General features: G+C 69.6%; 108 protein-coding genes, 1 pseudogene and 2 riboswitches (1 of these 111 cut by a window edge). Of the genes and pseudogenes, 37 read left to right on the top strand and 72 right to left on the bottom strand.

Annotated elements, in window-relative coordinates; translation table 11 throughout:
- Window positions 1-325: 325 nt before the first annotated feature.
- Window positions 326-2,680: a glycoside hydrolase family 6 protein gene (locus ABZX61_RS11635; RefSeq protein ID WP_355193661.1), complete on the top strand. Its 2,355-nt coding sequence runs from the start codon at window positions 326-328 to the stop codon at window positions 2,678-2,680.
- 131 nt (window positions 2,681-2,811) lie between these two features.
- On the opposite strand, the gene ABZX61_RS11630 is transcribed toward ABZX61_RS11635, so the two are convergent.
- The 5 genes from ABZX61_RS11630 to ABZX61_RS11610 form a co-directional block, all read right to left on the bottom strand.
- A complete protein-coding gene (locus ABZX61_RS11630) occupies window positions 2,812-3,207 on the bottom strand; it encodes a DUF1992 domain-containing protein (RefSeq protein ID WP_355193659.1) in 396 nt (131 codons plus the stop codon).
- A gap of 10 nt (window positions 3,208-3,217) precedes the next feature.
- Complete coding sequence (gene folP / locus ABZX61_RS11625) at window positions 3,218-4,117, bottom strand: dihydropteroate synthase (protein WP_355193657.1); 900 nt, start codon at window positions 4,115-4,117, stop codon at window positions 3,218-3,220.
- A gap of 45 nt (window positions 4,118-4,162) precedes the next feature.
- A complete protein-coding gene (locus ABZX61_RS11620; RefSeq protein ID WP_355193655.1) occupies window positions 4,163-4,633 on the bottom strand; it encodes an ATP-binding protein in 471 nt (156 codons plus the stop codon).
- A 94-nt stretch (window positions 4,634-4,727) separates the two neighbouring features.
- The gene (locus ABZX61_RS11615) at window positions 4,728-5,783 is read right to left on the bottom strand and encodes an NAD-dependent epimerase/dehydratase family protein (RefSeq protein ID WP_355193653.1); all 1,056 of its coding nucleotides are present in this window, start codon (window positions 5,781-5,783) and stop codon (window positions 4,728-4,730) included.
- Window positions 5,784-5,835: 52 nt separating this feature from the next.
- Window positions 5,836-7,017, bottom strand: a complete 1,182-nt coding sequence (locus ABZX61_RS11610; RefSeq protein ID WP_355193651.1) for a zinc-dependent alcohol dehydrogenase — start codon at window positions 7,015-7,017, stop codon at window positions 5,836-5,838.
- Window positions 7,018-7,212: 195 nt separating this feature from the next.
- On the opposite strand from ABZX61_RS11610, the gene ABZX61_RS11605 reads away from it, so the two are divergent.
- The 4 genes from ABZX61_RS11605 to ABZX61_RS11590 all read left to right on the top strand — a co-directional run bounded on the left by ABZX61_RS11605 (window position 7,213) and on the right by ABZX61_RS11590 (window position 12,882).
- Window positions 7,213-8,262 carry a polyprenyl synthetase family protein gene (locus ABZX61_RS11605; RefSeq protein WP_355193649.1) on the top strand — a complete coding sequence of 350 codons (1,050 nt, stop codon included), beginning with the start codon at window positions 7,213-7,215 and terminating at the stop codon, window positions 8,260-8,262.
- 13 nt (window positions 8,263-8,275) lie between these two features.
- The gene (locus tag ABZX61_RS11600; RefSeq protein ID WP_355193647.1) at window positions 8,276-9,217 is read left to right on the top strand and encodes a 4-hydroxy-3-methylbut-2-enyl diphosphate reductase; all 942 of its coding nucleotides are present in this window, start codon (window positions 8,276-8,278) and stop codon (window positions 9,215-9,217) included.
- Between the two features lie 30 nt (window positions 9,218-9,247).
- Window positions 9,248-10,666 (top strand): family 2B encapsulin nanocompartment shell protein, encoded by a 1,419-nt coding sequence (locus tag ABZX61_RS11595; RefSeq protein ID WP_355193645.1) that lies wholly within the window; start codon window positions 9,248-9,250, stop codon window positions 10,664-10,666.
- Window positions 10,667-10,734: 68 nt separating this feature from the next.
- Window positions 10,735-12,882, top strand: a complete 2,148-nt coding sequence (locus tag ABZX61_RS11590) for a terpene synthase family protein (RefSeq protein WP_355193643.1) — start codon at window positions 10,735-10,737, stop codon at window positions 12,880-12,882.
- On the opposite strand, the gene ABZX61_RS11585 is transcribed toward ABZX61_RS11590, so the two are convergent.
- Together ABZX61_RS11585 and ABZX61_RS11580 are read right to left on the bottom strand one after the other, a co-directional pair.
- Window positions 12,867-13,208, bottom strand: a complete 342-nt coding sequence (locus tag ABZX61_RS11585; RefSeq protein WP_355193641.1) for an STAS domain-containing protein — start codon at window positions 13,206-13,208, stop codon at window positions 12,867-12,869. The two genes, ABZX61_RS11590 and ABZX61_RS11585, sit on opposite strands and share 16 nt — an antisense overlap.
- A gap of 286 nt (window positions 13,209-13,494) precedes the next feature.
- Entirely contained in the window at window positions 13,495-13,761 is a 267-nt protein-coding gene (locus ABZX61_RS11580) for a hypothetical protein (protein ID WP_350723663.1), read from the bottom strand.
- A gap of 427 nt (window positions 13,762-14,188) precedes the next feature.
- Here ABZX61_RS11580 and ABZX61_RS11575 point away from each other — a divergent pair, with 427 nt between their 5' ends.
- Entirely contained in the window at window positions 14,189-14,710 is a 522-nt protein-coding gene (locus ABZX61_RS11575) for a C40 family peptidase (protein ID WP_355193639.1), read from the top strand.
- A 178-nt stretch (window positions 14,711-14,888) separates the two neighbouring features.
- Here the strand turns inward: ABZX61_RS11575 and ABZX61_RS11570 are convergent, their stop codons facing one another.
- Window positions 14,889-15,155: a hypothetical protein gene (locus ABZX61_RS11570; protein WP_350723666.1), complete on the bottom strand. Its 267-nt coding sequence runs from the start codon at window positions 15,153-15,155 to the stop codon at window positions 14,889-14,891.
- Between the two features lie 405 nt (window positions 15,156-15,560).
- Here ABZX61_RS11570 and ABZX61_RS11565 point away from each other — a divergent pair, with 405 nt between their 5' ends.
- Window positions 15,561-16,025 (top strand): hypothetical protein, encoded by a 465-nt coding sequence (locus ABZX61_RS11565; RefSeq protein WP_355193637.1) that lies wholly within the window; start codon window positions 15,561-15,563, stop codon window positions 16,023-16,025.
- A gap of 99 nt (window positions 16,026-16,124) precedes the next feature.
- On the opposite strand, the gene ABZX61_RS11560 is transcribed toward ABZX61_RS11565, so the two are convergent.
- Complete coding sequence (locus tag ABZX61_RS11560; protein WP_355193635.1) at window positions 16,125-16,571, bottom strand: helix-turn-helix domain-containing protein; 447 nt, start codon at window positions 16,569-16,571, stop codon at window positions 16,125-16,127.
- On the bottom strand, window positions 16,568-17,185 hold the full coding sequence (locus ABZX61_RS11555; protein WP_355193633.1) for a type 1 glutamine amidotransferase family protein: 618 nt from the start codon (window positions 17,183-17,185) through the stop codon (window positions 16,568-16,570). The genes ABZX61_RS11560 and ABZX61_RS11555 overlap by 4 nt, the downstream gene beginning before the upstream one ends.
- 61 nt (window positions 17,186-17,246) lie before the next feature.
- Here ABZX61_RS11555 and ABZX61_RS11550 point away from each other — a divergent pair, with 61 nt between their 5' ends.
- Complete coding sequence (locus ABZX61_RS11550; protein WP_355193631.1) at window positions 17,247-18,593, top strand: NERD domain-containing protein; 1,347 nt, start codon at window positions 17,247-17,249, stop codon at window positions 18,591-18,593.
- Window positions 18,590-19,108, top strand: coding sequence for a GNAT family protein (locus tag ABZX61_RS11545; RefSeq protein WP_355193629.1), 519 nt, complete (start codon window positions 18,590-18,592; stop codon window positions 19,106-19,108). The genes ABZX61_RS11550 and ABZX61_RS11545 overlap by 4 nt, the downstream gene beginning before the upstream one ends.
- Here the strand turns inward: ABZX61_RS11545 and ABZX61_RS11540 are convergent.
- Window positions 19,105-21,795 carry a BTAD domain-containing putative transcriptional regulator gene (locus tag ABZX61_RS11540; protein ID WP_355193627.1) on the bottom strand — a complete coding sequence of 897 codons (2,691 nt, stop codon included), beginning with the start codon at window positions 21,793-21,795 and terminating at the stop codon, window positions 19,105-19,107. The genes ABZX61_RS11545 and ABZX61_RS11540 overlap by 4 nt on opposite strands.
- A gap of 108 nt (window positions 21,796-21,903) precedes the next feature.
- Here ABZX61_RS11540 and ABZX61_RS11535 point away from each other — a divergent pair, with 108 nt between their 5' ends.
- Window positions 21,904-22,800 carry a M23 family metallopeptidase gene (locus tag ABZX61_RS11535; protein ID WP_355193625.1) on the top strand — a complete coding sequence of 299 codons (897 nt, stop codon included), beginning with the start codon at window positions 21,904-21,906 and terminating at the stop codon, window positions 22,798-22,800.
- A gap of 38 nt (window positions 22,801-22,838) precedes the next feature.
- On the opposite strand, the gene ABZX61_RS11530 is transcribed toward ABZX61_RS11535, so the two are convergent.
- Entirely contained in the window at window positions 22,839-23,645 is an 807-nt protein-coding gene (locus ABZX61_RS11530; protein WP_355193623.1) for an FKBP-type peptidyl-prolyl cis-trans isomerase, read from the bottom strand.
- Between the two features lie 114 nt (window positions 23,646-23,759).
- Between ABZX61_RS11530 and ABZX61_RS11525 the strand changes: the two genes are divergently transcribed.
- Both ABZX61_RS11525 and ABZX61_RS11520 read left to right on the top strand, forming a co-directional pair.
- Window positions 23,760-24,791 (top strand): DUF2293 domain-containing protein, encoded by a 1,032-nt coding sequence (locus tag ABZX61_RS11525; protein ID WP_355193621.1) that lies wholly within the window; start codon window positions 23,760-23,762, stop codon window positions 24,789-24,791.
- Entirely contained in the window at window positions 24,788-25,168 is a 381-nt protein-coding gene (locus ABZX61_RS11520) for an MmcQ/YjbR family DNA-binding protein (RefSeq protein WP_350723684.1), read from the top strand. Before ABZX61_RS11525 ends, ABZX61_RS11520 begins: the two co-directional genes overlap by 4 nt.
- Here ABZX61_RS11520 and kynU read toward each other — a convergent pair.
- The 5 genes from kynU to ABZX61_RS11495 are packed head-to-tail and all read right to left on the bottom strand — an operon-like array spanning window position 25,161 to window position 30,091.
- On the bottom strand, window positions 25,161-26,357 hold the full coding sequence (gene kynU / locus ABZX61_RS11515; RefSeq protein WP_355194067.1) for a kynureninase: 1,197 nt from the start codon (window positions 26,355-26,357) through the stop codon (window positions 25,161-25,163). The two genes, ABZX61_RS11520 and kynU, sit on opposite strands and share 8 nt — an antisense overlap.
- Entirely contained in the window at window positions 26,358-27,446 is a 1,089-nt protein-coding gene (locus tag ABZX61_RS11510; protein ID WP_355193619.1) for an ABC transporter substrate-binding protein, read from the bottom strand.
- Between the two features lie 17 nt (window positions 27,447-27,463).
- Window positions 27,464-27,895: a RidA family protein gene (locus ABZX61_RS11505; RefSeq protein WP_355193617.1), complete on the bottom strand. Its 432-nt coding sequence runs from the start codon at window positions 27,893-27,895 to the stop codon at window positions 27,464-27,466.
- On the bottom strand, window positions 27,892-28,689 hold the full coding sequence (locus ABZX61_RS11500; RefSeq protein WP_355193615.1) for a fumarylacetoacetate hydrolase family protein: 798 nt from the start codon (window positions 28,687-28,689) through the stop codon (window positions 27,892-27,894). The genes ABZX61_RS11505 and ABZX61_RS11500 overlap by 4 nt, the downstream gene beginning before the upstream one ends.
- Window positions 28,682-30,091, bottom strand: coding sequence for an aldehyde dehydrogenase family protein (locus ABZX61_RS11495; protein ID WP_355193613.1), 1,410 nt, complete (start codon window positions 30,089-30,091; stop codon window positions 28,682-28,684). Before ABZX61_RS11495 ends, ABZX61_RS11500 begins: the two co-directional genes overlap by 8 nt.
- A 124-nt stretch (window positions 30,092-30,215) precedes the next feature.
- On the opposite strand from ABZX61_RS11495, the gene ABZX61_RS11490 reads away from it, so the two are divergent.
- The 3 genes from ABZX61_RS11490 to ABZX61_RS11480 all read left to right on the top strand — a co-directional run bounded on the left by ABZX61_RS11490 (window position 30,216) and on the right by ABZX61_RS11480 (window position 32,417).
- Complete coding sequence (locus ABZX61_RS11490) at window positions 30,216-30,929, top strand: dienelactone hydrolase family protein (RefSeq protein ID WP_355193611.1); 714 nt, start codon at window positions 30,216-30,218, stop codon at window positions 30,927-30,929.
- Window positions 30,930-30,969: 40 nt separating this feature from the next.
- Window positions 30,970-31,512 (top strand): VanZ family protein, encoded by a 543-nt coding sequence (locus ABZX61_RS11485; protein ID WP_355193609.1) that lies wholly within the window; start codon window positions 30,970-30,972, stop codon window positions 31,510-31,512.
- Between the two features lie 152 nt (window positions 31,513-31,664).
- Window positions 31,665-32,417 (top strand): GntR family transcriptional regulator, encoded by a 753-nt coding sequence (locus tag ABZX61_RS11480; protein ID WP_350723697.1) that lies wholly within the window; start codon window positions 31,665-31,667, stop codon window positions 32,415-32,417.
- 634 nt (window positions 32,418-33,051) lie between these two features.
- Here the strand turns inward: ABZX61_RS11480 and ABZX61_RS11475 are convergent.
- Entirely contained in the window at window positions 33,052-34,014 is a 963-nt protein-coding gene (locus ABZX61_RS11475; RefSeq protein ID WP_355193607.1) for a hypothetical protein, read from the bottom strand.
- Window positions 34,015-34,163: 149 nt separating this feature from the next.
- On the opposite strand from ABZX61_RS11475, the gene ABZX61_RS11470 reads away from it, so the two are divergent.
- Window positions 34,164-34,685, top strand: a complete 522-nt coding sequence (locus ABZX61_RS11470) for a gamma carbonic anhydrase family protein (RefSeq protein WP_185069301.1) — start codon at window positions 34,164-34,166, stop codon at window positions 34,683-34,685.
- Here the strand turns inward: ABZX61_RS11470 and ABZX61_RS11465 are convergent.
- Window positions 34,657-35,538 (bottom strand): hypothetical protein, encoded by an 882-nt coding sequence (locus ABZX61_RS11465; protein ID WP_355193605.1) that lies wholly within the window; start codon window positions 35,536-35,538, stop codon window positions 34,657-34,659. The genes ABZX61_RS11470 and ABZX61_RS11465 overlap by 29 nt on opposite strands.
- A 74-nt stretch (window positions 35,539-35,612) precedes the next feature.
- On the opposite strand from ABZX61_RS11465, the gene ABZX61_RS11460 reads away from it, so the two are divergent.
- Complete coding sequence (locus ABZX61_RS11460) at window positions 35,613-36,938, top strand: hypothetical protein (protein WP_350723704.1); 1,326 nt, start codon at window positions 35,613-35,615, stop codon at window positions 36,936-36,938.
- 484 nt (window positions 36,939-37,422) lie between these two features.
- On the opposite strand, the gene ABZX61_RS11455 is transcribed toward ABZX61_RS11460, so the two are convergent.
- From ABZX61_RS11455 to ABZX61_RS11425, 7 genes are all read right to left on the bottom strand, one after another.
- Window positions 37,423-37,704 (bottom strand): metal-sensitive transcriptional regulator, encoded by a 282-nt coding sequence (locus tag ABZX61_RS11455; RefSeq protein WP_138670633.1) that lies wholly within the window; start codon window positions 37,702-37,704, stop codon window positions 37,423-37,425.
- A 42-nt stretch (window positions 37,705-37,746) separates the two neighbouring features.
- On the bottom strand, window positions 37,747-38,814 hold the full coding sequence (locus tag ABZX61_RS11450; protein ID WP_355193602.1) for a glycosyltransferase: 1,068 nt from the start codon (window positions 38,812-38,814) through the stop codon (window positions 37,747-37,749).
- Window positions 38,811-39,617: a hypothetical protein gene (locus ABZX61_RS11445; RefSeq protein WP_355194065.1), complete on the bottom strand. Its 807-nt coding sequence runs from the start codon at window positions 39,615-39,617 to the stop codon at window positions 38,811-38,813. The genes ABZX61_RS11450 and ABZX61_RS11445 overlap by 4 nt, the downstream gene beginning before the upstream one ends.
- A gap of 147 nt (window positions 39,618-39,764) precedes the next feature.
- Window positions 39,765-41,870 carry a (Fe-S)-binding protein gene (locus ABZX61_RS11440; protein ID WP_355193600.1) on the bottom strand — a complete coding sequence of 702 codons (2,106 nt, stop codon included), beginning with the start codon at window positions 41,868-41,870 and terminating at the stop codon, window positions 39,765-39,767.
- A 138-nt stretch (window positions 41,871-42,008) separates the two neighbouring features.
- The gene (locus ABZX61_RS11435; protein WP_355193598.1) at window positions 42,009-42,593 is read right to left on the bottom strand and encodes a TetR family transcriptional regulator; all 585 of its coding nucleotides are present in this window, start codon (window positions 42,591-42,593) and stop codon (window positions 42,009-42,011) included.
- A 3-nt stretch (window positions 42,594-42,596) separates the two neighbouring features.
- On the bottom strand, window positions 42,597-43,367 hold the full coding sequence (locus tag ABZX61_RS11430; RefSeq protein WP_355193596.1) for a class I SAM-dependent methyltransferase: 771 nt from the start codon (window positions 43,365-43,367) through the stop codon (window positions 42,597-42,599).
- Window positions 43,364-44,173 (bottom strand): sugar phosphate isomerase/epimerase, encoded by an 810-nt coding sequence (locus ABZX61_RS11425; RefSeq protein WP_350723713.1) that lies wholly within the window; start codon window positions 44,171-44,173, stop codon window positions 43,364-43,366. The genes ABZX61_RS11430 and ABZX61_RS11425 overlap by 4 nt, the downstream gene beginning before the upstream one ends.
- An 84-nt stretch (window positions 44,174-44,257) precedes the next feature.
- Here ABZX61_RS11425 and ABZX61_RS11420 point away from each other — a divergent pair, with 84 nt between their 5' ends.
- The 5 genes from ABZX61_RS11420 to disA all read left to right on the top strand — a co-directional run bounded on the left by ABZX61_RS11420 (window position 44,258) and on the right by disA (window position 48,280).
- Window positions 44,258-44,956, top strand: coding sequence for a class I SAM-dependent methyltransferase (locus tag ABZX61_RS11420; RefSeq protein ID WP_355193594.1), 699 nt, complete (start codon window positions 44,258-44,260; stop codon window positions 44,954-44,956).
- Window positions 44,957-45,019: 63 nt separating this feature from the next.
- Entirely contained in the window at window positions 45,020-45,388 is a 369-nt protein-coding gene (locus ABZX61_RS11415; RefSeq protein WP_350723717.1) for a MerR family transcriptional regulator, read from the top strand.
- A 2-nt stretch (window positions 45,389-45,390) separates the two neighbouring features.
- On the top strand, window positions 45,391-45,696 hold the full coding sequence (trxA, locus tag ABZX61_RS11410; protein WP_355193591.1) for a thioredoxin: 306 nt from the start codon (window positions 45,391-45,393) through the stop codon (window positions 45,694-45,696).
- 60 nt (window positions 45,697-45,756) lie between these two features.
- Window positions 45,757-47,163, top strand: coding sequence for a DNA repair protein RadA (radA, locus tag ABZX61_RS11405; RefSeq protein WP_355193589.1), 1,407 nt, complete (start codon window positions 45,757-45,759; stop codon window positions 47,161-47,163).
- 40 nt (window positions 47,164-47,203) lie between these two features.
- Window positions 47,204-48,280, top strand: a complete 1,077-nt coding sequence (gene disA / locus ABZX61_RS11400; protein ID WP_185069312.1) for a DNA integrity scanning diadenylate cyclase DisA — start codon at window positions 47,204-47,206, stop codon at window positions 48,278-48,280.
- Window positions 48,281-48,602: 322 nt separating this feature from the next.
- On the opposite strand, the gene ABZX61_RS11395 is transcribed toward disA, so the two are convergent.
- The 4 genes and pseudogenes from ABZX61_RS11395 to ABZX61_RS11380 all read right to left on the bottom strand — a co-directional run bounded on the left by ABZX61_RS11395 (window position 48,603) and on the right by ABZX61_RS11380 (window position 50,916).
- The gene (locus ABZX61_RS11395; RefSeq protein ID WP_355193587.1) at window positions 48,603-49,175 is read right to left on the bottom strand and encodes a GNAT family protein; all 573 of its coding nucleotides are present in this window, start codon (window positions 49,173-49,175) and stop codon (window positions 48,603-48,605) included.
- Between the two features lie 228 nt (window positions 49,176-49,403).
- Window positions 49,404-49,541 (bottom strand): annotated as a pseudogene (locus ABZX61_RS11390) (transposase); the annotation flags it as partial.
- A gap of 97 nt (window positions 49,542-49,638) precedes the next feature.
- Entirely contained in the window at window positions 49,639-50,154 is a 516-nt protein-coding gene (locus ABZX61_RS11385; RefSeq protein ID WP_355193585.1) for a hypothetical protein, read from the bottom strand.
- An 87-nt stretch (window positions 50,155-50,241) separates the two neighbouring features.
- Window positions 50,242-50,916 carry a hypothetical protein gene (locus ABZX61_RS11380; protein ID WP_355193583.1) on the bottom strand — a complete coding sequence of 225 codons (675 nt, stop codon included), beginning with the start codon at window positions 50,914-50,916 and terminating at the stop codon, window positions 50,242-50,244.
- A gap of 79 nt (window positions 50,917-50,995) precedes the next feature.
- Between ABZX61_RS11380 and ABZX61_RS11375 the strand changes: the two genes are divergently transcribed.
- On the top strand, window positions 50,996-51,877 hold the full coding sequence (locus ABZX61_RS11375; protein WP_355193581.1) for an A/G-specific adenine glycosylase: 882 nt from the start codon (window positions 50,996-50,998) through the stop codon (window positions 51,875-51,877).
- Here ABZX61_RS11375 and ABZX61_RS11370 read toward each other — a convergent pair.
- Window positions 51,870-52,289, bottom strand: a complete 420-nt coding sequence (locus ABZX61_RS11370; RefSeq protein WP_350723729.1) for a cupin — start codon at window positions 52,287-52,289, stop codon at window positions 51,870-51,872. The genes ABZX61_RS11375 and ABZX61_RS11370 overlap by 8 nt on opposite strands.
- A 60-nt stretch (window positions 52,290-52,349) precedes the next feature.
- Between ABZX61_RS11370 and ABZX61_RS11365 the strand changes: the two genes are divergently transcribed.
- Window positions 52,350-52,814, top strand: a complete 465-nt coding sequence (locus tag ABZX61_RS11365; RefSeq protein WP_350723730.1) for a MarR family winged helix-turn-helix transcriptional regulator — start codon at window positions 52,350-52,352, stop codon at window positions 52,812-52,814.
- A 298-nt stretch (window positions 52,815-53,112) separates the two neighbouring features.
- Here the strand turns inward: ABZX61_RS11365 and ABZX61_RS11360 are convergent, their stop codons facing one another.
- The 6 genes from ABZX61_RS11360 to ABZX61_RS11335 all read right to left on the bottom strand — a co-directional run bounded on the left by ABZX61_RS11360 (window position 53,113) and on the right by ABZX61_RS11335 (window position 61,845).
- Window positions 53,113-54,051, bottom strand: coding sequence for a TIM barrel protein (locus tag ABZX61_RS11360; protein ID WP_355193579.1), 939 nt, complete (start codon window positions 54,049-54,051; stop codon window positions 53,113-53,115).
- Between the two features lie 714 nt (window positions 54,052-54,765).
- The gene (locus tag ABZX61_RS11355) at window positions 54,766-57,267 is read right to left on the bottom strand and encodes an ATP-dependent Clp protease ATP-binding subunit (RefSeq protein ID WP_355193577.1); all 2,502 of its coding nucleotides are present in this window, start codon (window positions 57,265-57,267) and stop codon (window positions 54,766-54,768) included.
- A gap of 1,086 nt (window positions 57,268-58,353) precedes the next feature.
- Complete coding sequence (locus ABZX61_RS11350; RefSeq protein ID WP_319714331.1) at window positions 58,354-58,686, bottom strand: Lsr2 family protein; 333 nt, start codon at window positions 58,684-58,686, stop codon at window positions 58,354-58,356.
- 516 nt (window positions 58,687-59,202) lie between these two features.
- Window positions 59,203-59,691 carry an RDD family protein gene (locus tag ABZX61_RS11345; protein WP_355193575.1) on the bottom strand — a complete coding sequence of 163 codons (489 nt, stop codon included), beginning with the start codon at window positions 59,689-59,691 and terminating at the stop codon, window positions 59,203-59,205.
- Window positions 59,692-59,801: 110 nt separating this feature from the next.
- On the bottom strand, window positions 59,802-61,190 hold the full coding sequence (locus ABZX61_RS11340; protein ID WP_355193573.1) for an RDD family protein: 1,389 nt from the start codon (window positions 61,188-61,190) through the stop codon (window positions 59,802-59,804).
- Window positions 61,191-61,275: 85 nt separating this feature from the next.
- Window positions 61,276-61,845: an amino-acid N-acetyltransferase gene (locus ABZX61_RS11335; protein ID WP_350723739.1), complete on the bottom strand. Its 570-nt coding sequence runs from the start codon at window positions 61,843-61,845 to the stop codon at window positions 61,276-61,278.
- 276 nt (window positions 61,846-62,121) lie between these two features.
- A riboswitch (cyclic di-AMP (ydaO/yuaA leader) is annotated at window positions 62,122-62,271 on the top strand.
- 5 nt (window positions 62,272-62,276) lie between these two features.
- Here ABZX61_RS11335 and ABZX61_RS11330 point away from each other — a divergent pair.
- Window positions 62,277-63,317 carry a C40 family peptidase gene (locus ABZX61_RS11330; RefSeq protein WP_355193571.1) on the top strand — a complete coding sequence of 347 codons (1,041 nt, stop codon included), beginning with the start codon at window positions 62,277-62,279 and terminating at the stop codon, window positions 63,315-63,317.
- Window positions 63,318-63,343: 26 nt separating this feature from the next.
- Here the strand turns inward: ABZX61_RS11330 and ABZX61_RS11325 are convergent, their stop codons facing one another.
- The 3 genes from ABZX61_RS11325 to lysX form a co-directional block, all read right to left on the bottom strand.
- Window positions 63,344-63,556 carry a LuxR C-terminal-related transcriptional regulator gene (locus ABZX61_RS11325; protein WP_043615366.1) on the bottom strand — a complete coding sequence of 71 codons (213 nt, stop codon included), beginning with the start codon at window positions 63,554-63,556 and terminating at the stop codon, window positions 63,344-63,346.
- Between the two features lie 642 nt (window positions 63,557-64,198).
- The gene (locus ABZX61_RS11320; protein ID WP_355193569.1) at window positions 64,199-64,600 is read right to left on the bottom strand and encodes a helix-turn-helix domain-containing protein; all 402 of its coding nucleotides are present in this window, start codon (window positions 64,598-64,600) and stop codon (window positions 64,199-64,201) included.
- Window positions 64,601-64,684: 84 nt separating this feature from the next.
- Complete coding sequence (lysX, locus tag ABZX61_RS11315) at window positions 64,685-66,166, bottom strand: bifunctional lysylphosphatidylglycerol synthetase/lysine--tRNA ligase LysX (protein ID WP_350723744.1); 1,482 nt, start codon at window positions 66,164-66,166, stop codon at window positions 64,685-64,687.
- Between the two features lie 146 nt (window positions 66,167-66,312).
- Here lysX and ABZX61_RS11310 point away from each other — a divergent pair, with 146 nt between their 5' ends.
- Complete coding sequence (locus tag ABZX61_RS11310) at window positions 66,313-66,804, top strand: hypothetical protein (protein WP_350723746.1); 492 nt, start codon at window positions 66,313-66,315, stop codon at window positions 66,802-66,804.
- A 66-nt stretch (window positions 66,805-66,870) separates the two neighbouring features.
- On the opposite strand, the gene ABZX61_RS11305 is transcribed toward ABZX61_RS11310, so the two are convergent.
- From ABZX61_RS11305 to ABZX61_RS11280, 6 genes are all read right to left on the bottom strand, one after another.
- Window positions 66,871-67,653 (bottom strand): type III pantothenate kinase, encoded by a 783-nt coding sequence (locus ABZX61_RS11305; RefSeq protein WP_355193566.1) that lies wholly within the window; start codon window positions 67,651-67,653, stop codon window positions 66,871-66,873.
- A 3-nt stretch (window positions 67,654-67,656) separates the two neighbouring features.
- Window positions 67,657-70,182: an L-aspartate oxidase gene (locus ABZX61_RS11300; protein ID WP_355193564.1), complete on the bottom strand. Its 2,526-nt coding sequence runs from the start codon at window positions 70,180-70,182 to the stop codon at window positions 67,657-67,659.
- Window positions 70,183-70,245: 63 nt separating this feature from the next.
- Complete coding sequence (locus ABZX61_RS11295) at window positions 70,246-70,752, bottom strand: DUF6624 domain-containing protein (protein ID WP_355193562.1); 507 nt, start codon at window positions 70,750-70,752, stop codon at window positions 70,246-70,248.
- A 19-nt stretch (window positions 70,753-70,771) separates the two neighbouring features.
- A complete protein-coding gene (gene panC / locus ABZX61_RS11290) occupies window positions 70,772-71,608 on the bottom strand; it encodes a pantoate--beta-alanine ligase (protein WP_355193560.1) in 837 nt (278 codons plus the stop codon).
- Window positions 71,609-71,624: 16 nt separating this feature from the next.
- A complete protein-coding gene (locus ABZX61_RS11285) occupies window positions 71,625-72,515 on the bottom strand; it encodes a DUF2520 domain-containing protein (RefSeq protein ID WP_350723753.1) in 891 nt (296 codons plus the stop codon).
- Between the two features lie 443 nt (window positions 72,516-72,958).
- Window positions 72,959-73,186, bottom strand: coding sequence for a chaplin family protein (locus tag ABZX61_RS11280; RefSeq protein WP_350723755.1), 228 nt, complete (start codon window positions 73,184-73,186; stop codon window positions 72,959-72,961).
- Window positions 73,187-73,372: 186 nt separating this feature from the next.
- On the opposite strand from ABZX61_RS11280, the gene ABZX61_RS11275 reads away from it, so the two are divergent.
- Window positions 73,373-74,335 carry an SAM-dependent methyltransferase gene (locus ABZX61_RS11275; protein ID WP_355193558.1) on the top strand — a complete coding sequence of 321 codons (963 nt, stop codon included), beginning with the start codon at window positions 73,373-73,375 and terminating at the stop codon, window positions 74,333-74,335.
- Here the strand turns inward: ABZX61_RS11275 and ABZX61_RS11270 are convergent.
- Both ABZX61_RS11270 and ABZX61_RS11265 read right to left on the bottom strand, forming a co-directional pair.
- The gene (locus ABZX61_RS11270) at window positions 74,319-75,512 is read right to left on the bottom strand and encodes a cytochrome P450 (RefSeq protein WP_355193556.1); all 1,194 of its coding nucleotides are present in this window, start codon (window positions 75,510-75,512) and stop codon (window positions 74,319-74,321) included. The genes ABZX61_RS11275 and ABZX61_RS11270 overlap by 17 nt on opposite strands.
- A 9-nt stretch (window positions 75,513-75,521) precedes the next feature.
- Entirely contained in the window at window positions 75,522-76,259 is a 738-nt protein-coding gene (locus ABZX61_RS11265) for a TerC family protein (protein ID WP_355193554.1), read from the bottom strand.
- A gap of 112 nt (window positions 76,260-76,371) precedes the next feature.
- Window positions 76,372-76,487: riboswitch (SAM riboswitch) on the top strand.
- Between the two features lie 126 nt (window positions 76,488-76,613).
- Here ABZX61_RS11265 and ABZX61_RS11260 point away from each other — a divergent pair.
- The gene (locus ABZX61_RS11260; RefSeq protein WP_350724335.1) at window positions 76,614-77,825 is read left to right on the top strand and encodes an aminotransferase class V-fold PLP-dependent enzyme; all 1,212 of its coding nucleotides are present in this window, start codon (window positions 76,614-76,616) and stop codon (window positions 77,823-77,825) included.
- An 8-nt stretch (window positions 77,826-77,833) separates the two neighbouring features.
- On the opposite strand, the gene ABZX61_RS11255 is transcribed toward ABZX61_RS11260, so the two are convergent.
- On the bottom strand, window positions 77,834-78,484 hold the full coding sequence (locus ABZX61_RS11255) for a DoxX family protein (protein WP_355193552.1): 651 nt from the start codon (window positions 78,482-78,484) through the stop codon (window positions 77,834-77,836).
- A gap of 123 nt (window positions 78,485-78,607) precedes the next feature.
- On the opposite strand from ABZX61_RS11255, the gene ABZX61_RS11250 reads away from it, so the two are divergent.
- Together ABZX61_RS11250 and ABZX61_RS11245 are read left to right on the top strand one after the other, a co-directional pair.
- Window positions 78,608-79,753, top strand: a complete 1,146-nt coding sequence (locus ABZX61_RS11250) for an NADH-quinone oxidoreductase subunit D (protein ID WP_350723762.1) — start codon at window positions 78,608-78,610, stop codon at window positions 79,751-79,753.
- On the top strand, window positions 79,750-80,820 hold the full coding sequence (locus tag ABZX61_RS11245; protein WP_355193550.1) for an acyltransferase: 1,071 nt from the start codon (window positions 79,750-79,752) through the stop codon (window positions 80,818-80,820). The genes ABZX61_RS11250 and ABZX61_RS11245 overlap by 4 nt, the downstream gene beginning before the upstream one ends.
- Here the strand turns inward: ABZX61_RS11245 and ABZX61_RS11240 are convergent.
- The 11 genes from ABZX61_RS11240 to dacB form a co-directional block, all read right to left on the bottom strand.
- The gene (locus tag ABZX61_RS11240; RefSeq protein WP_350723765.1) at window positions 80,817-81,272 is read right to left on the bottom strand and encodes a DUF3180 domain-containing protein; all 456 of its coding nucleotides are present in this window, start codon (window positions 81,270-81,272) and stop codon (window positions 80,817-80,819) included. The genes ABZX61_RS11245 and ABZX61_RS11240 overlap by 4 nt on opposite strands.
- Window positions 81,269-81,772: a 2-amino-4-hydroxy-6-hydroxymethyldihydropteridine diphosphokinase gene (folK, locus tag ABZX61_RS11235; RefSeq protein WP_350723766.1), complete on the bottom strand. Its 504-nt coding sequence runs from the start codon at window positions 81,770-81,772 to the stop codon at window positions 81,269-81,271. The genes ABZX61_RS11240 and folK overlap by 4 nt, the downstream gene beginning before the upstream one ends.
- Window positions 81,769-82,161 carry a dihydroneopterin aldolase gene (gene folB, locus ABZX61_RS11230; protein ID WP_350723768.1) on the bottom strand — a complete coding sequence of 131 codons (393 nt, stop codon included), beginning with the start codon at window positions 82,159-82,161 and terminating at the stop codon, window positions 81,769-81,771. Before folB ends, folK begins: the two co-directional genes overlap by 4 nt.
- Window positions 82,124-82,570, bottom strand: coding sequence for a nuclear transport factor 2 family protein (locus tag ABZX61_RS11225; protein ID WP_355193547.1), 447 nt, complete (start codon window positions 82,568-82,570; stop codon window positions 82,124-82,126). The genes folB and ABZX61_RS11225 overlap by 38 nt, the downstream gene beginning before the upstream one ends.
- Window positions 82,567-83,424 (bottom strand): dihydropteroate synthase, encoded by an 858-nt coding sequence (gene folP, locus ABZX61_RS11220; RefSeq protein WP_350723772.1) that lies wholly within the window; start codon window positions 83,422-83,424, stop codon window positions 82,567-82,569. Before folP (ABZX61_RS11220) ends, ABZX61_RS11225 begins: the two co-directional genes overlap by 4 nt.
- A gap of 57 nt (window positions 83,425-83,481) precedes the next feature.
- Window positions 83,482-84,060, bottom strand: a complete 579-nt coding sequence (folE, locus tag ABZX61_RS11215; RefSeq protein WP_192788835.1) for a GTP cyclohydrolase I FolE — start codon at window positions 84,058-84,060, stop codon at window positions 83,482-83,484.
- Entirely contained in the window at window positions 84,057-86,051 is a 1,995-nt protein-coding gene (gene ftsH / locus ABZX61_RS11210) for an ATP-dependent zinc metalloprotease FtsH (protein ID WP_350723774.1), read from the bottom strand. The genes folE and ftsH overlap by 4 nt, the downstream gene beginning before the upstream one ends.
- A 238-nt stretch (window positions 86,052-86,289) precedes the next feature.
- Window positions 86,290-86,841 (bottom strand): hypoxanthine phosphoribosyltransferase, encoded by a 552-nt coding sequence (hpt, locus tag ABZX61_RS11205; protein ID WP_350723776.1) that lies wholly within the window; start codon window positions 86,839-86,841, stop codon window positions 86,290-86,292.
- A gap of 10 nt (window positions 86,842-86,851) precedes the next feature.
- Window positions 86,852-87,856 carry a tRNA lysidine(34) synthetase TilS gene (tilS, locus tag ABZX61_RS11200; RefSeq protein WP_355193543.1) on the bottom strand — a complete coding sequence of 335 codons (1,005 nt, stop codon included), beginning with the start codon at window positions 87,854-87,856 and terminating at the stop codon, window positions 86,852-86,854.
- A 208-nt stretch (window positions 87,857-88,064) separates the two neighbouring features.
- Entirely contained in the window at window positions 88,065-89,141 is a 1,077-nt protein-coding gene (locus tag ABZX61_RS11195) for a zinc-dependent metalloprotease (protein WP_355193541.1), read from the bottom strand.
- A 176-nt stretch (window positions 89,142-89,317) separates the two neighbouring features.
- Complete coding sequence (gene dacB / locus ABZX61_RS11190) at window positions 89,318-90,490, bottom strand: D-alanyl-D-alanine carboxypeptidase/D-alanyl-D-alanine-endopeptidase (protein WP_355193540.1); 1,173 nt, start codon at window positions 90,488-90,490, stop codon at window positions 89,318-89,320.
- 386 nt (window positions 90,491-90,876) lie between these two features.
- Here dacB and ABZX61_RS11185 point away from each other — a divergent pair, with 386 nt between their 5' ends.
- Window positions 90,877-91,368 carry an inorganic diphosphatase gene (locus ABZX61_RS11185; protein WP_185069348.1) on the top strand — a complete coding sequence of 164 codons (492 nt, stop codon included), beginning with the start codon at window positions 90,877-90,879 and terminating at the stop codon, window positions 91,366-91,368.
- Window positions 91,369-91,373: 5 nt separating this feature from the next.
- Here ABZX61_RS11185 and ABZX61_RS11180 read toward each other — a convergent pair whose 3' ends face one another.
- The 5 genes from ABZX61_RS11180 to ABZX61_RS11160 form a co-directional block, all read right to left on the bottom strand.
- Entirely contained in the window at window positions 91,374-92,477 is a 1,104-nt protein-coding gene (locus ABZX61_RS11180; RefSeq protein ID WP_355193537.1) for an NlpC/P60 family protein, read from the bottom strand.
- A 118-nt stretch (window positions 92,478-92,595) separates the two neighbouring features.
- A complete protein-coding gene (locus tag ABZX61_RS11175; RefSeq protein WP_355193535.1) occupies window positions 92,596-94,002 on the bottom strand; it encodes a sigma-70 family RNA polymerase sigma factor in 1,407 nt (468 codons plus the stop codon).
- A gap of 84 nt (window positions 94,003-94,086) precedes the next feature.
- Entirely contained in the window at window positions 94,087-94,806 is a 720-nt protein-coding gene (locus ABZX61_RS11170; RefSeq protein ID WP_350723786.1) for a hypothetical protein, read from the bottom strand.
- Between the two features lie 154 nt (window positions 94,807-94,960).
- Window positions 94,961-96,571 carry an ATP-binding cassette domain-containing protein gene (locus tag ABZX61_RS11165; protein WP_350723787.1) on the bottom strand — a complete coding sequence of 537 codons (1,611 nt, stop codon included), beginning with the start codon at window positions 96,569-96,571 and terminating at the stop codon, window positions 94,961-94,963.
- 191 nt (window positions 96,572-96,762) lie between these two features.
- A complete protein-coding gene (locus ABZX61_RS11160) occupies window positions 96,763-97,716 on the bottom strand; it encodes a teichoic acid biosynthesis protein C (RefSeq protein WP_355193533.1) in 954 nt (317 codons plus the stop codon).
- A gap of 176 nt (window positions 97,717-97,892) precedes the next feature.
- Here ABZX61_RS11160 and ABZX61_RS11155 point away from each other — a divergent pair, with 176 nt between their 5' ends.
- The 5 genes from ABZX61_RS11155 to ABZX61_RS11135 all read left to right on the top strand — a co-directional run bounded on the left by ABZX61_RS11155 (window position 97,893) and on the right by ABZX61_RS11135 (window position 102,455).
- Window positions 97,893-99,062 carry a DUF4185 domain-containing protein gene (locus tag ABZX61_RS11155; protein ID WP_355193531.1) on the top strand — a complete coding sequence of 390 codons (1,170 nt, stop codon included), beginning with the start codon at window positions 97,893-97,895 and terminating at the stop codon, window positions 99,060-99,062.
- Window positions 99,059-100,069, top strand: a complete 1,011-nt coding sequence (locus tag ABZX61_RS11150; RefSeq protein ID WP_355193529.1) for a DUF4432 family protein — start codon at window positions 99,059-99,061, stop codon at window positions 100,067-100,069. The genes ABZX61_RS11155 and ABZX61_RS11150 overlap by 4 nt, the downstream gene beginning before the upstream one ends.
- Window positions 100,066-100,911, top strand: a complete 846-nt coding sequence (locus tag ABZX61_RS11145; RefSeq protein ID WP_355193527.1) for an SDR family oxidoreductase — start codon at window positions 100,066-100,068, stop codon at window positions 100,909-100,911. The genes ABZX61_RS11150 and ABZX61_RS11145 overlap by 4 nt, the downstream gene beginning before the upstream one ends.
- 216 nt (window positions 100,912-101,127) lie before the next feature.
- Complete coding sequence (locus tag ABZX61_RS11140; RefSeq protein WP_350723796.1) at window positions 101,128-101,547, top strand: peptidase inhibitor family I36 protein; 420 nt, start codon at window positions 101,128-101,130, stop codon at window positions 101,545-101,547.
- A gap of 128 nt (window positions 101,548-101,675) precedes the next feature.
- The gene (locus ABZX61_RS11135) at window positions 101,676-102,455 is read left to right on the top strand and encodes a hypothetical protein (protein ID WP_355193525.1); all 780 of its coding nucleotides are present in this window, start codon (window positions 101,676-101,678) and stop codon (window positions 102,453-102,455) included.
- Here the strand turns inward: ABZX61_RS11135 and ABZX61_RS11130 are convergent.
- Genes ABZX61_RS11130 through ABZX61_RS11100 form a run of 7 tightly spaced genes read right to left on the bottom strand, consistent with a single transcriptional unit; the run spans window position 102,414 to window position 111,675 of the window.
- Complete coding sequence (locus ABZX61_RS11130) at window positions 102,414-103,850, bottom strand: peptidase S10 (RefSeq protein ID WP_350723799.1); 1,437 nt, start codon at window positions 103,848-103,850, stop codon at window positions 102,414-102,416. The two genes, ABZX61_RS11135 and ABZX61_RS11130, sit on opposite strands and share 42 nt — an antisense overlap.
- A 9-nt stretch (window positions 103,851-103,859) precedes the next feature.
- Window positions 103,860-105,092, bottom strand: a complete 1,233-nt coding sequence (locus tag ABZX61_RS11125; protein WP_355193523.1) for an enolase C-terminal domain-like protein — start codon at window positions 105,090-105,092, stop codon at window positions 103,860-103,862.
- A complete protein-coding gene (locus tag ABZX61_RS11120) occupies window positions 105,089-108,064 on the bottom strand; it encodes a glycoside hydrolase family 38 C-terminal domain-containing protein (RefSeq protein WP_355193521.1) in 2,976 nt (991 codons plus the stop codon). The genes ABZX61_RS11125 and ABZX61_RS11120 overlap by 4 nt, the downstream gene beginning before the upstream one ends.
- Window positions 108,064-108,873, bottom strand: coding sequence for a carbohydrate ABC transporter permease (locus tag ABZX61_RS11115; RefSeq protein ID WP_355193519.1), 810 nt, complete (start codon window positions 108,871-108,873; stop codon window positions 108,064-108,066). Before ABZX61_RS11115 ends, ABZX61_RS11120 begins: the two co-directional genes overlap by 1 nt.
- Entirely contained in the window at window positions 108,870-109,712 is an 843-nt protein-coding gene (locus tag ABZX61_RS11110; protein WP_355193517.1) for a sugar ABC transporter permease, read from the bottom strand. Before ABZX61_RS11110 ends, ABZX61_RS11115 begins: the two co-directional genes overlap by 4 nt.
- Window positions 109,712-110,959 (bottom strand): extracellular solute-binding protein, encoded by a 1,248-nt coding sequence (locus ABZX61_RS11105; RefSeq protein ID WP_355193515.1) that lies wholly within the window; start codon window positions 110,957-110,959, stop codon window positions 109,712-109,714. The genes ABZX61_RS11110 and ABZX61_RS11105 overlap by 1 nt, the downstream gene beginning before the upstream one ends.
- A 20-nt stretch (window positions 110,960-110,979) precedes the next feature.
- A complete protein-coding gene (locus ABZX61_RS11100; RefSeq protein ID WP_355193513.1) occupies window positions 110,980-111,675 on the bottom strand; it encodes a FadR/GntR family transcriptional regulator in 696 nt (231 codons plus the stop codon).
- Window positions 111,676-111,722: 47 nt separating this feature from the next.
- Here ABZX61_RS11100 and ABZX61_RS11095 point away from each other — a divergent pair, with 47 nt between their 5' ends.
- On the top strand, window positions 111,723-112,351 hold the 5' portion of the coding sequence (locus ABZX61_RS11095; RefSeq protein WP_355193511.1) for an alpha/beta hydrolase. The gene runs 484 nt beyond the window's last position; 629 of the gene's 1,113 nt are visible here — the first part of the coding sequence; the start codon lies at window positions 111,723-111,725; its stop codon lies off the right edge, out of view.

The following is a 112,351-nucleotide window of genomic DNA, read 5'->3' as shown; positions in this document are numbered from 1 at the left end:
GCGGCCACGGCCAGTCGCCGCGATAAGCGGGAGAGAAGGGGAGAAGGTCTGTACTTCACGGGGTCTCCATGGGAGTAGAGGAGTGGGAGCGCTCCCAAACGGATTGTGGGTGCCCCCACGCGTATGTCAACGGAATGGCGGTCCGGTAACCCCCGTGTTTCCTCTCACCAGGGTGCCCGGGATGAAAGTTTCATCCGCGTTCCGGGGCATTCAACGAGCATGCGGCGCGGCGGACACCTCCGCGAGCATCGCCCTCTGTACACGGATGGAACCACGACAGACCATGGGAGCGCTCCCAGCCCTCTAACACTGGAGATGATCGCTCGTGAGACTCCAACGCGGCCTCCGCAAATGGGCCGTGACCGTGACCGCCGCGAGTGTCGCGGCCTTAGGGCTCGTCGTCGGCCAGAGCACGGCAGCCAACGCCGCCGTCGCCTGCGACGTGACCTACTCTGCCAACTCGTGGACCAGCAGCCCCGGCCAGGGCGGTTTCACCGCGAGCATCACGTTGAAGAACACCGGTGACCCCATCACCTCGTGGAACCTGGGCTTCGACTTCCCGACCACGGGGCAGAAGTACACCCCGACGGGCTGGAGCGCCAACTGGAGCCAGTCGGGCACGCGGGTGACCGGGACGAACATGCCGTACAACGGCAGCCTGAGCACCGGGGGCTCGGTCTCCATCGGCTTCAACGGCACCTGGACCGGCAGCAACCCGAACCCGACCACGTTCACCGTGAACGGGGTCACCTGCGGCGGCGGCGGGAACCCCACCACCCCGTCGGTGGTCACCTCGGCCAGCTCGGTCGCGGTGAACGAGGGCGGCACGGCGACGTTCACGGCCCGGCTCTCCTCGGCCCCGTCCGCCAACGTGACCGTCACCACCACCCGGGCCAGCGGTGACACCGACCTGTCCGTCAGCTCGGGCGGCTCGCTGACCTTCACCCCGTCCAACTGGAACACCGCCCAGACCGTCACCCTGGCCGCGGCCCAGGACTCCGACACGACCGCGGGCACCGCCTCCTTCACCGTCGGCGGCACCGGCGTCACCCCGGCCACGGTCTCGGCCACCGAGGTGGACGACGACGCCGTGGTGGAGCAGTCGATCATCGTGACGCCGACCGCGGTGACCGTGCCCGAGGGCGCCACCGCCACGTACACCGTGCGCCTGGCCGCCGCGCCGACCTCGAACGTGACCGTCACCTCGACGGCGGGCACCGGCGACACCAACATCACCGTCTCCGGTGGCGGCAGCCTCACCTTCACGTCGTCCAACTGGAACACCCCGCAGACGGTCACCCTGGCCGCCTCCGAGGACTCCGACACGGCCAACGGCAGCCGCACCATCACCGTCGCCTCCACCGGTCTGACCTCCAGGACGGTCACCGCCACCGAGGCCGACAACGACGGCGGCACCACCCCCGGCGGCCACGTCGAGAACCCGTACGCCGGCGCCACCGGCTACGTCAACCCCGACTGGAAGGCCAAGGCCCAGGCCGAGCCCGGCGGCTCCGCGGTGGCCAACACCTCCACCGCCGTCTGGCTGGACCGCATCGCGGCCATCGCCGGCTCCTCCTCCGCCATGGGCCTGCGCGCCCACCTGGACGAGGCCGTCAGGCAGGACGCCGCCAACGGCTCCGCGCCGCTGACCGTCCAGTTCGTCATCTACGACCTGCCCAACCGCGACTGCTCGGCGCTGGCCTCCAACGGCGAGCTGCTCGTCGCCGAGAACGGGCTCAACCGCTACAAGACCGAGTACATCGACCCGATCTCGGCGATCATGAGCGACTCCGCGTACGCGAACCTGCGCATCGTCACGATCATCGAGCCCGACTCGCTGCCCAACCTGGTCACCAACCTCAGCTTCGCCAAGTGCGCCGAGGCCAACTCGTCCGGTGCCTACGTCGACGGCGTCCGCTACGCGCTCAACAAGCTGCACGCCATCACCAACGTCTACACCTACATCGACGCCGCCCACCACGCCTGGCTGGGCTGGGACTCGAACTTCAACCCGTCCGTCAACATCTTCTACAGCACCGTCGCCGGCGCCACCGCCGGTGTGGACAGCGTGGACGGCTTCATCGTCAACACCGCCAACACCTCCGCGACCACCGAGCCGTACTTCACGATCAACTCGACCGTGAACGGCACGTCGGTCCGGCAGTCCAAGTGGGTGGACTGGAACTGGTACGTCGACGAGGCGACGTTCGCCACGGGCCTGCGCAGCGCCCTCATCTCCAAGGGCTTCAAGAACGGGCTCGGCATGCTGGTCGACACCTCGCGCAACGGCTGGGGCGGCTCCGCCCGCCCGAGCGGGCCGAGCACCTCGACCAACGTGGACGACTTCGTCAACCAGTCGCGTACCGACCGCCGCATCCACGCCGGCAACTGGTGCAACCAGAGCGGTGCTGGTCTGGGCGCGCGGCCGACCGCCAGCCCCGCCGCCGGGTTCGACGCCTACGTCTGGATCAAGCCTCCGGGCGAGTCGGACGGCGCCAGCTCGGACATCCCGAACGACGAGGGCAAGAAGTTCGACCGGATGTGCGACCCGACCTACCACGGCAACAACCTCAACGGCAACAACCTGACCGGCGCGCTGCCCAACGCGCCGCTGTCGGGACGCTGGTTCTCGGCGCAGTTCCAGGAGCTGCTGAGGAACGCCTACCCGCCCGTCAACTGACGACCGTCAGGGCCGGGGGCCATCGCCCCCGGCATGAGCCCGAGAGACCCGCCTGACCCGGGTCTCTCGGAGGGACCCGCCTGACCCGGGTCCCTCGATTCACCCGAAGGGGCCCCGTCCGCGGGGCCCCTTCACCTTTGAGCGCTGCGCCACTCCGAGATGATCTTGTCGACGTCGAAGGGCATCAGGTTGAGCGGCGGGCCCGACAGCCCCGTCCTGATCGCGTCGCGGATCTTCTGGTTGATCTCGTCGAGGATCCGCCGTACCTCGGTCTCCGACCTGGCCCCGCGCGCGTGGGCCAGCGCCTTCTCCGCCTGCTTGCGCAGCGCCAGCGTGGGCGGCAGGGGCATCGACAGCCCTTCGCTCTCGATCTTCTGCTTGATCCACCACATGTCGTCGTGCGGCCGGTCCGGCAGCGGCTTGCCGGCCCCGGGCAGGTCGTCGAACTCGCCGCGCTCCTGCGCCTCGCGGATCTGCCGGTCGATCCAGCTCTCGAACGGCATGCCCAGGGGTTTCCGCTCGGTCAAGACGGCCTCCTCAGGCCAGGTTGTGACTCGGGGTCAGCGGGCCACGCCAGCCGAGCATGGCCTCGGTCATGCGTACGGACGCGACCGTGGCGGCCACGTCGTGCACCCGCAGGATGCGGGCGCCCTTGACGATCGAGAAGACGTTGGCGGCGATCGTGCCCTCCCTCCGCTCCCCCTGGGGCCGGTCGAGCGTCTCGCCGATGAAGTCCTTGTTGGACAGGGCCACCAGCGTCGGGTAGCCGATCGCGGTGATCTCCTCCAGCCGCCGGGTGATCTCCAGGGAGTGGAAGGTGTTCTTGTTCAGGTCGTGGCCGGGGTCGATGATGATCCGGTCCGGGGCGATCCCGGCCTCCAGCGCGTACGCGACCCGCTCGCGCAGATAGGCGGCCACCTCGGCGACGACGTCCTGGTAGCTCGGCCGGAAGACGCGCCTGCCCGGGCCGCCGAGGCTGTGCGTCACGATCACGCTGACCCCCGACTTGGCCGCGAACTCCGCCATGCCGGGCTCGCGCAGGCCGTTGGTGTCGTTGATCACGTCCGCGCCCGCCTCGACGGCCGCCCGCGCCACGTCGGGCCGGTGGGTGTCGACGGAGATGACGGCGTCGGTGGCCTTCCTGACCTCGGCGATGACCGGCGCGACCCGGTCGATCTCCTCGTCCGCGCCGATCTGCGCCTGGGCCGCGCTGAAGGCGAACCCGCCGATGTCCACCCAGTCGGCCCCGTCGTCCACGGCCCGGCACGCGGCCGCCACGGCGTTGTCGAGCTCGAACGTGCTGCCCTGGTCGTGGAAGGAGTTGGGCGTCCTGTTGACGATGGCCATGACGGCGACCTGGCGCGCGAAATCGAACTCCCGCCGCCCGATGCGCCGGACGGGCGAGATGATCCCCGGGGAAAGCGCTTCGCCGCTCACGTAGCGAGCCTACCTGGCACCCGACCACCCGGCGCGGAGCGGGGGTCAGGCCATGAAACGGCCGAAGGGGCGGCAGCCGGCCATCACGCGGATGCGTTTCATGACCTCGTGGGCCGCGCGCTCGGGCCCGCCCGGCAGCCGCATCGTGAGCAGGACCGTCGTCCCCCCGGGACCGGTGTCGAAGTCGGCCGTGTCGCACAGCCGGCGGATGAGGTAGATCCCCCTGCCGCCCTGCGCGAGTTCGAGCGGGGTGATGCTGCCGTTGACGTACCCGTCGGGGATGCCCCGCCCCTCGTCGGACGTCTCCGAGCGGATGACGCCGTCCACCGTCCACAGCTTGAAGTACCCATGCCCACCCCCGTGCTCCACGGCGTTGACGACGCTCTCGTGCACGGCCAGGACGAAGTCGTCCAGCCGAGGGCTGCTCAGCCCGCAGCTCCTGGCGCACTCGGCCACGGCGCGGCGCAGCCTGGTGACGTCGTCGAGGGCGAAGGGCTGGGCCATCAGGGTCCGCATGCGCTCCCTCCGTGTCGTCCGACAGGGCGGCTACAGGGCGGCTCTCGCGCTTCAGGACCTCGCGTCGTGTGTCACGTTCCCCGGAGGAGACGACTTACACCCCGGACGCCCCACCGACACCGGCGGCGAGCTCCTTGACGCGGCCGACGGGTCCGCCGTCGGGGGCCAGCGGCGCGGTGTCCATGCCGGCCCCGTCGTGCAGCCCCTCGAACAGCTCCCGCACGGCCTCCCACGACGGGTGCCGCGGCGTCCACCCCAGCACGTCCCTGGCGCGGTCGGTCTTCATGATCGGGGCCCGCAGGACCAGGTCCAGCAGGCCGGGCGCGGCCGGCAGGAGCCGCAGGTGCCAGGCCGCCGACATGACCGTCCTGGCCACGGCGGGCGAGACCGGGACCGTACGGGTGCCGAGCAGCTTGGCCAGGTCGGGCGGGTCGAGCACGGGCGCGGCGGCGAGGTTGAACGCCCCCCGCACCTCCTTGGTGACGGCCAGCCGGTACGCCTCCGCCGCGTCCTCCGCGTGCAGCGCCTGCAGCCGCAGGCCCGGGATGTCCGGCACGAACGGGATCCGCCCCTCCTTGATCAGCCACCCCGGCACGAACGGCCCGCCGAACAGCCTGCGCTGCTCGGTGGCGGCCACCCGCTGGAAGACGAACCCCGGCCGCATCCGCACCACCCGGATGCTCGGGTGATCGTTCTCGAAGACGTCGAGCACCCGCTCGACGTACGCCTTCTCCCGCCCGTACGCGGCCCCCGGCCAGCCGTGCGTGGGCCAGCTCTCGTCCACCGCCCGGTCCTCGGGCCCCGGCGAGTACGCGCCCACGGACGAGGCGTGGACGAGCGCGGGCACCCCCGCCTCGGCGACGGCGCGGAAGACGCGCATGCTGCCCAGCACGTTCGCCCGCCAGGTCGTCGCCGGGTCCCTGGTGGGCTGGAACAGCCACGCGAGATGGACGACGGCGTCCGCCCCGTCGAAGATCCGCGTCAGATCCGCGGTCGCGACGTCCGCCTGCCGCCAGTCGGTGCGGTCGATCCGCCATCCGGGCAGCCGACGGGCGACCCCGACGATCGAGGTCACGCCGTCGTCGGCGGCCAGCGCACGCACCAGGCTGGTGCCGACGTTGCCGGTCGCACCCACCACAACGACTCTCATGGGTGCTTCGCTGCCCGCCGATCGGGCAGCGAAACCCCTCTGACCTGCCAGATTATGGCTGGAGCAGGATCTTGACGGCTCCGTCGGACTTCTTCTGGAACATCTCGTACGCGAGGGGCGCCTGCTCCAGGGGCATCCGATGGGTGGCGAGGTCCATCACGCCGAGCGGATCCGACTCGTCGGTCACCAGCGGCATCAGCGCGCTGGTCCACCGCCGGACATGGGTCTGCCCCATGCGCATCGTGATGCCCTTGTCGAACATGCGCAGCATGGGCATGGGGTCCGTCATGCCCCCGTAGGTGCCGACGACGGAGATGACGCCACCGCGCCGTACGGCGTCGATGGCCTGGTTGAGGGCGGCGAGGCGGTCGACGCCCGTGTGCGACATGAGCGGCGCGGCCACCGCTCCGGGCAGCATCGTGGTGATCGTCTGGGCGAGCTTGGCGGCCGGGGAGCCGTGGGCCTCCATGCCGACCGCGTCGACGACGGAGTCCGTGCCGCGCCCGGAGGTCTGCTGCCGGACCTCCTCGGGGACGTCGGTGACCTCGCTCGCGTCGATGACCTCGATGCCGTGGCGGCGGGCCATCTCCAGGCGCTGCGTGACGCCGTCCACGCCGATCACCCGGTGGCCGAGGTGGCGGGCGATGCGGCAGCACATCTGGCCGACGGGACCGAGGCCGAAGACGGTGACGCTGCCGCCCTCGGGGATGTCCGCGTCCGCGACGGCCTGCCAGGCGGTCGGCAGCACGTCGGACAGGTAGAGGAAGCGCTCGTCCGGCGGCCCCTCGGGCACCTTGATCGGGCCGAACTGCGCCTCGGGCACCCGCAGGTACTGGGCCTGCCCGCCGGGCACCTGGCCGTAGAGCTTGGTGTAGCCGTACAGGGCCGCTCCGGTGCCCTGCTCGCGCACCTGCGTGGTCTCGCACTGCGCGTAGAGCTGCATGTCGCACATGTGGCAGTGGCCGCAGGAGATGTTGAACGGGATGACCACGCGGTCACCCGGCTTGATGTTCTCGATCGCGGAGCCGACCTCCTCGACGACGCCCATGGGCTCGTGCCCGATGATGTCGCCCTCGGCCATGAACGGCCCGAGCACCTCGTACAGGTGCAGGTCGGAGCCGCAGATCCCGGTGGTGGTGATCCTGATGACCGCGTCGTTGGGCTCCTTGATGGCGGGGTCGGGAACCTCCTCGACCCGGACGTCGCGCTTGCCGTGCCAGGTGACTGCCTTCATGGTGCCTCCTTACGGAATAGCCACAAATGCCGCATACCCGGACATATGCCATCAAATCGGCAGTGGCTCCAGGTGTCCTCCCGACACGCCTGGATCTTGGCAAAGGGCGAACGCTCCGCGCCAAAACGCTTTACACGCTCTGTATTGGGTGAGTAACTATTGGTAGCTGACGCCCTGACAGAAGGAGCCGCGCGCATGCCGGTGAGCTTCACTCAGCACAACGTTGGATCACGCATCGACCGTCGCCTGGCCGGTTTCCTCGAGACCTGGCGAGCTCCCGTCGACGACCCCGACGTCGAGGCGGCGTACCAGTTGCTCACCGACTTCGTCCTCAACGGCGGCAAGCGCGTCAGGCCGCAGCTCTGCTACTGGGGCTGGCGGGGCGCCGGCGGGGGCGACGGGGACGAGATCATCACCGCCGCCGCGTCCCTGGAGCTCTGCCACGCGGGTCTGCTCATCCACGACGACATCATGGACGGCAGCGAGCTGCGGCGCGGCCGGGCCACCGTGCACAGGAGCCTGGCCGGGCTGCACCGCGGCCCGGGCTCGGACGCGTTCGGGCAGGCGGGCGGCATCCTGCTCGGCACGCTGAGCCTGGCCTGGTCCGACACCATGCTGTCGTCGTGCGGCGTGGAGCCGCACCGGCTGCGGGCCGCGCACCACGTGTTCGACACCATGCGCACCGAGGTCATCAGCGGCCAGTATCTCGACGTCCTGGCCCAGCTCCGCTCGGGCGCGAGCGTGGACGAGGCGCTCACGGTGATCCGGTTCAAGACCGCCAAGTACACCGTCGAGCGGCCGCTGCAGATCGGCGGCGCGCTGGCCGGGGCCTCGCTGGAGCTACTGGAGTCCTACTCGCGCTTCGGCCTGCCGCTGGGCGAGGCGTTCCAGCTCCGCGACGACGTGCTCGGCACGTTCGGCCTGGAGTCGGAGACCGGCAAGTCGGCGCTGGACGACCTGCGCGAGGGCAAGCACACCGTGCTCGTCGCGCACGCCGTGCTGCGGGCCACCCCCGCCCAGCTCGCCCATCTCAAGAGCTGGCACGGCAACCCGGAGCTGACCGAGGAGCGCGCCGAGGAGCTGCGGCAGATCCTGCGCGACACGGGAGCGCTGGCCGAGGTCGAGGAAATGATCGAAGACCGTGTGCGCGAGGCCGTGACGGCGCTGGCCGCGGCGCGGATGGAGCAGGACGCGGCGAGAGCGCTGGCCGTGCTGGCCGACCAGCTCGCGCACCGCACCAAGTAGAGGGGTTCCCCAGATGGGACAGGTTCTTCTCGCGGCCCCGCGCGGCTTCTGCGCGGGTGTCGAGCGTGCGATCAGCACCGTCGAAGAGGCGTTGAGACGCTTCGGTCCACCGGTCTACGTGCGCAAACAGATCGTGCACAACACGTACGTGGTCGACGACCTCACCCGGCGCGGCGCGATCTTCGTCGAGGAGCTGGACGAGGTCCCCGACGGCTCACTGGTCGTCTTCTCCGCCCACGGCGTCGCGCCGGCGGTGAAGGACGAGGCGGGAGTGCGCGGCCTGCGGACGATCGACGCCACCTGCCCGCTGGTCACGAAGGTCCACAAAGAGGCCGTACGCATGGCCGAGGCGGGCTACGAGATCGTGCTCATCGGCCACGCCGAGCACGAGGAGGTCGAGGGCACGTTCGGCGAGGCCCCCGAGCGCATCCACGTCGTGGACCCGGCCAGGCCCGACGAGCTGACGGCGGGCGGCTCGCGCCCGATGAGCTGGCTGTCGCAGACCACGCTGGCCGTGGACGAGACCATGCAGGCCGTCGCCGAGCTGCGCAAACGCTTCCCCCAGCTGGTCGACCCGCCCAGCGACGACATCTGCTACGCCAGCCAGAACCGCCAGGAGGCGATCACCAGGATCGCCCCTCGGTGCGAGCTGGTCATCGTCGTCGGCTCCGCCAACTCGTCGAACTCCCGGCGGCTGGTCGAAGTGGCCCTCAACGCGGGCGCGGGAGCGGCGTACCTGATCGACCGGGCCGCCGACGCCGACGAGCGCTGGCTCGACGGCGTGCGGACGGTCGGGGTCAGCTCCGGCGCCTCCGTCCCCGAGCGGCTGGTCGGGGAGTTACTCGGCTGGCTCGCCGCCCACGGATACGACGACGTGGAGCCGGTGACCGTGGCCGAGGAGACCCTCACGTTCTCCCTGCCGCTCGAAATCCGATCCACCCGCAACCCCGGCTAGGTCCCAAACCCAGATTGGTGGTGCAGCACGATGACCGAAACGACCAACTCGCCCACACCTGAGGCCGCCAACGGCAACAGCCAGCTCAGCCTCAGCACCGAGGCCGCCAGACAGCTCGCGACCACGACCAAGACGGCGCCGCAGATGCAGGAGATCACCTCCCGCTGGCTGCTGCGGCTGTTGCCGTGGGTGCAGTGTTCGGGCGGTGTGTTCCGGGTCAACCGGCGGCTGACGTACGAGCTGGGTGACGGCCGCATCACGTTCAGCACGACCGGTTCGGACGTGCGGGTCATCCCTGCGGAGCTCACCGAGCTGCCCATGCTGCGCGGCTTCGACGATACGGAGGTGCTGGGGGCGCTGGCCGATCGTTTCGCCCAGCGTGAGGTGGAGGCGGGCGAGGAGATCGTCTCCGAGGGCCGCCCCGTTGACCGGCTCGTGCTGATCGCCCACGGCCGGGTGGCCAAGGTGAGCCGCGGCGCGTACGGCGACGAGCAGAACCTCGGCGTCCTGGCCGACGGCGACTATCTCGGTGAGGCGACGCTGACGAGTGGCGGCAGTTTCGACTTCACCGCGCGGGCCAAGACCAAGACCACCGTGCTCACGTTGTCCCGGCAGGACTTCGAGCAGCTCGCCGACCAGTCTCCCGGCCTGCGCGAGCACCTGGACCGGTGGCTTTCGGCGAGCGGGGAGCACGCCCACAACGACTACGGCGAGGCGGCGATCGACCTGTCGGCCGGCCACAGCGGCGAGCCCGTGCTGCCCGGCACGTTCGTGGACTACGAGCTGAGCCCGCGCGAGTACGAGCTGAGCGTGGCGCAGACGGTGCTGCGGGTGCACACCCGGGTCTCCGACCTGTACAACCAGCCGATGAGCCAGCTCGACCAGCAGCTCCGCCTCACCATCGAGGCCCTGCGCGAGCGGCAGGAACACGAGATGATCAACAACAAGGAGTTCGGCCTGCTCAACAACGCCGACTTCGGCCAGCGCATCCGCACCCGCTCCGGCCGTCCCACCCCCGACGACCTCGACGACCTGCTGGCCACCGTGTGGAAGGACCCGGCGTTCTTCCTCGCGCACCCGCAGGCCATCGCGGCCTTCGGCCGGGAGTGCAGCAAGCGCGGCGTCTACCCGCAGTCCATCGAGGCCTTCGGGCACAAGGTGCCGGCCTGGCGGGGCGTCCCGATCTTCCCATGCAACAAGATCCCGGTCTCCTCCACGTACACGACGTCGTTCCTGCTCATGCGTACCGGCCAGGAGAACCAGGGTGTCGTCGGCCTGCACCAGACCGGCATCCCCGACGAGTACCAGCCGAGCCTGTCGGTCCGGTTCATGAACATCAACGAGCAGGCGGTCATGTCCTACCTGGTGAGTGCGTACTTCTCGGCGGCGGTGCTCGTGCCTGACGCGCTCGGCGTGCTGGAGGACGTCGAGGTCGGCAGGAACGGCTGAGCGAGGAACCGGACGGCCGGCACCGCCTGCGCGCGGTGCCGGCCGATCACTTACATGGAGGAGCTGCCATGAGCCAGCCGTTCGAACTGCCGGACTTCTACATGCCGTACCCGGCGCGGCTGAACCCGCATCTCGAAGAGGCTCGCGCGCACTCCAGACAGTGGGCGCGCGACCTGGGCATGTCCGAAGGCTCCGGCATCTGGGAGGAGGCCGACCTCGACGCCCACGACTACGCGCTGCTGTGCTCGTACACGCATCCCGACTGCGACGCCGTCGAGCTCTGCCTGGTCACCGACTGGTACGTGTGGGTCTTCTTCTTCGACGACCACTTCCTGGAGGTCTTCAAGCGCACCGGCGACCTGGCGGGCAGCAAGGCGTACCTCGACCGGATCGCGCAGTTCATGCCGATGGGCGATGACCTGACCATGCCCGAGCCCACCAACCCCGTCGAGGCGGGCCTGGCCGACCTGTGGGTGCGTACGGTGCCCAGCAGGTCCGCGGACTGGCGAGCGCGCTTCGCCGAGAGCACCAGAAACCTGCTGAACGAGTCCCTCTGGGAGCTGGCCAACATCAACCGGGGGCGGGTGGCCAACCCGGTCGAGTACATCGAGATGCGCCGCAAGGTCGGCGGGGCTCCCTGGTCGGCGGGGCTCGTCGAGCACGCGGTGGGCGCCGAGGTGCCCGCCCGGCTGGCCGGGACCCGGCCGCTGCGGGTGCTGAAGGACGCCTTCGCGGACGCGGTCCACCTGCGTAACGACCTGTTCTCGTACGAGCGGGAGGTCGGGGACGAGGGTGAGCTGAGCAACGGCGTGCTGGTGCTGGAGAGGTTCCTGGGATGCGGCACGCAGGAGGCCGCGGACGCGGTCAACGACCTGCTGACCTCGCGGATGCAGCAGTTCGAGCACACGGCGCTGGGCGAGCTGGGCCCGCTGTTCGTGGAGTACGGCGTCGACCCGCTCACCGCGGCCGGCGTGCTGGCCTACGTCAAGGGGCTGCAGGACTGGCAGTCGGGCGGGCACGAGTGGCACCTGCGCTCCAGCCGGTACATGAACAAGCAGGTCGCCGCCCGCAAGCCGCTGGGCATGCCGTCGATCGTCAACATGCTGGGGGCCAAGCGGCTGCGTAACTTCACGTACGTGCCGTACCAGCGGGTGGGGCCCTCGCGGATCCCCGACCTGCCCATGCCGTTCCAGGTCCGGCTGTCGTCCCATCTCGACGCCGCCCGGCGCAACACCGTGGCCTGGTGCGGGGAGATGGGGATGCTCGACTCGACCCTGTGGGACGAGCAACGGCTCGTCGACCTCGACCTGCCTCTGTGCACCGCGGGCCTGCATCCGGACGGCAGTCCCGAGGAGCTGGATCTGGCGTCGTACTGGATGGCGTGGGGCACGTACGCGGACGACTACTTCCCGGCCGTCTTCGGCCGGTCCCGCAACCTCGCGGCGGCCAGGATCGCGGTGGAGCGGTTCTCGGCGTTCATGCCGCTGGACGGCTCGCCCCCGCCGACGCCCGCGAGCGTGCTGGAGCGGGGCCTGGCCGACGTCTGGGCGCGTACGGTGGGGCCGATGCCGCCGGAGGGGCGCCGCGAGCTGCGCGAGGCGGTCGAGAGCACGTGTCTCGCCTGGCTGTGGGAGCTGGGCAACCAGTTCGCCAACCGCATCCCCGACCCCGTGGACTTCGTCGAGATGCGCCGGCAGGCCGCCGGCAGCGAGCTGACCATGAGCCTCAGCCGGATGCGGCACGGCCGGCGGCTCCCCCGTGAGCTGCGCGAGAGCGGGCCGATCCGGTCACTGGAGAACACCGCCGCCGACTGCGGGACGCTGATCAACGACGTCTTCTCCTACCAGAAGGAGATCGAGTTCGAGGGGGACCTGCACAACGGCATCCTGGTGGTGCAGCACTTCTTCGACTGCGACTACCCGACGGCGCTCGGCATCGTGACCGACCTGCTGGACTCGCGGGTGGGCCAGTTCCAGCACATCGTCGAGCACGAGCTGCCGGTCGTCGCCGACGACCTCGACCTCGACGCGGACGCCCGGCAGGACCTCGACGCGTTCGTGGACGGGCTGCGTAACTGGGTGGCCGGGGTGTTCCACTGGCACCACCACTGCTCCCGGTTCGACGAGGCCTCGCTGCTCCGCCACAACCGGGTGCCCGAGCGGCGGCTGGGCGGGCCGACGGGCCTCGGCACCTCGGCGGCCTACGCGGGCAGGTGATGGGTGCGGGGCTCGTAGAACCAGCCCATCATGCGAAGCAGTCGCCGCTGGTACGGCGTGACATTGTGCAGGCGGATCCACCGCTCCGTGGGCGGCAGCGTGGGCATGACGAGCACCCGCAGGCCGGAGACGTCGATGAAGGTCAGCTCGCCCGTGTCGACGACGATGTACGCGCCCTGGCGGCACCCCGCCAGGGTGTCGGCCACCGCGGGGCTGTTGGAGGCGTCGATCTCGCCGACCAGCGCGACGGCCGGCGGTCCGGGCGCAGCGCGCACCGTGATCGTCAGCTGCCCATCCTGGTAGAGCAACCGCTCTTGGACGCTCACGCTCTTCGCCCCCCAACACGCACGCTCTGGGGGTGTAATCCGGTCTCTGGCAAATAACCAGAACCCAGGTTACACGAAGTATGTTTGGCTATGTAATTTTCGCCGGAAAATGACCGAATTACGGGGAAATTATGAAGGGCACGGCATGGCCGTGCCCTTGACTGCTGCGAAAGATCCGACTCGGACGGTGCCGCCCCGGCCCGGGGAGCGCTCCGATAAGGTGCCGCCACGGGTGCCGCCACAGGGGCCGTGGCTACCGGAGCGCCCTCACGTCAGGCGTACGCGCTCAGTTGTTGTCGCCCACGTGGGACTGGTTGTTGAGCAGGTTGACGTCGAGGTCCTGCAGGTGACCGATGGTCGCGGCGTCGATGTACTTCACGGAGTCGTTGAGGACGTCGTTGGCCAGCGTGAGGTCGTCGAGCAGGCTCAGCTGACTGAGGATCTGCTGCTTCTTGTTGAACGCGTTGGGACCGACGTCGGCGGATGCGCTCGTGGCCGAGAACCCGAGCAGGCAACCCGCGATCGCTGCACCAGCGAGAATGCGACGCATCATTTCTTGTTTCTCCTTCGTCGGAATTTGCGCGGGATGCGCGTCATCGTGAATCACTCGCACCGGCCTGCGAGATTCCAGGAATACCATTTCGCGGCGCCTCGACGGGCCGCAACCCGACTGTGCTAAGCCGGAGTCAAATGCGCGCACCAATTCCTTGATTGTTGATCATGGGTGGTCCGGATATATACGACAAGCACGCATTTGCCCTGGGGTGGCGTAGGGGCAGTTTTTCAGCTTATGGCCATACGGACCTCCCGTATGGCCAAAGTCCGTTTTATCGCTATACAGAAGGAGGAATGCTATCGGGAGAACGGGCCGGCGGAGGCAGGTCGACGGGAGCGCTGAATATGTCATGAATAGAACACGGCGGCTGCTGCCAATAGCACTGGCACCGGTGATTCTGTGCGCGGTTCCGGCCATTCCCGCGATGGCCCGGCGATCGGCGAGCGGGGCGATCGCGATGCGTGCGGCGATAGAGATGATCGGCGTCCCGTACTCGTGGGGCGGCGGCGGGGTGAACGGCCCCGGGTTCGGCACCGGAAGAGGTGCGAAGACGTGGGGATTCGACTGCTCGGGGCTCGCGGAATACGCGTGGGCGCGGGCGGGGGTGTCGATCGGCTCGACCACGCGGGAGCAGTGGCGCTCCGGGATCCGGATACCCAAGGAGCGGGCGGAGCCGGGGGATCTGATCTTCTTCGACAGCGACTCTCACAGCCCCGGGCCCGAGCACGTCGGCATCGTCGTGGACGCGACGCGGATGGTGCACGCCCCGTACACCGGGCAGTCCGTCCGGGTGGACCCGCTCGGCAGGCGTACCCTCCTCGGCGTGGTCCGGCCGAGCGACACCTGGATGAACGGCCACGCGCCGAGCTCCGCGGCCTCGGACGGCGGCGACGCCCCGAGCTCCGCCGCCGTGAACGGCCACGCGGCCCAGGTCGTCCTGCAGTGATCGACCTGGGCCGCGGGACGGAGAGCTCGGTGCGCACCGGGCCCGTGCCGTGGGTTCGCGAACGTCCACGGCCCGTTTTCGCGGTTCACCTCAAGGCACCAGGAAGACGACCTTGGCCGGGCGGAGTCCCTCCCGGGAACCGCCGATCGGCTTCCTGCCTACGCCACGAGAGGAGCCGTCAGTTGTTGTCGCCCGTGTTCTCCTGGTTGTTCAGGATGTTGGCATCGATGTCCTGCAGGTGGAGGAGGGTCAGGATGTCGACGTACTTCACGGAGTCGTTGAGGACGTCGTTGAGCGCGGTCAGGTCGTCCAGGGCGCTCAGCTGACTCAGGATGGATTGCCCGCTGTTGTGCGGGTTGGGGCCGACGCTGGCCGAGGCTCCCGTTGCGGAGAGACCGAACGCGGCGGCCGCGATTGCTGCACCGGCCAGAATGCGACGGATCATGTGTGGTTTCCTCCATGGAACGGCGCCGGAATTCAGCGCCTAGTCGTTTGTGCAGGGCTGTGAGGTGCCGGAAATAACCATCGCGGCAGGCGGCCGGAACTGCAACTCAAAAAGCCCACCTCGAAGTCAAGGCGGCACCTCGCTTTCTTGGCACGGAGTTTTCCCGACCGTCGCCGAAACGGGACTCACGCGCAGGGTTCGAAGCCCTTTTGGCGGGATTTATTTTGGCCCGTCGCGCACCCGATGGGCCGAACCTGCACTGTCGTTTAGGAAACGATCACCCGAAACTTGAGAAGCGCCCCTACGCCTGCCGGCGTACCCGGAGAGCCCTCCGGAGGCTGACGTGCCGGGCGAACAAAGCGTCGATGATGGCCGGCGAGTTCACTCATTGCGGAGGTGAGATCGATGCGGCCGAGTATCCGCAAGACGGTCATGGTTATCCATGTCATCGCGTCCGTCGCGCTGGTCGGAGAGGTGTGGGGCCTGGTCGTGCTGAATACGGCGGCGGCCCTGACAAAGGACGCCGGACTGGCGCACGCGGCCTATCGGCTGATGCCCGCCTTGGTCTTCGCGGGCGGCATACCGCTCAGCCTCATCGCATTGATCAGCGGCATCACACTGGGGCTGACCAGCCATTGGGGGCTGTTTCGCTATTACTGGGTGGCGGCCAAGCTCGTACTCCTGGTGGCCGTGATCTGCGTGGGCATGTTCCTGTTCGACCCCGAGGGAATGGCGGCCGCCACCGAAGGCGCCGCCGCCGTCCCCGCCACTCGCCAGTGGGGGCAGGTGGCCGCACTGGGGACGCAGATCGCCATGCTGATGACCGCGACCACGCTCTCGGTCTTCAAACCCCGCCGCAAACTCCGGTGACGGCGGGGTGGGCGGCGGGATTCAAAAACGACCATGAATTCCACCCGCCGCGGCCCGCTCCGCCGCATCGCCAGGCGGCGCCGGCCGGGGGCGGCGGGGTCAGGAGGGGGTGGTGAGGCGGTCGAGGGTGGTGGAGAGGAGGTGGAGGGCGGCGAGGCAGTCGCGGGCCGCGTCCACCCCCATCTCCGCCACCAGCCGATCGGCGAAGGCCTGGTGGCCGGGGTTGATCTTGGCGACGGCCGCGCGCCCGGCGGCCGTGGGCTGGAGGAGCTTGGCGCGCCGGTGGGCCGGGTTGGGCTGGTATTCGGCCAGCCCCCGCTCCACCAGCAGGTCCGCGATCCGCTGCACCCCCTGCCTGGTCATCCCCATGACGCGGGCCACCCCCGCCACCGGGAGCGGCTCCCGCAGGACCGCCCCGAGCACCTGCCACCAGGCCGCCGTCATCCCCGCCGGGCGGGCCAGCCCTTCGGCCACCTGCAGGAACTGCCCGTTGAGCCGGAACGACCCCAGCGCCAGGCCCGAGACCAGCTCCCCCGTGTCGGTCATGCCGCCATCAACACCCCGAACGCCGCCGGGTCGCTGCTCGCGAACAGCCGGAACCACGCGTCCAGCACCTCAGGACGGTAGATGTCGAGCCGGCGGAAGATCTCCCGCGCGAACGCCACCGGCTCCGTGGGACCAGCCGTGATGAGGTCGCCCCCGAGCACCGCGTCCCGGTCGAGGTAGTGACCGGCGCCGGCGTAGCCCTCCTGCGCCTCCAGATACTGCACCACCGCGCTCGTGTGATCACGCGAGTCCAGGAGCCCTTCGCGGGCGAGCCCGGCGGTGGCGCCGCAGATCGCCGCCACCGGCACCCCCGCGTCCAGGAACTCCCCGGCCTTGGCGGCGAACGGCGCCAGCGACGGGCCGGCGTCCCACAGGTCGGCCCCGGGCAGGATGAGCAGCGCGCTGGAGGCGGGCGAGAGCTGGTCGAGCGCCAGGTCCGGGGTGACGCGCAGCCCGCCCATGCTGACGACGGGATCCGTGGTCAGCCCCACGGTGACGATCTCGAAGCCGCCCGGCTCGCGCTGGTAGCGCCCGTTGCGGAGGTGCGCGGTCGCGTGACCGGTCTCCCAGTCGGCGAACGTGTCATAAACGGCGTGGTGCACGATTCCCTTCATGACAACATCCTGTCATTTCGACAACATGCTGTCAATGCACAATCGTGGGAGGATACCTCTCATGGCAGAGATCGTCGGCGGGGGACGTCCGGTCAACGACGCCGAACGGCGGGTGATCGCTTATCTGCGCGACCAGGCGCCCGCCGACTGGCTGCTGCTGCACAACATCGAGGTTCCGCGCGGCCACGACGTCTTCGAGGTCGACCTGATCGTGCTGACCGGCCACTCGATCGTGGTCGTCGACGTCAAGGGCACCCGGGGCCGCATCGAGGTGTCGGGCACGCGCTGGTTCCCGCCGCGCAGGGAGGCGTTCGGCTCTCCCGTGGCCAAGCTGCGGGGCACCGCCAAGGCGCTGAAGGGCCTGCTGGTGTCCAAGGCCACCCAGCTGGAGCGGGTCTACGTCGACAGCCTGGTCGTGCTCTCCTCGCCCGACGCCGAGCTGATCGACCCGGCCGGGCGCGACGCGATCAACGTCACCGACCTGCCCCGCCTGCTCGCCACGCTGAGCGACGTCTCCAGGGTCAGGCGCGGCTGCAGCCCGGACACCAAGCCGTACCTCACCGCGATCCTCGACGCGCTCAACCAGAGCGTACGCCGCAGCACCGCGCCGCCGAGGTTCGGCAACTGGGAGGTCGAGGAGCAGCTCGGCGGCGACACCAAGATCACCGAATACCGCGCGTTCAACGCCACGCTGCCGGGCAGCGAGACCGTGCTGCTGCGGGTCTACCAGGCCGACCCGCTGGCCGACCACCACGCGCGGGCGGCCGAGCGGCAGCGCATCGCCAACGCGTACCAGACCCTGGCCAGGATCCCCCCGCACCCGTGCGTGGTGCGCTCGCGCGACTTCTTCGCCATCGACGACGAGAGCCGGTTCGTGCTGGTGCTGGACGACGTGCACGGCGAGACGCTGCAGCTGTCGCTGGGCAAGGGCGCCCGGCTGGGCGTGATCCAGGACCTGCTGCGCGGGCTGGCGCACGCCCACGCCCACGGCGTCGTCCACCGCGCGCTGACCCCCGCCTCCGTCCTGGTCACCGACGACGGGCACGCGGTGCTGACCGGGTTCGACTACGCCAAGCCGGGCCCGCGCAACTACACCGTCGCCCACGAGCTGGGCAACGTGCTCGACGCGCACTACGTGGCGCCCGAGTGCCAGGAGCGGCCCGACCTCATGACGACCGCCTCCGACGTCTACGCGGCCGGCGCCATCGCCTACCAGCTCCTCACCGGCCAGTTCCCGACCAGCGCCGACGCCCACGGTCCCGACGTGCCGGAGGTCGTGCGCCGGATGCTCGACCACTCCCCGGCCAAGCGCCCGACCGCCGCGGAGGCCCTTGACTCCCTTGAGGGCGCCCCGCTCCAGGAGTCCCGCCTCAAGCGACTGGTACGTCGTCTAGTGTCCCGATCATGACTGTTCGCCTGCGTCCTGTCGAAGAGGACGACCTGTCCTTCCTGCACCGGCTCACGAGCGACCCCGGCAGCTCGGGCGAGTTCCAGTGGTACGGCTTCCAGAATCCCCATCGCATGCGCACGCGCTGGCAGGAGAACGGCATGCTGGGCGACGACGGCGGCAGCCTGATCATCGCGAACGGCGACGAGCAGGTCGGTTTCCTGGTGTGGAGCAAGCACGTCGCCAACCGCGCCAGCTACTACTGGGAGATGGGGCTGATCGTGGCGCCGGAGCACCGCGGCCAGGGCCACGGCACCGAGGCGCAGCGGCTGCTCGCGCGCTACCTGTTCGACCACTCGACGGCCAACCGGATCGAGGCGTCCACGGAGATCACCAACGTGGCCGAGCAGCGGGCGCTGGAGAAGGCGGGGTTCACCCGCGAGGGCGTCATCCGCGGCGCCGGCTTCCGTGCCGGGGAGTGGCACGACGGTGTGCGGTACAGCATGATCCGCTCCGACCTCGGCGGAAGGCCCTAGACGGGCAGGCTGCGGCGCAGCGCGCTGGCGTGGCTGAGATAGGTGCGCGCCAGCCCCGTACGACCGGCCGAGCGGTACAGCTCGCCCAGGAGCTGCGTCGAGGAGGCCGCGCCGCTGAGGTCGCCGAGCTCCTGGAAGATCTCCAGCGACCTTTCGAGCCCGGTGGAGGCCCGCGCGAGGTCACCGCGCGCCGCCTGCAGCCCGGCCAGGCTCTGCAGCGCGTACGCCCCGCAGTGCCGGTCCCCCAGCGACTCGAAGATCTCCAGAGCGTGCTGGTGGAACGACATCGCCTGGTGCAGGTGCCCCATCTGGAGGCGCACGCACCCCTCCCGATGGGCGTCCCCCAGCTCCTGGGCCAGCCGCATGGCCTGGCCGAGCGACTCCGACGCCTGCTCCAGGTCCCCCGACTTCAGGCAGGCCCGGCCGATGGCCTGGCGGGCGAACGCCTCGCCGTGCCGGTCGCCGGTGGCCACGAAGATGGCCAGCGCGTTCCTGAAGTGGATGAGCGAGTGCGCGGGCCGGCCTCTGAACTGGCTCACGGCCCCGAGCCCGCAGATGGAGGTGGCCTCGGCCCGCCGGTCGCCCAGGTCGCTGAATATCTGGCGGGAGCGGGTGAAGCCGTCGGCCGCCTCCTCGTAGCGGTCCTGGTAGAGGCTGACCTGCGCCAGGCCCCTGAGCATGGCGGCCTCGCCGTACCTGTCGCCGGCCGCCCGGGCGGCGGCCAGCGCGGCCGTGTGGGTGCGCCGCCAGGTGCCGAGATGGCAGTGCAGGTCGAGGTACGGGACCATGGCCGCGGCCAGCCCCCACGCCGGCTCAGCGAGGCCCGACCCCGCCGCCAGGTCCACCGCCCCGGCCAGCGCCTCGTGCTCGGCCTCGAACCACGCGACCGGGTCGGCCGTCAGCCGGTCGAGGGTGCGGTCGGGCAGCCGCCAGCGCGGCGCCCGGGCGGCCGTGAGGCTGAACACGGTGGTCGGCAGCCGCGCCATGGCGTGCTCCGCGGTCGCCGTCCACGCCGCCAGCACCCTGCCCACCGCGTCCAGCCGGGGTTCTCCGAGAGGGAGGACAGGAACGCGTTCGAGCGCGTGACGGCCGATGAGGTCGGGGACGCGGTAGCGCGGCTGGCCCACCGCGTCGGTGCCGACCAGGTCCAGCAGGCTGACGTCCACCAGCAGGTCGGTCACGTCGTCGGCCCCGTGCCGCCCGAGCGCCGCGTCGACCACCCACCCGGGCTGCGCGGACGCGCCGAGCAGGCCGAACGTCGCGAGCGTACGAGCGGCCTCGGCGGGCAGGCGCGCGTACCCGTTGTCGAAGCTGGTCCGCACGTCCCGTAGCTCGCCGAGCCAGTCGTCCGCCAGCCGCTGCCTGAGCACCGACAGCGACCACCCGGGCCGGGCGGCCAGGCGCGTGCCCGCGTTCCTGACGGCCAGCGGCAGCCCGCCGCAGGCGGCCACGATGGCCAGCGCGGCCTCGCGCTCCCGGGCCACCCGGTCCCCGCCCGCGATGGAGCCGAGCAGGGACAGCGCCTCGTCGGGCGCCAGCGGTCCGAGCTGGACCAGCACCGCGCCGGGCAGCTCGGTGACGCGGCGGCGGCTGGTGACGATCACCACGCTGCCGTCGCCGGGCAGCAGCGGGCGCACCTGGTCCGCGTCGCGGGCGTCGTCGAGCAGCACCAGCATCGGCCGTTCGGCCAGCAGCGACCTGAACAGCGCGGACCGCTCGCCCACGGTCGGCGGCACGCCGGGAACGCCGAGCCCTCGGAGCGCCTCGGCCAACAGGTCGCCCGGCTCCCGCAGGCCGAGCTCCAGGTGGAGCTGCCCGGCGGGGTAGGCGCCGCGCAGCGCGTGCGCCGCGTGCACGGCCAGCGCCGACTTGCCCGAGCCCGGCGGCCCCGAGATCACCGCGACGGTGAACGGCCGGCCCAGCGCGGCCACCTCGCCGGCCCGGCCGGTGAAGTCGGGAAGGCGGGGCGGGAGCTGGCGGGGCACGGTGGGCAGCGCCTCGTCCGCCAGGATCAGCTCGTACGCCCCGCGCAGGTCGGCCCCCGGCTCGACGCCGAGCTCGTCCACGAGCTGGGCCCTGACCGTGGCGTAGGCACGCAGGGCCTCGGCCTTCCTGCCGCCGCTGTGCAGGGTCAGCACCAGCCGCCCCCACAGGTCCTCGCGGTACGGGTGCTCGGCCAGCAGCCCGCGCAGCTCGGACACGGCCCCGTCGTGGTCCCCGCGCTGGATCCGCCGGTCGATCAGCGCCTCGGCGGCCCACAGGCGTACCCGGTGGAGGGGTTCGAGGCGGCGGTCCCAGACGGGGCTGCCGGGCAGGTCGGACAGCGGCGCCCCGCGCCACAGCGCGAGCGCCTCGGCGAACTCGCCCCGGTCGACCAGGGCCTCGAACTCCAGCAGGTCGAGCGCCCCCGCCCCCACGTCGATCGCGTAACCGACCCCGTCGGCCCGGAGGAGCGCGGGCCCGAGGTCGGAGCGGAGCGAGCTGACGTACGTACGGAGGTTGGCCTGGGCGGAACGCGGTGGGCGGTGCGGCCAGAGCACGTCGGCGAGCCGATCGGCGCCGACCACGCGGCCCGCGTCGAGCAGCAGCGTCGCCAGCAGCATGCGGGGCTTCCTGCCGGAGATCCGGACGGGACGGCCATCGCGACGGACCTCCAGCGGCCCGAGCACATGGAAGGTGACCGGCACATCGGCTCCTCTACGGAGGTCTGACAGCTTCCTGTATCGGTTCTGGACGATTCCTGTGCGCTTTGTCCAGACCCTGGTCTCAGAGATCCCACGGGAAAGGATCACCCCATGAAGCTCGGCGCAGCAATGGTCGCGGGCCTCGCCTTGTTACTCAGCCTCGGTACGACGTCAGTCGCCGCGGCCGACCCCGTGCCGGGGGCGGACGCCCAGATCCTGGCCACGAACTTCCAGCTCCCGTTCCCCTGCAACCAGACGTGGACGGGCAACTCCAGCAACAGCAGCGCGCACCAGTCGTGGGAGATCGACTTCAACCGGGGCAGCACCGCGGACGCCGACCTCGGCGACACCGTGGTGGCGGCCGCGGCGGGAACCGTGGTGATCTCCGCGCACCAGGGCTCGACCAACGGGTACGGCAACCTCGTCAAGATCGACCACGGCGGCGGCTGGACCTCGTACTACGCCCACCTGAACTCCCGTACGGTCAGCGAGGGCCAGGCGGTGTCGCAGGGCCAGCAGATCGGCACGGTCGGCAACACCAGCAAGCCGGGCAACAACATCAGCCCCCACCTGCACTACGAGGTGCGGCTGGGCACCAACTACCCGGACAACATCCAGAAGGCCGTCTTCAACGGCGTCACCTTCGGCTACCCGCAGCAGTCGGTGACCTCCAAGAACTGCGGCAACCCGCACACCCCGACGGAGGTCTGCGGCTCCGGCTACGACGTGATCGACTCGGCCACGCTCGGCAGTGACGGCGCCGTCTACCTGCTCTACAACTCCTCCAACGGCAACAACTGCGTGACGACGCTGAAGTACAAGAACGTCGGCACGGCCACCGCCACCACGGCCTACCTGGAAGTGGCGGGCAGTACGAGGAAGACGGACTCAGGCAACTTCGCCTACTACGCGGGACCGGTCATCGCCTCGGCGTCCGGCAAGTGCGTCAAGTGGGGCGGCAAGGCCGGCGCCTCGACCTACGACAGCCCGCTCGAACACTGCGATTGACGATGCGGAGGGGTCGGGTGGAATGCGCCCGGCCCCTCTCATACGTGAACCGTGCCCAGCACGTCTATGACGTAGAGCGACGGCTGGTCACCGCGGCCGGAGACCGCGACCCGGCTCCCGACCTGCCGGCCCACGAGCGCGCCCAGCCAGCCGTCGGGGACGTCCCCCTCCTTCAGCGTGTACGCGCTCGGCCCGCCCCTCCGGTAGGACGAGTCCACGACCGTCCGCTCGGGCCATGACGCGGCCACGTACTGGACCACCACCTTCGAACCGGCGAGGACCTCCTCGCCGGAGCCGGCGATGAGCGTGCGGGGCGGCGAGCCCGGCCCGAGGTCCGCCGGGACCACCGGCAGGGTGCGGCCGACCAGCCGGGCGTCGGGCGGGTAGCCGCCCAGGACGTCGAAGATCAGCACCATCGTGTCGGCGGGCGCGAGATCGGTCGGCGCGAGCGGCGCGTCCGGGCCGAGGGCCTCGCCCGCCTGGCTGACCAGCATGATCCGGCTGCCCGCGGACCGGCCGATGAGCGCCTGCCGCCAGGTCTCCGACACCCGCCTGCCGTCGAAGACGACCGAGGTGGGCTGGTGGCCGTCGTACGTGCTCAGATACGGCTGGTTGCCCGACCACCGCCGGATGTCCACGTCGGCGAGCACCACGTCGCCCGGCAGCGTGCGCCGTCCGCTGCCCGTCGACAGCACGGTGATCCGCGGCGTGCGGCCCGGGCTGCCCTTGGGTATGGCCACGACCGGCTTGGTGCCGAACGCGCCCGTGACGACGGGCTGCGCGCCCTCCTCGGCCAGGCCGCACGAGGTGGCGAGCATGAGCACGGCCGGCAAGAACAGGCGCACGATATCCTCCATGGCCTCACGGCCGGTGGTCCGAACGTGTTACTTGCCGCAATGGGCAAAAGCAAAGCTGCCGGTCTCGCCATCTCACGACAAAGGGGCGGGAGACTTGAGGCCATGAGCAAGCCCAATCTGGCGCGCAGGGTCGCGGAGGCGGCCGAGATCGCGCTGACCACGCGGAAGTACGTGACGTTCATCGACGTGGTGACGGGCCTGCGCTGGCTGCACTCCAGGCACGTGGACACCTGGCGGCAGGGCCGGGCCGGCACGCTGGCCGAGCTGGCGGCCGTCGACGAGGACCGCCTGCTCGCGACGGCCGGCCTGCTGCGGGAGTGGGCGCTGGCCAAGGGGCTCAGGCCGGTGGACACGCCGTACGTGGCCGGCACCCGCGACCGCCGCGAGCTGCGCTTCACCTCCGGGGACGGGCAGGAGCCGTTCCGCGTGCACTGGCTCTCGCCCGACCTCAGCGAGGCCAGGGTCCGCAAGCTGAGCGAGCCCAAGGTGCCCGACCTGGTGGCGGTGGCCCCGCTCGACGCCTGGACCTGCGCCTCCTGCGGCGACACCGGCCCCTACCTGATCATGGAGGAGGACCGGCCGCGCTGCCTGACCTGCGCGGACATGGACCACCTGGTGTTCCTGCCGTCCGGAAACGCCGCGCTCAGCCGCCGCGCCAAGCAGGAGAGCGGATTGTCGGCGGTGGTCGTGCGGTACAACCGTCGGCGCAAGGTCTACCAGCGCTTCGGCCTGCTGGTGGAGGAGGCCGCGCTGGCCGCCGCCGAGGAGCGGTGCCTGGCCGACGAGGAGGTACGCGAGCGCCGCCGCGAACGCGACCGCGACCGCAGGGCCGAGCAGGACGTCGACTTCCAGGCCAGGATGGCGGCCGAGATCGCCAGGCTGTTCCCCGGCTGCCCCCGGGACCGGGCCCAGGAGATCGCCGAGCACGCCGCCCAGCGCGGCAGCGGCCGGGTGGGCAGGACGGCGGCGGCCAAGGCGCTCGACGAGAACGCCATCACGCTGGCGGTCATCGCCTCCATCAGGCACCTCGACACCGACTACGACAGCCTGCTCATGTCGGGCGTTCCCAGGATGGAGGCCAGGGACAGAATCAGGGAACGCATCGAGCGCAAACTGGAGGAGTTCCGCGGATGAGCGACTGGCACGACGTACGGGAAGAGCTGCGCGCCTTCGCGCTCCGGCTGCCCGAGGCGCACGAGGACCACCCGTGGGGCGAGACCGTCATCAAGGCGAACAAGAAGGTCTTCCTCTTCCTCGGCATCGACGAGCAGACCGAGAAGTGGGACCCGATGTTCAGCGTGAAGCTGGTCTCGGAGGCGCACGGCCACGCGCTGACCGTCGAGGGGGCGGCGCCCACCGGCCACGGGCTCGGCCGGGCGGGGTGGGTGACGGTGCCGTTCCTGTCGGAGCTGCCCGAGACGGAGGTGCTGCTCGACTGGGTGGAGGAGAGCTACCGGGCCATCGCGCCCAAGCGGGCGGTCAAGCAGCTGGATGAGCACCCGGTCAGGTGACGGCCAGGCGCGTGGCGTACCGCTCGTCCCGCCACAGCTCCTTGTCCAGCACCTCGAGCAGCGTGGCCGCCGCGTCGTACACGTCGGCGTAGCCGATGTAGAGCGGCGCGAAGCCGAACCTGAGGACGTCCGGCGCGCGGAAGTCCCCGTGCACGCCCCGGTCGATCAGCGCCCGCATCACCGGGTAGCCGTGGGGGTGGCGGAAGCTCACCTGGCTGCCCCGCGCGGCGGCGTCGGCGGGCGAGACCAGCTCCAGCGCGTCGCCGACCAGGTCCACGAAGAGCGAGGTCAACGCCATGCTCTTGGCCCGCACCTGGTCCATCGGCACCCGCTCCCACACGTCGAGCGCCGCCTCCAGCGCCGCGAACGACAGCACGTGCGGGGTGCCCACCGCGAACCGCCGAATGCCCTCCGCCGGGCGGTAGCCGGCCTCGAACGCGAACGGCTCGGCGTGCCCGTGCCAGCCGGACAGCACGTTCTCGGCGGCGGCGTGGTGGCGCGGGTTGACGTAGAGGAAGGCGGGCGCGCCGGGCCCCGCGTTGAGGTACTTGTACGTGCACCCCACCGCGAAGTCGGCGTCCGAGACGTCCACGTCCATGGCCCCCACGCTGTGGCACACGTCCCAGACCATCAGCGCGCCGGCCTCGTGGACCCGGGCGGTGACCGACGGCACGTCGTGGCGGGCGCCGGTGCGGTAGTCGACCTCCGACAGCAGCACCACGGCCGCGTCGTCGAACCGCCCCTGCGCGAAGTCGCGCACCTCGTAGCCGCCGAGCAGCCCGGCCAGGCCCTGGACCATGTAGTGGTCGGTGGGGAAGTTCCGGACGTCGGAGACGATCACCCGGCGGTCGGGACGCAGCCGCAGCGCCGCGGCCACCGCCTGGAAGACCGCGATCGAGGTGGTGTTGCCCACCACGACCTGCCCGGGGCCCGCGCCGATCAGCGGGGCCAGCCGGTCGCCCGCGGTCAGCGGCTGCGCGTACCAGCCGGCGTGGTTCCAGCCGCCGACGAGCTGCCTGCCCCACTCGTCCTCCACCGTCTGGCGCACCCGTTCGGCGGTACGGCGGGGCAGCGCGCCGAGCGAGTTGCCGACGAGGTAGACGACCCCCTCCGGCAGCACGAACTCGTCCTTGAAAGCCCGCAGCGGGTCGTTCGCGTCAAGGGCGAGGCACTGGTCGCGGTCCACGATTCACTCCTGTCGCGGGGGGATGGTGGCGATTATCCGGTTCACGCCATTCTGGTACTCGCGGACGTACCAGTTCTGCACCGGGTTGTGGGTGGCGTCCAGCCGGAACGTCCCGCGCGGCCCGCCCAGCTCGCCCACCGCCGCCATTCCCCCGTTCGCGGACAGGCCCCGGTCGATGAGCCGCATGGCGTCCCAGCCCTGGAGCGCGACCGCGGACGGGTTCCTGCCGGTCTTGGCCCGCCACCGGGCCACGAACGCGGCGTTGTCCGGGTTGTACAGCGCGGGCGAGTACATGCCGACGGTGGTGATGCCCTCGGCCTCCCGGCCGACGGCCCGCAGCACGTCCTCGTCCGTGAGGTTCTGGCAGCCCAGTAACGCGATCTCGGAGGCGTGCTGCCGGTACCCCTTCAGGAACTCGACCGCCTCTCCCCCGGCGTAGAACGCGTACAGGAGCTTCGTCCCGGGCGGGATCCGCGCGAAGTACGGCTCCAGGTCGGTGACCCTGCCGTAGGGCGTCAGGATGCGTTTGAGGGGCTGCGCGCCGTATCCCTCGGCGAAGCCCCTGAGCGTTTCGACGCCCGCCGAGTAGTCGGAGGCCATGAGCACCACGCCCTCCTTGCCGTACCGCTCGGCGGCGTACCGGCCGGCCGCGTAGCCGTGGTCGCGGTTGGTGTACGACACGCGGAAGACGTTCGGTCCGCCCAGCGCGTCGGCGCCCGCGTTGGCGATCACCACGGGCGTGCGGCCCGCCACCTTGACCACCGACTCGGCGACGGGCGAGGAGAGCAGCCCGGTGATCACGTTCACGCCCTCGTCCTCGATGAGCCGCCTGGCCTGCTTCTGGCCCTCCTCCGGGTTGCCCGCGTCGTCGGCGACCACCAGCCCGGCCGGGCGCTCGCCCAGGCGTCCGCCGTGGTCGTCCAGGTAGAGGCGCATGGCGGCCTCCATGTCGTCGCCGAGCGCGGCGTACACGCCGGTCTGCGAGATGATCGCGCCGACCTTGACCGGGGGATCGCCCTCGGCCAGGAGCGGCGCCGTCCCGCCGCAACCGGCGGCCATCAGCACCACCAACCCCAGGACGGATACGCGCACGGCTCACCCCCGGCAGGTCACGGCCGCTCCTGCGGGCGGTAGGCGACGGCCTGCATCTCGATGAGCAGGTGGGGGTGCGGGAGCTGGTGCACCGCGACCGTGGCCCTCGTGGGCCCTTCCTCGTCGAAGAACTCGGCGTAGACCTCGTTGTAGCCCTTGAAGTCGTTCATGTTGACCAGATAGGTGGTGATCTGTACGAGGTCGCCGAGCGAGCCTCCGGCGGCCTTGAGGATGTCGCCGATGTTCTCGATGACCGCCCTGGTCTGATCGCGGATGTCCAGGTTCGTCGCACCGAACGTGTCCACTTCCACACCCACGAAAGTGCCGTCCGCGCGCCGGCAGTTCGTGCCCGAGACGTACAGGAGGTCGCCTGCCCGCCTGACGTGCGGGAACCTGCCTCGGGGAGTGGCCTTGCCGGGCACCAGGAGCCCTTTGGTGCGTTCGATCACTTGGCGAACACCGCCCGGACGGAGCCCAGCCCCTCGATGCGCGCCTCGAACTCGTCCTGCGGGCCGGCGGGCACGACCGGGCCGAGCGCGCCGGTCAGCACCACGTCTCCGGCGCGCAGCGCGTAGTCGGTGCGGCCGAGCCGGGAGGCGAGCCAGACGGCGGCGTTGAGCGGGTTGCCCATGACCAGCTCGCCGGAGCCGGTCGAGACCTCCTCGCCGCCCCGGGTCATCGTCATCCGGGCCGCCCGCAGGTCGAGCCCGGCCAGCGGGACGGGCGTGCTGCCCAGCACGAACGCGCCGGCCGAGGCGTTGTCCGCGACCGTGTCGGCCAGCGTGATGTCCCAGTCGGCGATCCGCGAGTCGGCGATCTCGATGGCGGGCAGCGCGAACTCCACGGCCCTGAGCACGTCGGCGGCCGTGAAGGGCCCACCGGCCAGGTCCTTGCCGAGCACCAGCGCGACCTCGGCCTCGGCGCGCGGCTGCAGGAAGGCGTCCACGGGCACGGGGAGCCCGTCGCAGTAGGACATGTCCGCGAAGAGCATGCCGAAGTCCGGCTGGTCGATGCCGAACTGCCGCTGCAGCATGACGTTGGTCACGCCGATCTTCCTGCCCACCAGCCGCCGCCCCGCTCCGAGCGCCCGCCGCGTGTTGATCTCCTGGATGGCGTACGCCTCGGCCACCGTGCCGACCAGGTCCCTGATCGGCGGGCACGGTTTGCCGGAACTCGCGGCCTCCGCCAGCCGGTCGGCGACCTGGGACCGCGCGTCCACGGCCTCGGACCATTCGTCATGCATCGGGCTGCTCCAGTTTGATGGTGATCGTGGTGGGTTGAGAGTAGAAGTCGAGTGACTGGACGCCGCCCTCCCTGCCGATGCCCGACAGCTTCATACCGCCGAACGGGGTGCGCAGGTCACGCAGATACCAAGTGTTCACCCAGACGAGCCCGGCCTCCAATCGCTGCGCCACCCGGTGGGCGCGGTCGAGGTTACCCGTCCAGAGCGTGGCGGCCAGGCCGTACTCGCTGCCGTTGGCCAGATCGACCGCCTCGGCCTCGCTGTCGAAGGGGGCGACATGGCAGACGGGGCCGAAGATCTCTTCTCTGTTGAACCTCGACCACTCCGACAAGCCTGCCACCACCGTTGGTTCCACGAAATATCCGGAATCGCGGTTGTCGCCGAACGTGGGAACGCCACCCCCCGTGAGCACCTTGGCTCCCTCCGAGCGGGCCAAGGCGTAGTAGGAGAGCACCTTCTCGCGGTGCTCCTTCGAGATCATGGGCTGCGGCTCGAACTCCTGCGCGCGGGCCGCCAGCCGGGCGCTGAACTCCTCGAAGATCGACCGCTGCACGTAGACCCGCTCGGTGCACAGGCACACCTGCCCGCCGTTGGTGAAGACCGACTTCGCGGTCCCCTCGACGGCCCGGTCGAGCCGGCAGTCCTCGAAGATCAGCCCCGCGTTCTTGCCGCCCAGCTCGAACGAGATCGGCTTGACCCGGTCGGCCGCCGTGTTCATGATCGCGGTGCCGGTCCTGGTGGAGCCGGTGAACGACACGGCGTCCACCCCCGGGTGCTCGACCAGGAGGTGGCCGGAGGGGCCGTACCCGAAGATGATGTTGACGACGCCGGCGGGCAGCCCGGCGTCGGCGCAGATCTCGGCGAAGACCGCCGCCGAGCCCGGCGTGTGCTCCGACGGCTTGACCACCACGGTGTTGCCGGCGACGAGGGCGGGCGCGAGCTTCCAGGTCATCAGCAGGAACGGCAGGTTCCACGGGACGATCACCGCGACCACGCCGAGCGGCCGTCGCACGGTGTAGCTGAGCACCCCGGACAGGTGGAAGGCGTCGTCCGGGCGCTGGGCGGCGATCTCGGCGAACGCGCGGAAGTTGGCGATGCCGCGCGGGACGTCGAGCGTGCGGGTCTGGTCGATCGGCTTGCCCGTGTCGGCGATCTCCGCGTCCACCAGGTCGTCGAAGCGGGACTCGATGCCCTCGGCCAGGCGCCGCATCCACCCGGCACGCTCGCCGACGGGCAGCGCCGCCCAGTCGCGGGCCGCCTCCCTGGCCGCGCGCACCGCCCGGTCCACGACTTCGGGGTCGGCCTCGTGCACCTGCCTGATCACCGCGCCCGTCACGGGGTCATGGACGGGGAACGTCTTACCCGCGCCCACCGGCTCGCCACCGATGAAATGCGTCAGCACCACACTCTCCTCTACTTCCCTGTATAGATCGCTGGTCGATCGGCGGACAACGGGTGCGTCGGGACCTTTCTGATCGCATCGTCTCCCCGGAACGCGGCCCGCGCCATGCGCGATGCTGTTGCACATGCGAACCAGAACCGATCAAGTGGCCGCCCACGACGGCGGCTTCGACGTCCATCTGTGGTTCCCCGACGCCGGGACGGGCCCCGGCATCCTGCTCGTCCAGGAGATCTACGGCGTGGGGCCGTACATCGAGAAGGTCGCCCTGGACCTGGCCTCGCGCGGCTACGTGGTGGCCGCGCCGGACCTGTTCTGGCGCCTGCACCCCGGCTGGCTGGGCGAGCACACCCCCGAGGGCACGGCGGCCGCGATCGAGCTGGCCGGCCGGTTCGACTTCGCGCAGGGGGTGGCCGACTGCGCGCTCACGGTGGCCCACCTGGGCGAGCTGCCCGAGGTGGCGGGCGGGGTCGGCGCGGTCGGGTTCTGCCTGGGCGGGTCGATCGACTACATGCTGGCCACGCAGGTGGAGCTGGCGGCGGTCCTGTCCTTCTACGGCTCCGCCGTGCCCGACGCGACCGGGCTCATGGACCGCGTCACCGCGCCGCTCCTGCTGGTCTTCGGCGGCAGCGACCCGTTCATCCGGCGCGACCGGGTGGCCGTCGTCGAGCAGGCCGCGCAGGGCCGGCCGAACGTGGTCATGCACGTCGAGGAGGAGGCCGGGCACGCCTTCCACAACAGCGAGGCACCGATGTTCCACCACCCGGAAGCGGCCGCGCGCACCTGGGAGGTGGCGCTCAGCTTCCTGTCCGAGCACCTGCCGGTGACCCTGTCCAGATAGACATCTTCCGGTACCCCTAGATCATCGCCATTATGGGCGGATGGCGCGGACGTGGGAATTGTGGGGAAACGTCATTATTGCTGGTACTTTTGCACTTCCCCTGGCCTTGCTAGCAATCTTGCTCCTCTCCCGTCACCGCGCCCGCGCCGGCCACCCGGCACCGCTGCGCACGTCGATCGCCGACGTCGGCATAGCGGTCGGCACGGCCCCGTGGATCTGGATGACCCTCACCCCGCGCAACGGTCAGACCGGAGTCAGTCTCGTCCCGTTCAAAGATCTTGCCGACCTGGTCAGCGCGCCGTGGGAGGCGGTGTTGGTGCAGGTCGGAGGCAACCTGCTGGTGTTCGCCGCGCTCGGCGCGCTGCTCCCGGTACGCAGCCGGGCGATGTCCTCTCTCGCGCGCGTTGCGGCGGTCGCGGCCGCGTTTTCGGTCATCGTCGAGGTCCTCCAGTACGCCTTGCGACTAGGCCGTTTCTCCTCCGTCGACGACGTGCTCATGAACACGGCAGGCGCCGTGATCTTCGCTTTGGTTACTCGGCGCTGGTGGGCCGATCGGATACCGGCCGGGACCGTTCCACGGTAACGGTCTGCTAAAACCTGCCGGAATTCACCACTCGGGCACGATCCGCTCAAAAGAAGGCCGCGACCAACCTTTCCATCTGTGCGATCGTGGACAAGACGGGGCAAGTTCTCTGGAGACGCCACAACCTGGTTGGTGACAGAGGGTGATCAAAGTTGTCTGAATCCCCGGTACCCCACGAGCCCCCTATCTATCGCCGCATCGCCGACGGCCTCCGCGCCCGGATTCTGTCCGGCGAACTGCGCGACGGGGACCGACTACCGGGCGAGAACGCGCTGATGGCCGAATACGCAATCGCACGAGCCACCGCCAGGCAGGCGCTTGCCGTACTGATCAACGAGGGGCTGGCGGTGCCCAAACGAGGTTCGGGGGTATACGTGCGGCTGTTCAAACCGATCCGCAGGCACGGCTCACGCCGCCTGTCGAGAGAGCAGTGGGGTCAGGGGCGGGCCATCTGGGACGCCGACACGCGTGGTCGGCCTTTCACGGTGGACGGGGTGGAAGTCGTGTTGGAGCGAGCCGGCGAGGAGGTGGCGGGCGTCCTCGAGAGCGGCGAGGTATGGGTACGTCGCCGCCGCTACTCGGTCGACACCAGACCCGTGCAGCTGGCCACCTCGTATTTCCCCGCGCACCTGGTCGAAGGCAGCGCGATCACCCTCGCCGACACCGGACCCGGTGGCGTCTACGCCAGGCTGAGCGACCTGGGCGTCTCCCCCGCCCACTTCACCGAGGAGGTGCGGGCCAGGATGCCGTCACCCCGCGAGATCGCGATGCTCGACCTGCCGGGGGGCACGCCGGTGATCGTGATCGCCAGGACCGCCTACACCTCGGGCGGGCTGCCCGTCGAGCTCAACGAGATGGTGCTCGACTCCGCCGCGTACGTACTCCAGTACGACTTCGATGCCTAGTTTGTCAAGGAAGGTGACCCTGTCCGGCACGATCATTGTGTTCTCTAGAGAAGTGCCGCATCGTCGAAGGAGATGGAAACCTCGCCTGGGGCCGGGAAAGGCGAACAGCGATGTCCTTTGATCGGCATCTTGCCGAGATTGCCCGGGAGTACCCCCAATGGACCATCTGGCGGAGCGACGCGGGCCGCTGGTGGGCCACGAGACATCGTCCGCTCAACGCGGCGCAGCGCGATGCCGGATGTGCGATGACCATCGACGCGGACGACCCGGACGGCCTGCGCGGCCGGCTCCGGGACCAGGAGAAGCGGGCCGGCGGGCAGCACCCGCGGGCCGGCCCCGCACCTCCATGACGCCAGCCGTGGCGCGTCCCACGGCCGGCGCACAAGAGCAGCCCGGTGCCGTGTCCAGCGTCTCGGCGGCCCCGGCACCGGGCCACCAGGACAGGAGGGGCCACTGACGCGGAAGCCTCCGACCCAATCGGGGGCGGGGGCTTCCGCTCCGTGGACCGCCTGCACCGCCGGGCCGCGCACCCCTTCCCCAATCGCGCGGCCCCGCGGCTCTCACCGCCCGCTCGGCTGTGGGGCGGTCCCAGCCGGGCGGGCACGCCTCCAGCCGTGCCCGCCCGGGGTGTGGACTACTTGTGCACCTCGGACAGCCGGACGACGTGGATGTCGGTGTCGTCGGAGACGCCCGCCTCCTCCAGGGGCTTCTTCTCCTCCTCGCTCTCGTCCACGATGACCCGCACGTCCTCCTGCGGCGAGACCGGGGACGCGACCGCGTCGGGGATCAGCGGCCCGGCCGCCGACTCGGTGCGCATGAGGTCGCCGAGCACCGAGCTGATCTCGGTCAGCCGTCGCACGACCTCCGAGTGCGTGTTGGTCAGATAGTCGACCCGCCGCCCCGTCTGCTCGTCGAGCGCGGCGGTGCGCTGCTGCGCGGAGGCCAGCATCGACTCCGAATCGTTCCGCGCGCCCGTCACCAGCTGCTCGGCCTGCGCGTTGGCGGCCTGCATGATCTGCTCCGACTCCGACTGGGCGGCCGTGACCAGCCGCTCGGACTCGGCGCGCGACTCGCGCAGCAGGTCATCGGCCTCGGTGCGGGCCGCCGCGAGCTGCTCCTCCGCGTCCGAACCCGCCTGGGCCAGCATCCGCTCCGCCGCCTGAGTGGCCTCGTTCACGCGCCGCTCCGCCTCCGCCTGGGCGGAGGTGAGGATCTTGTCGGCGGTCTCGCGGGACGACGTCTGCAGCCGGTCGGCCTCCGACTTGGCCGCGTCGCGCACGCTGGCGGCCTCGGCCTCGGCGTCCTCCCGCTTGGCCGCGGCCTCCTCCTCGCCGAGCCGGAGGATCTGGGCGAGTCTCGGGCTGAGGTCGTCGTAGCTCTGCGGCGCCTCGACCATGCGCCGCCTGGCCTCCGCGAGCTCGATGCGGCCCTGCTCTGCCTGGTCGATGGCCCGGGCCAGCCGCTCTTCCAGATCCCTTACCTGGTTACGGGTACGGATCATGAAGTCGTGAACCTGACGGCGGTTGTAGCCGCGCATCACGACCTCGAAGGTGTCCTCTTGCATCAGATCGGGAATGCTCTCGTGCTGGTTCATCATGGGGGTACCTAAGGGTGGTTTGCGTGAGGCGGGGGAAAATTGCGGGTTGTGAGGGTCTGACAACGAGACGTCAGGAAACGACTTTCCTGCCATCTGCCCACGTCCGCAACCGGAACGCCACAGCCGGACGGGGAATTACGATGGCTCGGATGTACATCGCATCTTTGGATAACGGGGCAGTCCCGGACATACACCCTGAAGCCTTCATAGCCCCTGGCGCCGTCGTGGTCGGCAGCGTGCGGGTGGGCCGGGCGTCCAGCATCTGGTACGGCTCCGTTCTCCGGGGGGACGACGAGCGGATCGAGATCGGCGAGGAGTGCAACGTACAGGATCTGAGCTGCTTGCACGCCGATCCCGGCGAGCCGGCGATCCTGGAGGATCGGGTCAGCCTGGGCCACAAGGCCATGGTCCACGGCGCCCATGTGGAGACCGGCGCGCTGATCGGCATCGGCGCGATCGTGCTGGGCGGCGCCCGCATCGGTGCGGGCACCCTGGTGGCCGCCGGTGCGCTCGTCGGACCGGGCAAGAAGATCCCGTCCGGCGTGCTGGTGGCCGGTGTTCCCGGAAAAATCGTACGCGAACTCACCGACGACGACCGGGCGTCCTTCGCCCGCACGCCGGACAACTACATGGCCAAGGCGCTCAGGCACCGGCAGGCGTCATCGCTTTGATCAGGACTTCGTCCGACACCGAGGCGGTGTTGAGCGCGTCCGCGTACTCGGGCAGCTCAGGGCGTAAAAAACGGACGAAGTCGACGGTCATCTTCAGATCGGGCACGCCCTTGACCTGCTTGGCGTTGGCCTTGGTCGCGTCCTTCTTGAGCAGGTTGTAGCTGTCCCAGTCGGTGTAGGCGGTGATGCCCCACTGGAGCACGTCGGGGAGGTTGGACGGCCAGCGCCGGCCGACCTTCCACTTACCGCCGTCCTCCCGGTAGAGCGCGACGAAGACGCGGCCCACCCGGCCGAGCGCCAGGTCCACCCAGCCTGTCTTGACGGCCAGCTCCTGAGGTTTGGAGCTGCCGTCCTGGGTGTACTTCACCTCGACCTGGCCGCCCTGGTCGGCCGTGCCGGTGGTGACCGACACCCAGTTGGGCTTGGCGTACGAGCCGGGCTGGCGGGCCATCAGGCCCCCGAGCGAGAACTTCCGCTTGGGCTGCCCGCCCTTCATGCCCTCCACCTTGACCCTGGCATACATGAGGACGTCGCCCGCCAGCTCCTGGTACACGTAGGGGCCGCGGAAGCCGTCGAACCACGTCGAGGTCCTGGGCTCCAGATACAGGGAGCCCTTCACGGTCTTGTTGATGTCGAGCTTGCCGATCCGGTCGACGTCCTTCTCCGTCTCGCTCAGCTTGGTCCACATGGACATGTCCGTCGTGTTCTGGAACTCCGTGGACGCCTCGCCCACCTCGCCGCCGGGCTCCGGCGCCGTGGCCTTGTCCAGCGTGAGCACGCCGGGCCCCGTCGGGGACGGCTGCGCCGTCGTGGTCGTACCGCATCCGGAGAGCGCACCGACCACCGCCAGCACCCCTGCAACCTTCGCCCTCATAACGGTCATTCTGCCGTGAAATGCCGATGGATGATTTGGGCGCTCCCAGTACGATGGCGCCCGTGCGACCCTGGGATGCGTTCACCTCCGCCGAGGCGGAGGTCCGAGCGATGGTCGCGGACCCGCGCTGGCAAGGGCTTTCCGTCCCCGATCGGGCCCACGTGCTGGCCGCCAGAATACTTGTGACCCCAGATGGCGACAGATGGCTCTTCGGGGTGCACGCGCGCTGGCACCTGCACGATCCGGCCGACGGACGCTGGCGTCTCGCGCCGCCGCCGAGGGGCACCCGGGCGCGCCAGGTGCAGCATCCCGCGGCGGTGCTGCCGGAGGACGTGATCCCGTACGGGCCCGACTTCCACGCCGAGCCCGGCTCCACCCAGGCGTTCATCGGCCCGGACGTCTCCGAGGGCCTCACCGAGCGGCTCAGGGTGCTGCTGCGCTCCAGCGGGCTCAAGTCGGAGCTGGACTACCCGCTGACGGCGTTCGACGAGATCTTCGGCTCCGACGTCCCGAGCACGGTGGCGGCCGTCTGGGGCGCGATCATGTGGTGCGCGTACGCGCCCGCGTTCGACGGCAACGAGCGGCTGATCACGGTGTTCGGCGAATACCTGCGCCGCCCGCTGCCCGGCGACGAGTGGGTGCGCTGGCTGCCCGCGCCGCCGCTGCTCGACCTGGCCACGCTCGTCGCCGAGCGGCAGCGGGCAGGGCAGCCGCGGGCCGCGCTCAGGCTCGCCGCCACGATGGCGGACGCGGCCCAGATCCTGATGTCCGACACCCGCTTCAGGCCGCGGGCGCTCGCCCTGCTGACGATGGTCGAGCCCATGCTGCGCCGGCAGGGGCTCGACGACCCCCACACCGACGCCGAGGCCCTGCGCGCGGCCTGGCTGGAGCGTTGCCCGCGGCGGCTGTGCCGGGCCCTGCTCGTCGAGAACGACCTGGAGGCGGACTTCTCGCACGCCGTCTACGACCTGGTCGAGGCGCTGGCCTTCATGCCCGACCCGCCCATGGCCGCCGCCACGTTCCTGGCCGACCTGTCGGACTCCAAAGGGCGGTTGCCGGCCCGGCTCGACCACCGGCTCAGGCGCGCGTACGAGGAGCTGGAGCGCGCCGGGCTGACCGGTACCTCGGCGAGCGAGTCGACCGAGCCGGACGGCTTCCCCGTGCCCGGTCAGGTGCTGACCAAGCCCGCGGCGGTGCTGGAGGTCTCGCCGCCGGACCGGGCGAGCACCGCGGCCGTGCTCGGGGCCGCGTACGCGACGGGACTGGCGTGGGGCCGGCTGACGGGGGCCAGGGTGCCGGAGCGGGGGCTGGCCGGGCAGACCGCGCTCGTGCACAGACTCATCCACGAACGCGACGACAACCACACAGACCACACCTAAACCACAAATATCGTTATTTAACCCTTACTTCGCCTATATGGTTCTAACGCTCAGGTAACAGGCAATTCTCCGAATTGTGATCTCCGGATTCGGGAAATGATCGTTCCCGAGCTCCGCGGTTCGGAAAGGAATGACTCCGATGGGCCATGTTGCCAGAAGGGTCTCCGCCGTAACCTCGTAGAGGGTGTGGGCTGCGGAAGGAAGGACGACGCGGTGGGGCACGATGACCTGGACTCTCGGGTCCACGACCGTGTCGCGTTGGACGAGATTGCGCTCTACGCCGAGGTGCTCACGGCCGTGGCTGTCAGCGAGCGGCGGCTGACCTTGGACGAACTCGACGACGCGCTCGGATTGCGGACTTCGGCGAGCCGCTGAAGGATCAACTCGATTACTAGCCCCGGAGACCTAGTTAGAAGGTTTCCGGGGTTTCTCATAACTAGTTAATCCCTCGGAACGTCCTCCTTCTGGAGGATGACCGCCGCGCCTATGAGCGGACGAGGCGCGCGATGGCCGCCGAGGCCTCCTTGACCTTCGCGTCGGCCTCCGGCCCGCCACTGTTGATCGCGTCCGCCACGCAGTGGGAGATGTGCTCCTCCAGCAGCCCCAGCGCCACCGCCTGGAGCGCCCGCGTGGCCGCGGAGACCTGAGTGAGCACGTCGATGCAGTAGGCGTCGTCATCGACCATGCGCTGCAGGCCCCTGATCTGACCCTCGATCCGCCTGAGACGCGTCAGATACGCCTGCTTGTCTCCGCTGTACCCATGCATGCTTCTAAGGTACCCGTAACCGGTTGGGGGTGCCCGGGTCGTTCAGCGGAGGTCGCCGATGAGCTTCTCCCACTGCTCGGCCACCTCACCGGCCGCGTGGCGCACCGCGGTGTCCAGCGCGCCCGCCGCGAGCGAGCGCCGCCTGCGCTCGTCGTCGATCAGCGCCAGCAGGGCCGCCGCGAACAGCTCCAGGCCGCCCTCGTTCTCCGGCACCAGCACCCCGTTGTAGCCCGTCGCGACGAACTCCCTCGGCCCCCTGGCCCCGTCGAAGGCCACCACGGGCACCCCGCAGCCCATGGCCTCCAGCACCGCCATGCCGAGGTCCTCGGTGAGCGAGGTGCTGGCCACGATCGACGCCTTGGCGAACTCGCCCGCCAGGTCGGGCGTCGTGCCCATGAAGTAGACGTGGTTGTGCAGGCTGAGCTCGCGGACCAGCGCGCGCAGCCGCCGCTCCTCCGGCCCGCCGCCGTACAGGCGCAGCCGCCAGTCGGGGCGCTTGTCCACCACGATCGCGAACGCCCTGATCAGCCGGTCGTACGCCTTGACCGGCACCCACCGGCCGCCGGCGGCCACGATCCGGTTGTCCATCCGCGAGCGCGGCCACGGCCCGTCGGGCAGCGCGTCCAGCACAGAGGTCACAGGGGGCCCGTCGGTGAGGAGCTTGCTCCACTCCTCCTGGGCCGACTCCGTGGCCGTCACGACGGCGTTCAGGCGCGGATAGAACCGTTTCACCGGCCCGGGGACGGCCGGCCGCCCCCACTCCCTGGCGATCTTCAGGGTCTCGCGCGGCGCGTGCCTCGCGGCCTGGACGCCGAGCCCCGGCCGGGTCGTGATCAGCACGTCGGACTTGAGGTTGCGCAGCAGCCGCCACAGCGCCACCTCCGCGCGGACCTGCCCGCGCGGGAACAGGTGCCGGACGCCCGGCCTGGCGTCGATCAGGCTGCGCATGGTCACGTTGGGCCCGACGGGGAAGAACGGCTTCTCCTTCTGCCGCCTGACGCTGACCACCTCGACGTCGTGCCGGTCGGACAGGGCGGTGGCGAGGTTCAGCATGGCGCGGACGTCGCCCCTCATCGCGTACGCGGAGGCGAGGACCAGGCTGACCTTCATCCGCCCACCTCGATCCGCAGCTCGTCGTCGGCGGTGTAGCAGGGTCTGATGGGCACGCCGTCCACCGTGGCCGAGGGATAGTGCAGCCGGCGTCTCTTGCCGTCGACGTCGTCGAGCCGCGAGCCCAGCTTGAGCGGCGTGGACACGCCCTCGACCTCCAGCGCGGGCTCCCAGGTGCCGGAGCTCGCCACGGCGTCGGGATCGGCGCCCACCACGTCCACGAGCGACACGGCGGCGTGGAAGCGCACGCCCTGCACGGTGGCGGTGGCCGAGAGCCGCGCGTTGGTCTGCCTGCGGTCCAGTCTCAGCACGGCCTCATGGCGGGAGTCGTCGTCCTCGAGCCCGGTGTACGCCAGCAGGCCCATCACCTCGAAGCGCCCCTCCCTGAACCAGATCGAGCGGACCTCGGCCACCGGCTCGGCGTCGGAGATCTTCAGCGCCAGGAACCCGTTGCGCGTGCGGTACGAGCGGTAGGCGAGAGTCCGCCTGCACAGCGCGTACGCGTCGAGGTGGTCGAGCGAGAAGCCCGGATCGACGCTGCGCAGCCTGCTGCGCTTGCCGCCCACCCCCCGCAGGTAGGCGTCCCAGCGCCCGGCGCTGAGCTCCAGCGGCGCGAGCGAGACCGCGACCGTGGCCTCGCGCGCCCGAGCGCCCGGCGTGCCGAGCCGCACGTCGCGTTCCACCCCCGTGGTGCGATGCCTGAGCACGAGTTCGGTGCCGTCTTCCAGGGGTGCGTCGATGGCGAGCCGGAGGGCGAGGACGTCGGCCAGAGTGACTTCGGCGTCCGTGACGACGACGCCCATCACGAGCCCCCTCCCCGTCGAATAGAGCCATGCGACGTTGAGGTTACCGTGATTTTCCCGTTATGTGGATGCTGGATTTCTTGCACTTGACCCGCTGACGTGCGGAACTCCTCCACAGAAGCTGTGAAGGAGTCCGACAATCCTCGGTCAGGAAGCGCCCTTGACCGATTTGATCAACAGCTGGGCGACGTCCACGACTTCGAGCGATTCCTTGGCCTCGCCGTTGTTCTTCTTCTCGTTGATCGCGTCGCCGAGCATGACCATGCAGAACGGACAGGCGGTGGAGACGGTGTCGGGGTTCGTGGTCAGCGCCTCGTCCACGCGTTCGGTGTTGATGCGCTTGCCGATGCGCTCCTCCATCCACATGCGCGCGCCGCCGGCGCCGCAGCAGAACCCGCGGTCCTTGTGGCGGTGCATCTCCTGGGTCTGCACGCCCGGCACCTTGGACATGATGTCGCGGGGCTGGGAGTAAACCTTGTTGTGGCGGCCCAGGAAGCACGGGTCGTGGTAGGTGATCTTCTCCTCGATCGGGGTGATCGGGGTGAGCAGGCCCTCGTCCACGAGCTTCGACAGCAGCTGCGTGTGGTGCACGACCTCGTACGTGCCGCCGAGCTGCGGATATTCGTTGGCCAGGGTGTTGAAGCAGTGGGGGCAGGTGGCGACGATCTTCTTGACGCCGGCCTCGTTGAGGGTCTCGATGTTCTGCTGGGCGAGCATGTTGAACAGGTACTCCATGCCCAGGCGGCGGGCCGGGTCGCCGGTGCACGCCTCCATCGGGCCGAGCACCGCGAACTTCACGCCCGCGATGTGCAGCAGCTCCGCCACGGCCTTGGTGGTCTTCTTGGCCCGGTCCTCGAGCGCGCCCGCGCAGCCCACCCAGAACAGGTATTCGGCGTCCTCGGGCATCTTGTCCTCGACGAGCTCGACCTCGAAGTCCAGCTCCTCGATCCAGTCGGCCCGCTTCATCTCGGACATGCCCCACGGGTTGCCCTTGTTCTCCAGGTTCTTCACCATCACCCCCGCCTCGGACGGGAACGACGACTCCACCATGACCTGGTAGCGGCGCATGTCGAGGATGTGGTCGATGTGCTCGATGTCCACCGGGCACTGCTCGACGCAGGCGCCGCAGTTGGTGCACGACCAGAGCACGTCGGGGTGGATCACGCCGTCCTCGCCGACCAGCGGCTTCTCCAGCAGCGCGAGCACGTCGGTGTCCTTGTGCTCGACGCCCTGCTGGGCGGCCAGCAGGTACGGGGCCACCTTGAAGGCGTGGTCACGCTGGTCGAGGATGAGCATCTTCGGCGACAGCGGCTTGTCAGTGTTCCACGCCGGGCACTGCGACTGGCAGCGGCCGCACTCCGTACAGGAGTAGAAGTCCAGGAAGCCCTTCCACGTGGTGTCGGCGATCTTGCCGCGGCCGAGCTTCTCCGGGTCGAGGTCCTCGTCCTCGAAGTCGACGACCTTGCCGGCCACCCGCATCTCCGGCGCGCCGCCCAGGCCGTCGGGACGGCGCGAGAAGAGCACGTTGAGGGGGGCGGTGAAGATGTGCAGGTGCTTGGAGTTCACCACGATGACCAGGAACACCAGCATGAAGCCGATGTGCAGCAGCAGCGCGATCTCCTCCAGCAGCGCGCTGTCCGGCAGCACGTCGCCGAGCGCGAGCGAGACGAACGCGCCGGAGGAGTAGGGGAAGTTGCCGTTGGCCGCCGACGCGCCCCTGGCCAGGAACAGCGTCCAGATGATGTTGAAGATCATGAACAGGACGAGCCACGCGCCGCCGAGGTGGGAGCCGGAGAAGCGGGAGCGGCGGCCGAGCTTGTCGGGGGAGTTCTTGAGCCGGATGACCGCGAAGGCGACCAGGCCGAGCACGCAGGCGACCGCGATGAAGTCCTGCAGGAAGCCGAGCACGGCCCAGGTGCCGATCAGCGGGATGTGGAAGTCGGGCGTGCCGGTGATCGCGCCCTGGATGATCGCGCCGTACGCCTCGATGTAGACGGTCAGCAGGATGAAGAACGCCCACATGACGAAGAAGTGCGCGACGCCGGAGGGCGTCCACTTCAGCAGCTTCTTCTGCCCGAACACCTCGACCAGCTGCGCCTTCGCCTCATCGGCCGCATGAGACTTGGCGTAGTCGATCCGCTCGGGCGCGGGCGGCCCCACGGTCGCCAGCTTGAACAGGAACAACGCCCTGCGGCCGGCGACGGCCACCGCGAGGACGGTCATCACGAGCCCGATGATGGCTACCCAGAGCACAGGGTCCTCCCACAGACGACGTTGGCTGTCAGCGTACGGTCACCCGTCGCTCAGACCGCTACCCGGATCCTACCCGCGAGTAACATTTCCGGCGTACGCGACATACCCTATGGTCATCGACTTTGGCAGAACAATGCTCTAGCCGGTGAAGTACCTCTGGATGGTCGGCGCGAGCACCTCCACGAGCTCCTCGTGACCGGCGCTCGCCATCGGCTCCAACCTGATCACGTAACGGGCCATGATGGCGCCGAACATCTGCGCGAACGCCGCCTCGATCCGCAGGTGCGGCACCTCCATCCGGTCGGCCACCTGGAAGAGCAGCGCGTTCGTGAAGAACTCGCGGACCATCGTGACCGCCTGCTCGTTGGTCATGGCCGAGCGGATCAGCGCCAGCATCGGCTCGCGCGTCTCCGGGGAGGCGGTGACCTGCAGGATCATACGTACGAGCCGCTCGCCGACCTCCTCGCGCGGGCCCTCGACCAGCACCTTGACGATGGTCTCGGGAGAGAACGGCAGCCGCATGGCCGCCGCGAACATGCCCTCCTTCGTCTCGAAGTAGTGGTGCACGAGGGCGGGGTCGACCTTGGCCTCGCGGGCGATGCCGCGCACGGTCGCCTTGTCGAACCCCTTCTCCGCGAACACCTTCCTGGCCGCGGCGAGGATCTCCCCCCGCGTGTCAGCCGACCCGGGCCTGCGCCCAGGCCGCTTTTTATCGACCGTCACCCGTCACCTACCCACCGCCAGGTAGACGCGCATGGGGACGGAGAGCACGCCTTCGGGGAACTCCCTGCGCAGCTCGGCGCGCTGCCGCTCGACCAGCTCGTCGGCGGCCTCCGGCGGCAGGGCCGCCATGTAGGAGTGGGAGCGCAGGTCGAGCAGGAAGTCCTCGATGCCGACCAGCCGGGTCCAGGGGATCCAGCGCTCCTCGACCACCTCGAAGGCCGCGGCGATCGGCGGCGCCGACCACTGCTCGACCGCCGGCCCGTAGTAGGTGGGCACCGCCTCCGCCAGGCGGGCCTCGTAGGCGGCCAGCCATGCGGCCTGGGCCGCGTGGTTGAAATTCCAGCAGCCCACGATGGCCCCATCGGGCCGCAGCACCCGCCGGGCCTCGGCGATCGACGCCACGGGGTCGAGCCAGTGCCACGACTGCGCGTACGTCACCAGGTCGGCCACGCCGTCGGCCAGCGGCAGCGCGTTGCCGTCGGCCAGCACGGCCGCGACGCAGGGCGTCCCGCTCTCCGACCGGGAGACCAGGCGGGCCAGCATCTCCGCGCCCGGGTCGACCGCGATGACGTGGGAGCCGCGGGCCCTGAGCGCGCGCGTCATGATGCCGGTGCCCGCGCCGACGTCCACCGTGGTGGCGCCGTCGAGGTCGACGCCGGTCACCTCGGTCAGAGCGCGGTACAGCTCGTCGGGATAGTGGGGCCGGCCCGCGTCGTACGCGTCGGCCACCCGCTCGAACATCCTGCCCAGACCCCTGATCGGCCCTATGTTCATGAGGTGGCCGCCAGGTGCAGCCGGGCGAACGCCAGCGCCTCCGCCAGGTCGTCGATCCGCTCGGTGCGGCTGGCCGCCTTGCGGGTGTTGATCTCCAGCACGACCAACCCCGAGTAGCCGGTGTTGGCCAGGCGCTCCAGCATCGGGGCGCACGGCTGGTTGCCCCTGCCGGGCACGAGGTGCTCGTCCTTGTTGGTCACCCCGAGGCCGTCGGCCAGGTGGAGGTGGGCCAGCCGGTCGCCGAGCTTGACGGCCATCTCCATGGCGTCGGAGCCGGACACGGCCGTGTGCGACAGGTCGAGCGTGACCTGCGGGAAGTCGTAGTCGATCGGATTCCAGTCGGGCGAGTAGGGCACCACGTCGTTGCCCCTGGCCTTCAGGGGGAACATGTTCTCGACGGCGAACGTGACGTCGGTCTCGTCACGCATCCTGGCCAGCCCCGTCTCGAACTCGCGGGCGTACTCCCGCTGCCAGCGGAACGGCGGGTGGACCACGACCGTCGAGGCGCCCAGCCGTTCGGCGGCCTTCTGCGCCTTGACCAGCTTGGCCCAGGGGTCGCGGCCCCAGACGCGCTGGGTGACCAGCAGACAGGGTGCGTGGATGGCCAGGACGGGGATCTTGTAGTGGTCGGACAGCCGCTCGATCACGTCGATGTCCTGACTCACGGGGTCTGCGCCCACCATGATCTCGACACCGTCGTAACCCAGGCGCGCGGCCAGCTCGAACGCGTCGGGAGTGCGTTCCGGATATACCGAAGCAGTGGACAATGCGATCTTCGCATTGGGCACGCGGATGACATCAGCCACGCTGCCAGCCTAAGCCGGTGGAGCCGATCTGGCGCGAAAGCCCCTTTGGTGAGCCGCGCCCGGCGGCTGGCTTAACTTTGGGGCATGCCACGGATAGCGAAAGGTGCGATCCCCAGCCCGAACATCTGGAACACGCCCCAGATCTACGAGCTGGAGAACCGCGCCGTCGATCCCGAGGGCGCGGCCGACGCGGCGATGCGCGCCCTGCGCCCCTGGAACGGCGCCACCGTGCTCGACATCGGCTGCGGCACCGGGTTCCACCTGCCCGCGCTCGCGTCCGAGGCCGCGCAGGTGGTCGGCGTGGAGCCGCACGGCGACCTGGCCGCGGTCGCCGTACGCCGCTGCGCCGCGCTGGCCAACGTGGCCGTCCACGCCGCCACGGCCCAGAACCTGCCGCTGCCCGACGCGAGCGTGGACGTGGCCATCGCGCGCTGGGCGTACTTCTTCGGCCCCGGCTGCGAGCCGGGGCTGCGCGAGCTGACCCGGGTGGTACGCCGCGGCGGCGCGGCCTTCGTCCTCGACCTCGACGCCACGCGGGGGGCGTTCGGCCGCTGGTTCTCGCGTACGGTGCCGACGTACTCCGTCCGGGAGGTCGAGTCGTTCTGGGACCGCCAGGGCTGGCAGCGGCGGCCTCTGGACCTCAGGATGGCCTTCGAGCGGCGGGCGGACCTGGAGGCGGTGCTGCGCATCGAGTTCACGCCCGAGGTGGCCGAACAGGCCATCGCCGAGACGCCCGGCCTGGAGCTCCCCTACCCGAACGTGCTGCGCTGGCGCTACTACTGAGTTCGCGGCGGCGCTCTCTCGCGGCTTGACATTGACGTCGGTGTCAACGTTTACCGTGAAGGCATGCGCATCGGAGAGCTGGCGGAACGTACGGGGGTGAGCACCCGCTCACTTCGCTATTACGAGCAGCACGGCCTGCTCAGAGCCCGTCGCGGGTCCAACGGCTACCGTGACTACAGCGAGGACGACGTCAGGCTGGTGTCCGAGATCCGGGCGCTGCTCAGCATCGGGTTCACGCTGGAGGACACCCGGCCGTTCATCGACTGCCTGCGCCGGGGGCACAGCTCGGGAGGCTCGTGCGCGGAGTCGGTCGAGGTCTACGAGCGCAAGCTCAACGAGATCGACGAGGAGATCCGCGTCCTGCTCGCCCGCCGTGCCGAGGTCGCCGCCCAGCTCGCGCAATCGTGCCCAGGTTGCTTCGTAAGGGGATAGACATGATCACGTTGACCACCGAGAACTTCGAGGAGCAGGTGCTCAAGAGCGACAAGCCGGTGCTGGTCGACTTCTGGGCGGAGTGGTGCGGGCCGTGCCGCATGGTGGCGCCGGTGCTGGACCAGATCGGGGCGGAGCACGGGCTGACCATCGGCAAGCTCAACACCGACGAAAACCCGGAGATCATGGCCCGTTACGGCGTGATGGGCCTCCCGACGATGCTGCTGTTCGAGAACGGCGAGCCGGTCAAGCAGGTCGTCGGGGCCAAGCCCAAGCGCATGCTGGTCTCCGAGCTGGGCCTGGCGTAACACGGGGCTCCGCCTCTTACCTGTCGAAGATTGTCGGCACGTCCCGCTAGCCTGCTCGACATGGCCAAGACTGCCCAGAAGCCCGGATACCGCTGCGCCGAGTGCGGGTGGCGCACCACCAAGTGGGTGGGCAGGTGCGGCGAGTGCCAGGCGTGGGGCACGGTCGAGGAGGAGGGCGCGCGGGCCGGCGCCAATGTCGTCCAGGCGGGCGCCACCACCGGGCCCGCGGTGCCGATCGGGCAGGTCAAGGCCGAGATCGCGGCCGCGCGCACGACCGGCGTGGGCGAGCTCGACCGGGTCCTCGGCGGCGGCCTGGTGCCGGGCGCGGTGGTGCTGCTCGCGGGCGAGCCGGGCATCGGCAAGTCCACTCTCCTGCTCGAGGCCGCGGCCCGCATGGCCGAGCGCGAGACGGTCCTCTACGTGACGGGCGAGGAGTCGGCGGCCCAGGTGCGGCTGCGGGCCGACCGCATCGGCGCGATCCGCGACCACCTCTACCTCGCGGCCGAGACCGAGCTGTCGGCCCTGATCACCCACGTGGAGAAGGTCGAGCCCACGTTGCTGGTGGTCGACTCGGTGCAGACGATCGGCTCGGCGCAGGCCACCGGCGTGCCCGGCGGGGTGACGCAGGTGCGCGAGGTGGCCGCCAACCTGGTCCGCCTGGCCAAGGAGCGCAACATGGCCACCGTGCTGGTCGGCCATGTCACCAAGGACGGCTCGATCGCGGGCCCGCGCACGCTGGAGCACCTGGTCGACGTCGTGCTCAACTTCGAGGGCGACCGCCACTCCAGGCTGCGCATGGTGCGCGCGATCAAAAACCGCTTCGGGCCGACCGACGAGGTCGGCTGCTTCGACCTGCACGAGCGCGGCATCGAGGGCATCACCGACCCGAGCGGCCTGTTCGTCTCGCGACGCAGCGAGCCGGTGCCCGGCACCTGCGTCACCGTCACGGTCGAGGGCACCCGCCCGCTTCCCGCCGAGGTCCAGGCCCTGGTCGCCCGCACCGAGGCGCAGCAGCCCAGGCGCACGTCGTCGGGGCTCGACACCTACCGCGTGCAGATGATCCTCGCGGTGCTGGAGCGCCGGCTCAACGCCCGGCTCGGCGGCTGCGACGTGTTCACCGCGACCGTGGGCGGCATCAAGCTGGCCGACCCGGCCGTCGACCTGTCGGTCATGCTCGCCGTCGCCAGCGCCGCCGGCGACAAACCGCTGCCGCCGGGCCTGGTCGCGCTCGGCGAGGTGGGCCTGGCCGGGGAGCTGCGCCCGGTCAAGGACGTACGCAGGAGGCTGACGGAGGCGGCCAGGCTCGGTTTCAAGCGGGCACTCGTGCCGACCGGATCGCTCGAAGAAGCCGGCCGCAAGCGTAACGGACAGCGTGCTCTGGTGCCCGTGGGGCCGGTGGCGTTCGCGCCGGGGTTCGAGGTGGTGCAGGCGGAGAACGTCTGGGACGCCCTCACGCACGTGACCTAGCGCGGCTAAGCTGAGCGTGACCGATCGACACGGGGGTCAGGTGGATAGGAGTCTGGACGACCGCCGTCGCGAGGCCTTGGCCGCGGTGGCCCCGGGCACACCTCTGCGCGACGGCCTGGAGCGGATCCTGCGCGGGCAGACCGGCGGGCTGATCGTGCTCGGCTACAACAGGGTCGTCGAGGAGCTGTGCAGCGGCGGTTTCGAGCTCGACGTCGACTTCTCCGCCACCAGGCTGCGCGAGCTGGCCAAGATGGACGGCGCCATCGTGCTGAGCGGCGACCACAAGATCGTACGCGCCGCCGTGCACCTGGTGCCCGACCCGTCCATCCCCACCGACGAGTCCGGCACCCGCCACCGCACCGCCCAGCGCGTGGCCCGGCAGACCGGCCTGCCCATCATCGCCATCAGCAAGTCGATGCGCATCATCGCCCTCTACCTCGACGGCATCCGCTACGTCCTGGAGGAGTCGGCGGCCATCCTCTCCAAGGCCAACCAGGCCCTGGCCACCCTAGAGCGCTACAAGCACCGCCTCGACGAGGTCTCCGGCACCCTGTCGGCGCTGGAGATCGAGGACCTGGTCACGGTCAGAGACGTGTCCGCGGTGGCCCAGCGGCTGGAGATGGTCCGCCGGATCTCCGACGAGATCAAGGGCTACGTGGTGGAGCTGGGCACGGACGGCCGCCTGCTGTCCCTCCAACTGGACGAACTGGTGGCCGGGGTCGACTCGGAGCGGGAGCTGGTCATCCGCGACTACCTCCCCGCCCCCTCGGGCCGCCGCCAGCGACGCCTGGTCGAGGCGATGCACGACCTGGACAAGCTGTCGGGCAGCGAGCTGCTCGACCTCTCGGCCGTCGCCCACGTCCTGGGCCACGCCGGCGCCGACAAGCTGGAGAGCCCGGTCAGCCCCCGCGGCTTCCGCCTCCTGGCCAAGGTCCCCCGCCTCCCGGCCACGGTGGTCGACCGCCTGGTCAACCATTTCGGCGGCCTGCAGAAGCTGCTGGCGGCGAGCATCGACGACCTGCAGGCGGTGGGCGGGGTCGGAGAGTCCCGCGCCCGCAGCGTCCGAGAGGGCCTCTCCCGCCTGGCCGAGTCCTCCATCCTGGAGCGCTACGTCTAAAGCATCGTCTTCGCCTTAGGGGCGCTACGCGCCAATCCGGCTGCGCGGTCCTCGCTATCGCTCGGCTCCAAAGCCGCTCCGCTCCGTCGCCTTCAGCCCGCTGCCTTACGGGCGAGCCTGCGTTCGCCCTCCAGGAGCAGACGCCGGAGGGCCACAGACAGGGCTCGCTCGACCCAACCAGCGCCAACCCCGACCCTCGGCGACAGGCGCGAGCGCAGCCGGCCAGGGAACCCCCAGAACCGGTTCTCACCTTCCTCAGGGCCAACCCACGGTGCCCAAGCTGCGCTTAGAGCTCCTGACACAATGAGGTGGTTCGGAGCTCTTAGCAGGCTGGAATCGGCACGGCCGACGGCTGCCACTCTCGCCTGATCAACCCGAACACCCACGAGTCGGACACATCGCCGTTGACGATGCAGTCTTCCCGCAACGTCCCTTCACGTACGAATCCGATCTTCTCCAGAACCCGGGCAGATGCCACGTTGCGCGTATCGGCCTCGGCCTGAACACGATTCAGGTCCAGTGTGTCGAATGCCCACCGCAGCAACGCGTGCGCGGCCTCCGTCGCGAAGCCGTGGCCCCACATCGCCTCATCGAGGCAGTAGCCCAGTGACGCGCTGCGGTAGTCCGGGTTCCATCGGGTCAGACTGCACCAGCCGACGAAGGCCCCGTCAGAAACACGGTCGATGGCCACCCGCGCCCCGGTGCCTTCGTCCGCCATCTTCCGGCAATCCGCGATGAAGCGCTCGGCGCGGGCCCGTTCGGTCCACGGCGGGGAGTCCCAGTAGCGCATCACGTAGGTGCTGCTGTGCAGCGCGAAGAGGGCGTCCGCGTCGGCGTCGGTAAAGGGGCGCAGTCGCAGGCGAGCGGTGTGCAGTATGGGGGTAGCCAGAGTCATGCGCCTCATCTTGCGGCCTCAGGGGGCGGGCAGACCACCGAATATCCGAGCCCGATCCGGTCCTCACAACTCAGGACCTCCAACACAATGATCAGCGGGCGATCATCGGCTTCACGCCGGTGGCCCAGACCAGCCGTCGGTACTTGTCGTGGTCGTAGCCTCTGCCGGCGTACAGAACCTTGGGCTGTTGACCGGGGGCGGCCACACCGCCCCCGCACGGGCGGCATGCCAGTCCCGCAACCGCCGCCGGCAGGTCATCCCCGAACCGAAGCTCAACTCCTGCGGCAGATGCTCCCACGAGATCCCGGTGTAGAGCACGAACAAGACGCCCGACAGCACCTTGCGATCCTCCAGGCGCTTGCGCCCAGGATGATCGGCACGATGGCGGCTGCGTGCCCTTCGTCGCGCCGCGATCAACTCGGGAGCGATCACCCGTGTTCCTGGATCATTCTGTTGGAAGTTCTCAGTTGACCCTGAGGCAGTCCTGCTTGGCCAGCACCAGGCTCATCTCGACCACTTCGCCCTTGCGCTCGTTGAAGAGGTAGTACGCCTTCCTGTTGCCGGGCACGGTGGCAGCGGGGTAGCCGCCCGGGCCGCGCCGCAGCTTGGGGTAGGCGGCCTTGAGCTGCGTGCTGGTGGAGCCGATGCCGATGCCCTTGGGGGTCCTGGCGCCGGAGGGTGCGACGATCACGACCACGCCGAGCTTCTTCGAGATGTACATCCCCACGCGGTACTCGTTGTACGGGCTCTCCTTGAGGTCATACGTCGTGCACCTGGCGGAGTCCCCGTCGGGCTTGCGGACGATCCTCCCGGTGGCCCTGGCCTTCGCGGCGGTCATCCCGAGCTTCAGGTCGCCGTACCCGAAGGGACCGAAGGCCGGCCTCTGCGCGGCGGCGGACGCCGAGGACGCGACGCCGACCGGCACCAGGCCCGCCGCCAGCGCCACCACCAGAACCGAACGGCCGATCGTCTGCCTCATAACGACTCCTCCATGATCACATGACCGCGTCACTCTACTGTGAGTCCAGATCATGTGTGGAGAAATCACGACATATGCGCAACCGTCTCAGCGGAGGTGGAAGACGCCCTTGACGGTGCGGAGCTGGCCCATGCGCACGGTGGCCACGTACGTGCCGGGCAGCGCGGCGGCCGGGGTGGAGCGGCAGTCGGTGCTGGAGCGGTGCCGGTTCCACACCAGGGACCGGACGTACGGCACCCCGCGCTGCAGTTCCTTGACCTCCGAGCCCGCCCCGCTGACGCAGTCGGCGGTGGACCAGATGCGGTCGGCCCCCGAGGTGATGCGGATCTCCATGGCGCGCGGTCCCACGTCGGTGGTGCACATCACGGAGCCCGTGTTCACCAGGGTGACCAGGAACGTGGGCTGGCTCTCCCCCGTGTAGATCGGCTCCCTGCCGCCCTGCATGCTGAGCACCAGGTCCTGTTCGGTGCAGGGGTCGCCGGGGTGCCTGGGGAGCGCCGGGGGGGTCGGCCTGGGGGCGGAGGGGGACGGGGACGGGCTGGCCGTGCCCATCGCGAGCGTACGCAGGCCCGCCAGCAGGGGATCGACGGCGGGGGTCGCACTCGGTGACGATTTCGCGCTGGATGTGCGTTCCGGCCCACTGCCCCCGCTGGAGCACGCCCACGCCACGACGGCCACCACGACGAGCACCGCCACCAGCACGCTCATCCGGCGCCGCCAGTAGACGTCACCGCCGTCGCCGCGCATAGTATCCGGATCCATAGGCACAGGATGGTAGCCATGCGGCTACAACGAGTGACGACACGCCGAGGGGCCTTCTTCTCCGAATACGCTTGACCCCGTGGTTGAGCCGAACCTCCTGCACATCCCCGTTCTGGACTGGTACGAGGACAACGCCCGAGACCTCCCGTGGCGCGCCGCCGACGCCACCCCGTGGGGAGTGCTGGTGAGCGAGATCATGCTCCAGCAGACCCCGGTCGTACGCGTGCTGCCCATCTGGCACGAGTGGATGGAGCGCTGGCCCACTCCCGGGGCACTGGCCGCCGAGCAGCCGGGAGAGGCCGTACGCCATTGGGGGCGGCTCGGTTACCCGCGCCGGGCGCTGCGCCTGCACGCCTGCGCCAGGGCCATCACCGACGAGCACGGCGGCGAGGTGCCGTCCGATCACGAGACCCTGCTGTCCCTGCCCGGCATCGGCGAGTACACCGCCGCCGCGGTCGCCAGCTTCGCCTACGGCGGCCGCCACGCCGTCCTTGACACCAATGTCCGGCGGGTCTTCGCCAGGGCGGTACGCGCGGAGGAATACCCTCCCACGGCCACCTCAGCGGCCGAGCGGCGGCTGGCGGAGACCCTCCTGCCAGAGTTGGGCGCGCCCCGCTGGGGCGTGGCCGTGATGGAGCTGGGCGCCCTCGTCTGCACGGCCCGCGCCCCGCGCTGCGCCGACTGCCCGATCAGCCAGGTGTGCGCCTGGCGCCTGGCGGGCAAGCCGCCGCACGCCGGCCCCGCGCGCAAGGGCCAGACGTACGCGGGCACCGACCGGCAGTGCCGGGGCCGCCTGCTGGAGGTGCTGCGGAAGGCCCACGGCCCCGTCCCCAAGGCGGCCCTGGACGTGGTGTGGGACGACGCCGTCCAGCGCGAGCGCGCCCTCGACGGCCTGATCACCGACGGCCTGGCCGAGCACCTGGACGACGGCACCTACCGCCTCCCCCACGCGACTACCTGACCCAGAGCGGCACGATGCGCTCCACGTCCTTGGGCGCGAGGTCGCAGGCGTCCGGCTCCGACACCCCGCTCGGGTTGTAGGCCCGCGCCCCGGCGGGGGCGACCACGATGGACACGAACCCGCGCTCCGAGTCCGCGAACATCTGGCGGCTCACGTCGGCCGGCAGCACCATGGTGTCTCCCGGGCCCACTTCGAACCGCTCGCCGCCCAGCTCGACGACGGCGGACCCGTCGAGCCAGGTCCACACCAGCTCGACGTCGAACGCGTGCACCGGCCCGACCATGCCCGGCTTGGCGTCCACCCGCCACATGGCCTGCCCCACCGCCCCGCCCTGGGTCGGGGAGGCGAGGGTGGTCATGACGCCGTTGGGCGTCTCGGTCTTGCGGGAATCGGCGGCCATGACAACAGACATCGATGAACTCCTTTAAGATAGGCAACTACGTTGTCTATATAGTTAACCAGGTTGTCTATCATGTCAAGTCCAGGCTTCGAACTTCCGCTGCGCCTGCTGCTCGCGTTCAGGGTGCTGATCGACGAGCTCCACGCCGAGCTCGCCCGGCAGGGGCATCCGGACATACGGCCCATGCACGGGTTCGTCATGCAGGCGATCGGACCGGGCGGCACCACGGCCGTCGAACTGGGCCGCACGCTCGGGGTGTCCAAACAGGCGGCGGGCAAGACCATCGACACCCTGGAACGCATCGGCTACGTGGAACGGACCGCCGATCCCCACGACACCAGACGCAAGATCGTCCGGCTCACTCCGTACGGGATAGACGCCCTGGACCGGTCGGCCCGCATCTTCGACACACTGCGCGCCCGCTGGGCCGCCGAGCTCGGAGAGGACCGCCTGCAGGCCCTGGAGTCGGACCTGCGCAGAATGACCCCGGCCAACCTCTGGCGCCTCGACACCCCGGGCTGGTTCGGCAGCCTGTGACGCGCCCCCGTCCCCGGTCGACCGTCAGCCCCGCGATCCCCGCCGGCCAGACCGCCCTGCGACGCCCGCTGTCTCCGACGGGCTCGACCGCTGTCATACGGACCCCGCCCGGGCTCATTCGACAGCCGTCGGGGACAGGGCCAAGTGGACGCCGCCCAGGCGCCGGGCGTAGGCATCGGGTTCAGGCGCCGGACGCAGACTGCGGGCGCTCAGGCGCGGCGCTGAGACGGGCAACGCTTGGGCGAGAGGCGCTCGGCCCGGGCGGTGTTCAGCCCGGGCGGTGCTCATGCGGCCATGCTCAGGCGGCCAGCTGGAGGCCCAGGCTGGTCAGGTTCGTACGGGCCCAGGCCAGCTCTTCGGCCAGCAGCGACACCAGGGCACCCGGCCCCTTGGCGCGCCCCGGCACGGTCAGGTTGTGCGTCTCGACCTCGATGTGCGCACTGCCGCTCACCGCGCCCGACAGCATGGCCATCAGCGTGTCATGCAGTACGGCCCCCGTGCTCGGCGTCTCCCCCGTGTGGTTGTGCACGTGCCCCAGCTTGACCACCGGTGAGCCGGCCGCGGCCAGGCCCTTCAGGGCCGCGCCCGGCTCCTCGGCCCCGCAGGCGAGGTGACAGGCGTCCAGGCACACGCCCAGGTGCTCGGAGTCGATGCCGCCGACCCGCTCAAGGGCCTGCTCGGTGGTCTCCAGCACGCACCCGGGCCACGGCTCGAACCCGACCCTGATGGTCTTCCCCGTCACGCTATAGATGCCGCGCAGCTCGCGCGCCAGGCGCTCCAGCCGGCGGGTGGCGATCGAGTGCAGGTCGGCGGGCCAGTCGCGGCGCCACCCGATCGGGATCGTCGAGATGCTCCCGAACCGCACGTCCTCCGGCAGCAAGAACGCCAGGATCTTGGCCAGGGCCATGGTGTAGCGGTAGCGCTCGGGCTTGGCCCAGTCGGGGCCGGGGACCTCCTGGTTGCGGCCGCCGGTGCCATTGAGGCTCACGACCTCCAGGCCGCGCTCCTCCAGGGAGCGGCGCAGCCGTACGAGCTCGATGCGGTCGGCCGTGAGGTGGTCGGCGACGCTCGGCGAGAGCCACAACCCGATGCCCATCCGCTCCACGCCCAGCCGCTTGCGCACCGGGACGGCGTAGCGGGTCAGGTGGGCGATCAGGTTCTCGAGGTCCTCGGCAGGGTGGATGCCCGCGTTGTAGGCGAGGTGAACGAGCGTTCCGTCATTGTGACGCAGGCGCATCGGTTTCCTCCACGGCTTGCTCTTGTGTTCCGTCGCCCGCCCTGGACGATGCTGACCCTTGAGAGCATGGCTGCTCGTTCGGTGGTCACGCGTCCGCCCCGAGTTGATTTCGCGCTACTCCCCAAGGAGCAGGCCTCAGCCTAGGAACACGATCTTGTGATTCGCTTGGATGCGACTTGGCGGTGCTCTACGCAGTGTAGTACTACTCGCGGTGGCGGCACACCCGGTATCCCAACAATTACGCAACGACCGAGTGTGGCCACCTCACAACCCGCCACGCCACGGCCCCACGCGGATGCCGCGTCGAAGGAGCGGCATCGGCATCGCTCGAGCGACGGATGCGCGATGAGACAAGGGTCGAGGTCGGCACCCCAACGGTGGAATGCGCGACAAGCCAAGAACCACCGCCGACACCACCCCACCGGCGTAGAGCGTGGCGCGGTGGGTGCCACGGTCGGGCACCACCCCAGCGGCGGCTCCGTGGCGCGGCGGGGGGTCACGATCAGCAGCACCTCGGGGCGGCCGGGGCACGGTCGCTCACCCCGTGACGGACGCGAGGGACGCGAGGGACGCGAGGGACGCGAGGGACATGAGGGACATGAGGGACGCCAGGGACACGAGAGACGCGAGGGCCATCCCCGAGGCGTGGGGCGCAGGAGGCGGAAATGGGAAAACCCCCGTGTGAGGGATTCACACGGGGGTTTTCGGGATCCGTCAGTGCTGGATCGGGGCCGCGATGGCGGCGGCCGAGTCGGGGACCTTGGAGGCGGACTCGCCCTTGAAGATGAACTTGGCGTTGTCGCCTTCACCCTCGATGGTCACCTTGACGACCTGCCCCGGCCGGAGCTCGCCGTACAGGATCTTCTCCGACAGCGAGTCCTCGAGCTCGCGCTGGATCGTCCGGCGGAGCGGACGGGCGCCCATGACCGGGTCATAGCCCCGGTCGGCCAGCAGCTGCTTGGCCTCGGGCGAGACGTCGAGCCCCATGTCGCGGTCCTTGAGCCGAGCGTCCACCTGGGTGAGCATCAGATCCACGATCTGGATGATCTCCTTCGGCGTGAGCTGGTGGAAGACCACGATGTCGTCGACACGGTTGAGGAACTCGGGCCGGAAGTGCTGCTTGAGCTCCTCCTGCACCTTGGACTTCATCCGGTCGTAGTTGGAGTCGGCGTCGTTCGACTTCGCGAACCCGACCCCGATGCCCTTGGAGATGTCACGGGTGCCGAGGTTGGTGGTCATGATGATGACCGTGTTCTTGAAGTCGACCACGCGGCCCTGGGCGTCGGTCAGGCGACCGTCTTCCAGGATCTGCAGCAGCGAGTTGAAGATGTCGGGGTGGGCCTTCTCGATCTCGTCGAAGAGGACCACGGAGAACGGCTTGCGCCGCACCTTCTCGGTGAGCTGACCGCCCTCCTCGTAGCCGACGTAGCCGGGAGGCGAGCCGAACAGCCTGGAGACGGTGTGCTTCTCCATGAACTCCGACATGTCCAGGCTGATCAGAGCATCTTCGTCGCCGAAGAGGAACTCCGCCAGAGCCTTGGACAGCTCGGTCTTACCGACACCGGAGGGGCCCGCGAAGATGAACGAGCCACCGGGACGGCGCGGGTCCTTCAGACCGGCGCGGGTACGCCGGATGGAGCGCGACAGGCCCTTGATGGCGTCGTCCTGGCCGATGATCCGCTTGTGGAGCTCGTCCTCCATGCGGAGCAGGCGCTGCGACTCCTCCTCGGTCAGCTTGAAGACCGGGATGCCGGTGGCGGTCGCCAGGACCTCGGCGATGAGCTCCTGAGTGACCTCGGCCACGACGTCCATGTCGCCGGCCTTCCACTCCTTCTCCCGCCGCTCGCGCTTGAGCTGGAGCTGCTTCTCCTGGTCGCGGAGGGCAGCCGCCTTCTCGAAGTCCTGCGCGTCGATCGCGGACTCCTTGTCGCGACGGACGTTGGCGATCTTCTCGTCGTACTCGCGCAGGTCCGGCGGAGCGGTCATCCTGCGGATGCGCATCCGGGAACCGGCCTCGTCGATGAGGTCGATGGCCTTGTCGGGAAGGTAGCGGTCGCTGATGTAGCGGTCGGCCAGCTGCGCGGCGGCCACCAGCGCGTCGTCGGTGATGGACACGCGGTGGTGCGCCTCGTAGCGGTCGCGCAGACCCTTGAGGATCTCGATCGTGTGGCTGAGCGAGGGCTCGGCCACCTGGATCGGCTGGAACCGGCGCTCCAGCGCCGCGTCCTTCTCGAGGTACTTGCGGTACTCGTCGAGCGTGGTCGCGCCGATCGTCTGCAGCTCGCCGCGCGCCAGCATGGGCTTGAGGATGCTGGCCGCGTCGATCGCGCCCTCCGCGGCGCCCGCGCCGACGAGCGTGTGCAGCTCGTCGATGAACAGGATGATGTCGCCGCGCGTGCGGATCTCCTTGAGCACCTTCTTCAGGCGCTCCTCGAAGTCACCGCGGTAGCGGGAGCCGGCGACCAGGGCGCCGAGGTCAAGCGTGTAGAGCTGCTTGTCCTTCAGCGTCTCGGGCACCTCGCCCCTGACGATCTTCTGCGACAGGCCCTCGACGACGGCGGTCTTGCCGACGCCGGGCTCGCCGATGAGAACCGGGTTGTTCTTGGTCCTCCGGGAGAGGACCTGCATGACCCGCTCGATCTCCTTCTCGCGGCCGATGACCGGATCCAGCTTGCCCTCGCGGGCCGCCTGGGTCAGGTTGCGGCCGAACTGGTCGAGCACCAAAGAGGTCGACGGGGCCGACTCCTGCGGGCCGCCTGCCGCGGCCGGCTCCTTGCCCTGGTAACCGTGGAGCAACTGGATGACCTGCTGCCGGACACGGTTGAGATCAGCCCCAAGCTTGACCAGCACCTGGGCGGCCACACCCTCACCCTCGCGGATGAGCCCGAGCAGGATGTGCTCGGTGCCGATGTAGTTGTGGCCCAGCTGCAAAGCCTCACGGAGCGACAGCTCGAGGACCTTCTTGGCCCGCGGGGTGAACGGAATGTGCCCCGACGGAGCCGACTGGCCCTGGCCGATGATCTCCTCGACCTGCTGGCGCACACCCTCAAGGCTGATCCCGAGGCTCTCCAGAGCCTTGGCGGCCACGCCCTCACCTTCGTGGATCAAACCAAGAAGTATGTGCTCAGTGCCGATGTAGTTGTGGTTGAGCATCCTGGCCTCTTCTTGGGCCAAGACGACAACACGCCTCGCTCGGTCGGTGAACCTCTCGAACATCTCGTCGCTCCTCACAGAGCGGTCAGTCAGGTCCGGTAAATCCGGGCCCGTCATCCCGCATGCTAGCCCTGGCTCGGCGAACCGTGCCCACTGCCACTGACACGCTCTATAGCAGAGACGTTCCCCGGGAGCAGGGCGTTCACCCTCCATCCAACTACTGTTCGGGGGTGACGTGTTCCCGATACGCCGCAAGCGAACGATGTTTAGGACGCTTCGCGGAAGCGTCAAAAAATTGCCCTCTGCGGCGCACGCGGTACACACGGATCGGCCATCGGACGCGCCGGGGCGGAGTCAGCGTTGGGGCGCCACTTCGCCCGCACATCTCAGATGCCGCGTCCGTATCGTTACGTAATCATCCTACGTAGCGGAGGGCCGCCGTCCAAACGACCGCTCTACGCCCTGAGCACAACGCGGCACGGGCGGCACACCAAGGGAATCTTGCATCCGGTCAGCCCGGTTACCAACTTCATCTCGCATGATGAGACCACGTCTCGCTCGGCGCCCCGGATTCGCGGCACTTCCGCGCAGTTGAGAAGGCACGGCATTGTGTGCAGATGCCGGGGAACGGGGATTGTCCGAGCCCTGCTCGGGTTCGCGGGTTTTGCCCGCCGGCGGGGATCCCGGCGCCCGCGGTATTGCCCGCCGCCACGCATCCGGCCCGGCACCGCTTTACCTTCGCGCCGGTCGCGGGTTTACGCTCAGTGAGATCGCCCGTATACACCCGCCCGCCGCCCCGTAGATCGCTTCCGGGCTATACGGCGCCGGATTTTCCGTCATGGCGCGTTCCATGAGCGCGGAGATCGATCGTGACGTACGGACGCGAGCGTACGTTGAATGAGGTATGGCCGCCTCACACGGCTTTCGGCGCACGACTACGACGCCGCCACATATGTGGACGACCGCCGGCGAAACAGCGCCACGGGCGAAGCCGAACACGCAGCCAAAACGCCCGCATATGTGCACACAGAAGATCACAGTCCGGGCGGTCCGGCTTTCGAGTTCCGGCCCGGATAACGATCATGCGCTTATGGCGGCCGCCGGGGTCCTAGGCGAACGGCATAAGCGCATGGTCGATCGTCGGCTTGCTCAGTGGGCCGCTTCGTACTTCTCGACGACCGTGGAGGCGATCCGCCCGCGCTCGCTGACCGGCAGGCCGTGAGCCTTGGCCCACTGCCGGATCTCCGAGCTCTTCTCGCGGCTCATCGCCCTGCTGCCGCCGCGACCGCGGCGACGTGCGGTGACGGCGCCTGCCCTGCGCGCATGCTGCACGAAAGGCGTGAGCGCGTCCCTCAGCTTCTTCGCGTTAAGGTCGCTGAGGTCAATCTCATAGGACGAGCCGTCAATAGCGAAGCTGACCGTCTCATTGGCCTCGCCCCCATCGAGGTCATCGATGAGAATCTCCTGGATCTGCTTGGCCATCTACGCAATCCTTTCGCGGAGCATTGTTTCATTCGCCTGCCCAAACATATACCCGGAAAGGCGCGGAGACAATTCAGCGCAGCGGGGATTCGGCTGACTGGCCGATCAGTTCTGCCCGTCGACCGGATCCTCGCGGTTTCGGCGGCCTCCCAGGGCCTCGGACCGGACCAACTTCACTACGCCAAAGATGAAGGCACCCCCGACCACCGCCGGGGGGATGAGGGCTGACAATACGTCTGTTAGGGCTTCCATTCGTCCTCGCCTCCACGGCTTGCGGGGTTTCAGGGGCGCATTTTGCGGATGGGAGCGCGCCCAGGAGGGGCGTTGCGGCCCTCACGACGCGCCAGGTGACTACCGTTCGCACCCGACCATAGCGGCGCACAGATGCCCTGCGCCTCGCAGGGCACCAACATCCGGCGACCCGGATGCCCCATAGCCTAATGCCAGTCTCTCCAGGCTCCTTACCGGATCAAGAGAAAATTTTTGGAATTGGCTTCCTGCCAGGCACGGGATGGGTCAGCGAAGATCTTTTACCACACGCGTTCCGGCCAGCCTGTCATGCGGCCCGCGTTCCAGGGGCTTGTCGATCAGGATGAGCAGCCCCACGCAGAACAGGAGCATTCCGGCCACCAGATTGGCCACGGGAATGCCCATCAGCATGACGGGGCCCGGATAGACCAGGGCCCGTTTGAGCAGCGCCCTGGAGGCCACGTGGGGCGGCGCCAGGCGAATCCCCATGATCGCCTTGCCGAACGTCCTGCCGCGCCGGTAATGGGCCCGCCAGTCGTAGCCGGTATAAGCCAGCCCCGCCGCCAGCCAGGCGAACACACCGGGCAGCCGGCCGTCGAACGCCTCCAGCATCCCTACAGTCCGGAAGACGCCCCACAGCGCGATGAACAGAATGTAATAGAGCACCCCGAAGACGAACGCCTCAATCGCCCGGGCGGCGAGCCGTTCCCACCATTCCGCGGGCGGCGCGTCCGCCCGCGGCGGCGACCCGGCCATAACCCCCACCTCGCGTCATCAGCGGCTCAGGTTCCCCATTTTGGTACGGCCTGTGCACACAAAACAGGGGCCGACGCGAAGCCGGCCCCTGCTTTTACCTGACGCTTGGACTACTTGATCTTCACCACCACGGTGTTGGAGAACTTGTCCGCGAACGTCTGCTGCAGCGGCTTGTCCCAGAGCTGGGAGGCGCCGTTGACGCCCACGGCCGCGTAGGCGAGCAGCGAGCCGATGAAGCCCAGAGGGAGAGCGTTGAGGATCCAGCCGCCCCACGTCACGCCGGCGCGCTTGAGCGCCACGTCGGTCGGCAGGCCACCCGGCGGTATGCCTTGGCCCACGGGGACGACCTTGATGCCCATGACCATCTTGCCGACGGTCTGCCCCTTCGCCTTCAGGAGGAAGAAGTCGTAGGCGACCCACAGGGCGGTCACGACGAGCGCCGTCAGGATGGTCACGACCACACCTGAGAACATGCCGCCGCTGCTGCCGTCCAGCGAAGAGTAGGTGGCCAGGAACAGCACGCCCATGATCAGACCGATGACCAGGTTCACGATGAAGAGGATGACCCCATCGATGAGCCTCGCCACCAGGCGCTGCCACCACTCCGCCAGCGGTGCCGGCGCGCCGGGCGGCTGCACGCCCACGGGCCCGGGCTGGCCGTAGGCCTGGCCGTAGCCGGGCTGGCCGTACTGCTGCGCCTGCCCGTAACCCTGCTGCCCGTACTGCTGCTGGCCGTACTGCTGGTCGCCGTAGCCCTGCTGGGCGTAGCCGGGCTGGGACTGCTGCTGCTGGCCGTAGCCCTGCTGGCCGTACTGCTGCTGGCCGTAATCGGGCTGCGACTGGGGCTGCTGACCGTACTGCTGCTGACCGTAGTCCGGCTGGGACTGCGGCTGCTGGCCGTACTGCTGCTGACCGTAGTCCGGCTGCGACTGGGGTTGCTGGCCGTACTGCTGGCCGTAGCCCTGCTGACCCGACTGCGGCTGCTGCCCGTAACCCGGCTGGGACTGGGCCTGCTGGCCGTAGCCGGGCTGGGACTGCTGCTGCTGGCCGTACTGCTGGCCATAGCCCTGCTGACCCGACTGCGGCTGCTGACCGTAGCCCTGCTGGCCGTACTGCTGCTGACCGTAGTCCGCCTGGGACTGCGGCTGCTGACCGTAGCCCTGCTGCCCGTAGCCCTGCTGGGACTGGGCCTGCTGGCCGTAGTCAGGCTGGGACTGCTGCTGCTGGCCGTACTGGGGTTGCTGGCCGTGCTGCTGCTGTCCGTACTGGGGTTGCTGCTGACCGTACTGCTGTTGCTGTCCGTACTGCTGTTGCTGGCCATAGCCCTGCTGACCGTACGGGGGCTGCTGCCCATAGGCGTCGTCCGCCCGGTAGCCGATCACAGTCGCGTCCGGGTCGGGCTCGCCGGGGTGGCGGCCCTGGTTCTGCTGCCCGTAATAGGGAGGCGCAGAGTTGTCTCCGGATTCGTCCTGTGGATACGGCGGCTGTCCGGTGCTCACCGTGTCACCTCGCTTCGAGTGCGCATGTGGCACGTGTCAGGACACATGCCTGTGCTGCCCAACGTATCGACATAGGTATCAACAATCACCTTTCCATCTGGTCAAGGTCCACGTCACCCGATGTCAGGTGGAGCAGCATGCGGGTGTTTCCCAGCGTGTTCGGCTTGACGTGTTCAAGATCCAAAAACTCGGCAACACCCTCGTCGTACGAGGCCAGCAGTTCGGCGTAGACCTCAGGTGAGACCGGTGTGCCCTGAATCGGGCGGAACCCGAGTCGCGCGAAGAAGTCGACCTCAAAAGTAAGACAGAATACACGTCGCAGACCCAAATCCTTAGCCTGCTGGATCAGCGCGGAGACGATCCGGTGGCCGACGCCCATCCCCCGGCACTCGGGATCCACCGCCACCGTGCGGACCTCCGCGAGGTCCTCCCAGAGCACGTGGAGCGCGCCGCAGCCGACGACCTGCCCGTCTCGCTCGGCCACCCAGAACTCCTGTACGTCCTCGTACAGCGTCACCGTGGCCTTCTCCAGGAGCCGCGGCCCCGCCCCCGCGTAGGTGTCCACCAGGCGTCTGACCATGCGCACGTCGGGCGTGCGGGCACGCCGGACCACCACCGCGGTCTCGGGCACTGTCAGCTCGGCCACCTGCTCCATGGTTCTCCAGGGTACAGATCTCATTACGGCTCAGCCCTAACTCCCATGTCTCGGCCCATCTTGTTACATCTCGTGGTCAGATCGGCACGGGACCGCGCGGCCAGCTCGCGCCCGCCGAAAGCGCGGACAAATAGGGCGTAGGGCCTCTTCCGCACGGGTGACCACGAGATCACCTTGTGACCCTTCGGTTGTGAAACCTCTACAGACTTGGCAGTTCTGGTTGAGCACGAACCCGGAGTGCATTAGTGTCCAGCGACAATGTTTCCCGCGTGTCGCGCGGGATGCACGCCCAATTCTCGCAAGAGAAGCCGGGGAACCGCCGGTGGCGACCTCCTACGCCACCACTGGGGTGAATCCGAGTCTTTCGGTAGGGCTGCTCCGGCCCGAACCCGTCAGCTAACCCGGTAGGCGTCGACGAGAGGAGCTGGTTGGTGAAGCCCACGCTCAGCGGTGGGGGGAAGTCGGCGGGCAAGCACGCCCGCCCTCCGGAACGGGCCCGGCGACGACGCCGCGTCGGTGTGGTGAGTCTCACAGTCGCCGCGCTGCTGTTCGCCATCCCCGTCGGTTCGGCGTCCGCGGATCCCGAGCCCTCGCTGAAAGAGCTCGCCGACCAGGCCACGAAGCTGCACACCGACATCGAGACGCTGACCGAGCAGTACAACGGCCAGCGGGAGAAGCTCAAGACCGCCAAGAAGGCCGCCGAGGCCGCGGAGAAGACGCTGACGAGCAGCGAGACGGATCTCGCCGCCAAGCGCTCGAAAGCCGTCGCGCTGGCCCAGAACGCCTACATCACGGGCGGCCTGAAGACCCTCGCCTTCACCACCTCCGACGACCCCGAGGGCTTCCTCAACCGCGCCGCGACCTCGTACGCGCTGCAGACCGAGCAGGGCGAGGAGATCAACCAGCTCACCAAGGCGATGGACACGGCCACCCGCGCCAAGGAGAGCGCCACGGCCCGCATCGACGAGGTCCAGAAGCTCGTCACGGACCTCGAGGCCAAGCGCAACAAGATCACCAAGCTGGTGACGAAGGTCGAGAGCAGCCTGTTCAGTCGGGCCCTGGGCGAGGCCGGGCGCCCCGGCACGCGGGCCGTGCGCGTCAACCTGCCGATCCCGGGCTCGGGGAAGGCCGCTGAGGCCGCGCGGTGGGCGCTCACGCAGCAGCTCAAGCCGTACGTCTGGGGCGCCGAGGGCCCCGGCTCGTACGACTGCTCCGGGCTCGTCATGGCGGCGTTCCAGCGGGTGGGCATCTCGCTGCCGCACTACACCGGCGACCAGTGGACGGCCGGCCGGCACGTCTCGCGCGAGGAACTCCGGCCGGGCGACCTGGTGTTCTTCTACAGCGACCTGCACCACGTGGGCATCTACATCGGCGGCGGCATGATGGTGCACGCCCCGCAGACGGGTGACGTCGTACGGATCGCGTCGATCGCGAGGCGGCCGTTCGCCGGCGCGGTGCGCATCGCCGACTGAGCCCGCACCCCGGCGGTCCGCCGCGGCTAGATCAGCTGGCGGCGGGCTGCCCAGGCCACGGCCTCGATCGCCGTGGCCACGCCTATGCGGTCGCAGATGCCGCGCAATCTTCGTCGTACCGTGCGCCCGCTGATATCCAGCCGCCGCCCAACCCGATCGACCGTGACTCCCTTGGCCAACTCCGCCAGCAGCGCCAAATCAGCATGGCTGAGCTCAACGCCTTCAGTGAGCACATCCATCGGGAGCCCTCCCCCCAACAGCAGAACTTGGACCTCACAGACGGGCCAAAGCCGCTCCTCGCAGACGGTAAACGCATCGTGGAAAGGTCGTCAAGCATGACAATCGCCGCACTTGACGAGCGCTATTGACATGATCCGCTATATATGACGCACTCGCGATATGTCAGAACGTAGAGTGATCACATTGGGGCTTCCGGAATGGCCCTGACCAGCGTTCCGGTTTTCGATCAGTTCGCCATGGATATTCCGCATGATCGATACCCGCGTTATCGCGGGACACGCGTCCGTGACGCGATCTTTCCGGCGCACGGCAAGCCACCAATCGCTCGCTTTGTACCGCGCTCCCACACGATCCGACAACCCAGGTCAGGCAGTCGATTAAGGCAATTGGATCAATCCGCTATGGCAATTGCCGCCGCGGGTTCAGGTCGGCGGCCCGCCGGGTGGCGGGCGTCCTGCTCTGACCGCCGGGCCGGGCGGCCTCGTTTCCGGGTGCGCGTGCCCGGCGGGATCACAGGGATGGCCGGGACACCACGGACGCTCCCTGACCCGCGCCTCCGCGGCCTTGACGCGATGCTTACAAGCGGCTTCGGATCGGAAACCGGGCGGCCCGGAAGCCGGATTCGCGACGGCGATGATCGCTCAGGCGCCGGCGGCGTCGTAGCGGTCCCTGGCGGCCTCGACGTCCTCCATGTGCGTCTCGGCCCAGCTCTTGATCGCGGCCACCAACGGCATCAGGTTCTCGCCCAGCGGGGTGAGCGCGTAGTCCACCCGTACCGGCACAGAAGGGGTGAGCGTGCGCGAGACCAGGCCGTCACGCTCCAGGCCGCGCAGGGTCTGCGTGAGCATCTTCTGGCTGACGCCCGCGATGCGCCTGGACAGGTCGCTGTAGCGGCGCGGGCCCTGCGCCAGCGCGGTCAGCAGGAGGGTGACCCATTTGTCGCTGAGGGTGTCGAGCAGCTTCCTGGAGGGGCATTCGGCGAAGTACGCGTCGAAGACCTGCCTGGCCTCGTCCCGCTGCTCCGCCGCCGTCTTCGTGGCCATCCGCTCGCCCCTTCCCGATCGCTGCTTACCAGGAGAGGGTAGAGCGCCCGCGGCGGGCGCTCTACGACGGCGGCAGGATGCGGGTCAGTGGGTGGGCTTGACCAGCGGGAAGAGGATGGTCTCGCGGATGTTCTTGCCGGTGAAGGCCATGATCATCCGGTCGATCCCCGCGCCCATGCCCCCGGTGGGCGGCATCGCGTACTCGAGGGCCTGCAGGAAGTCCTCGTCCAGCTGCATCGCCTCGAGGTCGCCCCCGGCGGCCAGGAGGGACTGCTCCACCAGGCGGCGGCGCTGCTCGATCGGGTCGATCAGCTCGGAGTAGGCCGTGCCCAGCTCCGTGCCGAAGCCGATCAGGTCCCACTTCTCGGTCAGCAGCGGGTTGTCCCGGTGCTGGCGGGTCAGCGGCGAGGTCTCCAGCGGGTAGTCCATCACGAACGTGGGCTGGACGAGCGTGTGCTCCACCAGTGCCTCGAAGAGCTCCTGCACCAGCTTGCCCTGGCCCCACTTCGGGTCCCAGTGGATCTCGCGCCGATCGGCGATCTTGCGGAGCTCCTCCAGGCCGGTCGCGGTGGTGATCTCCTCGCCCACGGCCTCCGACACCGCGCCGTACAGGGTGATGCGCGGCCACCGGGCGATCCCGAGGTCGACCTCCACCCCGTCATGGACGACCACCGTGGTGTCCAGGGCGGCCACCACGGCCTTCTGGTACATCCGCTGGGTCAGGTCGGCCATGTCGTTGTAGTCGAGGTAGGTGCCGTAGGCCTCGAGCATCGTGAACTCGGGGTTGTGCGTGGAGTCGGCGCCTTCGTTGCGGAAGTTGCGGTTGATCTCGAAGACCTTCTCGATGCCCCCGACCACGAGCCGCTTGAGGTAGAGCTCGATCGCGATGCGAAGGTAGAGCTCCATGTCGTAGGCGTTGATGTGGGTCTTGAAGGGCCGGGCCGCCGCGCCGCCGTGGATGGGCTGCAGCATGGGCGTCTCGACCTCGAGGTAGCCCTCCTCGTGCCAGAAGTCGCGCACGGCGCGCACCGTGGCGCTGCGCAGGCGGGCCATCTTCCGCGACTCGTCGTTGACGATGAGGTCGACGTAGCGCTGGCGGACGCGCGCCTCCGGGTCGGTGAGCCCGACGTGCTTCTCCGGCAGCGGACGCAGGCACTTGGCGGTGATCTGCCAGCTGTCGGCGAGGATGGACAGCTCGCCGCGCCGCGAGGTGATGACCTCGCCGGTCACGCCCACGTGGTCGCCCAGGTCGACGTCGCGCTTCCACGCGGCCAGCGAGTCCTCGCCCACCTTGTCGAGCGAGATCATGACCTGCAGGTCGGCGCCGCCGTCGCGGAGCGTGGCGAAGCAGAGCTTGCCGCCCACGCGGTTGAGCATGACGCGCCCCGCGACCGCGACCGTGTCGCCGGTGGCGGTGTCGGGCTCCAGGCCCTGGTATTTCTCCCGGACCTCGGCGTTGGTGGCCGTACGGGGGAAATTCACCGGGTAAGGGTCGACGCCTTCGCTGCGAAGGCGGTCGAGCTTCTCCCTCCGGATGCGCATCTGCTCGGGAAGTTCGTCGCTCACAAGAACAAAGGGTAGGGGATATGGCGACCTGCAAGGGTTCGTCGGCACGCTGCAGGACCGTTGCAAGAGCCCTCTTCTATCAATGTCTCACGAGCTCAGGGGGGAACCGGTAGGGAGCCGGTCCAAGGGGAGCTCAAGGAGAGAAGATGTTGAAGAAGATCGCGACAGGTTTCCTCGCCGTCGCCGCCACCAGCGCTCTGGCCCTGTCGCTGCCTTCCGCCGCCAACGCCGCCACGGCCGGCGCCGCGAACCACGACGACGACTACTCCGACTACTGGAGCCCCGTCTACTCCAAGAACGGCCTGGCGAAGTCGCAGGGCTGGATCGGCGTCAGCTGGGACGAGGACGGCGAGTCGAACGAGGTCACCGTCAAGGGCCGGCTCTACGACCTGGACAACCGCGACGAGGACGAGGGCGGCAAGTGCGCATTCGTGAAGTTCGAGGCCAGCGACTTCGACCACGACTGGTCGCCGGTCTTCTCCAAGAAGTACTGCGGCTTCCCCGGCTACAAGAAGTTCACCTTCTCGGAGAACGACGTCTTCAGCGTGCGGGTGAAGGTCTGCCAGATCGGCCAGTACAGCAACTACCCCACGAAGTGCAGCCCCTGGGACTACATCTACACCGCCGAGAGCGAGTGACGAGTCGTCCCCGGACGTGCGAGCGGCCTCCCACCCGGGCGGGAGGCCGCTTTTTCCTGTCGGGGCTCAGGCCGTGTTCCGCTTGTAGATCAGGCGCAGGCCCATGAGCGTCAGCCACGGCTCGTGCACGTCGATGGAGCGCGACTCGCCCACCACCAGCGCCGCGTGCCCGCCCGTGGCCACCACCGTCACCTCGTCGGGGTCGTCGGCCAGCTCGGCCGCCATCCGCTCCACGATCCCGTCCACCTGGCCCGCGAAGCCGTAGATGATGCCGGCCTGCAGAGCCTCCACGGTGTTCTTGGCGATCACCGAGCGCGGCCTGACCAGCTCCACCTTGTGCAGCTGGGCCCCGGCGGCGGCCAGCGCGTCGACCGAGATCTCGATGCCGGGCGCGGTCACCGCGCCGACGTACTCGCCCTTGGCCGACACCGCGTCGAACGAGGTCGCGGTGCCGAAGTCGACGATGACGCAGGGGCCGCCGTACTGCTCGATGGCCGCCAGCGCGTTCACGATGCGGTCGCTGCCGACCTCTTTGGGGTTGTCCATGCGTACGGGCACCCCGGTGCGGATGCCCGGCTCCACGATCACCGCCGTCACGTCGCCGTAGTAGCGGCGGCACATCTCACGCATCTCGTTGAGCACGCTCGGAACGGTCGAACAGATGGCGATGCCGTCAATGTCGGCCCCCTTGAGCAGCGGCGACTGCGCCAGCAGCCCCTGGAGGACGACGGCGATCTCGTCGGCGGTGCGGCGGGCGTCGGTGGCCAGCCGCCAATGCTCGATGACGTCCTCGCCCTCGAACAGCCCGAGCACGGTGTGCGTGTTGCCGACGTCGATCGTGAGCAGCATCAATTACCCCCGCAGATCCAATGCGATGTCCAGAGCCGGCGCAGAGTGCGTCAGCGCGCCCACCGCCAGATAGTCAACGCCAGTTTCGGCCACGCGACGAGCCGATTCCAAGGTCAATCCCCCGCTGGCTTCGAGCGCAACCCTGTTCCCTGCCCGATTTTTCACGACATGTACGGCACGGTCCGTGTCCTCGATCGTGAAGTTGTCCAGCAGGATCTCCTCGGCTCCCTCGGCCAATACGGCCTCCAGTTGATCGAGCCGGTCGATCTCCACCTCGATCGGCAGGTCGGGGTAGCGCGCCCTGACCGCCCTGAACGCCTCGGCCACCCCACCGGCCGCCACGACGTGGTTGTCCTTGATCAGCGCGGCGTCCGACAGCGACATCCGGTGGTTCACGCCGCCGCCGCAGCGCACCGCGTACTTCTCCAGCGCCCGCAGCCCCGGCAGCGTCTTGCGGCTGTCCCGCACGCGCGCCGCCGTGCCGCTGATCGCCTCCACCCACCTGCCGGTCAGCGTGGCCACCCCGGACAGGTGCGTGAGCAGGTTGAGCGCGGTGCGCTCGGCCGTCAGCAGGGCCCGTACCGGCCCCTCGACCGTCATCAGCACGTCTCCGGCCCGCACCCGCTCGCCGTCCTTGGCCCTCCTCTCGGTACGGGCGGCGCCCAGCCGGACGAACACCGCCTCCGCGACCGCCAGCCCGGCCACGACGCCGTCCTTGCGGGCCACCACGTCGGCCACCGAACGCTGCTCCGCCGGGATCGTGGCCACGCTCGTCACGTCGCCGGCCTCCTGCAGGTCCTCGGCCAGCGCCCGGTCGATCAGCGCGTCCACCTCGGCCGGGTCCAGCCCGGCGGCGGTCAGCTCCTGCGCCAGGCGCGGCGGAATCGCGTCGCCGTGGGGCGTGTACGTCATGCGGGGGCCCTCCTCGGTCAGGGTCACGTCCAGGTGGCCCAGCCATTCGTTGTCGTCACGGGTGCCGTAGTCCTCGCGCCAGTGCGAGCCGCGGGTCTCGAGCCTGGCCGCCGCCGCGCCGGTGAGCACGGTGGCGACGGTGAGCAGGTTGGTGGCCTCCCAGGACTCGGTGCAGGCGGGCACCTCGACCGGCGTCCAGCGGGCGTCGCGCAGCGCCCTGGCCGTGGCCAGCAGCGACTCGCGGCTGCGCAGCACGCTCGCCCCGGTGCTCATGTGCGCCTGGATCCTGGTCCTGACCCTCGGGTCCACCAGGCCGGAGGCGGCGCCGCTCTCGACCGGCTCGCCCGGCGCGGGGCGTACCGCCTGGATGTCCTCGGCGATGCGCTCGGCGAAGACGAGCCCTTCGAGCAGGGAGTTGGAGGCCAGCCGGTTGGCGCCGTGCACGCCGGTGCAGGCCACCTCGCCGCACGCGTACAGGCCCTCGATCGAGGTACGGCCGCGCAGGTCCGTCATGACGCCGCCGCTCGCGTAATGGGCGGCCGGGGCCACGGGGATCGGCTCGGTGGCCGGGTCGATGCCGTGCTCGCGGCAGACGGCGTAGATCGTGGGGAAGCGGGTCTCCCACTTCTCGCGGCCGAAGTGGCGGCCGTCGAGGTACATGTGGTCGCGGCCCGTCTCACGTATCCTGCGCATGATCGCCTTGGCCACGATGTCGCGCGGCGCCAGGTCGGCCAGCTCGTGCGCGCCCTGCATGAACCTGACGCCCTCGTGGTCGATCAGGTACGCGCCCTCGCCCCTGACCGCCTCCGAGATCAGCGGCTGCTGACCCGTCGAGCCCTCGCCGAGCCACAGCACGGTCGGGTGGAACTGGACGAACTCGATGTCGCGCACCACGGCCCCGGCCCGCAGCGCGAGCGCGACCCCGTCGCCGGTGGAGACGGCGGGGTTGGTGGTGGCCGAGTAGACCTGGCCCATGCCGCCGGTGGCCAGCACCACCGCCCTGGCGCGCACCGCGCCCACCCCGTCGCGGGCGCCCTCGCCCATGACGTGCAGCGTCACTCCCCTGGCCCGGCCCCGCGCGTCCTTGAGCAGGTCGAGCACCAGCGCGTGCTCGATCACCTCGATCTCCGCGGCGCGCACGGCCTCGACGAGCGCCCGCTGCACCTCGGCGCCCGTGGCGTCGCCGCCCGCGTGCACGATCCGGTCGCGCCGGTGCCCACCTTCCCTGGTGAGCTGGAGCTCCCCGTCGGGGGTGCGGTCGAAACGGGCGCCGCGGCCGATGAGCCGCCGTAGCGCGCCGGGACCCTCCGTGACGAGCGTGCGCACCGCCCGCACGTCGCACAGCCCGACGCCGGCGATCAACGTGTCGTTCAGGTGCTCGTCAGGGGTGTCGCGGGGGTCGAGCACGGCCGCGATGCCGCCCTGGGCCCACCGGGTGGAGCCCGCCGACAGCACGTCCTTGGTGACGACCAGCACCTTGGCGGACGGTTCCAGCTCCGCGTGGCGCAGCGCCACGGTCAGGCCCGCGACGCCGGAGCCGATGACGACCACGTCCGCCTCGACGGTCCAGCCGGCCGCGGGCGCGGTCAGCCGCAGGGGAATCGCCGGTGCACTCATCAGGGATCTCCTCACTGAGGGATTTCGTCAATATGACGATAACGCCTCGTGCGGAGTGAGATGTCAGCGGCCCTCTGTTTTCCGGATGAACGCCTCGTACTCGGCGAACGGCTCCAGCCCCACGGCCGCGCGACGCTCGTCGAGCAGGCCGGGGTCCTCGATCGGCATGGGCTCCAGGCCGCCTACGCCGTCGTGGAACTGCGTCCCGTAGAGCTGGGGACGGCCCGAGCGGACGCGTACCCGGTCCTCCAGGTACGCGAAGTCGTGCGGCGAGGCCTCCTCGCGCTCGACCGCGTCGGCCATCGCCTCGTGGAAGACCCGCTGCGCCCGGCGGGAGGTGGCGTGCTGGGCCAGCAGCCAGGCCGCCCGCGCGGCCCGGTGCCCGACCTGCGAGACCAGCGGCCAGCCGCGGGTGGCGACCACGGCGTAGAGCCAGGCGGTGTTTCCCCCGTCGAGCTTCTGCAGCCGCGCCAGCTGCCGGTCGTCGGGAAAACCCTTGGCCGGGTCGCGCATCGCCTGGTCCATCTCCATGCGCCGGAGCAACTCGTCCCGCAGCTCCTCGTCGGTCATGACCCGACGGTAAACCGCCTCAGGCGGGATTCAAGGTGAGGGTGACGTTGTCGATCAACCGGGTGGTGCCCACCGTGGCGGCGACCGCGAGCACGGCCATCCCCGCGTACGACTCGTCCACCTCGGCGAACGTCGCCGGATCGACCAGCGCCAGATAGTCGGTCGTGAGCCGGGGCCCGGCCGCGTCGAGCACCTCCTGGGCCACCGTACGGACCCGGGCCGGGGTGAGCTCGGCCGCGCCCGCCCGCAGCGCGCGGGAGAGCGCCAGCGCCACCTGGCGGTCGTCGCCGGACAGGTAGCGGTTGCGGCTCGACAGGGCCAGGCCGTCGGGCTCGCGTACGGTCGGCGCCCCCAGGATCTCGATGGGCAGGTCGAGGTCGGCGACCATGCGGCGGATGAGGGCGAGCTGCTGGGCGTCCTTCTGCCCGAAGACCGCCAGGTCGGGCTGGACCAGGTTGAACAGCTTGAGCACGACCGTCAGCACGCCGTCGAAGTGGCCGGGCCGGAAGGCGCCCTCGACGATCGAGCCCATGTGGCCCGCCGAGACGCTCACCTGGCGGTCGGACGCATACATCTCCGCGGCGTCCGGATGGAAGACGACGTCCACGCCCTCGGCCCGGCACACGTCCAGGTCGGCGTCGAATGTACGGGGATAGCGTGAAAAATCCTCGCTTGGGCCGAATTGCAGGGGGTTGACGAAGATGCTGACCACGACCTGATCGGCGCGCACGCGGGCCTGCCTGATCAGCGACCTGTGCCCCTCGTGCAGCGCACCCATGGTGGGCACCAGAGCCACCTCACCACCCCGGCGTGCCTTGACCAGGTCTTCCCGACCCTTGGCGACGATCAACTCCATAAGATGCCCCTTACCGTCAGGTCCATATATTGCCCCCCAGCGCGTCGAGGAGCCGCTCCGCCTCCTCCGGTTTGAGCAGCCCCGCGGCCAGCGCGCGGTCGGCCGTGAGGCGGGCCAGCGCGATGTAGGCGTCCGCCGCCTCGGGCGCCGCCAGGATCAGCGCGTCCACGTGCCTGCGCACGGTGCCTGCGTCGCCGCGGACGACCGGGCCGGTCAGCCCCGTGATGCCCAGCCGCAGCACGTTGTCGAGCGCGGCCCCGAGCAGTGGGCCCAGCATCCGCCCCGGGTGCTCGACGCCGATGCGCCCCAGCAGCTCCTGCGACTCGGCGATGAGGGTGACCATGTGGTTGGCGGCCCCGGCCAGCGCCGCGTGGTAGAGCGCGCGGTCGGCGTCGGCGATCCAGACCGGCTCGCCGCCCATCTCGATCACCAGGGCCTCGGCGATCGGCCGCAGCACGTCGGGGGCGGTCACGCCGTACGAGATGCCGGTGAGCTTGTTGAGGTCGTCGTCCCTGCCCGTGAAGGTCATCACCGGGTGCAGCGCGAGCGGCAGCGCGCCGGCCTTGGCCGCCGGCTCCAGCACGGACAGCCCGTACGCCCCGCTGGTGTGCACCAGCAGCTTGCCGTGGAGGTCGGCACCCGTCGTGGCCAGCCCGTTGACGAGGTCGGGCAGCGCGTCGTCGGGCACGGTGAGCAGGATGAGCTGGGCCTGCGCGACCACCTCGTCAGGCCTGGACGGCTTGACGCCGAGCCGGTCGGCCGCCCATCGCTGTGAATTGTCCGAAACGCCGCTCGCGGCCGCGATCCGGTGGCCCGCCTGAGCCAGTGCGGCACCGAGGGCGGAGCCGACCTTGCCCGCCCCGAGTACGCCGACAGTCAGCCGTGCCGGGCGATCCCCTGCGTCCATGACGTCACACCCCTGTCGACCTGCTGATGAGAAGCCTGCCGGGCGGACTGCCGCCCCGCCCTCAACCAGGCACGACGAGCAGGACTCCGGTCCGACGAGCAGGCTTCTGTTGTGGCACTGCCGACCAGCGTAACGGCCTCTCAAGGGCTGCGGACTGTCGGGCGCGTCTCGCGACTCGCCCGAGGGCTCCTACGTGACCGCGGTTTTGCCGCCCGTTGAGTTAACGACAAAAGCGACAAGGGCATACAAAACGTGCACCCCCTGTCGGAAGAGATGAGGAGAGGGGTTTCATCGCATGGCAGCGGGCGCCGAGTCCCCTCATCCAGGACCCGACGCCCGCAGGATGTGACCTCTTGGAGGTGCGACCGGCCGGCCGCTCGCCGACCGACCAGCCGGAGTCGGAGCCCGGGCCGGACGAGTGCCGGCCCGGGCTCTCTCTTCTTTCAGTGGTGGCTCGGCACGTAGGCGGTGGCGCCGCCCTGGCAGCCGGCGAACGCGGCGCCGATGACGGCCACGGCGTTGCCACAGATGTTGATCGGGATCGCGATCGGAAGGTGCAGCTGGTTGCCGCCGAGCACACTGCCGTTGCCGCTGGTCGTGTCGGCGTGCGCCGGGGCCGCGAGCGACAGCATGGCGACGGCTCCTGTGACGACCATGACCTTCTTCAGCACGAGGGCTCCTCTCGGTTTCGCGGCCTGGGGCCGCTGGTGCTTGCTCGGGAGCGGTCGGTCGCGCCACATGGGGGTGACGCAACGCGCACGCTCGATGACATTAGGTAAACGTACCGCAAGTCGGCGACAATGAGTAGTCAAGCGATGACGATGCGTGTCACCCGAAAGTCATGAGATAGTCCTGACATGTGGCTCACCTGGCGCGCCGCAATGGAGCGCGCGCTGTACGGCGAGGAGGGCTTCTACCTTCGCGAACGCCCTTCGGGCCACTTCCGGACCTCGGTCAGCGCCTCCCCGGCGTTCGCCGACGCGGTGCTGGCGTTGCTGTCGGAGGTGGACGCCGAGCTCGGCGGTCCCGACGTGCTCGACCTGGTCGACATCGGCGCGGGCGAGGGCATGCTGGTCGCCCAGGTGCTGGAGGCCGCCGAGCCCGCGCTGCGCGACCGGCTCCGCGTCACCGCCGTCGACCTCTCCCCCAGGCCGGACGGCCTGCCCGAGCGGATCGCCTGGCGGCCGAGCGTGCCCACCGGCATCACGGGCCTGGCCATCGCCAACGAGTGGCTCGACAACGTGCCGCTCGACGTGGTGGAGCAGACCTCCGCCGGGCCACGCCTCATCATGGTGAACGTCCGCACCGGCGAGGAGCGCCTCGGCGGGCCGCCGCGACCGGACGACTGCGCCTGGCTCGACCGGTGGTGGCCGCTGACCCGGGTGGGCTCGCGCGCGGAGATCGGCCGCCCCCGCGACGAGGCGTGGGCCTCCGTCCTGGGACGCCTCACAAGGGGCCGAGCGATTGCCGTGGATTATGCACACCCTGTGGATAACCGGCCGCTCTGTGGCACGTTGACCGGTTACCGCGACGGCGCGGTCGTTGCCCCGATCCCCGATGGGACCTGCGATATCACGGCTCATGTCGCGCTTGACGCGTGCGCCGAGGCCGGGCGCCAGGCCGGCGCGATATCCACAGCCTTGTCCACACAGCGCGACGCGCTGAGGGCTTTGGGGATCACCGGCACCAGGCCCCCGATCGACCTGGCCCGCACCGAGCCGCGCACCTACATCCGGGCGCTGGCCAGGGCGTCGGAGGAGGGTGAGCTGATCGACCCGGCGGGGCTCGGCGGGTTCGGCTGGCTCAGCCAGCGGCGGTGACCTCCAGCGACCGCAGCCCCCTGATGATGTAGCCGGGCTTCCAGCTCGGCTCCTCCCGCAGTTCGAGCTTGGCCGCCCGGTCCAGGAGCGCGCCGTACGACTCGATGAGCTCGATGCGGGCCAGCGGCGCGCCCAGGCAGAAGTGGATCCCGGCCCCGAACGAGATGTGCGGATTGTCGGCCCGCCCCACGTCGAGCCGGTCCGGGTCCTCGAAGACCGCCGGGTCGCGGTTGGCCGAGCCGAACAGCAGCGCCACCTCCGACCCGCGCGGGATCTCCACCCCGTGCACCTCGATGTCCTCCAGCACCCAGCGTTCGAACATCTGCAGCGGCGTGTCCCAGCGCATCACCTCCTCGACGGCCGTGGGCAGCAGCGAGCGGTCCTCGCGCAGCCGGGCCAGTTCGGAGGGATTGCGGAACAGGGACCACCAGCCGTTGCCCGTCACGTTCACGGTGGCCTCGTGACCGGCGTTGAGCAGCAGCACGCACGTGCCGACCAGCTCGTCCTCGGTCAGCTCGTCGATCTGCGCCAGGGCGCTGATCAGGTCGTCGCCGGGAGCCCGGCGACGCTCCGCGGCCAAGGTCTTGAGGTAGTCGGCGAACTCCGACGCCGCCCGTACCGCCGTGTGCTGGGCCTCATGGCTCGGGTTGAGCTCGTACATGCCGCAGATCTCCGCCGACCAGGGGCGCAGCAGGTGGCGGTCGGCGTGGGGGATGCCGAGCATCTCCGCGATCACCGTCACCGGGAGCGGCTCGGCTACCTCGGCGAGCAGGTCGCCGCCGCCCTTCTCCACGAACGCGTCCACCAGGCCCGCGGCGATGGCGCGCACCCGGGGACGCAATGACTCGACCATGCGCGGCGTGAACGCCTTGGAGACCAGCCGGCGCAGCCTGGTGTGCACCGGCGGCTCCACGTCGAGCATGCCCGCCCTGATCACCCGCCAGAACGGCTCCTGGAACTCCGGCTCCGCCGGCCTCCCGAACTCCTCGTTGGTGGCCACGTGGAGGTGGGACCGCCCCAGGCGGCGGTCCCTGAGCAGGGCGTTCACGTCGGCATGACGTGAGATCAGCCACTGGTTCGTCGGCTCGAAGTAGCTGACCGGCGCCTCGCGCCTCAGCTCGTCGTACACCCGGTACGGGTGCGCCACGAAATCCGGATCCCAAGGGTCAAATCGCACTATTTCATCTTAAGGAGTGGGATCCTCCTGTGGCGCCGTCCGCTTGCTCCGCATCCGGATGTTCAGCAGCTCGACGACGAGCGAGAACGCCATCGCGAAGTAGATGTAGCCCTTGGGGATGTGCTGGCCGAAGCCCTCGGCGATGAGCACCACGCCGATCAGCACGAGGAACGACAGCGCCAGCATCTTGATGCTCGGGTGCCGGTCCACGAACCTGCTGATCGGTCCCGAGGCGAACAGCATCACCAGCACCGCCACCACGACCGCCGCGATCATCACGCCGAGCGTGTCGACCATGCCGACGGCGGTGATGACGGAGTCGAGCGAGAACACGATGTCCAGCACCATGATCTGGATGATCACCGAGGCGAAGGAGGCGACCGCGGCCTTCTTCCCGTCCTTGCCCACGGGACCGTCCATGCTGTGGCCGATCTCGGTGACGCTCTTGCCCAGCAGGAACAGGCCGCCGAGCAGCAGGATCAGGTCGCGTCCCGATATTTCGTGACCGAAGACGGCGAACAGCGGCTCGGTGAGCTGCACCACCCACGACAGGGCGAGCAGCAGGAGCAGCCGGGTGATCAGGGCCGCGCCCAGGCCCAGCACCCGGGCTCTGTCCCGCTGTTCGGAAGGTAGTTTCCCGGCCAGGATGGAGATGAAGATGATGTTGTCGATCCCCAGCACGATCTCCAGGGCGACCAGGGTGAAGAAACCGATCCAGATCTGCGGGTCGGTTACCCAGTCCAACATTTACGCACCTCCATGACACATGAGCGGGATTTCCGGTAGCAACGAGTCAGCCGCCGGATAAGTTCACCGACTTGCGATCGATGGAGGGGATTGGGTTATAGTCTCCGCCGTAGGTCATGAGTGCCAGCGACAAGCCCCGGCTAGCTGGCCGGCAACCCTCGCGTCCGCGGCGGGGTGCCCCGGGTGAAGACCTGGTCCGTCACGAAGTGTGGCGGGCAAGCGCGGGCTCCGTGGCTGCTTCCAGGGGTCCGATGACCCTGAGGGAGATGTGCCGTGTCCACGTTGACGATCTTCAGCTCCGTCCCCGCTCGCGCCGCCGAGGCCGAGGCCGTCCCGGTTACCACGGGCAGGCCGATCCCCGCCGTGCTCGGGGCCGACCTCGAGGTGCCGGTCAAGGGCGGCCGGCTCGTCGGCTACGCCAACCTCGACTACGCCGCCAGCGCCCCCTGTCTCGAGCCGGTCAGCGCCGCCGTCACCGCCGCGCTCCCGGCCTACTCCAGCGTCCACCGGGGCGCGGGCTACGCCTCGCAGCTCACCACCGCCCGCTACGAGCAGGCCCGCCACACAGTGCGGGCGTTCGTCGGGGCCCGCCCGGACGACGCGGTGATCTTCACCCGCAACACCACCGACGCCACGAACCTCCTGGCCCGCTGCCTGCCCGCCGGCACCACCACCGTGGTCTTCGACACCGAGCACCACGCCTCTCTCCTCCCCTGGGAGAAGTCCGTACGGCTGGCGCCGCCCGCCTTCCCCGGCGAGGCCGTCCGCGCCGCCGACGCGGCCCTGGCCGGCATCGACGGCCCCAAGCTGCTCGTGGTCACCGCCGCCTCCAACGTCACCGGCGAGCTGTGGCCCATCGCCGCCCTGGCCCACGTCGCGCACCGGCACGGCGCCCGCATCCTGGTGGACGCCGCCCAGCTCGTACCGCACCGGCGGCTCAACCTGACCGCGCTCGACCTGGACTACGTCGCCTTCTCCGGGCACAAGCTGTACGCGCCGTTCGGCGCCGGGGTGCTGATCGGGCGGCGGGACTGGCTCGCGGACGGCGAGCCGTACCTCAAGGGCGGCGGCGCGGTGCGCTCCGTGGGCGACGACACCGAGTGGCACGACGACCCGGAGCCGCGCCACGAGGCGGGCACCCCGAACGTGCTGGGCGCCATCGCCCTGGCCGCCGCCTGCGACGCGCTCACGGCCACCGGCTGGACCGCGCTGGTGCGGGAGGAGGAGCGGCTGATCGCGCGCCTGCGGTCGGGGCTGGCCTCGATCGAGGGCGTACGGGAGCTGTCGCTGTGGGGGGACGACCACCCGCGCGTCGGCATCGTGTCGTTCACCGTGGCCGGCTACTCGGCCCGCGAGGTGGCCGAGGTGCTGTCCGGCGAGTACGGCATCGGGGTGCGCGACGGCAAGTTCTGCGCGCACCCGTTCGTCCGGCACCTGTTGGGTGAGGCCGACGGCGGATGTGAGGACGGCACCGCCTCCGCGGTGCGGGCCTCCATCGGCATCGGCTCCACGCAGGAGCACGTGGACCGGCTGGTCGAGGCCGTGCGGGACCTCGTGAATCGCTGAGTCGGCCGCTAGACGGCGTCGGAGCGGTTCGGCGGCTTGCGGTGCGGCGGCGGCTCGTCGGAGACCAGGGCGTCGATGTCCCTCATGTCGTCGTCGTTGACCCCGCCGGCCCGGTGCTCGGTCGGCTGCCTGGGCACCCGAGGCGCCTCGGCGGGCGTCGTGAGGCCGGCGGGCCTGGTCGTGACGTTCGACGGCTCCGGACGCTGTGGCCGCGCGGCGCTTTCCTCCTCGGCGGCCCGGCGTTCCGAGCGCCGGCGGAACATCGCGGCGAAGATCCCGTCGATCCCGATCCGGCCGCCCCCCAGCGCCAGGAACAACAGGGCCAGTGCCCCGAGCGCGCCGGGCAGCTCCCAGCCGCCGGCGCTGGACAGCACCCCGTGCCCCGCGTGCACGTACGTGATGGCGCCCAGCATGTTGATCAGCAGCAGCAGCCCCACCAGGCGCACCAGCAGGCCCAGGATCAGGAAAATGCCGCCCGCCATCTCGATGAGGGTCGCGAACATGGCGGCGAGCTCCGGCATCGGGATCCCCATCCCCTTGAACGCCTGCCCCGTGGCCGCAAGGCCGCCCTCCCACTTCTGCGCGCCGTGGACCAAGAAGATCACGCCGGTCACCACCCGTGCGATCAACGCCGCGACATCAAACACAACTCTCTTCATGGTGTTATCTCCCCCCGGTTCCTTGTATTCCTCCCCGTGTCCGAGTTAGGGATGCGTTTCCGTACCATTCCTTGACCCGGCCCCGCCCTGGCCCAGCAACCGGCGCGGTGGCAGCATTGCCATATGACGGAACGTGTGGTCGGGATCGGCGCGGGTGCAAAAGAGCTGGCCACCGAGGACATGATCCTCAACATCGGCCCGCAGCACCCGTCGACCCACGGGGTGCTCCGGCTCAGGCTGACGCTCGACGGCGAACGCATCACCGCCGCCGAGCCGATCATCGGCTACATGCACCGGGGCGCGGAGAAGCTGTTCGAGGTCCGCGACTACCGTCAGATCATCATGCTGGCCAACAGGCACGACTGGCTGTCGGGGTTCGCGAACGAGCTGGGTGTGGTGCTGGCCGCCGAACGCCTGCTCGGCATGGAGCCCCCGGTCCGGGCCGTGTGGGCGCGCACGCTGCTGGCCGAGCTCAACCGGGTGCTCAACCATCTGATGTTCCTCGGCTCCTATCCGCTGGAGCTCGGCGCGATCACACCGCTGTTCTACTCGTTCAACGAGCGCGAGCGCATCCAGGCGGTCATGGAGGAGATCTCCGGCGGCCGCATGCACTACATGTTCAACCGGGTCGGGGGCCTCAAGGAGGACCTGCCGCTCGGCTGGCTCGACCGGGTGTCGGAGGCCGTCGCGGAGACCCGCCGCCGCGTGCCCGACATCGAGAACCTCATCCTGCACAACGAGATCTTCATCGCCCGCACCAGGGGCGTCGGCGTGCTCTCCCGCGAGCAGATCATGCAGTACGGCGTCAGCGGCCCCATCGCCAGAGCCTCCGGTGTGGACTTCGACCTGCGCCGCGACGACCCGTACCTCGCCTACCCCGAGTTGCCCGTGACGGTCGTCACGCGGCAGGCCGGCGACTGCCACTCCCGGTTCGAGGTGCTGTTCGACCAGCTCAAGGTCTCGCTCGACCTGGCCGACGCCTGCGTCTCGCGGCTGCGCTCGCTGCCTCCCGGGCCGATCAACCAGCGCCTGCCGAAGGTGCTCAAGGTGCCGGAGGGCCACACGTACGCGTGGACCGAGAACCCCCTCGGCATCAACGGCTACTACCTGGTCTCCAAGGGGGACAAGACCCCGTGGCGGCTCAAGCTGCGCTCGGCCTCGTACAGCAACGTCCAGGTGCTGCGGGAGATGCTGCCCGGCCACCTGGTCGCCGACATGGTGGCCATCCTCGGCTCGATGTTCTTCGTCGTGGGTGACATCGACAAGTGAAAGTCGAGCGCGACAAGTACGTCGACTGGCTCCGCGCCCTGAGCCTCTGCGTCGTGGTGGTCTGGCACTGGGCGTTCACCATCCTGGAGTGGAAGCCGAGCGGCCCCGAGCCCACCAGCCCCCTGGGCTTCACCTCGGGGCTGTGGATCCTGACCTGGCTGCTGCAGGTGCTGCCGCTGTTCTTCTACGTCGGCGGCCACGTGCACCTGCTGTCCTGGGAGCGGGCCAAGGAACGCGGCGTCGGCATCGGCTCGTTCGTCTGGCGGCGCATCCGCGCGCTGGCTTTACCCGCCCTGTTCCTGTCCGGGGTGTGGATCGCCATCGGGGCGGTCGTGACGTACACGTTCCAGGTCGACTGGATGTGGCGGGTGGTGCTGCTGGTGCTCAGCCCGCTGTGGTTCCTGGGCGTCTACCTCGTCCTGATCGCGCTGCTGCCCGTGGCGCTCTGGCTGCACCGCCGCTACGACGTGCTGACGCTGATCTGGCTCGGCGGCGCGTCGCTGGTGGTGGACGTGGTGCGCTTCCGGTACGGGGTCGACTGGGTCGGCTGGCTCAACATGATCATCGTCTGGGGGCTCGCCCACCAGGCCGGGTTCTTCTACGACCGGATCGTCATCCTGCCCAGACGCTATGACGTCGCGGTGCTCTGGACGGGGCTGTTCGCCCTGTTCGGCCTGGTCTATTCGGGCATCTACCCGGGCTCGATGGTGGGCGTGCCGGGCGACAAATGGTCGAACATGGCGCCGCCCACGTTCGTGATCGTCGCCCTGCTGCTGTTCCAGGTCGGGCTGGTGGAGGTGCTGCGGCCGTCGATGGAGCGGGTGCTGGAGCGTCCGGGCTGGCGCCGGGTGAACGAGTTCATCAACCGATACTCGCTGCCGCTCTTCCTCTTCCACACGACCGGGATGGCCATCGCGCTGGGCCTGTCGTGGTGGCTCTTCGGCAGCCTGGGCACCGAGATCCCGCCGGACCTGAAATGGTGGCTGGAGCGCCCGATCGCCATCCTCGGCCCGCTGATCTGCACCGCCCCGGTCATCTACCTTTTTGGCCGGCGTGGGGGCTCCTAGTCTGGTTTGTGCTCGTCCTGGTCCTTGGGGATCCGGCAGGCGTGCTCCAGGTAGAGGGCGGCGCAGATCAGCGCCACGCAGGCCACGAACGACCCCGCCGCGACGAAGAACTCCGCCCGCGGCGTCTCCCGGTCCAGGATCTGCACCGTGTAGAGCCCGAACCCGGCGAACAACCCGCCGAACACCGCCCCCGCGTACGCCGACGCCTTGGCCAGCGCCGCCAGCCGGGCCACCGACAGCGGTTCCACCGGCTTGGTGCCCGGCTTCCTGGCGATCCTGGCCTTGGTCACCCAGGCGCTGTAACCCTCGCCGATGGCCAGCAGCAGCACGGTCGGGATCGCCGTCCACGGCATCAGGGGCAGGTCTGAATAGAAGGGCCTGACCGCCGCCCACGCGATCAGCGCGACAACAGCGATGATGCCGACCAGGCGGCCCGGATGGGTGGGCTTCAATCGGGCCTCTGCAGCTTCAGGTCGTCGCGCAGGCGTACCCCCTGCTGGTCGATGCCCGCCAGCAGCTCCGCCACCCGGCCGCGCCCGGGCACCACCGCGTCGGGGTCGGCCTTCGCCCACGGCACGAGCACGAACGCGCGCTCGTGAGCGAGCGGATGCGGCAGCGTCAGCTCCGGCTCGTCGCAGATCGTGTCGCCCACCACGATCAGGTCGACGTCGAGCGTACGCGGACCCCAGCGCTCGGCGCGCACCCGCCCGAAGGCGTTCTCCACGCTCTGTGCCCGCTCCAGGAGCGTGCGCGGCTGCAGGGTGGTCTCCGCGATCACGATCGCGTTGAGATACGGCTTCTGTCCCGGCGGACCGCCCACAGGGTCGGTCTCGTAGACCGGCGACGCCTGGACGAACTCCAGCCCGGGGGCGTCGAACAGGGTGTCCACGGCGCCTTGCAACGTCTGGAACCGGGGCCCCAGATTGCTGCCGAGAGCGAGGACGACTTTCATACGCGGCTCCGCTCAATGGTCACGACCACGTCGTCGAACGGCAGCGGGATGGGCGCCGCCGGTTTGTGCACGCTCACCTCGACCCTACGCACCAGCTCACTGGCCAGGCACACGTCGGCCAGCCGCTGCGCGAGCGTCTCTATCAACGCGACCGGCTCGCCCTCCACGACCTTGACCAGCGCCTCGGCCAGCTCTCCGTAGTGGACGGTCTTGGTGAGGTCGTCGCCGGCCGCGGCCGGCGCGGTGTCGAGGAACAACGTCGCGTCCACGACGAACTCCTGCCCGAGCTCCCGCTCGGCAGGGAGCACGCCGTGCCTCCCCCTGGCCCGCAGGCCCTTGAGAGCGATGCGATCAGGGCTCAAGCTCGCCTTCCTCCTCCTCGTCGTCATCTCCCTGGAGCACCGGCGAACCGTGGTGCATCCACAGCCGCCAGCCCTGCGGGGTGCGGATGTAGACGTTGCTGGCCACCACCTTGCCCGCGGCGAAGCTGGACTCACCCTCCTCGCCGGCGGTGAGGATGTTCTCGACGCAGGTGAGTACGGCCACATCGCCCAGCACGGTCGTGTCGACGTCGGTCAGCACGAACTGGATGTAGGTGGTGTTGGCCATGATCAGGGCCCACGACCGCAGCACCTCGGACCGGCCGCTGAGCAGGGTCCAGCCCGGGTGCACGCAGCTCACCTGGTCGTCGGCGGTGTCCTCGGACCAGATCTCGGTCATCTTGTCGAGATCCGCGTTCTCGATCGCGGCGTAGAACTCCTGGTTGATCGTCTCGATCGCGACGGTGTCGACGCTCATGTGTTGGCTCCGGCTCTCTTCCATGCGGCTGCCACGCGTACGGCATCGGCGTTGGGACCCACCTCGTGGACGCGTACGCACCAGGCGCCCGCCTGGGCGGCCAGTGCGGTCACGGCCAGCGTCGCGGCGTCGCTGCGGCTGAACGGCCGGGGTGTGCCGTCAGGACCTGCCAGCAGGCGCCCGAGGAAGCGCTTGCGCGACGCTCCGATGAGCAATGGGTAGCCGAGCTCGGCCAGCTGGGGGATCCCGGCCAGCAGTGCCCAGTTGTGCTCGGCGTTCTTGGCGAAGCCCAGGCCGGGGTCGAGCACGATCTGCTGCTCCGTGACGCCTTCGGCCAGGACCAGATCGACCCGCTTGCCGAGCTCCTCGCGGACCTCGGTGACCACGTCGGCGTAGACCGCGCGGTTGTCCATGTCATGACTGTGGCCGCGCCAGTGCATCACGACGTACGGGACGCCGGTCGCGGCCACCACGCGCGGCATCTCCGGGTCGGCGAGACCACCGCTCACGTCGTTGACCAGCCGCGCCCCCGCCTCGACCGCGGCCTTGGCCACCTCGGCCCGCATCGTGTCGACGCTGACCGCCACTCCCTCGGCGTGGAGTGCCCTGATCACGGGGACGACCCTGGCCAGCTCCTCCTCCAGGGACACCCTGGCCGCGCCCGGACGGGTGGACTCGCCGCCCACGTCGACCAGGTCGGCCCCCTCCTGGACCAGCTCAAGGCCATGCTGGATGGCGGCCGCCTCGTCGAACCACAGGCCGCCGTCGGAGAACGAATCGGGGGTCACATTGACCACACCCATGACGAGGCACCGATCCGCACCTCCCGGCACGCTGATGGGCACGCTAGTCATGGGCCAAGCCTAGGCGCTCCCCCACACATGTTGACATCGTGGGTCCCCGTTCGGTCATCAACGACCCAGGATCAGCGCCATCGCCTCAGATCGGGTCTTGTCGCTCGTGCGGAAATCGCCGCGAACCGCCGAGGTGACGGTCTTGGCGCCCGGTTTGCGTACGCCGCGCATCGTCATGCACAGATGCTCGGCCTCGACCACCACGATGACTCCGCGCGGCTCCAGAACCCGCATGAGTGCGTCGGCGATCTGGGACGTCATGCGCTCCTGGACCTGGGGGCGGCGGGCGAACACGTCGACCAGCCGGGCCAGCTTCGACAGGCCCGTCACCTGGCCGCGGTCGTTGGGGATGTAACCCACGTGGGCCACACCGTGGAACGGGACCAGGTGGTGCTCGCAGGTCGAGTAGACCTCGATGTCCCGGACGAGCACCATCTCGTCGTGATCGACGTCGAAGACCTTGGTCAGGACGTCTTCGGGCTTCTGGCCGAGCCCCGAATACTGCTCGGCCATGGCGCGGGCGACCCGGGCCGGCGTGTCGAGGAGGCCGTCGCGGTCGGGATCCTCGCCGATGGCGTAGAGGATCTCGCGTACGGCCTTCTCGATCCGGCCCAGGTCAACGTCGTACTGAGTCACACACTGTCCCCGGACGGGAGGGCGTCCTGGTGGCCCGCGGTGAGCGAGCCGTTGGCCGACTGCTCCTTGGGGGTCAGGATCGGCGGACGGTCGGAGGGGAGCCGCTTGCCGTAGCCCGCGTAGGACGGGCGGTGCGCCCTGACCACGACCGAGGCGAAGATCTCCAGCACCTGCTCGCGGGAGAGCGTCTCCTTCTCCATGAGCTCGAGCACCAGGTTGTCGAGCACGTCGCGGTATTCGACCAGGATGTCCCACGCCTGGTCGTGCGCCGTCTCGATCATCCGGCGGACCTCCTCGTCGATCGTGGAGGCGATCTTCTCGGAGTAGTCGCGCTCGTGGCCCATCTCGCGGCCCAGGAACACCTCGGCCTGGCCGGTGCCGAACTTACGGGCGCCGAGCTGCTCGCTCATGCCGTACTCGGTCACCATGCGGCGGGCGACCGCCGTGGCCTTCTCGATGTCGTTGGAGGCGCCGGTGGTGGGCTCGTGGAAGACGAGCTCCTCCGCCGCGCGGCCGCCGAGCAGCATCGCGAGCTGGTCCATCATCTCCGACCTGGTGGCCAGGAACTTGTCCTCCATCGGCAGCGTCATCGTGTAACCGAGGGCGCGGCCGCGGGACAGGATCGTGATCTTGTGGACCGGGTCGGAGTTGGGCAGCGCGTGCGCCACCAGCGCGTGACCGCCCTCGTGGTAGGCGATCATCTTCTTTTCCTTGTCGGACATGACCCGCGACTTGCGCTCGGGCCCTGCCATGACGCGGTCGATCGACTCCTCGAGGACGTCCATCGTGATCAGCTTCTGGTCGGCCCGCGCGGTGAGCAGGGCGGCCTCGTTGATCACGTTGGCCAGGTCGGCGCCGGTGAACCCGGGGGTGCGGCGCGCGATGACGTCGAGGTCGACGTTGGGGGCGAACGGCTTGCCGCGGCCGTGGACCTTGAGGATGCCCTTGCGGCCCTCGAGGTCGGGGCGGTCGACGGTGACCTGCCGGTCGAAACGGCCCGGGCGCAGCAGCGCCGGGTCGAGGATGTCGGGCCGGTTGGTCGCGGCGATGAGGATCACGCCGCCCTTGACGTCGAAGCCGTCCATCTCGACGAGCAGCTGGTTGAGCGTCTGCTCGCGCTCGTCGTGACCGCCGCCCAGGCCGGCGCCGCGGTGGCGGCCGACGGCGTCGATCTCGTCGATGAAGATGATCGCCGGGGCGTTGGCCTTCGCCTGCTCGAACAGGTCGCGCACACGCGAGGCGCCGACACCGACGAACATCTCGACGAAGTCGGAACCGGAGATCGAGTAGAACGGCACGCCCGCCTCACCGGCCACGGCACGGGCCAGCAGGGTCTTACCGGTGCCGGGCGGGCCGTACAGCAGCACGCCCTTGGGGATCTTGGCGCCGATCGCCTGGAACTTGGCCGGGGCCTGCAGGAACTCCTTGATCTCCTGGAGCTCCTCGATGGCCTCGTCGGCACCTGCGACGTCGGCGAAAGTCGTCTTGGGGGTGTCTTTGGTGATGAGCTTGGCCTTCGACTTGCCGAAGTTCATCACCCGGGAGCCGCCGCCCTGCATCTGGTTCATGATGAACAGGAAGATCAGCACGATGAAGACGATCGGCAGGAAGCTCACCAGGATGCTGACCAGGAAGTTTTCCTGGGGCACCTCAGTGGTGAAGCTCTTGGTCTTGCCGGCCTCGTACTGAGCCTGGAGTTCGTCGGTCAGCTTGCTGCCGTAACCGGTGACCCAGTTGGACTGGATCAGCTTCGTCGGGGCGTCGCCGGCCTTGACCGTGATGGGGTTGGTCAGCGTCACCTCGATCCGGTTGTCCTTGTCGACAATCTTGGCGTTGCTGACGTTTCCGGCGCGAATCTGCTGGAGAACCAGGGACGTGTCTGCCTGCTTGTAATTACCGCCGCCACTCCAAAGCTGAGTGACGAGTAGGAGCAGCACGACGATGCCCAGGATCCACAGCAGTGGCCCACGTGTAAATCGCTTGAGATCCATCCGATGCGGAACCCCTTGCGGGCCCGTCCCTTCCTGACCATGGCCTGGAACCCCGGGCTGGCCCGGGGCCGCGGCATCCGGCACCGCGACTTCTGACTACCCGAGGGGGACACGCGGTCACCCTCCAGGAGTCTGAAGGTACACCGGCAGAGCGCACGGGGGGACCCGCCCGCTGCACCGGTCTTGCCCTATCAACGTACGTCACGTTGCTCGGTGTTCCCGGCCCAGGCCCAGATTGCTACTTGTAAACGTGTGGGGCCAGTGTGCCGATGAACGGCAGATTCCGGTATCGCTCGGCGTAGTCGAGGCCGTAACCGATGACGAACTCGTTGGGAATGTCAAACCCCACGTATTTCACATCGATCGGCACCTTCACCGCGTCGGGTTTCCGCAGCGCGGTGCAGATCTCAAGTGAGGCGGGATTACGCGACTTCAGGTTTTCCAACAGCCAGTGCAGGGTCAGGCCGGAGTCGATGATGTCCTCGACTATCAGCACGTCGCGGCCCAAGATGTCGGTGTCGAGGTCTTTCAGCACGCGTACGACGCCGGATGACTTCGTGCCCGCGCCGTACGACGACACCGCCATCCAATCCATTTGCACGGGCACGTGCAGGGATCTGGCCAGGTCGGCCATCACCATGACGGCGCCCTTCAGCACGCCCACGAGCAGCAAGTCTTTACCCGCGTAGTCCTCGTCGATCCGCCCGGCAAGCTCTTTGATCTTGGCCTGGAGCTTGTCCTCGGGAATGAGGACATTTTCCAGGTCATGGCCCATGTCGGCAGCGTCCACCTGTGGTTCCTTATGCGATGGGACTGATGGCGAGTATCAGGGTGCCATACCGCCGGACAGCGGACAGACCCCCGGGCAGGTCCACGGCCTTCTGCCCGCGCCAGCTCGTGACCAGCCGGTCCACGGCCAGCACGTGCGTGGCCGAGAGGGCCCCTGACGGGGTTCCCGCCGCGATGGCCGCCCGCCGCAGCACCCGCCGCCTGACGGCGTCGGGGAGCTTCTCCAGCTCTGGCAAGGCCAGTGTCACCGATCCCGGAATATCGCTAAGAGCGCAATTTTGGTACGCCGATTCGGCCCATTGATCGAGGGCGTCGGCGTCCTCCCGCGCCATCCCCGCGGTCCTCGCGAGCGCCTCGGCCACCCCGGGGCCCAACTCCGCCTCGAGGACGGGCAGGACCCTCCGTCGCACGCGGACCCTCGTGTAGCGGGGGTCCTCGTTGTGGGGGTCGTCCCAGGGGTCGAGCCCCATGGCCTCGCAGGCCTTGACGGTGGTGGCCCTGGGGATGTTCAGGAACGGCCTGCGGTAGCGCCCGCTGCGTGCCGCCATCCCGGACAGGGACCTGACGCCGCTCCCCCTGGCCAGGCCCAGGAGCACCGTCTCCGCCTGATCGTCGCGGGTGTGCCCGAGCAGGACCGCCTCCGCCTGGAGCCGGTCCGCCGCCTGGGCCAGCGCGGCGTACCTCGCGTCCCGCGCCGCCGCCTCGGGGCCGCCCTCGGTGCCGACCGTGACGGTGAGCACCTCGGCCGGGCTCAGATCGAGCCGGCGGGCCCCGATGTCCGCGACCGTCCGGGCCCGCTCGGCCGAGCCGGGCTGAAGCTGGTGATCCACGGTGAGCAGCCCTGCCCTGAGGCCCGTCCTGGGCGCCACGAACGCCAGCGCCGCCGCCAGCGCCAGGGAGTCGGCCCCGCCGCTGCAGGCGGCCAGCACGAGCGCGCCTTTCTCGACGTCGGCCAGCGCCTCACGCACTGCCCGGCGCACGTCGGCTACGGCTGGATGTGGACCCACGGGTGCCATTCTCACCCCCCGCCACCCGCACCAACACCACTCGCGCTGCCCGTTGCCTGCCGTCCGCCGCCCGTCATGCGGCCGCCCGCCGCTCACCGACCGCACCGGTTATGCGGGCACCCGCTGAGGGCACCCGCGCACCGGCTGTTCGCCGGCGGTGAGCCCGTCGCGCAACCGGACGGCCTGCTGGCGGGCGGGGCGGAGACGGCGAGGAGGGTCAGGCCGGGAGGGCCGGGGTGCCGATGACGCGGCTGATCCAGGCGTCCGGGTCGGAGATCTCCGACGTCGTCGGAAGCGTCTCGGGAGAGGTCCAGATCTTGTTGAAGCCATCCATCCCCGCCCGGTCCACCACCTTCCGCACGAACGCCGACCCCTCCGCGTACTGCTTCATCTTGAGGTCGATCCCCAGCAGCCGCCGCACCGTACGGTCGAGGCGGGAGCCGCCCTCCCGGCGCTGGGCGAACTTGGCGCGGATGTCGCCCACCGAGGGCACCACGGACGGGCCCACCGCGTCCATGACGTAGTCGCCGTGCCCCTCCACCAGGGTCATCACGGCCGTCAGACGGTCGAGGATCTCCTTCTGCCCCGGCGACTGGATGGCGTCGATGAGGTTGCCCTCCCCGCCGCGCACCACGTCGGCCACCGTGTCGGCGGCGCTGCGGAGGCGTTCGAGCAGCGTGGGCAGGTCGAGGTCGGAGGCGAGCAGGAACTCGGTCATCTGCGACCGGACGTATTCGCGCAGCCACGGCACACCCGTGAACTGCACCCGGTGCGTCTCCTCGTGCAGGCACACCCACAGACGGAAGTCGTGCGGGTCGACGCCCATCTCGCGCTCGGCGTGAACGATGTTGGGGGCGACGAGCGTCAGCCGGCCCGCGGGCTCCTGGCCCGTGGGGTCGGGCGGGAGGAACAGCTCGTACTGCCCGAGGACCCGCGAGGCGAGGAAGGCCAGGACGGCCCCGACCTCGACGCCCGTGATGCGGGAGCCCACGGCGGTGACGATGGCGGGCGGCTGGTTGTCGCCGCTGCCCATGCGCTCCGTCAACGGCTCGAGCACCACACGGAAGCCCTCGACGTTCGCCTTGATCCAGCCGGGCCGGTCGACGATGGTCGCGGCCTGTGGCGCGGCCTCCGCGTGGATCTTGGTGAACTCGCGCACGTGGCCCTCGGCCTCACGCGACAGGGTACGGAGCTCGGTGACGGCCTGCCTGGCCTCCTCCCGGCTCACTTGAGGACCGGGGCGCACCAGGCGCGTGCCGGTCGAGACAGCCAGATCCCAGTCGATCACCTGCATACCGTCCACCGTACGTGCTCGATGCCCAACCTGCGAAGGAGCGCCGGTGTCTGGACTGAGCAGGAGGGAGCGAAGCGACCGAGCGACGAGGGAAGACACCGGGCCCCAGCGACTGAGCCGCGATCCGAAGGATCGCCATGAGCACGCGAAGGAGCGCCGACCCGAAAGAGCGCCGATCAGGACCTTGCCACGGTGGCGGCGAGGCGGTCGAGTACGGGTTCGGCCGTGACCGGGACGCGGTCCGCCATGAACGCGAAGGTCACCAGCCGCCCGTCCTTCGTGGTCGCCATGCCCGCCAGCGTGTTGACGTTGTTCAGCGTGCCGGTCTTGGCGCGTACGAGCCCCACCTGCCCCCTGCTGTCGCTGCCCGTGAACCGTCGGCCGTTCCCCAGCGTGCCGGAGAAGCCCGCGATCGGCATGCCGGAGGCGACGGCGTGCAGGTTGGGCTGGCTCGTGGAGCCGGCCATGGCGATCAGCTTGGCCAGGGCGCCGGGGCTGATGCGGTTGCGGGTGGACAGGCCGCTGCCGTCGGAGAGCGAGATCCCCTGCGCGGCCCCAAGCCGCTGGAGCACCGCCACAACCGCCTTGGTGCCCCCTTCGAACGACGCCTCCTGGCCTTCCTTGATGGCCACGTGCCTGGCCAGGGCCTCGGCCATGTCGTTGTCACTTCGGGTGAGCGTGTGCTCGACGAGGGAGTAGAGCGGGGCGGAGTCCACCCGGCCCAGCTCGGGGGCGCCCGCCGGGGCCTTGTCGGGCTTCACGGACCTGGAGACCGTGATCCCCTGCTTGGCCAGCAACTTGGCGAAGGCCGCGGCGGCGTACTGGGGCGGGTTGGAGACCCGGGGCTGATGGAGACGGGGATTCTGGCGGCCTTCGTCGATGGTCAAGGCGTAGACGGGCGCGACCTCGCCGTCCGGGACGTAGTTCGGCTTCCAGCCGGGCGCGATCGGCGAACCGACGAACAACGAGGTGTCGTACGAAAGGGTGATTTTTCGAACGTTTTGCGACTTGAGGGTGGCGGCCGTGCGGGCCGCCAGGGTGGCCAGGCTGGCCTGCTTCGGGTACGTCGGTTTCGCCGACGGGCCGGCCAGCATCGGGTCGCCGCCCCCGACCAGGATGGCCGTGCCCGGCTTCGCGCCCTGGACGACCCTGGTGGACAGACGCGTGTCCGGGCCGAGGGAGGCGAGGGCCGCGGAACACGTGACGATCTTCGTGGTCGAGGCCGGGACGATGGGGATGTCGGCGTTGGCGGCGAAAATCCGTTCGCCGGTGGCCGCGTCGAGCACCACCGCACCCACATGAGAGCCGAGCGCTTCGTCACCCAGGGCACTGGTGAGCTGGCGCGTCAAAGTACCCTTAGTCGGGAGAGGTCCGCCCCCTGACTTCACCGAAAGCTGGGCCAGCACAGGCCCTGAGGTGACCACGGGGACGGAGGAAGACCCTTCCGGCGGGGACGCCGTCGGCTTGGTCGGTGGAGACTGCCTCGTCAACGCGCCCAGGCTGAAGTCGGTGGTCATCGCGTAAACGCCGATGACGATCGTCAGGGCCTGCAGCACGGCGAGAGTGGTCAACATCACCCACCGGTCGTGCCGCGCCACGTCGTCTGCCTCTCTCCTGTGTTCGCCTACGAGACATTAACGCCCAACCGGGGGTCCCCGGGGGCTTGAGTGCGGGAGACGAAGCCGAACCAGGCACTGCCCGGTGAAGCGGAATCGGCCCATGAGAAAGGACCGCGGTGGAGTTCGACGTCGTCGTTGAGATTCCGAAGGGGAATCGGAACAAGTACGAAGTGGACCACGAGACCGGGAAGATCAGGCTCGACAGGCTCCTGTTCACCTCCACGCAGTACCCCGCCGACTACGGCTTCATCGAGAACACCCTCGGCGAGGACGGCGACCCGCTGGACGCGCTGGTGCTGCTGCAGGAGCCGACCTTCCCCGGGTGCTACATCACCTGCCGGGCGGTCGGCATGTTCAGGATGACGGACGAGAAGGGCGGAGACGACAAGGTTCTCTGCGTCCCCTCGACCGACCCGCGGATGCACCACATCCAGGACATCCATCACGTGTCGGAGTTCGACCGCCTGGAGATCCAGCACTTCTTCGAGGTCTACAAGGACCTGGAGCCGGGCAAGTCCGTCGAGGGCGCCAACTGGGTCGGCCGCATCGAGGCCGAGGCCGAGATCGAGCGTTCCTTCCGCCGGGCCAAGGAGGAGGGTCACCACTGACCCCCTCAGCGGGGCCTGGTGGCGCCCACCAGGTCCCCGCGCCAGATCGAGGCGACCCGTACGACGTCGCCGGTCTGCGGCGCGTGCACCATCTGACCGTTGCCGACGTAGATCCCGACGTGGTGGATGGTGCCCGGGTCGCTGCTGACGTAGCCGAAGAACAGCAGGTCGCCCCGTCTGAGCTGGTCCAGCGGCACGTGCGGGCCCGACGTCCACTGGGTGCCCGTCCAGTGGTCCAGCTGTATGCCCACCTTCTCCCAGGCCCGCATCACGAGCCCTGAGCAGTCGTACGTGTCCGGGCCCGCGGCCGCCCACACGTACGCCTTGCCCAGCTGGGTCAGCGCCCAGTCGGCCGCCACGTCCCCCATGGCCGAGCCCCCGGTGGCCATGCTCTGCAGCGCCGCGGCCCGCTGCCTGGCCAGCAGCTCCGCGCGGGTGCGCGCCGCGTCCACCCGGCGCTGGAGGACCACCGTACGGGCCTGCAGCTCCGTCGTCTCCTGCCGCTGCCGGGCCACCGCCTGCTCGGCCACGGTCTTGGCCAGCGCGACCCGCTCCGAGAGGACCCGGTGGGCGGCGTAGGCGTTCGCGGCCTGCGTACGCAGGATGGCGGCCACCTCCTGCGCGTCGCGCATGCTGCCGAGGGTCGCCGACTGTTCGCTCCTCATCTGCGCCAGCAGGCCCGCTCTGCGCAGGACGCCCTCTCGGTCGCCCTGATCGACGAGCATGCTGACGACCGGGGTCATCAGCCCCAGCCCGCCGTAGCTCTGCGCCGCAAGCAGCGCGACGGCCTGCCTGGCCCGCTCGACCTCCGCGTCCGCCGACGCCAGCCGCGCCCTGGCCTGCGCGTAGGTCTGGTCGGCCTGCTGCAGCCTGACCAGCTCGCCGTTGTACGCCTCCACCAGCCGCTCCACCGCGGCCGCCATCCCGTCCAACCGCGCCTGCGCGGTGGCCAGGTGGGCGCTGGCCGCCCCCAGCTCCCGCGAACGGTCCTGCGCGGCCTGCCGGGCCTTGCGCACCTCCCGCGAGGAGGGGACGGGGTCGGCCACGACGGGCGGGCACAGAACGACGACCAGGCAGCACACGAGGAGCCCGGCCCGGAATGCGCGCATTGGTCCCCCCGGAAACACATGGTTACTCTATGCACACAGTTCCCGGCAATTCACTCACGTAACGTGATCGCGGCTCGCGGATTCAGACGAGGGCACCATCAAGCCCTCAGTGGACCGGTCAGCCGGTGGTGGTGGGTGAGGGGGCTTCGGTGGGGGTGGTCGTGGTGGGTGGGGTGGGGGTCTGAGTGGGGGTTTGAACCGGGGTGGGGGTCGGGGTGGGGCAGGGGGTGCGGGTGCCGGGGGCGGAGGGTGGCGGGCTGTCCTCATGGGGTGGGCCGCCCGCCGGTGGCCGGTGCGTCGGCGGGGACGGTGGAAGCTGGGGGACGTACGTCGGGGGTTGCCAGTCCGAGGGCTGAGGAGGGTCGGAGGGGTCGTGGGAGGCGGGCACCTCGGCCTCCGGCGAGGAGCGTACGGGGTCGCGGACCGGCGCGACGGACGGCACCAGCATCGGGACGCCGGTGACGCCGATCGGACGGGTGGTCCTGCTGTCCAGGACGGGATCGCCCGTCACCACCACGTCCGGGGAGTCGGAGCGCCAGGGCAGGCGGATGGCGGGCGGTTCGCCCGTGGCCGGGAACGCGGCCGTCGCCACCCCCGACACCCCGCCCTCCTCGGTCTCGACCTGATGGAGGATCAGCGCTATCGCCACCACGGCCGCGACCGCCGCCAGCGCGCCTGCCAGCGCCTTAGGCCACCCTCGAACGTTCCTGTCCGCGGGAACGGGAAATCCGGCGGCGCCCAGGTTGCCCGTACGCCTGGCGACGTAACGGCGGTACGGCAGGAGTTCGGGGTCGACGAAGCAGCTCATCACCCGCAGGCGAAGCGTGTCGGGCAGGGCCTGCTGGGGCAGCAGGCCGAGGACCTTGGCGGGCGACACCTCGCGAGTGCGGTGCGGCGCGCAGGTCTCGCAGCGCCGCAGGTGCCGGACCAGGCGCTCGCGCATCTCCTGGGTCAGCTCGCCGGAGAACCCGGCCAGGATCGCGGCCCGCTGCGGGCAGTCGTACGGGCCCTTCAAGGCGAGGATCTCGGCGGTGATCGCGTCGCGCAGCCGCTCGCGCGCCCCCTCCAGGACCTGCTCGACCTGCCGCGTCCCCAGCACCTGGGCCAGCTCCGGCGCGGGCAGCGAGTGCCGGTACGTGAGCTCCAGGGCCTCGCGGTCGGCGACGGGCAGGCTCTGGACGGCGTTCCAGGCCATGACCCGCAGGTCGGCGTCGGCCGCGTCGTGCGGCGGCGGCGCCTTGGCCAGGGCCTCGGCGGACCCCGGCGGCGCGGCGGCCCGGCGGCGCAGGCACTCGGCGCGGGCCAGCGCGTACAACCAGGTGCGCAGCCGGTCCGGGTCGGCCAGCGCGCCCGCGTGCGCCTCCGCCGCGATGAGGGTGTCGCGGAGCGCCACCTGGGCGCTGTCCGCGTTCAGCAGGAGGGACCAGCAGTAGCGGTAGACGCTCTCCGCGTACGTGTCATAGAGCGCGGCGAGCGCGCCCGGGTCACGGGCGCGGAGTGCTTCGACCAGGACGCGGTCATTCATATGACCGAAGGTAATTGATTGGTAACTAGTAGTTCTACCGCTTTCGGGGTGTCGGTATAACAACGCCTTTGGATTTTACCCAATTCATTGTTTATGCTCCGACACGACCTGTGTGCTCCGGTCTACCGAGAACGGCTCGGTCACCGGCTTGACGGTATGGACCGGCGCGGCTCCGGCGAGCGCCAGCTCCTCGTAGGGACGGCCGGTCGAGCCCCAGGTCCGGGCCGTGATGTCGGTCCTCGCGACCTTTGTCCCCTGGGGCAGCCCTGACACGGTGAGGATGAATCGCGGCGGACTTCCGGTTTTGACATCGTCCACGAATGTGCTCCCGCCGCCGAGGAGTTTGCCCGCTTTGTCGCGCAGCAGCGCGTTCACGACGAGACTGCTGGCCGACATTTGATAGGGATTGCCGACATATCCAGTAATAAGGTATGAGCCGTCTTTCTGGGGCAATGTCTGGACTCGGCTCACAGGGAACCGCTGGAACGCGGAGGGAATCCGCGCCGCCGCCCGCCAGCGCGCGGGACGGTACTGGATCGTCACCTTCGCCGGCTTCTCGGATGCGGTGGCCTGGCCGGTGAAGGCCAGCGAACCGCCCGGCGGCACGGCGTCGAGCGGCTGGTCCATCCTGACCACTTCGGTGCCCTTGGCGTCGTGTCCGACGATCGTGGCCACCACGTGCTCGCCGAAGTGCCACGGGTTGGCGTTGCTGAGCACACCCGCCCAGGTGACGGCGTACCCGTCGGCGGATTTGACGATATTGGAGACCTGCTCCTTGAGCGCAAGGGGCTTGAGCTCTTGCACGGGTCGCTTCTCGCTCGCGCACCCGGAGAGGCAGATCGCCCCGAGTGCGCAGAGTGCGAGCAGGCTGACGGTTCGACTGCGCGGGATCACTTTGCCGTGATAACCCGTGCATGGGCACGGCTGGCAGAGGACACGCGCCAGGCGTACCAACTCTTTAACGGGGACGTACGACCCTGGCCTCGTCCCAAACGGGCTCGGACGACTCGTAGACCGTGCCGTCGGAGCCGAAGACCAGGTAGCGGTCGAAGTCGGCGGCGAACCAGCGGTCGTGGGTGACCGCCACGACCGTGCCGTCGAACGCGTCGAGGCCGGCCTGCAGCGCCTCCGCGCTGGCCAGGTCGAGGTTGTCGGTCGGCTCGTCGAGCAGCAGCAACGTGGCCCCGGACAGTTCGAGCAGCAGGATCTGCAGCCGGGCCTGCTGCCCGCCGGAGAGCGTGTCGAACCGCTGCTCGGCGATCAGCCCCGCCAGCTCGTAGCGGGCCAGCGTCTTCATGGCCTCGTTCTTGAGCTTGGCGTGCTCGGTCATGACGATCTCGACCGGGGTGCGGCCGAGCAGGTCGGGCCTGGCGTGCGTCTGGGCGAAGTGGCCGGGGACCACTCGGGCGCCGAGCTTGGCGACCCCCTCGTGGTTGACCGGCTCTCCGGCCAGCAGGCGCAGGAAGTGGGACTTGCCCGAGCCGTTGGAGCCGAGGACCGCGACGCGCTCGCCGTACCAGACCTCCAGGTCGAACGGGCTCATGAGACCGGTGAGCTCGAGCACCTCACAGGTGATCGCGCGCTTGCCGGTGCGGCCGCCCCTGAGGCGCATCTTGATGTTCTGGTCGTTGGGGGGCGTCTCGGGCGGGCCCGCCTCCACGAACTTGCGCAGCCGGGTCTGGGCGGCGTGGTACGGGGCGGCCATGCCGTCGTTGTATCTCGCCTTGTTCTTGAGCATGTTGACCAGGGCCTTGAGCTTGGCGTGCTCTTCGTCCCAGCGCCTGCGCAGCTCGTCGAGGCGTTCGTTGCGGGCCTTACGGGCCTCGGTGTACGTGCCGAACCCGCCGCCGTGGATCCAGATGTTGCCGGACTCGACGGTCACGATGCGGTCGGCCGCGTTCGCCAGGAGCTGGCGGTCGTGGCTGACCAGCAGCACGGTCTTGGGCGTCTCCCTGAGCTGCTGCTCCAGCCACTCCTTGCCGGGGACATCGAGGTAGTTGTCGGGCTCGTCGAGCAGCAGCGTCTGGTCGGGGCCGCGCAGCAGCGCCTCCAGGACGAGCCGCTTCTGCTCGCCGCCGGACAGCGTGGACACGTCCCGATATTTCACCCTTTCGTACGGGACGCCGAGCGCGGCCACCGTACACGTGTCCCACAACACCTCGATGTCGTAGCCACCCGCGTCGGTGTAGTCGCTGATGGCCTGCGCGTAACGCATCTGCGTCTTCTCGTCGTCGCGCTCCATCATGACCAGCTCGGCCGCGTCGAGCCGCTCGGCCGCCTTGCGCACCGCCGGCGGGGCGACGCCGAGCAGCAGGTCTCGCACGCTGCTCCCGTCGCGCACGCTGCCGATGAACTGCCGCATCACGCCCAGCCCGCCGGAGCTCGCCACGCTGCCGTCGACCGGCTGGAGGTCACCGGCGATCAGCCGCATGAGCGTGGTCTTGCCCGCGCCGTTGGGCCCGACGAGCGCCGCTTTGACGCCTTCGCCGATCCGGAAGGACACGTCGTTGAGCAGGGGCCGCCCGTCGGGCAGCACGTACGTGAGATGTCCTACTTCGACGTGGCCCATCCCGGCAGGTTACCGGGCCCCTTCCGGCGCGGTCACCACATTTTCCGCCGCTCGTTCCAGCACGTGGGTGTCCACCGCGTGGACCTTCACCCCGAATTCGTCGATCAGGCGCACGGCCGCCACGAGCACGCGACCTGCCCGCGGAGAAACGCGTCCTGAACCTCGCGTCATTCGGTTTCCGCCGCTGTTTCTCAGACGAGGGCGGACTTGTAGAAGATGCTGGCCTTGCGGGCTCCTGCGGTGCCCGAGGCGAGGCCGAGGCACAGGCGGGGCCGTCCCGAGACGATCTGGATCGCCATGCCCTCCGGCTCGCGGTAGTCCAGGGACTTGCCCGCCTGGCTGAGCGAGCGCTGGATCTTGGCGCCCGTGCGCAGGTCGACGCAGGTGATGTACGTGTTGCCCGGCGCGGGGTTGGAGGAGCCGTAGGCCGTGCCGTCGAGCAGGTAGAGGTAGTTGCCGTAAGCCGTGTAGCCCTGGAAGACGCCCAGGCCGGACGGCTGCGCGACGTCGTACAGCTTCTTGGCCGTGCCCGCCTTGACCGCCGCCAGCGAGTACGCCACGAACCGCGCCTGGCCGCCGACCCGGCAGCGCATGATCAGCCGGTTGGTGGACGGGTCGATGGCGCAGGTGGTGCTGGTCGCGCCCGAGATCAGGGTGTACTTGGTGAGCGCCGAGGACGACGGCGTGAGCGTCTGGCCGTTGACGAACTTGAACCTCGCCAGCCGCCGCCCCCACGCGTTCCCCGAGCCGTCGGCGACCGCGTCGGTCTCCGTCCACAGGTAGGCGGAGCTGCCCGACGGCTCCACGCCGATCTGCACGCCGTGGCCGAAGCCCTTGAGGTACATGTGGCCGAGCACCGATCCGGACAGGCTCAGCTTGGTCACGCAGAGATCCCCGGCCGCCGCCGAGCCCGAGCCGTTCTTCAGCTGGGCCAGGTAGATGTGCCCGTGGGTGTTGTCGAAGGCGAACGACTGCAGCACGGTCTCGTCGTACAGCGCCTTCTTCCAGATCAGCTGGCCGGCGGGCGCCGCCAGGTCGAACCGGCCCGCTGCGGAGGCGGCGGCCGCCGCCGTCTCCGTGCCTGCCAGAGCCGCCGCCGCGGCTCCGGCGCCGACCTTGAGCAGATCTCGGCGAGTGACCGGCATACGACCCCCATAACGGATATTTACGGATATTTCAGGAAGTCACTCACCCTAGTGCAGCTCGCTGAGGATCACCTCCGAACTCCAACGATCTGATTCAGCCGAGTGTGAGAGGGCCCTAGACAGTAAGTGATCTAATGACTAGAACTGTAGGGAACTTCCCTCCCCAAGGACGAGTGATGACGCGATTCCGCTCCGCCTTAGCACCCCTCGCCATCGCGTTGGCCGGCCTCACGGCCGTACCGCAGCAAGCCTGGGCCGCCCCGCCCAAACCCGTCCCCTCGGTGGCCCAGCAACAGCAGCCGCCGGCCGCACCGAAGGCCGCGTGTGGCCCGACTGTCAAGGCAACCACCACCGACGCCCGCCTGACCAGCCTTTTCACCAACTACGGCAACGACAACAGCCGGCTGGACGACTGGACGGGCGCCGACGGCACCTACTCGGTCAAGCTGCCGAACGGCAAGGAGCTGTGGATCTTCTCCGACACGTTCCTCGGCCGGGTGAACACCGACGGCTCGCGCCCGCCCGTGGTCGGGGAGGGCGGGGACACGGTCTTCCTGAACAACTCCTTCGCCGTCGAGCGCGACGGCAGGCTGTCCACGATCCACGACGGCACCGCCGCCGCGCCGACCGCCGTCATGCCTCCGCGCGACCAGAACCACTGGTACTGGGCCGGCGACGCCACGGTGGCCGGCGGGCTCGTGGAGGTCACCTACCAGGAGTACGAGCGGTACGGCACCGGCGCGTGGGACTGGCGCTGGCACCGGAACGTGGTGGCCAGGTTCGCCCCGGGCCGGCTGAACGCGCCCGTCAGCGTCACCAACCTGCCGTCCGGGCACGGCGTGGCGTGGGCCTCCGCGGTCCTGAAGGACGGCGGATACACCTACGTGTACGGCGTCGAGGACCTCGGCTCGCCCAAGTACATGCACGTCGCCAGGGTCAGCGGGCAGAGCCTGCTGGGCACGTGGGAGTTCCTGAAGGCGGACGGCACCTGGTCCCCGAACGAGGCCGACTCGGCGCGCGTCATGAGCGGCGTCGCGAACGAGTACAGCGTTACCAAGGTCGGATCCGGATATGTCCTGATCACGCATGACACGACCGAAGTGCTGAGCCCCAATATCGTGGCCTACACCTCGTGCTCCCCGTTCGGCCCGTTCACCGGCAAGCAGCACGTCTACACGACCCCCGAGACCAAGGGGAACATCTTCACCTACAACGCCCACGCTCATCCCGAGGTCGCGGGCAACGGTCTGGTGATCTCCTATAACGTCAACAGCTTCGTGAACACCGACCACTACCGGGACGTGACCATCTACCGGCCGAGATTCCTGGATGTGACCTTCCAGTGAGGCGTAACTGGGCGGCCCGCCTGCAGCCCGTCACGATCGACGGGCTGCGGGCGGTCGTGCTGGAGAACGAGCGGCTACGCGTGACCGTCCTGCCGGACAAAGGCGGCGACGTGCTGGAATTTCTGCACAAGCCCACCGACACGGACTTCGTCTGGCTCTCCCCGCAGGGCCTGCGCAACCCGCACGACCACCTCCAAGGCGCGGCCGACGACGTCGCCCAGTTCATCGACCACTACGAGGGCGGCTGGCAGGAGGTCTTCCCGAACGGCGGCGCGCCCAGCGAGTATCGGGGCGCGCGGCTGGCGCAGCACGGGGAGGTCTCCGGGCTGCCGTGGCGCTGCGAGGTCGTGGCCGACTCCGAGGAGGAGGTCGCGGTACGGCTCAGCGTACAGACGCGGCGGCTGCCGTACCGGATGGAGAAGGTCTTCAGGCTCAGGTCGGGCACGGCGGCGCTGGAGATCGAGGGCCGGGCCACCAACGAGGCCGATCTCCCGCTGCACGCCATGTGGGGGCAGCACATCGTGTACGGCCTGCCGTTCCTGCGTCCCGGCGCCCGGATCAGGCTGCCGGAAGGCGTCAAGGTGATCCCCCACGAAAACGCGATAAATCCGGCGGGCCGCCGGGTCCGGGCAGGCGGGCCGTGGGAGTGGCCGGTCGTCCCGGCCGACGGCGGCGGCGAGACCGACCTGAGCGTGGTGCAGGAGCCGGGGTCGCCGAGCGACATCGTCTACCTGACGGGCTTCGACGAGGGTTGGTACGAAATTTCGGGGGATATCGGTATGCGGGTGGAGTGGGATGCGACTCTCCTGCCGTACCTGTGGATGTGGCAGGAGCTCGGCGCGTCCACCGGCTATCCCTGGTGGGGACGGGCGTACACGCTGGGGCTCGAGCCGTTCTCCAGCATGCCGACCGACGGCCTGGCCGCCGCGGTGGACAACGGCACGGCCCTCGCCCTGGGCCCGCACGAGACGAAGGTGTTGAGGTTGCGCGCGGAGGTTCTGGCATGAGTGAGTTCAGTGGGAAGGTCGCGCTGGTCACGGGCGGTTCGATGGGCATCGGGCGGGCCGTGGTGGACCGGCTGGCCGACGGCGGGGCGTCCGTGGTGTTCTGCGGGGTCGACAAGGACGCGGCGCTCGACACCGGAGCGGCGAGCCTGGGGCGGAGAGCGGCAGCTTGCGTGACCAGCGGAGCCCCGTGCGAGCGCGACCATAGACACGAGAGCGTCACCGGCGTGGTCGCCGACGTGCGCCGGGCCGGCGACATGCGCGACCTGGTGGACCTGGCCGTGACCAGGTACGGCGGGCTCGACATCGTCGTCACCTGCGCGGGCGTGCAGCGCTACGGCACGGTCGAGGACACCCCGGAGGAGGTCTGGGACGAGGTGCTCGACATCAACCTCAAGGGCGTCTACCTCACCTGCAAGGCGGCCGTCCCCAAGCTGAGGGCCCGCGGCGGCGGCTCGATCGTGATCATGTCGTCGGTGCAGGCGTTCTCCTCGCAGGCGCAGGTGGCCGCCTACACCGCGAGCAAGGCCGCGCTCAACGGCCTGACCAGGGCCATGGCGCTCGACCACGCCGCCGACGGCATCCGGGTGAACGTGGTCTGCCCGGGCTCGGTGGACACCCCGATGCTGCGCTGGGCGGCGGACCTGTGGCGGGGCGACCTGTCGCAGGAGGAGCAGGTCGCGCAGTGGGGCCGCTCCCACCCGCTGGGCCGGGTGGGCCGCCCTGAGGAGGTGGCCGAGCTGGTGGCGTTCCTGGCGGGGCCGCGCTCGTCGTTCATCACCGGGGCCGAGCACCGGGTGGACGGCGGCCTGCTCGCGCAGAATCCGGCCGCCCTTCCCGAATAGCCCACAGGTTCCCCTGGGGGCGTACCAAAGCTGGCAAGTGTTGCGTCAACGCGACGAACTTGCAGGTCGTACCACTGATACCAGTGGTCCTCGGCGTGCCGGGCACGCGACCCGATCCGGGCGCGCAGCCCTTGATCGTGCGGCGAGTCATAGCGACTCGTGATCGATCTTGCACGCTAGGTTACGAGGTCGAAACGACTCACCGAGGAGAGACCTGTGAGGCTATCGAGAAAGGCCGCCGGCATCGCCGCCGCGGCCGCGCTGTTGACCGCGGTCGTGCCGGCCACCGCAGCGGTGGCCAGCCCCCGCTCGACCTGCTACGGCGGTCGAGTCTGCCTGTACGCCAGCTTCGACTACAACCGCGGTCAGGTCGACCACTGGCGTGACTTCATCGAGGACGACTCGGACTTCGCCGACAACAACTGGCTGAACTGGGACTTCAGCAACTCCTGGGAGACCATGGACAACGAGACCAGCTCTGTCAGGAACCGCATCGGCTGCAGCGCCACCCTCTGGCAGCACCCGGGGTACACGGGAGCCCACAGCACGTTCATGCACAACTCGAACGACGGCTTCCTGGCGAACAACGCCATCGGCAACAACCGCGCCAGCGCGCTCGACATCTGGTGCCGCTGAGCAGTAACGGGAGTGCCGGTTTCCGGGCTTGGCCGCCGGAAACCGGCTGTCGCGGACTCCTCGCGGGCGCACTGCTGCTGACCACGGTCACGGCCTGCGCCGCCGACGAGCCCGCGCCGCGAGCGCCGGTGAAAGGCGTCTCCTCGGTGTCGGAGCTGGTGCTGCCGTTCGACGCCTACAAGACCACTCCCGAGCAGCGGGCCGTCCTGGGCAACGCCCACAACCAACTCGTCGTGCAGTGCATGCGCAAGCAGGGCATCACGATCGACCCACCCGCGGAGGACGCCGCCGTTCTCGCCGCGGTGGACCCCGGCAACTCCCGCCGTTACGGCGTGGCCGACATCGAGGCGGCCAAGACCTACGGCTATCACCTCGCCCGGCCGCCCTCGCCCGACGCCACGGGCGCCTGGGCCGGCAAGCTCCCCAAACCCGCCCGGCACCGCCTGTACGGCACCGCCGCCGACCGCGGCTGCCTGGACCGGGCCACGCTCACCCTGGACAAGGGCTCGACGAAGGCCGACTGGCCGTGGCTGGCCCTCCAGGACTCGCTCACGCTGGAGCAGGCCGCCAAGGATCCGTCCGTGACGGCGGCCGCCAAGCGCTGGGAGACGTGCATGGGCCAGGCGGGCGAGTCCTACCCGGCTCCCGAGGCCGCCATCGCCGACAGCCGCTGGGACCTGGACAAGCCTGCCGTCAGCGAGGACGAGAAGCAGACCGCGACCGCCGACACGACCTGCAAGTGGTCGTCGGGCCTGGTGGCAGCCTGGTTCACGGCCGACGCGGAGCTCCAGCGGGCGGTCGTCCGGGACAACCCCGACCGCTTCGCCGCGCTCCGCGACAACCTCAAACAGCGCCTGACCCGGGCCTCAGCCCTGCTGACCGAGCACGAAGGCGGCCAGGTCGGCTGACTGCCGGAGCCTGCTCGGCTCGTGGACGTACATCATGTGGCCGGCCTCGTAGTACCTGAACTCGACGTTGGCAGCCAGCTCCGCGGGCACGGGCAGGTGCGCGAACGCGTGCTCGGCGGCGTAGTACGGCGTCGCGCCGTCGTGGTAGCCGCAGGCCACGTGCACGCGCAGGTGCGGGTTGGCCCGCATCGCGTCGGCCAGCTTGTCGACCACCGCGACGTGGGCGCCCTCGAACTCCTTGAACGACCACGGGTGCACCCGCGACGTGAGCACCTCGTACGGCAGGTCGTTGGCGTAGCCCAGCTCGGCGCGCAGGTAGTGGTTGAGCGCGGCGCTGTAGGGGCCCATGATCGCGTTCATGCTGGGATCGGCGGAGAAGTGCTCGCGCCCCGAGTCGGGGTCCCAGCCGGTGAACCGGCCGTCGAGGCGGCCGACGACCTGGCGGCGCGAGCGCAGCACCTCGGTGAAGAACCTGATGTGCTCGATCCGCAGGTCCACGCGGTCGACGTAGTCCTCACTCAGCCCGGTCAGCGCGGCGACCGTGGAGACGGCGGCCGAGCGCTCCTCGCCGGTGAGGCGGTTGCCGCGGGCCAGCGCCCACGGGTAGTCGCGCTCGGCGTACGCCTCGGCCTCGCGCAGCACGTCGGGCAGCGGCCGGTCACCGTGTAGCCCGTGATAGTGCGCAATAGCGGCATAAGTCGGCAAATAGAGGGCGTAGGACAGGTCGTTGCCCTGGTTGAAATCCCCGGTGATGAAGTCGAGCACCGAGGAGATCAGCATCACGCCGTTGAGGTACATGCCGTACCGCGACTGCAGGTGGTCCGCCAGCCCGGCCGCCCTGACCGTCCCGTACGACTCCCCCGCCAGGAACTTCGGCGACATCCACCGCCCGTTCCTGGTGGTCCACAACCGGATGATCTCCCCGACGGACTCGATGTCGCCGGTGAAGCCGTGGTACGGCTCCGGCTTCTCGCCCTCGGCCGCCCGCGAGTAGCCCGTCGAGACCGGGTCGATGAAGACCAGGTCGCTCACGCTCAGCAGGCTCTCCTCGTTGTCGGCCAGCCCGTAAGGGGGAGGCAGGAGCGCGCCCGCGTCCCCCATCACGACCCGGCGCGGCCCGAGCACGCCCAGGTGCAGCCACACGCTCGACGATCCCGGGCCACCGTTGAACGCGAACGTGACCGGCCTGCTCAGCGGATCGGCCCCGTCGAGCGTGTACGAGGTCACGAACATCTCGGCCTTGGGCCGCAGGCCCCCGAACCTGCCGTCGTCGATCACCTCCTCGCGCAGCACCATGGTGCCGGTGGTGGCGGTGTACGCCTGCCCGGACGGCAGCGTGTGCGAGGTGGTGACGAGATTGTCAGCCGGCGGGGCCGGCTGGGTTTCTTCCGACATATCGCCCAATTATGGAGCTATATCGAGGGACACGGTGGGGTCGGCGAACCGTTCGTTCGGCACAGTGGCGTACCAGCCGGGCCGCCCGGGGTCCCGGTCGTACGGATAGCCGCCCGTCTCCCGGTAGAACTCGGCGTACTGGGCGACCCGCTCGGGATCCAGGCGCACCCCCAGCCCGGGGCCGGACGGCACCGCGATGGCGCCCTCCGAGTACGCCAGCTTCCCGCCCTCGATCACGTCGTCCCTGAGCTGGTGGTAGTGCGCGTCGGCGGCGTAAGTGAGGTTCGGCAGCACGGCGCCGAGGTGCAGCATGGTCGCCAGCTGGATGCCCAGCTCGCCGGAGGAGTGCACGGCCACCCCGAGCTGGAACGTCTCGCACACCCCCGCCGCCTTCACGCACGGCCTGATGCCGCCCCAGAACGTCGTGTCCAGCAGCACCACGTCGGCGGACCTGCGCATGACATTGGAGGCGAGCTGCTCGAAGTTGACGACGACGGTGTTCGTCGCCAGCGGCACCCTGACCTGCTCGCGGATGGCCCTGAGCCCTTCGAGCCCCCAGACCGGGTCCTCCAGGTAGTCGTTGTTCAGCCCCTCGATGGCCCGGCCGAAGCGCAGCCCCTCGGCCACCGACAGCACGGCGTTCGGGTCGTACCTGAGCCGGTCGTCGGGGAACGCCTCGGCCAGCGCCCGGTAGCACTCCAGCTCGTGGTCCGGCGGGAACACGCCGCCCTTGAGCTTGTGCACGGTGAACCCGTGGTCGGCCTTGAGCTGCTTGGTGTGCTCGACGAGCTGGTCGGGCGTGCGGATCTCGCCGTACCCCTTGGCCGCGTACCGGAAGAACAGGTACGAGGCGAACGGCACGGCGTCGCGGATCCGCCCGCCGAGCAGGTCGTGCGCGGGCACGCCCAGGTGCTGCCCGATGAGGTCGATGCAGGCGAACTCGATGGCCGCCAGGAGCTGCGTCCTGTTGTTGTAGAGCGAGGCCGTCGGGTTGGCGATCTTGAAGCGCAGCGCCTCCAGCTGGAAGGGATCATGGTCCTTCAGGTACGGCACGAGCGCCCGGAACGCCGCTTCCGCGCTCTCGCCCCCGCCACCCATCTCGCCCAGCCCGACCAGCCCGTTGTCGGCCTCGACCTCGACGATCGTGCGCACAAACCGGCCCCAGTGGGCGCCGTTGCTGTGCCGCAGCGGCGCCTCCAGCGGGACCGCGACCGTCGTGGCCCTGATGTCAACGATCTTCACGAACACGTCCCCCAAACAACGGCCACCCCGCACGCGGGCAGCCGTACCTTGACCGTCTCGTCCACGACATCGAGCCCGCGGGCCGAGCGCAGGCCCGGCAGGCCGACCGTCACCTCGACCGGCTCGGCGGCCAGCGACTGCAGCCGCACCACGCGCTCCTCACCCGTCCGACCGAGGGACGTGACGAGCACGTCGGGGTGGTCGACGGACACGTAGGTCTCGGTGACGTCGGGGCTGTCGGTGACGAGCGCGCCGACGAACGGCTCGGTCAGCCCCGAGGCCACCGCCGCGCCGAGCCGCCTGCCCTGGGCCCCGGCCTCCGAGGTCACGGCGTAGCGGAACGTGGTCTCGCCCTGCTGCTGGGCCGGGAAATTGGTGTCCCAGATGTTGTTGAGCGCCCACGAATAGACCGTGCCGTCCTCCTGGTCGAGGGTCGGCGGGAACGGCGCGTACGGCATGTGGATGGTGCCGAGCTGCACCAGCGGCGCCTCCAGCGTGGCCCAGGCGACGGTCAGCTCGGGGTCCTCGAACGCGATCCAGTGCCTGATCGGCAGCATGTACTCGGCCGAGCCGGGCACGCGCGGCACATCAGGACCGCCGACGCCGCCGGTCAGCTCCCAGGCGGTGGCCGGCCCGGTGGCGAACGGGAAGGCCAGGAAGACGGCCTCCTTGGCGGGGGTGCCCTGCTTGGCGAGCTGGTAGGTCAGGTCGACCCTGGGCACGCCGGCGTGCAGCTCGATCGTCGTGCGGATCCAGTCGACGCCCTTGCCGTGCAGCTCGACGACCAGCTTCTCGCCGACGGCCGTGCGCTGGACCTTGGTGATCGTGGCGCCCTTGCCGATGGCGCGGTCGCCGAGGAGCGTGCGGTCGTGCGCTCCGATGTGTCCCGACAAATGGTTGAAATGCGGGGCGGTGGCGTACTGGTCGTAGACGTACTGGCCGAAGCCGGCCGCCGCGTCGCCGTTGACCAGCTCGCGGCCGGCCCGCTTGTCGAAGATCGAGCCGACGTAGCCCTCGCGGACGTCGTAGGCCACGCGGTAGAACTCGTTCTCGATCACCCCGCTCAGGTCCAGCTCGACCGGCTCGGGGGCCTGGTTCACGCCGGGCACGACGTCGAGGCGGGCGTAGCTGTAGCCGGGCACGCCGGGGACGACCGCGTGGACGTGCCGCCCGATGGGCCGGGTCGGCCAGTCGTCCGGGTGCACCAGCTCCTCGTGGTGCGGGAGCGTCTCCCCGGTCCGCGAGTCCACCAGCGCGATCGGCACGTCCACACCCACCACGTCCCTCGGCAGGAACGCGCGGACCACGTCGGTCCGCGTCCACGTGCCGGGGTTGAAGACGGCGAACGAGGCCAGCGCCCCGCCCTCGGTGCCCGCCTCCGACAGCGCGGCGCCGAACCTGCGGACCGCGGCGTGCAGCAGGTCGGCCGCGTCGTCCTGGGCGTCGTAGCCGCCGGACGACTTGCGCGTCCACTGCAGGCCGCCCGAGTCACCCGCCTCCTCGGCGTCCTCCCACGGGTTGGCCGCACCCCAGGTGTGCTCGTTGAACAGGGCGACCTTGTCGTAGGCCGCGTCCACCTGCTCGGTCGCGTCCACCCCGGCCAGCGTGTGCAGCGTCTCGGCGACCCGCAGGGCCGACTGCGCCCGGCGCACGTAGCCGAGCGGGCGCGCGCCCGAGCCGAGCCCGTCGGCCCACCAGTCGGTCCAGTCGCCCTCGTGCACCGACAGCCGGTCGTGGTAGCGCTCCTCGACGTGCTCGAAGAAGTCGCTGTTCGCAGCCGAGCGCAGGCGCGGGTAGGCCCACTCCTCGTTCCACCGGCGCGCGATCGACGCGGGCACGATCGACGGCCCCGCGTTGTCGGCGTGCGCTCCCTGCACCCGCAGGTGCAGCACGTCCAGCTCGTACGGCTCCTTCGGCGCGTCCGGCCCCTGCCAGCCGAACGTCCCCGGCCCGTACGGGTAGCCGCGCGTGGCCAGCGCCGACAGATAACGCGGCAGCAGGTCGTCGGCCAGCTCGTAGGAGTCGGTCAGCCCGACCGTGTTGCCCTCCATGTACGCCATGCCGTGCGGCGTGTCCGTGAACCAGACGATGATCTCGTTGCCGCTCGGCGCCCGCCAGCGGAACGGCCTGGTCAGCTTGTCGCCGCCGTGCAGGTAGGGCACGGAGCGACCGGCCCAGTTGTGCGCCGCGGCCAGGTAACGCACGCCGTGCGAGTGCAGCGCGTCCACCAGGCCGACGACCGCGCCCGGCACGTCGGTATGCATGGCGGACTTGGTGGCGAAGCCGTACTTCTGCTCCAGCTGGGTGGTGAAGCGGAGCTGGCGGTGCAGCTCCTCGGTCGAGCACGCCTCCGTGTGGAGCTGGAACGGCAGCGCGGTCACCTCGATCACGCCCTCGCGGGCCTTCTGCGCGAAGGACTCCACCATCTCGGCTGGCCGCGCGGCCAGCCACTTCAGCGCCGGCATCGACGACTCGACCGACCAGCGGAACTTCGCGTCGTCCGGCCAGGACGCGGTCTCCTCGGCCAGCCGCAGCGCCGCGTCCAGGTAGTCGAGGTGGTGGCGGAGCACGGTGCCCTGCGGGTCGGTGTAGCCGATGTCCAGGTGCGAGTGGTGGACGACGAACACGCTCCACTTGCGCTGCGGGGTCACCGTGACCTGCGCGGTGCCGACCACCCCCGCGTCGTCGCGGCACTCCAGCGTGAACGCGCGCGGCGCGTCCACCTCGGGCACCAGCAGCGTCACGTCGCTGCCCGACGCGCTGTCCACGCCCACCAGCACGTGGGTCAGCGGCTCGGTGCTCGACACCCTGACCGCCTGCCGGCCGTCATGGGTGAACAGCGGCAGCACCGCGACCCGAACCTCCAGCCCGCGCACGCTGATCACCGGTGTCGAGGTGTCGTCGCGCAGCGCCTGCCTGATCCCGTCATAGTCGGGACTGCCCAGGCTCCGCTGGAGCAACCGGCTCGTCATCAAACACTCCCTAGAGACAGGCCCCTGGCGAAGAGGCGCTGGGTGGCGAGGAACAGCGCGACGGTCGGCAGCGAGACCACGAGGCCCGCGGCCAGGCCGACGGGCACGGGCGTCCCGGCGTACACGTCGGTCATGAGGCCGGCGATGGCGGTCATCACCGGCCGCACGTCCTCGGTCTGGGACAGGGTCAGACCGAAGATGAGGTCGTTCCAGACGAAGGTGAACTCCAGGATGAACACCGCCGTCAGCGCGCTGAGCGAGATCGGCAGGTAGATGCCCCAGAAGATGCGCCAGGTGGAGGCGCCGTCCATCCTGGCCGCTTCGAAGATCGAGAACGCTACGCCAGTGTAGAAGTTGCGCAGCACGAAGGCGGCGAGCGGCACGCTGATCGCCGTGTAGATGAGGATCATGCCGAGGCGGCTGTCGTACAGGCCGGCGTCGCTGTAGCCGACGAACAGCGGCACCAGCAGCATCTGCGAAGGGAAGACCGTGCCGCCGAAGATCAGGATGAACCAGAAGAACCCGTGCCGGAGCCGCAGCACCACGATCGTGTACCCGGCCAGCGCCCCGATGAGCACGCCGAGCAGCGGCGAGACGACGGCGTAGAGCGCGGTGCTGGCCAGGCTCTGCGTCAGGTTGGCGCTGTCGAGCGCCCGCGCGAAGTTCTCGAACAGCGCGAAGTCGGACGAGGGTGCCCACGCCCGGCCCGGATCGTACGAGGCGGCCGGGCGCGCGGCGTTCACGAGCAGCAGGTACGTCGGCCCGAGCCAGACCAGCCCGAGCACGACCAGGACGGCACGCCGGATCACTGGGACACCTGCCGCTTGAGATAGAGGTAGGACGCCAGCCCCGTGACAACGGTCAGCATCACCGCCACGGCCGAGCCGTAACCGTAGTCGCTGGCCACGAACGTCTCCTTGTACATGGTCACCGCCAGCGTCTCCGAGTTGCGCCCCGGCCCGCCCTGCGTCAGCACCCACACGATGTCGAACGTCTTCAGGCTCGCCACCAGCGCGAGCCCGACCACGACCGCGGTCAGCGGCCTCATGAGCGGCCAGATGACGTACCTGAACAGCCGCCACCCGCCGGCCCCGTCGAGCCGGGCGGCCTCGATCGGCTCCTTCGGGATCGACTGCAGCCCCACCACGAACAGCAGCATGTTGACGCCGAGCTGCTGCCACGTCCAGACCAGCAGCATCGCCAGCGTGTTGACCGGCGCGTCCTGCAGGAACGCGGTGTCCACGCCGAGCAGCTTGTTGGCGATGCCGTCGTGCGACAGGATCGGGCTCCACACCATGGCCAGGCCGGCGCCGCTCAGCGCGTACGGCAGCAGGAACGGCACCCGGAACCACAGGCCGCCCTTGATGTCGTACGACAGCACCGCGACCAGCAGGCCGAGCCCGACGGGCAGCACCATGGTGCCGATGACCCAGAGCAGCGTGTTGCGGATCGAGGTGAGCAGGGCGGGGTCGTCGAGCAGCTTGCCGAAGTTGTGCGCGCCGATCCACTGGGCCGGCTCCAGGCCGTCATAGCGGGTGAAGCTGAGGTAGGCCGTCCACAGGAACGGCGCGTAGAGCAGCCCCGCGACCAGCAGGACCGCGGGCGCCACATAGCCGTACCCGAACCGGCCAAGTATTGGTGCCCGCATCACTGATGGGTGCTCCAGTACTCGTCAGCAGCCTTCTGGATGGTCTCCAGGACCTCCTTGTAGCTGCCGGGCTCCGTCACGAACTTGCCGAACCCGTCCAGCGCGGCCGTCAGGACCGGCGGCGGCGTGGCCTCGAAGTACCGGTTGACCAGGCGGTACTGGCCGCTGCCCGCGTCCTTCGTGACGGTGCCGAGCGCCTTGTCCGAGATGCTCACCTTGGGGTTGGCGCTCACGTCTCCCCTGCTGCTCGCCCACTTCTCCTGCGCCTCCGACGTGGTCCACCACTTGAGGTACTTCTGGTTGGCGGCGGGGTCGGCGCCCTTGGTCAGCGAGCAGAGCGGACCGCTCTCGAAGATCATCGAGGTCTTGGGCAGCGAGGGGTTGACGTTGGGGATGACGAAGAAGTCGTAGTCCTCGCCGGCCTTCATGTTGCGCTGGGTCATGCTGGTGTTGAACCAGGTGCCGAAGGAGACCATCGCCGCCTTGCCGTTCTTCAGCACGTCACCCGGGTCCGTTTTATCGCCAGGGTTGATGAAATATCCGGCGTCGATGAGGGACTTCCACTTCTCCATCACCTGGACCACGCCCGGGTCGGTGTACTTGGCCTTGCCGGTGGACAGGCGGTCGTACAGGTCGGGGTCGGAGCCGGCCATGAGCTGCTCGAACCAGACGAAGGAGAACAGCACGCTGGTGTGGTAGAAGGCCTTGACGCCGTTCTTCTTCAGCGTGTCGGCCACCTTGACCAGGTCGTCCCACGTCTTCGGCGCGGTGAGCCCGTACTTGTCGAAGATCTTTTTGTTGTAGAACATGCCCCAGTACGCGACGTTCATCGGCACGCAGTACTGCTTGCCGTCGATCGTGTAGTACGGCGCGAGGTCCTTCGACAGGTCGCCGGCCTGGATCGCCTGCTGCCAGATGTCCGTGGTGTCGGCCACCTGCTTCTGCTTGACGATCTCTTCGAGCATCCCCCCGGTCTGCCAGGTGAACAGGTCAGGCTTGACGTTCGTGCGGAACGACGCCTTGATGAACGCCTGGTATTGGGCCGAGTCCGTGTATCCCGTCGGCTTCATGCCCAGGCCGATGCTCTGCTTGGACAGGGCGCCCATCTGGTCGAAGTACTTCGTCCAGGCGCCCTTGTCGTTGTACAGGGTCAGCTCGCTCTTCTTCTGCGTCTCGGCGCCGTTTCCGCCGCAGGCGGTCAGGACGAGCGCCGCCACGCCGAGCGTGACCACACGTGACCGGAACATGGACCGGCCTCCTTGTTTCTTCAGGGGGATTGCAACCTGTGCTCTATAACCGTCTTGACGTCCACCAGGTGGGCCCGCATGCGCTCCTCGGCCTGCGCCGCGTCGCGTGCTTCGATGGCCTCCAGGATCGCCAGGTGCTCGTCGTAGTCGCGGCGCCGGTCGTCGAAGATCTGCAGGATCTCCTGCTGCTCGGGTCCGTGGACGGTGAGCAGCGAGTCGACGACCTCGTGCAGCACGCTGTTGCCGGCCAGCCGGGCCGTCGCCCGGTGGAAGGACATGTTCGCGTCGTGCAGGAGGGCGTCGTGGCCGCGCAGGTGCCTGCCCGCTTCTTCGAGCACCCGCTTGAGCGGGGCCAGCTCCTCGGAGTCCGCGTTGTGCGCGGCCATCGCGGCGAGCGGCGGCTCGATCACGATCCGCGCGCCGAGCAGCTCCAGGAGCTGGGCGGCGTGCATCTCGCGCATGTTGGGGTTGGGCAGGACGACCCGCTCGATGTCGGTTCCGACGTAGATGCCGGAGCCGTGCCGCATCTCGATGGCCCCGGTGGCCTCGAGCCTGCGCAGCGCCTCGCGCAGTGTCGGGGTGGTGACGGCGAAACGCTGGGAGAGCTCCCTGGTCGAGGGCAGCCTGTCGCCTGGCCGGTGCCCTCCCGTACGGATGAGCTCCAGCATGCGCTCGGTCAGAGCGTCGGACAGCGTCGGCCGCGTTACCCCGGACATATCAAGTGATCTAATCACTTATTCGTGTGGGCGTCTATGATTTCGTCATGAGACGTGTGCTGGCGTGGATCGCGGCCGTCTTGGCGGTCCTGGCGCTGGTGGGGCTGGGTGGCGCGGGCTGGTATTACTCCGGGCTGGTGATCGACCCCTCGCACGGGGGATCGTACCCGCTGGAGGTGGTGGCCTTCGACGGCTCGAAGGTCACGCTGAAGGGCGGCTCCGACACCGCGGCGCCCGGCACGTACGGGCTGACCTGGCGCGACGGCAACGCCACGCTGGGGCCGGTGGTCTCCGTCGCCGGCTCCACGGTCGTCAGGGAGGTGACCCGCGTGCGGCGGGGCACGCTCGCACCGGGTGTCCACGCGTATCTCGACCGCTGGATCTGGGGTCACGAGGACCCGCGCTCGGCGCTCGGCCTGCCGTACGAGAGGGTGTCGATCCGCGGCGAGTTAGGCGACTTCCCCGCCTGGCGGACCCCCGGCACCTCCAGGACCTGGGTGATCGCCGTGCACGGCCGCAACGCGAACGCCTCCGAGACCCTGCGCTTCCTGCCCGTCCTCCACTCGCTGGGGATCCCGGTGCTGGCGATCAGCTACCGCAACGACGAGGGCGCGCCGGCGAGCGAGGACGGCAAGTTCCACCTCGGCGCCACCGAGTGGCGCGAGGTCGGCGCGGC

This window comes from Nonomuraea sp. NPDC003709, assembly GCF_040610775.1.
In the GTDB taxonomy this organism is placed as follows: Bacteria; Actinomycetota; Actinomycetes; order Streptosporangiales; family Streptosporangiaceae; genus Nonomuraea; species Nonomuraea angiospora_A.
This window is presented reverse-complemented; position numbering and strand designations above follow the sequence as displayed.

Excerpts from the sequence above, each read along its gene's own strand:
- ftsH (WP_350723774.1), bottom strand. The coding sequence starts at position 86,051 with ATGGATCTCAAGCGATTTACACGTGGGCCACTGCTGTGGATCCTGGGC.
- ABZX61_RS11380 (WP_355193583.1), bottom strand. The coding sequence starts at position 50,916 with ATGGATCCGGATACTATGCGCGGCGACGGCGGTGACGTCTACTGGCGG.
- ABZX61_RS11500 (WP_355193615.1), bottom strand. The coding sequence starts at position 28,689 with ATGCATGACGAATGGTCCGAGGCCGTGGACGCGCGGTCCCAGGTCGCC.
- ABZX61_RS11285 (WP_350723753.1), bottom strand. The coding sequence starts at position 72,515 with ATGGACGCAGGGGATCGCCCGGCACGGCTGACTGTCGGCGTACTCGGG.
- trxA (WP_355193591.1), top strand. The coding sequence starts at position 45,391 with ATGATCACGTTGACCACCGAGAACTTCGAGGAGCAGGTGCTCAAGAGC.
- ABZX61_RS11225 (WP_355193547.1), bottom strand. The coding sequence starts at position 82,570 with ATGAGCGTCGACACCGTCGCGATCGAGACGATCAACCAGGAGTTCTAC.
- ABZX61_RS11430 (WP_355193596.1), bottom strand. The coding sequence starts at position 43,367 with ATGAACATAGGGCCGATCAGGGGTCTGGGCAGGATGTTCGAGCGGGTG.
- radA (WP_355193589.1), top strand. The coding sequence starts at position 45,757 with ATGGCCAAGACTGCCCAGAAGCCCGGATACCGCTGCGCCGAGTGCGGG.
- ABZX61_RS11250 (WP_350723762.1), top strand. The coding sequence starts at position 78,608 with ATGACGGAACGTGTGGTCGGGATCGGCGCGGGTGCAAAAGAGCTGGCC.
- ABZX61_RS11345 (WP_355193575.1), bottom strand. The coding sequence starts at position 59,691 with ATGGCCGGGTCGCCGCCGCGGGCGGACGCGCCGCCCGCGGAATGGTGG.
- ABZX61_RS11365 (WP_350723730.1), top strand. The coding sequence starts at position 52,350 with ATGTCAAGTCCAGGCTTCGAACTTCCGCTGCGCCTGCTGCTCGCGTTC.
- ABZX61_RS11110 (WP_355193517.1), bottom strand. The coding sequence starts at position 109,712 with ATGCGGGCACCAATACTTGGCCGGTTCGGGTACGGCTATGTGGCGCCC.
- ABZX61_RS11460 (WP_350723704.1), top strand. The coding sequence starts at position 35,613 with ATGGCGCCCGTGCGACCCTGGGATGCGTTCACCTCCGCCGAGGCGGAG.
- ABZX61_RS11545 (WP_355193629.1), top strand. The coding sequence starts at position 18,590 with ATGACTGTTCGCCTGCGTCCTGTCGAAGAGGACGACCTGTCCTTCCTG.
- ABZX61_RS11520 (WP_350723684.1), top strand. The coding sequence starts at position 24,788 with ATGAGCGACTGGCACGACGTACGGGAAGAGCTGCGCGCCTTCGCGCTC.
- ABZX61_RS11165 (WP_350723787.1), bottom strand. The coding sequence starts at position 96,571 with ATGGGCCACGTCGAAGTAGGACATCTCACGTACGTGCTGCCCGACGGG.
- ABZX61_RS11350 (WP_319714331.1), bottom strand. The coding sequence starts at position 58,686 with ATGGCCAAGCAGATCCAGGAGATTCTCATCGATGACCTCGATGGGGGC.
- ABZX61_RS11385 (WP_355193585.1), bottom strand. The coding sequence starts at position 50,154 with ATGAGGCAGACGATCGGCCGTTCGGTTCTGGTGGTGGCGCTGGCGGCG.
- ABZX61_RS11265 (WP_355193554.1), bottom strand. The coding sequence starts at position 76,259 with ATGTTGGACTGGGTAACCGACCCGCAGATCTGGATCGGTTTCTTCACC.
- folB (WP_350723768.1), bottom strand. The coding sequence starts at position 82,161 with ATGACGACGAGGAGGAGGAAGGCGAGCTTGAGCCCTGATCGCATCGCT.
- ABZX61_RS11570 (WP_350723666.1), bottom strand. The coding sequence starts at position 15,155 with ATGATCCGTCGCATTCTGGCCGGTGCAGCAATCGCGGCCGCCGCGTTC.
- folP (WP_350723772.1), bottom strand. The coding sequence starts at position 83,424 with ATGACTAGCGTGCCCATCAGCGTGCCGGGAGGTGCGGATCGGTGCCTC.
- ABZX61_RS11525 (WP_355193621.1), top strand. The coding sequence starts at position 23,760 with ATGAGCAAGCCCAATCTGGCGCGCAGGGTCGCGGAGGCGGCCGAGATC.
- ABZX61_RS11450 (WP_355193602.1), bottom strand. The coding sequence starts at position 38,814 with ATGAAGGTCAGCCTGGTCCTCGCCTCCGCGTACGCGATGAGGGGCGAC.
- ABZX61_RS11490 (WP_355193611.1), top strand. The coding sequence starts at position 30,216 with ATGCGAACCAGAACCGATCAAGTGGCCGCCCACGACGGCGGCTTCGAC.
- ABZX61_RS11355 (WP_355193577.1), bottom strand. The coding sequence starts at position 57,267 with ATGTTCGAGAGGTTCACCGACCGAGCGAGGCGTGTTGTCGTCTTGGCC.
- ABZX61_RS11325 (WP_043615366.1), bottom strand. The coding sequence starts at position 63,556 with ATGGATGTGCTCACTGAAGGCGTTGAGCTCAGCCATGCTGATTTGGCG.
- ABZX61_RS11620 (WP_355193655.1), bottom strand. The coding sequence starts at position 4,633 with ATGCGGACCCTGATGGCCCAGCCCTTCGCCCTCGACGACGTCACCAGG.
- ABZX61_RS11275 (WP_355193558.1), top strand. The coding sequence starts at position 73,373 with ATGTGGCTCACCTGGCGCGCCGCAATGGAGCGCGCGCTGTACGGCGAG.
- ABZX61_RS11255 (WP_355193552.1), bottom strand. The coding sequence starts at position 78,484 with ATGAAGAGAGTTGTGTTTGATGTCGCGGCGTTGATCGCACGGGTGGTG.
- ABZX61_RS11320 (WP_355193569.1), bottom strand. The coding sequence starts at position 64,600 with ATGGCCACGAAGACGGCGGCGGAGCAGCGGGACGAGGCCAGGCAGGTC.
- ABZX61_RS11575 (WP_355193639.1), top strand. The coding sequence starts at position 14,189 with ATGGCCCGGCGATCGGCGAGCGGGGCGATCGCGATGCGTGCGGCGATA.
- ABZX61_RS11590 (WP_355193643.1), top strand. The coding sequence starts at position 10,735 with ATGAGCCAGCCGTTCGAACTGCCGGACTTCTACATGCCGTACCCGGCG.
- ABZX61_RS11370 (WP_350723729.1), bottom strand. The coding sequence starts at position 52,289 with ATGTCTGTTGTCATGGCCGCCGATTCCCGCAAGACCGAGACGCCCAAC.
- ABZX61_RS11555 (WP_355193633.1), bottom strand. The coding sequence starts at position 17,185 with ATGAAGGGAATCGTGCACCACGCCGTTTATGACACGTTCGCCGACTGG.
- ABZX61_RS11485 (WP_355193609.1), top strand. The coding sequence starts at position 30,970 with ATGGCGCGGACGTGGGAATTGTGGGGAAACGTCATTATTGCTGGTACT.
- ABZX61_RS11415 (WP_350723717.1), top strand. The coding sequence starts at position 45,020 with ATGCGCATCGGAGAGCTGGCGGAACGTACGGGGGTGAGCACCCGCTCA.
- ABZX61_RS11455 (WP_138670633.1), bottom strand. The coding sequence starts at position 37,704 with ATGCATGGGTACAGCGGAGACAAGCAGGCGTATCTGACGCGTCTCAGG.
- ABZX61_RS11550 (WP_355193631.1), top strand. The coding sequence starts at position 17,247 with ATGGCAGAGATCGTCGGCGGGGGACGTCCGGTCAACGACGCCGAACGG.
- ABZX61_RS11305 (WP_355193566.1), bottom strand. The coding sequence starts at position 67,653 with ATGCTGCTCACGATCGACGTCGGCAACACGCACACCGTGCTCGGGCTG.
- ABZX61_RS11145 (WP_355193527.1), top strand. The coding sequence starts at position 100,066 with ATGAGTGAGTTCAGTGGGAAGGTCGCGCTGGTCACGGGCGGTTCGATG.
- ABZX61_RS11100 (WP_355193513.1), bottom strand. The coding sequence starts at position 111,675 with ATGTCCGGGGTAACGCGGCCGACGCTGTCCGACGCTCTGACCGAGCGC.
- panC (WP_355193560.1), bottom strand. The coding sequence starts at position 71,608 with ATGGAGTTGATCGTCGCCAAGGGTCGGGAAGACCTGGTCAAGGCACGC.
- ABZX61_RS11310 (WP_350723746.1), top strand. The coding sequence starts at position 66,313 with ATGTTGAAGAAGATCGCGACAGGTTTCCTCGCCGTCGCCGCCACCAGC.
- ABZX61_RS11470 (WP_185069301.1), top strand. The coding sequence starts at position 34,164 with ATGTACATCGCATCTTTGGATAACGGGGCAGTCCCGGACATACACCCT.
- ABZX61_RS11130 (WP_350723799.1), bottom strand. The coding sequence starts at position 103,850 with ATGTCGGAAGAAACCCAGCCGGCCCCGCCGGCTGACAATCTCGTCACC.
- ABZX61_RS11595 (WP_355193645.1), top strand. The coding sequence starts at position 9,248 with ATGACCGAAACGACCAACTCGCCCACACCTGAGGCCGCCAACGGCAAC.
- ABZX61_RS11475 (WP_355193607.1), bottom strand. The coding sequence starts at position 34,014 with ATGATGAACCAGCACGAGAGCATTCCCGATCTGATGCAAGAGGACACC.
- ABZX61_RS11605 (WP_355193649.1), top strand. The coding sequence starts at position 7,213 with ATGCCGGTGAGCTTCACTCAGCACAACGTTGGATCACGCATCGACCGT.
- ABZX61_RS11155 (WP_355193531.1), top strand. The coding sequence starts at position 97,893 with ATGACGCGATTCCGCTCCGCCTTAGCACCCCTCGCCATCGCGTTGGCC.
- ABZX61_RS11560 (WP_355193635.1), bottom strand. The coding sequence starts at position 16,571 with ATGACCGACACGGGGGAGCTGGTCTCGGGCCTGGCGCTGGGGTCGTTC.
- ABZX61_RS11295 (WP_355193562.1), bottom strand. The coding sequence starts at position 70,752 with ATGACCGACGAGGAGCTGCGGGACGAGTTGCTCCGGCGCATGGAGATG.
- ABZX61_RS11395 (WP_355193587.1), bottom strand. The coding sequence starts at position 49,175 with ATGACTCTGGCTACCCCCATACTGCACACCGCTCGCCTGCGACTGCGC.
- ABZX61_RS11445 (WP_355194065.1), bottom strand. The coding sequence starts at position 39,617 with ATGGGCGTCGTCGTCACGGACGCCGAAGTCACTCTGGCCGACGTCCTC.
- ABZX61_RS11420 (WP_355193594.1), top strand. The coding sequence starts at position 44,258 with ATGCCACGGATAGCGAAAGGTGCGATCCCCAGCCCGAACATCTGGAAC.
- ABZX61_RS11300 (WP_355193564.1), bottom strand. The coding sequence starts at position 70,182 with ATGAGTGCACCGGCGATTCCCCTGCGGCTGACCGCGCCCGCGGCCGGC.
- ABZX61_RS11180 (WP_355193537.1), bottom strand. The coding sequence starts at position 92,477 with ATGCGCGCATTCCGGGCCGGGCTCCTCGTGTGCTGCCTGGTCGTCGTT.
- tilS (WP_355193543.1), bottom strand. The coding sequence starts at position 87,856 with ATGGCACCCGTGGGTCCACATCCAGCCGTAGCCGACGTGCGCCGGGCA.
- ABZX61_RS11105 (WP_355193515.1), bottom strand. The coding sequence starts at position 110,959 with ATGTTCCGGTCACGTGTGGTCACGCTCGGCGTGGCGGCGCTCGTCCTG.
- ABZX61_RS11175 (WP_355193535.1), bottom strand. The coding sequence starts at position 94,002 with ATGAATGACCGCGTCCTGGTCGAAGCACTCCGCGCCCGTGACCCGGGC.
- ABZX61_RS11535 (WP_355193625.1), top strand. The coding sequence starts at position 21,904 with ATGAAGCTCGGCGCAGCAATGGTCGCGGGCCTCGCCTTGTTACTCAGC.
- folK (WP_350723766.1), bottom strand. The coding sequence starts at position 81,772 with ATGAAAGTCGTCCTCGCTCTCGGCAGCAATCTGGGGCCCCGGTTCCAG.
- ABZX61_RS11610 (WP_355193651.1), bottom strand. The coding sequence starts at position 7,017 with ATGAAGGCAGTCACCTGGCACGGCAAGCGCGACGTCCGGGTCGAGGAG.
- ABZX61_RS11335 (WP_350723739.1), bottom strand. The coding sequence starts at position 61,845 with ATGGAGCAGGTGGCCGAGCTGACAGTGCCCGAGACCGCGGTGGTGGTC.
- ABZX61_RS11120 (WP_355193521.1), bottom strand. The coding sequence starts at position 108,064 with ATGACGAGCCGGTTGCTCCAGCGGAGCCTGGGCAGTCCCGACTATGAC.
- ABZX61_RS11600 (WP_355193647.1), top strand. The coding sequence starts at position 8,276 with ATGGGACAGGTTCTTCTCGCGGCCCCGCGCGGCTTCTGCGCGGGTGTC.
- ABZX61_RS11360 (WP_355193579.1), bottom strand. The coding sequence starts at position 54,051 with ATGCGCCTGCGTCACAATGACGGAACGCTCGTTCACCTCGCCTACAAC.
- ABZX61_RS11195 (WP_355193541.1), bottom strand. The coding sequence starts at position 89,141 with ATGCAGGTGATCGACTGGGATCTGGCTGTCTCGACCGGCACGCGCCTG.
- ABZX61_RS11565 (WP_355193637.1), top strand. The coding sequence starts at position 15,561 with ATGCGGCCGAGTATCCGCAAGACGGTCATGGTTATCCATGTCATCGCG.
- ABZX61_RS11160 (WP_355193533.1), bottom strand. The coding sequence starts at position 97,716 with ATGCCGGTCACTCGCCGAGATCTGCTCAAGGTCGGCGCCGGAGCCGCG.
- ABZX61_RS11615 (WP_355193653.1), bottom strand. The coding sequence starts at position 5,783 with ATGAGAGTCGTTGTGGTGGGTGCGACCGGCAACGTCGGCACCAGCCTG.
- ABZX61_RS11580 (WP_350723663.1), bottom strand. The coding sequence starts at position 13,761 with ATGATGCGTCGCATTCTCGCTGGTGCAGCGATCGCGGGTTGCCTGCTC.